Source organism: Nitratifractor salsuginis DSM 16511 (assembly GCF_000186245.1).
Taxonomy (GTDB): domain Bacteria; phylum Campylobacterota; class Campylobacteria; order Campylobacterales; family Sulfurovaceae; genus Nitratifractor; species Nitratifractor salsuginis.
In genome coordinates this window covers 282762-398104 of the sequence record NC_014935.1, presented here as the reverse complement: position 1 = coordinate 398104, position 115343 = coordinate 282762, and the positions used below count along the sequence as shown (strand labels likewise).

General features: G+C 53.7%; 99 protein-coding genes (2 of these 99 cut by a window edge). 11 read left to right on the top strand and 88 right to left on the bottom strand.

The features are described 5' to 3' along the window. Window positions 1–368, bottom strand: the start of a protein-coding gene (gene rny, locus NITSA_RS01980; RefSeq protein ID WP_013553353.1) for a ribonuclease Y. It extends 1156 nt beyond the left edge of the window; the window shows 368 of its 1524 coding nt (coding positions 1–368); its start codon is at window positions 366–368; its stop codon lies beyond the left edge, outside the window. A gap of 83 nt (window positions 369–451) precedes the next feature. Then, the gene (locus NITSA_RS01975) at window positions 452–1021 is read right to left on the bottom strand and encodes a 5-formyltetrahydrofolate cyclo-ligase (protein WP_013553352.1); all 570 of its coding nucleotides are present in this window, start codon (window positions 1019–1021) and stop codon (window positions 452–454) included. A gap of 94 nt (window positions 1022–1115) precedes the next feature. Here NITSA_RS01975 and NITSA_RS01970 point away from each other — a divergent pair, with 94 nt between their 5' ends. From NITSA_RS01970 to NITSA_RS01955, 4 genes are all read left to right on the top strand, one after another. Beyond that, on the top strand, window positions 1116–1733 hold the full coding sequence (locus tag NITSA_RS01970; protein ID WP_013553351.1) for a TlpA family protein disulfide reductase: 618 nt from the start codon (window positions 1116–1118) through the stop codon (window positions 1731–1733). A 6-nt stretch (window positions 1734–1739) separates the two neighbouring features. Beyond that, window positions 1740–2615, top strand: coding sequence for a signal recognition particle-docking protein FtsY (gene ftsY, locus NITSA_RS01965; RefSeq protein WP_013553350.1), 876 nt, complete (start codon window positions 1740–1742; stop codon window positions 2613–2615). A gap of 108 nt (window positions 2616–2723) precedes the next feature. Beyond that, window positions 2724–4079, top strand: coding sequence for a DNA repair protein RadA (radA, locus tag NITSA_RS01960; protein ID WP_013553349.1), 1356 nt, complete (start codon window positions 2724–2726; stop codon window positions 4077–4079). 68 nt (window positions 4080–4147) lie between these two features. After that, window positions 4148–4732 (top strand): TlpA family protein disulfide reductase, encoded by a 585-nt coding sequence (locus NITSA_RS01955; RefSeq protein WP_013553348.1) that lies wholly within the window; start codon window positions 4148–4150, stop codon window positions 4730–4732. A gap of 6 nt (window positions 4733–4738) precedes the next feature. Here NITSA_RS01955 and NITSA_RS01950 read toward each other — a convergent pair whose 3' ends face one another. From NITSA_RS01950 to ilvC, 3 genes are all read right to left on the bottom strand, one after another. After that, the gene (locus NITSA_RS01950) at window positions 4739–5518 is read right to left on the bottom strand and encodes a DNA-processing protein DprA (RefSeq protein ID WP_013553347.1); all 780 of its coding nucleotides are present in this window, start codon (window positions 5516–5518) and stop codon (window positions 4739–4741) included. Further along, window positions 5508–6530 carry a divergent polysaccharide deacetylase family protein gene (locus NITSA_RS01945; protein WP_013553346.1) on the bottom strand — a complete coding sequence of 341 codons (1023 nt, stop codon included), beginning with the start codon at window positions 6528–6530 and terminating at the stop codon, window positions 5508–5510. The genes NITSA_RS01950 and NITSA_RS01945 overlap by 11 nt, the downstream gene beginning before the upstream one ends. A 426-nt stretch (window positions 6531–6956) precedes the next feature. Further along, window positions 6957–7979, bottom strand: a complete 1023-nt coding sequence (ilvC, locus tag NITSA_RS01940; protein WP_013553345.1) for a ketol-acid reductoisomerase — start codon at window positions 7977–7979, stop codon at window positions 6957–6959. A gap of 464 nt (window positions 7980–8443) precedes the next feature. Between ilvC and htpX the strand changes: the two genes are divergently transcribed. The 3 genes from htpX (at window position 8444) to holA (ending at window position 12564) form a co-directional block, all read left to right on the top strand. Next, window positions 8444–9292: a zinc metalloprotease HtpX gene (gene htpX, locus NITSA_RS01935; RefSeq protein WP_013553344.1), complete on the top strand. Its 849-nt coding sequence runs from the start codon at window positions 8444–8446 to the stop codon at window positions 9290–9292. Window positions 9293–9395: 103 nt separating this feature from the next. After that, window positions 9396–11378, top strand: a complete 1983-nt coding sequence (locus tag NITSA_RS01930; RefSeq protein WP_013553343.1) for a ribonuclease R family protein — start codon at window positions 9396–9398, stop codon at window positions 11376–11378. 208 nt (window positions 11379–11586) lie between these two features. After that, on the top strand, window positions 11587–12564 hold the full coding sequence (gene holA, locus NITSA_RS01925; protein WP_013553342.1) for a DNA polymerase III subunit delta: 978 nt from the start codon (window positions 11587–11589) through the stop codon (window positions 12562–12564). 31 nt (window positions 12565–12595) lie between these two features. On the opposite strand, the gene serS is transcribed toward holA, so the two are convergent. The 65 genes from serS to NITSA_RS01595 all read right to left on the bottom strand — a co-directional run bounded on the left by serS (window position 12596) and on the right by NITSA_RS01595 (window position 96104). Next, the gene (serS, locus tag NITSA_RS01920; protein ID WP_013553341.1) at window positions 12596–13840 is read right to left on the bottom strand and encodes a serine--tRNA ligase; all 1245 of its coding nucleotides are present in this window, start codon (window positions 13838–13840) and stop codon (window positions 12596–12598) included. 35 nt (window positions 13841–13875) lie between these two features. Beyond that, window positions 13876–14622, bottom strand: coding sequence for a pyrroline-5-carboxylate reductase (gene proC / locus NITSA_RS01915; RefSeq protein ID WP_013553340.1), 747 nt, complete (start codon window positions 14620–14622; stop codon window positions 13876–13878). 176 nt (window positions 14623–14798) lie between these two features. Next, window positions 14799–15368, bottom strand: a complete 570-nt coding sequence (locus NITSA_RS01910) for a 2-oxoglutarate:acceptor oxidoreductase subunit OorC (RefSeq protein WP_013553339.1) — start codon at window positions 15366–15368, stop codon at window positions 14799–14801. Window positions 15369–15377: 9 nt separating this feature from the next. Beyond that, the gene (locus NITSA_RS01905) at window positions 15378–16211 is read right to left on the bottom strand and encodes a 2-oxoglutarate ferredoxin oxidoreductase subunit beta (RefSeq protein WP_013553338.1); all 834 of its coding nucleotides are present in this window, start codon (window positions 16209–16211) and stop codon (window positions 15378–15380) included. 9 nt (window positions 16212–16220) lie between these two features. Then, on the bottom strand, window positions 16221–17369 hold the full coding sequence (locus tag NITSA_RS01900; protein ID WP_013553337.1) for a 2-oxoglutarate synthase subunit alpha: 1149 nt from the start codon (window positions 17367–17369) through the stop codon (window positions 16221–16223). A gap of 11 nt (window positions 17370–17380) precedes the next feature. Continuing rightward, window positions 17381–17698: a 4Fe-4S dicluster domain-containing protein gene (locus NITSA_RS01895; RefSeq protein ID WP_013553336.1), complete on the bottom strand. Its 318-nt coding sequence runs from the start codon at window positions 17696–17698 to the stop codon at window positions 17381–17383. A gap of 138 nt (window positions 17699–17836) precedes the next feature. Continuing rightward, window positions 17837–18565: a thioredoxin family protein gene (locus tag NITSA_RS01890; protein WP_169308521.1), complete on the bottom strand. Its 729-nt coding sequence runs from the start codon at window positions 18563–18565 to the stop codon at window positions 17837–17839. Between the two features lie 181 nt (window positions 18566–18746). After that, entirely contained in the window at window positions 18747–20522 is a 1776-nt protein-coding gene (gene soxB / locus NITSA_RS01885) for a thiosulfohydrolase SoxB (protein ID WP_245526309.1), read from the bottom strand. A gap of 129 nt (window positions 20523–20651) precedes the next feature. Further along, entirely contained in the window at window positions 20652–21101 is a 450-nt protein-coding gene (locus tag NITSA_RS01880) for a hypothetical protein (RefSeq protein WP_013553333.1), read from the bottom strand. Window positions 21102–21111: 10 nt separating this feature from the next. Continuing rightward, entirely contained in the window at window positions 21112–22008 is an 897-nt protein-coding gene (soxA, locus tag NITSA_RS01875; RefSeq protein WP_013553332.1) for a sulfur oxidation c-type cytochrome SoxA, read from the bottom strand. Window positions 22009–22043: 35 nt separating this feature from the next. Continuing rightward, window positions 22044–22337 carry a thiosulfate oxidation carrier complex protein SoxZ gene (gene soxZ / locus NITSA_RS01870; RefSeq protein ID WP_013553331.1) on the bottom strand — a complete coding sequence of 98 codons (294 nt, stop codon included), beginning with the start codon at window positions 22335–22337 and terminating at the stop codon, window positions 22044–22046. Between the two features lie 71 nt (window positions 22338–22408). Next, complete coding sequence (gene soxY / locus NITSA_RS01865) at window positions 22409–22891, bottom strand: thiosulfate oxidation carrier protein SoxY (RefSeq protein ID WP_013553330.1); 483 nt, start codon at window positions 22889–22891, stop codon at window positions 22409–22411. A gap of 28 nt (window positions 22892–22919) precedes the next feature. Next, window positions 22920–23276 carry a sulfur oxidation c-type cytochrome SoxX gene (soxX, locus tag NITSA_RS01860; protein WP_013553329.1) on the bottom strand — a complete coding sequence of 119 codons (357 nt, stop codon included), beginning with the start codon at window positions 23274–23276 and terminating at the stop codon, window positions 22920–22922. A 10-nt stretch (window positions 23277–23286) separates the two neighbouring features. Beyond that, entirely contained in the window at window positions 23287–24444 is a 1158-nt protein-coding gene (locus NITSA_RS01855) for a c-type cytochrome (protein ID WP_013553328.1), read from the bottom strand. After that, window positions 24422–25795 (bottom strand): sulfite dehydrogenase, encoded by a 1374-nt coding sequence (gene soxC, locus NITSA_RS01850; RefSeq protein WP_013553327.1) that lies wholly within the window; start codon window positions 25793–25795, stop codon window positions 24422–24424. The genes NITSA_RS01855 and soxC overlap by 23 nt, the downstream gene beginning before the upstream one ends. A 325-nt stretch (window positions 25796–26120) precedes the next feature. Further along, complete coding sequence (sucD, locus tag NITSA_RS01845) at window positions 26121–26993, bottom strand: succinate--CoA ligase subunit alpha (protein ID WP_013553326.1); 873 nt, start codon at window positions 26991–26993, stop codon at window positions 26121–26123. Continuing rightward, a complete protein-coding gene (sucC, locus tag NITSA_RS01840; RefSeq protein WP_013553325.1) occupies window positions 26993–28165 on the bottom strand; it encodes an ADP-forming succinate--CoA ligase subunit beta in 1173 nt (390 codons plus the stop codon). The genes sucD and sucC overlap by 1 nt, the downstream gene beginning before the upstream one ends. 273 nt (window positions 28166–28438) lie before the next feature. Further along, window positions 28439–28996 carry a Fe-S-containing hydro-lyase gene (locus NITSA_RS01835; RefSeq protein ID WP_013553324.1) on the bottom strand — a complete coding sequence of 186 codons (558 nt, stop codon included), beginning with the start codon at window positions 28994–28996 and terminating at the stop codon, window positions 28439–28441. Between the two features lie 11 nt (window positions 28997–29007). Beyond that, entirely contained in the window at window positions 29008–29859 is an 852-nt protein-coding gene (locus tag NITSA_RS01830; RefSeq protein ID WP_013553323.1) for a fumarate hydratase, read from the bottom strand. Window positions 29860–29868: 9 nt separating this feature from the next. Next, a complete protein-coding gene (gene mdh / locus NITSA_RS01825; RefSeq protein ID WP_013553322.1) occupies window positions 29869–30849 on the bottom strand; it encodes a malate dehydrogenase in 981 nt (326 codons plus the stop codon). 143 nt (window positions 30850–30992) lie between these two features. Beyond that, entirely contained in the window at window positions 30993–33179 is a 2187-nt protein-coding gene (locus NITSA_RS01820) for an NADP-dependent isocitrate dehydrogenase (RefSeq protein ID WP_013553321.1), read from the bottom strand. A gap of 362 nt (window positions 33180–33541) precedes the next feature. After that, window positions 33542–37093 (bottom strand): DNA polymerase III subunit alpha, encoded by a 3552-nt coding sequence (gene dnaE / locus NITSA_RS01815; protein ID WP_013553320.1) that lies wholly within the window; start codon window positions 37091–37093, stop codon window positions 33542–33544. Between the two features lie 86 nt (window positions 37094–37179). Further along, window positions 37180–37524: an arsenate reductase family protein gene (locus NITSA_RS01810; RefSeq protein ID WP_013553319.1), complete on the bottom strand. Its 345-nt coding sequence runs from the start codon at window positions 37522–37524 to the stop codon at window positions 37180–37182. 45 nt (window positions 37525–37569) lie between these two features. Then, on the bottom strand, window positions 37570–38772 hold the full coding sequence (locus NITSA_RS01805) for an RHS repeat domain-containing protein (protein ID WP_013553318.1): 1203 nt from the start codon (window positions 38770–38772) through the stop codon (window positions 37570–37572). 63 nt (window positions 38773–38835) lie between these two features. Then, on the bottom strand, window positions 38836–39411 hold the full coding sequence (locus tag NITSA_RS01800; protein WP_013553317.1) for a hypothetical protein: 576 nt from the start codon (window positions 39409–39411) through the stop codon (window positions 38836–38838). Next, a complete protein-coding gene (locus tag NITSA_RS11570; protein WP_013553316.1) occupies window positions 39398–40078 on the bottom strand; it encodes an RHS repeat domain-containing protein in 681 nt (226 codons plus the stop codon). Before NITSA_RS11570 ends, NITSA_RS01800 begins: the two co-directional genes overlap by 14 nt. Window positions 40079–40716: 638 nt before the next feature. Beyond that, entirely contained in the window at window positions 40717–41091 is a 375-nt protein-coding gene (locus NITSA_RS01790) for a hypothetical protein (protein WP_148224921.1), read from the bottom strand. 3 nt (window positions 41092–41094) lie between these two features. Next, complete coding sequence (locus NITSA_RS01785; RefSeq protein ID WP_013553315.1) at window positions 41095–41937, bottom strand: RHS repeat domain-containing protein; 843 nt, start codon at window positions 41935–41937, stop codon at window positions 41095–41097. 344 nt (window positions 41938–42281) lie between these two features. Further along, on the bottom strand, window positions 42282–43031 hold the full coding sequence (locus NITSA_RS11565; protein WP_013553313.1) for an RHS repeat domain-containing protein: 750 nt from the start codon (window positions 43029–43031) through the stop codon (window positions 42282–42284). Window positions 43032–43452: 421 nt separating this feature from the next. Then, complete coding sequence (locus tag NITSA_RS11475; protein WP_013553312.1) at window positions 43453–44163, bottom strand: RHS repeat domain-containing protein; 711 nt, start codon at window positions 44161–44163, stop codon at window positions 43453–43455. A 95-nt stretch (window positions 44164–44258) separates the two neighbouring features. Next, the gene (locus NITSA_RS11235) at window positions 44259–44720 is read right to left on the bottom strand and encodes a hypothetical protein (protein ID WP_169308520.1); all 462 of its coding nucleotides are present in this window, start codon (window positions 44718–44720) and stop codon (window positions 44259–44261) included. 80 nt (window positions 44721–44800) lie between these two features. Next, window positions 44801–45451 (bottom strand): RHS repeat domain-containing protein, encoded by a 651-nt coding sequence (locus NITSA_RS11550; RefSeq protein ID WP_013553310.1) that lies wholly within the window; start codon window positions 45449–45451, stop codon window positions 44801–44803. A gap of 86 nt (window positions 45452–45537) precedes the next feature. After that, window positions 45538–45804, bottom strand: a complete 267-nt coding sequence (locus tag NITSA_RS01760; RefSeq protein ID WP_148224919.1) for a hypothetical protein — start codon at window positions 45802–45804, stop codon at window positions 45538–45540. A 10-nt stretch (window positions 45805–45814) separates the two neighbouring features. Beyond that, complete coding sequence (locus tag NITSA_RS10750) at window positions 45815–46639, bottom strand: RHS repeat-associated core domain-containing protein (protein WP_083799737.1); 825 nt, start codon at window positions 46637–46639, stop codon at window positions 45815–45817. A gap of 75 nt (window positions 46640–46714) precedes the next feature. Then, window positions 46715–47245 (bottom strand): hypothetical protein, encoded by a 531-nt coding sequence (locus NITSA_RS01750; protein ID WP_013553308.1) that lies wholly within the window; start codon window positions 47243–47245, stop codon window positions 46715–46717. Continuing rightward, window positions 47230–50295 carry an RHS repeat domain-containing protein gene (locus NITSA_RS10745; protein WP_052296594.1) on the bottom strand — a complete coding sequence of 1022 codons (3066 nt, stop codon included), beginning with the start codon at window positions 50293–50295 and terminating at the stop codon, window positions 47230–47232. Before NITSA_RS10745 ends, NITSA_RS01750 begins: the two co-directional genes overlap by 16 nt. Before the next feature lie 1004 nt (window positions 50296–51299). After that, on the bottom strand, window positions 51300–52412 hold the full coding sequence (locus tag NITSA_RS01735; protein ID WP_013553306.1) for a pyridoxal phosphate-dependent aminotransferase: 1113 nt from the start codon (window positions 52410–52412) through the stop codon (window positions 51300–51302). Between the two features lie 144 nt (window positions 52413–52556). Next, a complete protein-coding gene (locus NITSA_RS01730; RefSeq protein WP_013553305.1) occupies window positions 52557–53117 on the bottom strand; it encodes a DJ-1 family glyoxalase III in 561 nt (186 codons plus the stop codon). 86 nt (window positions 53118–53203) lie between these two features. Beyond that, window positions 53204–53767 carry an elongation factor P gene (gene efp / locus NITSA_RS01725; RefSeq protein WP_013553304.1) on the bottom strand — a complete coding sequence of 188 codons (564 nt, stop codon included), beginning with the start codon at window positions 53765–53767 and terminating at the stop codon, window positions 53204–53206. 113 nt (window positions 53768–53880) lie between these two features. Beyond that, the gene (locus NITSA_RS11675) at window positions 53881–55614 is read right to left on the bottom strand and encodes an efflux RND transporter permease subunit (RefSeq protein ID WP_013553303.1); all 1734 of its coding nucleotides are present in this window, start codon (window positions 55612–55614) and stop codon (window positions 53881–53883) included. Next, window positions 55614–57248, bottom strand: a complete 1635-nt coding sequence (locus NITSA_RS11670) for an efflux RND transporter permease subunit (RefSeq protein WP_013553302.1) — start codon at window positions 57246–57248, stop codon at window positions 55614–55616. Before NITSA_RS11670 ends, NITSA_RS11675 begins: the two co-directional genes overlap by 1 nt. Window positions 57249–57250: 2 nt before the next feature. Next, window positions 57251–58054: an efflux RND transporter periplasmic adaptor subunit gene (locus NITSA_RS01710; RefSeq protein WP_013553301.1), complete on the bottom strand. Its 804-nt coding sequence runs from the start codon at window positions 58052–58054 to the stop codon at window positions 57251–57253. Beyond that, a complete protein-coding gene (locus NITSA_RS01705; protein WP_013553300.1) occupies window positions 58051–59430 on the bottom strand; it encodes a TolC family protein in 1380 nt (459 codons plus the stop codon). The genes NITSA_RS01710 and NITSA_RS01705 overlap by 4 nt, the downstream gene beginning before the upstream one ends. Before the next feature lie 192 nt (window positions 59431–59622). Continuing rightward, window positions 59623–61215: a phosphoglycerate dehydrogenase gene (gene serA, locus NITSA_RS01700; RefSeq protein ID WP_013553299.1), complete on the bottom strand. Its 1593-nt coding sequence runs from the start codon at window positions 61213–61215 to the stop codon at window positions 59623–59625. Between the two features lie 19 nt (window positions 61216–61234). Further along, window positions 61235–62905, bottom strand: a complete 1671-nt coding sequence (locus tag NITSA_RS01695) for a 30S ribosomal protein S1 (protein ID WP_013553298.1) — start codon at window positions 62903–62905, stop codon at window positions 61235–61237. A 79-nt stretch (window positions 62906–62984) separates the two neighbouring features. Beyond that, window positions 62985–63845 (bottom strand): 4-hydroxy-3-methylbut-2-enyl diphosphate reductase, encoded by an 861-nt coding sequence (locus NITSA_RS01690; RefSeq protein ID WP_013553297.1) that lies wholly within the window; start codon window positions 63843–63845, stop codon window positions 62985–62987. Next, on the bottom strand, window positions 63842–65134 hold the full coding sequence (gene aroA, locus NITSA_RS01685) for a 3-phosphoshikimate 1-carboxyvinyltransferase (protein ID WP_013553296.1): 1293 nt from the start codon (window positions 65132–65134) through the stop codon (window positions 63842–63844). Before aroA ends, NITSA_RS01690 begins: the two co-directional genes overlap by 4 nt. Continuing rightward, the gene (gene pheT, locus NITSA_RS01680; RefSeq protein ID WP_013553295.1) at window positions 65131–67467 is read right to left on the bottom strand and encodes a phenylalanine--tRNA ligase subunit beta; all 2337 of its coding nucleotides are present in this window, start codon (window positions 67465–67467) and stop codon (window positions 65131–65133) included. The genes aroA and pheT overlap by 4 nt, the downstream gene beginning before the upstream one ends. After that, window positions 67464–68456 carry a phenylalanine--tRNA ligase subunit alpha gene (gene pheS, locus NITSA_RS01675; protein WP_013553294.1) on the bottom strand — a complete coding sequence of 331 codons (993 nt, stop codon included), beginning with the start codon at window positions 68454–68456 and terminating at the stop codon, window positions 67464–67466. The genes pheT and pheS overlap by 4 nt, the downstream gene beginning before the upstream one ends. A gap of 89 nt (window positions 68457–68545) precedes the next feature. Beyond that, window positions 68546–68899: a histidine triad nucleotide-binding protein gene (locus NITSA_RS01670; RefSeq protein ID WP_013553293.1), complete on the bottom strand. Its 354-nt coding sequence runs from the start codon at window positions 68897–68899 to the stop codon at window positions 68546–68548. A 33-nt stretch (window positions 68900–68932) separates the two neighbouring features. Continuing rightward, window positions 68933–69421 carry an exosortase/archaeosortase family protein gene (locus NITSA_RS01665; protein WP_013553292.1) on the bottom strand — a complete coding sequence of 163 codons (489 nt, stop codon included), beginning with the start codon at window positions 69419–69421 and terminating at the stop codon, window positions 68933–68935. 45 nt (window positions 69422–69466) lie between these two features. Beyond that, window positions 69467–70075 (bottom strand): outer membrane beta-barrel protein, encoded by a 609-nt coding sequence (locus tag NITSA_RS01660; RefSeq protein WP_013553289.1) that lies wholly within the window; start codon window positions 70073–70075, stop codon window positions 69467–69469. 32 nt (window positions 70076–70107) lie between these two features. Next, entirely contained in the window at window positions 70108–70560 is a 453-nt protein-coding gene (locus tag NITSA_RS01655) for an SdrD B-like domain-containing protein (protein ID WP_013553291.1), read from the bottom strand. Next, a complete protein-coding gene (locus NITSA_RS01650) occupies window positions 70520–74371 on the bottom strand; it encodes an SdrD B-like domain-containing protein (protein WP_169308519.1) in 3852 nt (1283 codons plus the stop codon). The genes NITSA_RS01655 and NITSA_RS01650 overlap by 41 nt, the downstream gene beginning before the upstream one ends. A 322-nt stretch (window positions 74372–74693) precedes the next feature. Further along, on the bottom strand, window positions 74694–75302 hold the full coding sequence (locus NITSA_RS01645; RefSeq protein ID WP_013553289.1) for an outer membrane beta-barrel protein: 609 nt from the start codon (window positions 75300–75302) through the stop codon (window positions 74694–74696). Window positions 75303–75334: 32 nt separating this feature from the next. Further along, window positions 75335–81997 (bottom strand): SdrD B-like domain-containing protein, encoded by a 6663-nt coding sequence (locus NITSA_RS11665; protein ID WP_148224917.1) that lies wholly within the window; start codon window positions 81995–81997, stop codon window positions 75335–75337. A gap of 140 nt (window positions 81998–82137) precedes the next feature. Further along, the gene (locus NITSA_RS01635; RefSeq protein ID WP_013553287.1) at window positions 82138–82746 is read right to left on the bottom strand and encodes an outer membrane beta-barrel protein; all 609 of its coding nucleotides are present in this window, start codon (window positions 82744–82746) and stop codon (window positions 82138–82140) included. A 32-nt stretch (window positions 82747–82778) separates the two neighbouring features. Further along, window positions 82779–88421: an SdrD B-like domain-containing protein gene (locus tag NITSA_RS01630; protein WP_148224916.1), complete on the bottom strand. Its 5643-nt coding sequence runs from the start codon at window positions 88419–88421 to the stop codon at window positions 82779–82781. Between the two features lie 244 nt (window positions 88422–88665). Further along, complete coding sequence (locus tag NITSA_RS01625) at window positions 88666–89625, bottom strand: hypothetical protein (protein WP_013553285.1); 960 nt, start codon at window positions 89623–89625, stop codon at window positions 88666–88668. Continuing rightward, window positions 89622–91541, bottom strand: a complete 1920-nt coding sequence (locus NITSA_RS01620; RefSeq protein WP_013553284.1) for a hypothetical protein — start codon at window positions 91539–91541, stop codon at window positions 89622–89624. Before NITSA_RS01620 ends, NITSA_RS01625 begins: the two co-directional genes overlap by 4 nt. A 6-nt stretch (window positions 91542–91547) precedes the next feature. After that, window positions 91548–92447: an RnfABCDGE type electron transport complex subunit D gene (locus NITSA_RS01615; protein ID WP_013553283.1), complete on the bottom strand. Its 900-nt coding sequence runs from the start codon at window positions 92445–92447 to the stop codon at window positions 91548–91550. Then, complete coding sequence (argH, locus tag NITSA_RS01610; RefSeq protein WP_013553282.1) at window positions 92444–93841, bottom strand: argininosuccinate lyase; 1398 nt, start codon at window positions 93839–93841, stop codon at window positions 92444–92446. The genes NITSA_RS01615 and argH overlap by 4 nt, the downstream gene beginning before the upstream one ends. 188 nt (window positions 93842–94029) lie before the next feature. Beyond that, window positions 94030–94941 carry a polyphosphate kinase 2 gene (ppk2, locus tag NITSA_RS01605; RefSeq protein ID WP_013553281.1) on the bottom strand — a complete coding sequence of 304 codons (912 nt, stop codon included), beginning with the start codon at window positions 94939–94941 and terminating at the stop codon, window positions 94030–94032. A gap of 81 nt (window positions 94942–95022) precedes the next feature. After that, complete coding sequence (gene dtd, locus NITSA_RS01600) at window positions 95023–95466, bottom strand: D-aminoacyl-tRNA deacylase (protein WP_013553280.1); 444 nt, start codon at window positions 95464–95466, stop codon at window positions 95023–95025. Then, entirely contained in the window at window positions 95463–96104 is a 642-nt protein-coding gene (locus NITSA_RS01595; protein ID WP_013553279.1) for a phosphoribosyltransferase, read from the bottom strand. The genes dtd and NITSA_RS01595 overlap by 4 nt, the downstream gene beginning before the upstream one ends. Before the next feature lie 52 nt (window positions 96105–96156). Between NITSA_RS01595 and mnmH the strand changes: the two genes are divergently transcribed. Next, window positions 96157–97302, top strand: coding sequence for a tRNA 2-selenouridine(34) synthase MnmH (gene mnmH / locus NITSA_RS01590; protein WP_013553278.1), 1146 nt, complete (start codon window positions 96157–96159; stop codon window positions 97300–97302). A gap of 138 nt (window positions 97303–97440) precedes the next feature. On the opposite strand, the gene selD is transcribed toward mnmH, so the two are convergent. After that, complete coding sequence (gene selD, locus NITSA_RS01585; RefSeq protein ID WP_013553277.1) at window positions 97441–98475, bottom strand: selenide, water dikinase SelD; 1035 nt, start codon at window positions 98473–98475, stop codon at window positions 97441–97443. A 399-nt stretch (window positions 98476–98874) separates the two neighbouring features. Between selD and NITSA_RS01580 the strand changes: the two genes are divergently transcribed. From NITSA_RS01580 to NITSA_RS01570, 3 genes are all read left to right on the top strand, one after another. Further along, entirely contained in the window at window positions 98875–100011 is a 1137-nt protein-coding gene (locus NITSA_RS01580) for a transglutaminase-like domain-containing protein (RefSeq protein ID WP_013553276.1), read from the top strand. Beyond that, window positions 100008–100724 (top strand): mercuric transporter MerT family protein, encoded by a 717-nt coding sequence (locus NITSA_RS01575; protein WP_013553275.1) that lies wholly within the window; start codon window positions 100008–100010, stop codon window positions 100722–100724. Before NITSA_RS01580 ends, NITSA_RS01575 begins: the two co-directional genes overlap by 4 nt. Before the next feature lie 235 nt (window positions 100725–100959). Beyond that, window positions 100960–101247: a heavy-metal-associated domain-containing protein gene (locus NITSA_RS01570; protein ID WP_013553274.1), complete on the top strand. Its 288-nt coding sequence runs from the start codon at window positions 100960–100962 to the stop codon at window positions 101245–101247. Here NITSA_RS01570 and NITSA_RS01565 read toward each other — a convergent pair. The 17 genes from NITSA_RS01565 to NITSA_RS01485 form a co-directional block, all read right to left on the bottom strand. Next, complete coding sequence (locus NITSA_RS01565) at window positions 101222–101878, bottom strand: 3-methyladenine DNA glycosylase (RefSeq protein WP_013553273.1); 657 nt, start codon at window positions 101876–101878, stop codon at window positions 101222–101224. The genes NITSA_RS01570 and NITSA_RS01565 overlap by 26 nt on opposite strands. An 83-nt stretch (window positions 101879–101961) precedes the next feature. Beyond that, on the bottom strand, window positions 101962–102978 hold the full coding sequence (locus tag NITSA_RS01560; protein WP_013553272.1) for a beta-ketoacyl-ACP synthase III: 1017 nt from the start codon (window positions 102976–102978) through the stop codon (window positions 101962–101964). Between the two features lie 69 nt (window positions 102979–103047). Then, on the bottom strand, window positions 103048–104049 hold the full coding sequence (plsX, locus tag NITSA_RS01555; protein WP_042204067.1) for a phosphate acyltransferase PlsX: 1002 nt from the start codon (window positions 104047–104049) through the stop codon (window positions 103048–103050). 17 nt (window positions 104050–104066) lie between these two features. Next, complete coding sequence (rpmF, locus tag NITSA_RS01550) at window positions 104067–104219, bottom strand: 50S ribosomal protein L32 (RefSeq protein WP_013553270.1); 153 nt, start codon at window positions 104217–104219, stop codon at window positions 104067–104069. Between the two features lie 22 nt (window positions 104220–104241). Next, window positions 104242–104616, bottom strand: coding sequence for a YceD family protein (locus NITSA_RS01545; RefSeq protein ID WP_013553269.1), 375 nt, complete (start codon window positions 104614–104616; stop codon window positions 104242–104244). A gap of 9 nt (window positions 104617–104625) precedes the next feature. After that, complete coding sequence (gene ndk, locus NITSA_RS01540) at window positions 104626–105039, bottom strand: nucleoside-diphosphate kinase (RefSeq protein ID WP_013553268.1); 414 nt, start codon at window positions 105037–105039, stop codon at window positions 104626–104628. Between the two features lie 112 nt (window positions 105040–105151). Continuing rightward, a complete protein-coding gene (locus tag NITSA_RS01535; protein WP_013553267.1) occupies window positions 105152–105439 on the bottom strand; it encodes a 4Fe-4S dicluster domain-containing protein in 288 nt (95 codons plus the stop codon). 253 nt (window positions 105440–105692) lie between these two features. Beyond that, the gene (gene metK / locus NITSA_RS01530) at window positions 105693–106850 is read right to left on the bottom strand and encodes a methionine adenosyltransferase (protein ID WP_013553266.1); all 1158 of its coding nucleotides are present in this window, start codon (window positions 106848–106850) and stop codon (window positions 105693–105695) included. 9 nt (window positions 106851–106859) lie between these two features. Then, window positions 106860–108743, bottom strand: a complete 1884-nt coding sequence (gene dxs, locus NITSA_RS01525) for a 1-deoxy-D-xylulose-5-phosphate synthase (protein ID WP_013553265.1) — start codon at window positions 108741–108743, stop codon at window positions 106860–106862. Beyond that, a complete protein-coding gene (locus NITSA_RS01520) occupies window positions 108727–108975 on the bottom strand; it encodes a hypothetical protein (RefSeq protein ID WP_013553264.1) in 249 nt (82 codons plus the stop codon). Before NITSA_RS01520 ends, dxs begins: the two co-directional genes overlap by 17 nt. After that, window positions 108972–110066 (bottom strand): histidinol-phosphate transaminase, encoded by a 1095-nt coding sequence (gene hisC / locus NITSA_RS01515; RefSeq protein WP_013553263.1) that lies wholly within the window; start codon window positions 110064–110066, stop codon window positions 108972–108974. The genes NITSA_RS01520 and hisC overlap by 4 nt, the downstream gene beginning before the upstream one ends. Before the next feature lie 119 nt (window positions 110067–110185). Further along, window positions 110186–111253: a chorismate mutase gene (gene pheA, locus NITSA_RS01510; protein ID WP_013553262.1), complete on the bottom strand. Its 1068-nt coding sequence runs from the start codon at window positions 111251–111253 to the stop codon at window positions 110186–110188. Window position 111254: 1 nt separating this feature from the next. Continuing rightward, a complete protein-coding gene (gene lysA / locus NITSA_RS01505) occupies window positions 111255–112478 on the bottom strand; it encodes a diaminopimelate decarboxylase (RefSeq protein WP_013553261.1) in 1224 nt (407 codons plus the stop codon). 43 nt (window positions 112479–112521) lie between these two features. Continuing rightward, the gene (locus NITSA_RS01500; RefSeq protein ID WP_013553260.1) at window positions 112522–113640 is read right to left on the bottom strand and encodes an LptF/LptG family permease; all 1119 of its coding nucleotides are present in this window, start codon (window positions 113638–113640) and stop codon (window positions 112522–112524) included. Then, a complete protein-coding gene (gene pth, locus NITSA_RS01495; protein ID WP_013553259.1) occupies window positions 113627–114199 on the bottom strand; it encodes an aminoacyl-tRNA hydrolase in 573 nt (190 codons plus the stop codon). Before pth ends, NITSA_RS01500 begins: the two co-directional genes overlap by 14 nt. Before the next feature lie 9 nt (window positions 114200–114208). After that, window positions 114209–114745 carry a 50S ribosomal protein L25/general stress protein Ctc gene (locus NITSA_RS01490; RefSeq protein WP_013553258.1) on the bottom strand — a complete coding sequence of 179 codons (537 nt, stop codon included), beginning with the start codon at window positions 114743–114745 and terminating at the stop codon, window positions 114209–114211. 82 nt (window positions 114746–114827) lie between these two features. Next, window positions 114828–115343, bottom strand: partial view of a type IV pilus twitching motility protein PilT gene (locus NITSA_RS01485; RefSeq protein WP_013553257.1) — the 3' portion only. The gene runs 642 nt beyond the window's last position; 516 of the gene's 1158 nt are visible here — the last part of the coding sequence; its start codon lies beyond the right edge, outside the window; its stop codon occupies window positions 114828–114830.

The window sequence follows — 115343 nt, the reverse complement described above, 5'->3', positions numbered from 1 at the left end:
TGACGTCGGCGCTTCGCTTCCAACCGTTCAAGCTGGGTCCTTATCTCATCGACCTGCGTCTCTTTTTGATGCAGGCGCTCCCGTTCCTCTTCCAGCTCCCGTTCCCTGGCGATCAGGGAACGCTTCCGCTGTTCCAGCTCCGCCAAACGCTCGTTGAAGCGTTTCTCCTGCTCCAGTTCCCGGGTACGGCTCTGGATCTCGGCATCACGGAGAAGCCGCTCCGCCTCCTGCTCGATGGTACGGGCTTTGGCCTCGGCTTCGATCTTCAGATAGTCGAAGCGTCGGGCACTCATAAGCCTCCCCAGGGCAAAGCCGATCCCGGCCCCGCCCAAAAGGCTCAATACTGCGATCAATAGTGTATTTTCCATTCGATAGGTCCTTGCGGACAGTCAGGCTTGGCAAGATAAGTACCGGGAGCGTTTGATCCCGATTATCGTAAGGCAGAGTCTCTTCAGGGTTGAATGAGGATCATCGGTCCTGCAATAATATCGTCCCCACGAACATCATGGGCTTCGGTCAAAACGATGGGAGAGTAGCATAAGCGCCTTTGCAGAAAAACCACTCTTCCGATTCTCTTTTTCTCTTTGTCAAAATATCGGTCATAAAATCCCTTCCCGAATCCGATACGACGCACTGTGGGATCGGTACCGACGATCGGAATAAATGCTATATCTATCTTACCAACTCTATACTGTCTTGAAATTTTCGGTTCATAAATGCCGTACGCTTTTTTTTGTAGCGGCAATCTATATTTTACCGGACGGATACTTTTACCCTCCATAAAGGGGACGAAGACATCAATGCCCCGCTTCCGCAGTTGCTTGATGATGGGGCGCAGATCCACTTCCAAAGGAAGCGGCAGATAGAGCAGAACGCTTCGGGGGGCAAGGCGGTCGATATACTCCATAACCTCCCGCCGAAGCCGGTGATCCTCGATCCGGGCACGCCCCCGGGGGATACGCCGCAGAATCCGGAGGGCTTCACGACGAAAATGCGCTTTCGCTTCAGAGCGGGATCCCATCCGGCCAAACCCTCCTTCTTATCTCGGCTTGGCTATAATCTGCTGATTTTTCGCACAGCCGGTAATGACGGGGATTATAACACAGAGGAAGAGGATGCAAAAGAGGTGGATCGCAGCGGTACTATTCATCGGACTCCTCTTCTCGGGCTGCGGTGAAAAAAAGAGTCAAAGCTCTACCCAAAAGCCCGGGGCCGAAGCGCCTTCCCCAATCTCACCGCCTGCCCCGCTCACACCCAAAATCCAATCCCGTTTCCGTATTCGGGATATCGAGGGACGGGAAACCTCACTGGAATTCTCGGGCAATGCGGCCCGATTCTCCCGTATCTCCCAACCGATCGTGATCCTGAATCTCTTTTCTCCGGAGTGCAGTCCCTGCCGCGGAATGCTCCCTGCTCTGGGGACGCTGCAGCAAAAAAATCGCAAAGATCTTTTTGTTATCGGGATCCTCCTGGGACAAACGCCCGATCCCAAGGAGCTGCAAAAATTTATGCAGCGCTATTCGACCGACTTTTTCCTCTCCCTCCATCCCGACAATGCCACCCTCGCCCGATACCTGCAAAAAGAGCTGGGATTGGGAGAGACCCTGCCTCTGCCGTTGACAGTTCTCTACAAAAAGGGTAAATATGTGATGAAGATACGCGGCGCCGTCCCCTATGAGATGCTCCAAACGCTCGTCGATCAACTCAAAGATGACCCCCAAAAGAAGGAGTAAGAAACTATGTTCGGATTTTTGAAAAAGGCTTTCGGCAAAACCAACGAAGCGATTCGTGAAGTTCTCCCCGAAAAAAAGACCAAAATCTCCAAAGAAGAGTTCGAAGAGATCCTCCTCGAAGCCGATGTGGACTATGAACTCATCGAGCGGCTGCTCGAGAGCCTGCCCGAAACCATCACCCGTATCCAGGCCTACAACTCCCTCATCTCCGTCTTTCAGTACCGGGCCGAGTGGATCGACCCCAATGCCTATCACCCCTTCGTCGAGATGATCATCGGCGTCAACGGAGCGGGTAAGACCACCACCATCGCCAAACTGGCCCGCCGCTACCAAAAAGAGGGCAAAAGCGTCATCCTCGGTGCCGGGGACACCTTCCGCGCCGCGGCGATCGAGCAGCTGAGCCGCTGGGCAGAAAAGCTCCAGGTCCCCATCGTCGCCACCCGGCAGGGGCACGATCCCTCCGCCGTGGTCTTCGATACGATCCGTTCGGCCCTGGCGAAAGGGGTCGACCGCGTGATCATCGACACCGCCGGGCGGCTGCACACCCAGACCAATCTGGCCGAGGAGCTCAAAAAGATGGTCCGGGTCGCCGACAAAGCCCTCCCCGGCGCTCCCCACCGCAAAATGCTGATTCTCGACGGTACCCAGGGAAGCTCGACGGTCAATCAGGCCAAAGCCTTCGATGCGATGATCGGGATCGACGGCATCATCATCACCAAGCTCGACGGAACCGCCAAAGGGGGCTCGGTGCTGAGCATCGCCGATCAGCTCAAAATGCCCATCTACTTCATCGGAACCGGAGAACAGCCCGAGGATCTGATCCCCTTCAAAGCCAACGAATACGTCAACACCATCCTGGACGAAATCTTTGTACCGGCCTGATCGAAAGAGCACTCCCGGTCTCTTCGAAAATGTCAAATCGACCCGGAAAAAACGATCCGCCTTTAATTCCCACTAAAATACGACTCACTTAGCTACAAAAGAGACCCAATGGCGAAAAAGAAAACCCTCTTCGAATGTCAATCCTGTGGATTTCAAACCCCCCGTTGGATGGGGAAATGCCCCAATTGCGGCGAGTGGGAGAGTCTGATTGAACTCAGCAGCGATCAGATCAAGTTTCTCCAGGAGACCCAGAGCCTGCAGAAGAGTTCCGGCCCGGCCAAGGCCCGGCCCATCACCGAAGTGGGCGAAGAGCATTTCGAGCGTTTCCCCTCCGGCAGCCGGGAGCTCGATTTGGTACTTGGCGGCGGTATCGTCCCCGGCTCCCTGACCCTCATCGGCGGAGCCCCCGGAATCGGGAAATCGACACTGCTGCTCGAGATCGCCGGCAATCTAGCCCAACAGAAACGCCGGGTCCTCTATGTCTCCGGGGAAGAGTCCGCCGGACAGATCAAGCTGAGAGCCAATCGACTCGATGCCAACCATCCGGAGCTCTACCTTCTCAGCGAAATCAACCTGGAAAAGGTCCTCACCGAGATCGAAAAGCGCGACTACGATTTCATCGTCGTCGACTCCATCCAGACCCTTTATTCCGATGAGACACCTTCGGCCCCCGGCTCCGTCACCCAGGTGCGCACCATCACCTTCGAATTGATGCGCCTGGCCAAAAGCCGACAAATCCCCATCTTCATCATCGGCCACATCACCAAAGAGGGCTCCATCGCCGGCCCAAGGGTCCTGGAGCATATGGTCGACACCGTCCTCTATTTCGAAGGAGACTCCAATTCGGAACTGAGGCTGCTGCGGGGGTTCAAAAACCGCTTCGGTTCCACCAACGAAGTGGGGATCTTCGAAATGACCCGGCAGGGGCTCAAGGATGCCGTCTCCATCGCCGGAAAATTCTTCGACAAAGAGAAGCTCCAGGCGGGATCGGCTCTGACCGTGATTATGGAAGGAAGCCGCCCCATCGTCATCGAGATCCAGGCCCTTGTTGCCGAATCCTACGGCCACCCCCGCCGCAGCTCTACCGGATACGACAACAACCGCCTGCAGATGCTCCTCGCCCTCCTGGAGAAAAAACTCGACCTGCCCCTGGGGACCTACGATGTCTTCGTCAATGTCAGCGGCGGGATCCGGATCAACGAACCGGCGGCCGATCTGGCGGTGATCGCGGCGATACTCAGCAGTTATCGGGACCGGGAGCTCAGCGCCGGGACCGTTTTCATCGGTGAAGTGAGCCTCACGGGTGAAGTGCGTGAAGTCCCGGCGCTGCAGCAGCGGCTCCGGGAATTGGAGACCCAGGGCTTTGCCAAAGCGGTCCTCCCCGCCAAGCCACTGGAAGAGAGCAGCATCAAATGTTATATCACCCAAGAGGTCTCCAGGATCGTCGAATGGATCTTCGTTTAGTCTCGTTTACTCTTTGACATACCCGCCTGCTATAATTCCTTTAATATCTGATCAAGAAAAGGATTTTTATGCGCAGATTTTTCACCGCTTTTTTGTTTTTCGTTATAGGAGCAGCATTGCTGCAGGCACAGGAGCCTGCCAAGCAGGACAAAGGGCTGACCCTGACAACCGTCACCGGCAAGAGACTCCACATCAAGGGTACGGAAAACGGTTTGGATATCCGAGAATATCGGGGGAAGATCCTCTTTCTAGAATTCTGGGGAACCCACTGTCCTCCCTGTCTGATGTCCATTCCCCATTACATCGACCTCAGCAAGAAGTACAAAGGCAAATTAGCCGTCTTGGCGATAGAAGTCCAGGACACCCCTGCCGATCTCCTGAAAAGCTTCGTCACGAAACACAAAATCAACTATGATGTCGTTGATTATCGTACCGGGATGCCTCTGGTAAATTACATCAGCCGTCGGGCACAATGGAGAGGGAGTATTCCATTTCTACTCATCTTCAATTCAAAAGGCGAGTATGTCACCTCTCAAGTGGGTTTGCTGCCTGAAGAGACCCTCGAAGGTGTGATCAAAACCCTGGAGAAAATGAAGACGGAAAAAGGGAACGAACAAAACAACACTACTCCGGCAAAACCGGTAGCGAAATAACCCTCCTCAGGCCAGACGAACCCGTCCGTCCCTGATCTCCACTTCTCCCATCAATTCCGCTTCATAGAGCCGCGCTCCAAAGCGGTTCAAAACCTCATCCACTGTCGGATTCTTTTGGCAAAAGTAAAAAAAGTCATCAAGTGGAAGCTCTTTGGCTGGCACTGTGCCGAAGCGATCCGCAAACTCCTCTATGCTGTAGATGGGTTTCGCCACCCCCTCTCTCAAAAGATCATTAGTCCCTTCACTCTCACCCAGACGTTGCGGCAGGACCCAAATCTCCCGTCCCAATTTCCCGGCGATCTCGGCACTGCGCATCGAGCCGCTTTGTCGATCCGCCTGGGTGATCACCAGGACTTCCCCCAGGGCCACGACCAATTCGTTACGCACGACGAAACTCCAGTTGGTCGCCCGCATCCCCGGCTCGAAGCGGCTGAGCAGGAGCCCTTCCTTCTCGATCGATTCGATCAAAGGGGCGTTGACAGCCGGATAGCGCAGATCCACTCCCGTCCCCAGCACCGCAATGGTCGAGGCAGGACCCGCCCCCTGATGGGCGATCGCATCGACCCCCATAGCGGCTCCGCTGACCACCACTACACCTCTTGCCGCGAGTTCTTTGGCGAGCCGATGGGTCATTTCCCGGGTATAGGCCGAAGGTCGGCGCGTCCCGACGATGGAGACTTTGCGCCGTTTCAAGAGTTCCGGATTCCCCAGGTACCAGAGTCTTTCCGGAGGCTTTTTGAGCGTTTCGAACTCTGCGGGGAGTTCCTCAAGCAGATCAGCGGCCATAGTGTTCCCGATAAAAATCATCCAGATAGACCGCTTTGACCCCTTTCAAAAGCGAAGCCGCCTGCTTCAAGACCCTGAGCGTCACCGGATGGGGGTGTCCGATCGCGATGGCATAGCCTCTCTTTTTGGCCAGGCGAACCGCCCGTTTCAACTGCGTGCGAACCGCTTGAGGAATCTGGACATTATCCAGGAAGACATCCCTTCCAAGGTAGGGCATATGATACTCTGCCGCGATCTTCCGTACCTTGGAATGTCCGCTGGTCCGGCTATCGAGGAAGATGAAGCCCTCCTTTTTCAAAAAGCCGTATAGCCGATACATCGCCCGGTAATTGGAAGTGAAGACGCTGCCGGTATGGTTGTTGAGAAAGCGGGCGCTCGGGAAGAGGTGTCGGATCTCCTCGACCCGTTTCCGGACCTTGGCCGGATCATCCCGGACAAAAAGAGTCTTTTCAAAACGGTTCATCTTTTTGCTCCCCGATTCCAGGGGAAAATGGATCATATAGTGTCTAAGGCCTTTGGCCAATTTCGGTGTATGTTTATTCATCTGAGAAGGAGGGAAAATAGAGGGAGTGACAGGAAAAGGAAGCTTCCGAATAGCCGCCAACTGTCGGGGCTGGGAGACATCGTCGATAATCAGAACCAACTCGGGCGAGGATGATTTTTTTGGAGTGGCCTTTGTGGATGGGGACTCGTTTTTCCCCTTGGCCCTTTTGCGGGTCTTTTCGATGAGATCCTCCAGACCGAATCCCACTCGATCCTCTTTGGGATACTCTTCCCCTACCAAAGAGGGCTGTTTCGGAGCTACAGTAACCGTCGATGTCTTGTGGGCCAAATAAGTGGGCCTGGAGCTTTTTGTCTCCCCTCCCCCGGCAAGCAGTGCCAATCCCAACACCGTACTCATTCCCAACAGTCCCAGTACCGAGAGAGCGAAGCGCCGCAGGGTTCGCTGACGCAGTTCACTCCGCTTTTTTACGGCACGTTCTCTGGCTGATCTCTTTTTCTTCAATCCCACATTTGCCCTTCTGAGAAATTGTCTTATTTTATCCAAAATCCATTACGCACAAATCAAAAATGACACGATGAAATAGAGGGATGAGGAGTTAGTAACCGAGTAATGAGCAACCGAGTAACCGAACTCGTGAAATCAGGTAGACAAACAGAATATTTTTCCGAGAGGTACCTGGATTTCTGATTTGGGTAAAAGAGCTTAGGAGTAATAAAGATTAGAGATACACTGAAGGTTTTATCCCGATTTGCCGGAGATCTGGATGTTAGGGTGAAGGAGGCTATGAACAATTGAAATTCAGACAAATCAAGAAAAGACAAACTGAAGATTTTGCTTCAGTTTGCCCTAGATTTCGGGGTTTGAGAGAAGGAGGCTACATAAAGTAGCTGACTGAACTCATCCCCGGAAGATGGGGTGAAATGGAGCAAAAGATCAGTTTGTCTCTTGGTCAACGATCTTGTTCGCCTGAATCCACGGCATCATCGCCCGCAGTTTCTCTCCGGTCTTCTCGATCAGAGAATCCTTCATATTGTTGCGCTCGGCGGTCATACGGGGATAGCCGGCCATACCTTCGAGGATGAAGTCTTTGGCGAATTTGCCGTTCTGGATCTCTTTGAGGATCTCCTTCATCGCTTTGCGGGACTCTTCGTTGATGACCCGGGGGCCGCTGACGTAGTCACCGTACTCGGCGGTGTTGGAGATGGAGTAGCGCATCTCGGCGATGCCGCCTTCGAACATCAGGTCGACGATGAGTTTGAGCTCGTGGAGGCACTCGAAATAAGCCATTTCGGGAGCGTAGCCCGCTTCGGTCAGGGTTTCGAAACCGGCTTGAACCAGGGAAGTCACCCCGCCGCAGAGGACGGCCTGCTCACCGAAGAGGTCGGTTTCGGTCTCATCTTTGAAGGTGGTCTCGATGATGGCGGTACGGCCGCCGCCGATGGCGGAGGCGTAGGAGAGGGCCAACTCTTTGGTGTTACCGCTGGGATCTTGATAGACAGCGATCAGATCGGGGATCCCGCCGCCTTTGACGAATTCGCTGCGTACGGTGTGGCCGGGAGCCTTGGGAGCGACCATCATGACATTGATGTCGGCGGCAGGCTTGATCCGTCCATAGTGGATATTGAAGCCGTGGCCGAAAGCGATGGTATCACCGCTCTTGAGGTTAGGCTCGATCTCGTTTTTGTAAACCTCTGCCTGGGTTTCGTCGGGCAGCAGGATCATGATGACGTCGGCCTTGGCGGTCGCTTCGGCGACGGGAAGCACTTCAAAGCCTTTGGCTTCCGCCTTTTTCCAGCTGTTGCCGCCGGGCTTGAGGCCCACGACGACGTTGACGCCGCTGTCGCGGAGGTTTTCGGCATGAGCATGCCCCTGGCTACCGAAGCCGATCATGGCGACGGTTTTGCTTTTGATGAGGTTGATATCGCAGTCTTTGTCATAATAAACGTTGAGTGACATTGTCGTTCCTTGCAGGTGATTTCGGAGGGATTATAGCCAATTTTGGATGAGGATTGGCAGCACAGCCGCCTTCGTCATCGGGCTCACTTGCATTGAGCTGTCATTGCGACCCTACTTGCATTGCCGGGACAGATAATGTACTATAATCCACGAGCTTATTACCGAACCAGGTAAATATCTCAATCTTTGATGTAATGATTTTGTTCATAATCAAGGCAGATTTTTGCAGGACTCGCCAAAGCGAATTCAAAAAAAATCTAACGCAGAGTATGGGCAAAAGCATCGCACCCTTCGGGAAGAGCGGGAGTAGGCGATCTGCAAACAGATAGCTTTTCGAATTACCTACGGGTAGTCCTTCAAATCTCTCTACTCACAGCTCACCTACTCCCACTCTTTCAAAGTTTGAGATACTTACCTGGTGCGGTAATAATATATTATGGAATAAATTACAGGAGTATTTATATATGGAAAAATTCAAAACCTATTTTCTGATGATCGGACTGACCCTGCTCTTTATCTGGTTCGGCGGTCTGATCGGCGGGAAGGGGGGAATGATCCTCGCTTTCCTCATCGCGGCGGGAATGAACTTCTACGCCTATTACTACAGTGATAAACAGGTGCTGGCGCATTACCACGCCATCCCCCTGGATGAGAGCAACGCTCCCCAGGTCTATCGGATCGTCGAGGACCTGACGCGCAAAGCGGGGCTTCCCATGCCCAAACTCTACATCATTCCCGATCCGGTCCCCAACGCTTTTGCCACCGGGCGGGACTATGAGCACGCCGCCGTCGCGGTCACCGAAGGATTGCTCGACCTGCTCAACGAAGAGGAGGTCGCCGGGGTGATCGCCCACGAGCTCAGCCACATCAAGCACTACGATATGCTTATCGGCACCGTCGCCGCCACCATCGCCGGTGCCATCAGTATGCTGGCCAATTTCGGAATGTTTTTCGGCGGACGGGACGAGGAGCGCAACCCCATCGTCACCATCGCGCTGATGATCATCATGCCCCTGGCGGCCACCATCATCCAGATGACGATCAGCCGCAGCCGGGAATTCGAAGCCGACAAGGGGGCCGCCCTGATCACCGGCCATCCCGAATGGCTCCAGAGCGCCCTGTCGAAACTCGACAACTACGCCCGGCGCGGAGCCGTGATCCACGATGCCGACCCCTCGACGGCCCATATGTTCATCGTCAACCCCTTCAGCGGCCTCGGCGGCCAGGTCGCCAACCTCTTTCGCACCCACCCCACAACGGAAGAACGGATTGAACGCCTCGAAGAGATCAAATATCAACTAAGGAGGGCGTGATGAGTCGTATTAGTCATTGGTCATTGGTCATTGGTCATTGGGAAGTAATTCTCAATCCTCAATCCTCAATCCTCAATTCGGAATATCCCAGAGGGATTTTCCGATGAGTCCTTTCGGTATCCAACTCACCCGCGGCTTTCTCCCCCAGGAACTCGAAGAGGAGGACTACAGCAAATACGAGATCCTCGAAGGGATCGGCGCACTCGTCCAAGGAGAAGATGGACTCTGGCGCCTGAAGTCCCTCTACCGCGTGGGCCGGCTCTGGATCTCCCAGGAGGGCAAAGGCTACGTCGAAGCTGAGGACAAAGAAGAGAAAGACCTTCTAATCGAACCCGGAGACCTGGGCGACGCCAAGAACGGCGACGAAGTGGTCGTCAAGCGGATCATCGCCCGGCGCGGCCGCCCCAGTGCCAAAGTGATCCTCGTCACCCGCCCCGCCCATGTGATCGTCATCGGATACACTTATCGGGACGAAGAAGGTAACTTCTCGGTGCGCAATATCAAAACCGGGGAACCCACCGAAGCGATCATGCCGGGGATGGACCTCAAAGCCTTCAAAGTCGGCACCGTTTTGCTGATCGATGCCGCCACTTCCCAGGTCAAAGAGGTACTGGGCCATCTGGGCGACGCCCGCGTAGATGAGCGCATCAGCCTGCTGCTCTACGGGCGTGAGGGGGAAAAGTTCCCGTCCGACTGCGTGGAGCAGGCCCTCGAGATCCCCGCCGAAGTGCAGCCACAGGAGATCGAGGGGCGCGTGGATCTGCGCCATTTGCCCTTCTGCACCATCGATCCCGTCACCGCCAAGGATTTCGACGATGCCATCTATCTGGACCTTGCCAGCCATACCCTCTATGTGGCCATTGCCGACGTGAGCCACTACGTCCCCTACTTCAGCCCCATCGACAAGGAGGCCAAGGTGAGGGGCTTCACCACTTACCTACCCCACAAAGCCTTCCCGATGCTCCCCAGGGAACTCAGTGAGAATATCTGCTCGCTTAAACCCCACGTGGACCGGCTCGCCTTCATCAGCAAGATCCGGCTCGATCCAGAAACCCTCCAGCCTCTGGAAGAGGAGTTTTTCGAGGGGGTGATCCACTCGAAACGCCGCTTCAACTACGATGAGATCGATGCGGTACTCGAAGGGAAAAAGGACACATTTACCGAGACAGAATCGGAGATTATGGAGTGGCTGCTGCCCCTGCAGAAGATCACCGAACGCCTGAGACGCCAACGGCTCAAAAAAGGCTTCGACTTCCGCAGCGACGAGGTGCGCCTGGCCATCGATCCCGATCACGAGCTCAAGGAGACCACCATCGAGACCGGCACCCCGTCCCACAGCCTTATCGAAGAGTGTATGCTTCTGGCCAACAAAGCCGCCGCCAAACGCTTTGAGGGAGACGGAGATTCGATCTTCCGGATCCACGAAGCCCCCGACCGGGCCAAGATGGAGGAGCTGCTCGAAGAGTTGGCCACGGTGGGGATCTATGTGGAGGTTTCGGAAGAGAGCGAATCTCCCGCCATTATCCGCGCCATCCAGAAAGAAGCTCAGCGTATGGGGCTCGGCGCCGAGGTGGACGCCCTGATCATCAAATCCCTGCGCCGGGCCTCCTACTCCCCCTTCAATGTAGGGCACTTCGGATTGGGCTTTGACAAATACAGCCACTTCACTTCGCCGATCCGGCGTTACAGCGACCTGATCCTCCATCGCCTCATCAAAGCTGACCTGCAAAAGGACCGGGAGCGCAAAGAGTACCTCCTGCGCAACATCGAGCCCCTCTGTGTCCGGGTCAGCGAACTGGAACGCAACGCCACCAAAGCCGAATGGGATTTTAGAGACCGCAAATTCGCCCGCTGGGCCAAGCGGCACCTGGGAGAGCACTTCCCCGCCCAGATCGTGGAGATCGATATCGAAGATACGCAAAAGGGAGCCAAGGCGGTCATCAAGTGCGAAATGCAAGGCATCGTCGTAGAACTCCCCGAATACGACGCCCTGCTTTTCGACCGCATCGAAGTGGAACTCGTCGAAGCCGACATCGCCCTCGCCGTCATCCGCGCCAGGCAGATCCGGAAATTGGAGAAAGAGTGAGCTTAGTTATTGGTTATTGGTTATTGGTCATTGGGGAGCGGCTACGCCGCTTGATATGTGTTACGTGCTACGTGTTATGTATTAAGAAAAAAGCATTGCAAAGCAATGCATACCAAAATTCCTCATTCCTCATTCCTCATTCCTCATTCGATAGTTCCTCACTCCTTACTCCTCACTCCTCACTTTTCCTCCTGAAAGGAGGAAAATAGTGTATCAGCGCGAATTCGAACAGCGGCTCAAAGAGGGCCTTCCCAATGCGGTGCTTCTCTACGGAGACAACGCATACCTCATCGAAGAGACCATCGAACGCTACCGCAAAGAGCTCGATGCCTCGGAGACTCTGTTGGCGATGTATCACGACGAGTACGACTTCGAACGGGCCAGGAGCTATCTCTCCCAATCCTCTCTCTTCGGGGGCACCAATTTTCTTTTGATCCGGCGGGACAAGAAAATCCCCAAAAAAGAGCTCGATACCCTGATCGCTTTGACCCAAAAGAATCCCGACAACTATTTCCTCTTCGATTTTCGGGGAGAGGCACGGGATGCCAAAGGGATGCAAAGCAGTTTTCCGGAGAAAAAGGGGGGTATCTGGGTGCGTTTCTTTGAACCCAACCCCAGAGAGGGGGTTGCCATACTCCGGCGCAAAGCCGAAGCGCTCGGGTTGCAGATCGATGATTACGCCCTGAACCATCTTCTGACCCTTCTGGAGAACAACCTCGCCCTCGCCGCCAAAGAGCTGGAGAAACTCTCCATCCTCCAGTGCCCCGTCAGCACCAAAGAGATCGACCGACTCGTCTACTCCAGCGCTCCCCTGGCGGTGGAGAAACTCCTTGTCGACCTCTTCAACAAAAAACCCATCGACGAAACCCTCGAACGCCTCCTGGACCTCGGAGCCAACGAGTATGAGATCCTCCGCGCCACCCAATTCTTCGTCCATCAGATCTTCCTTTTTCACGCCTACATCCGCATTCACGGAGTGGCCGATTCCAAGGCGATCCTCGGCTACAAACTCCCCAAGCACGTCGAACAGCAAAAAGCCGCACTCTCGGCCCGCATCAAACCGGCCACCTGGATCAAAATCCACGACCATCTCCTCAGCTCGGAACTGCAATTAAAAAAGAGTCGATCGGATTATAGAGAAACAGAGTTGTATGGGGTATTGATCCGCCTGCAGAGTCTTTTGTAGTGTGCCCCCAGGCGCCGACGATCGGCACCTGCTATAGGTAGGGCTTGAGGGCTTCGGGGATTTCGATGCTTCCATCGGCCTGCTGATAATTCTCCATAATCGCGACCAGGGTTCGGCCGACGGCCAGGGCTGAGCCGTTGAGGGTGTGGACCAGCCAGTTTTTTTTACCGTCTTTGAAGCGGATCTTGGCGCGGCGAGCCTGGAAATCCCGGGTGTTGGAGATGGAGCTGATCTCCCGGTATTTCCCCTGTCCGGGTAGCCAAACCTCCAGGTCGACGGTTCGGGCGGCGGAGAAGCCCAGATCACCGGTGCAAAGCTCCACCCAGCGGTGGGGCAAGCCCAGCTCGGTGAGCAGGTCGGAAGCCTGCTGAACCATTTTCTGAAAGATCTCGTCGCTCTCTTCGGGGCGGGTAATGGCCACCATCTCCACCTTGGCGAATTGATGCTGGCGGATCATCCCCCGGGTATCCCGCCCGGCACTTCCGGCCTCTTTGCGGAAGCAGGGGGAATAGGCGGTCATCAGCACCGGCAACTCTTCGGCAGGGAGGATCTCATCGTGGTAAATGTTGGTCAGCGGCACTTCGGCGGTGGGGATCAGATAGAGATCCTCATCGCAGACTTTGAAGAGATCCTCTTCGAATTTCGGCAGCTGCCCCGTTCCCCGGAGCATTTCGGAATTGACCATAAAAGGTACGGCATACTCTTCGAAGCCGGCGGCGATGTTGCGGTCGAGGAAAAAATTGATCAGGGCTGTCTGGAGCCTCGCCCCCTGCCCTCTGAGCAGGGCGAAACGGCTCTTGGCCAGCTTGACCCCCCGTTCGAAATCGATCCATCCGTTCTGCTCCGCCAACTCCCAGTGCTCTTTGGGTTGGAAATCGAAAGCTCTTGGCTCCAGGACCCGTTTGATCTCCACGTTGTCCTCTTCGTCCAACCCCTCGGGGACACTCTCGTCGGGGAAGTTGGGGATGCCCATCGCCAGGGCCACCAGGGCCTTCTCCGCCTCGCGGGCCTGCTCCTGCAGCTCATTAACCTGTGACTTCAGTGACGCTACCCGCTCCTGCAGTTCGCCCACATCCTTGCCTTCACGCTTATACTGACCGAAGAGCCTGGAGAGGCGGTTCTGCTCCGCTTTGCTCTCTTCGAAGGCACGTTGGAACTCTTTGAGCTTTTCAAACCGCTCTTTGAGTCGGTTCAGGGCCTCTTCACCGACCCCCTTTTTGCGCAAAAGGGCCGAAGCCTCTTCAAAATTATTCTGGAGATATTTCAGATCGATCATTGCTCACTGCCTTGGCTGGTTTTGGCGCGATTATATCATTTTCCCAGTTCCAGGCTTCTGCGGTAGCACGCTTCCATCGCCTTGATGAAGCTGTCGCGTACACCCCCCTCTTCGAGCTTGGCATAGCCGGCGGCGGTAGTGCCTCCCGGGGACATCACCTTGTCTTTGAGCAGCGCGGGATGTTCCTCTTCCAACAAAGCCCCCATCCCGTCCATCAAAGCCGCCACATACTCATAGCTCACGGCACGGGGCAGGCCCAGATTGACCGCTCCGTCGGCCAAAGCCTCGGCCACCAGCGCCATCCACGCCGGCGCCGATCCGCCGATGCCCGTGGCGATATCTAGCTCTTTTTCGCTGTTGAGCCAAATGGCTTTGCCGATGGAGGAGAGAATTTTCAGCGCCTCTTCTTTAAAGGATTCGTCACCGGTGACCGAGGTGACCGATTTACGTTTGAGGGCCGCGATGTTGGGCATCGCCCGGATATAGGCCTCGGCATCGATCTTCTCTTTGAGCCTCGCCAAAGGGGTTCCCGCCAGGATGGAGATCAGCGCTTCGGCTCTCCCCTCGACTTCCAGAGCATCCAGAGACTGAGGTTTGATCGCCAGAAGCACCACGTATCCGTCCAAAGGAGGGATCGTATTTTGCAGCGTGATATTGGGGTATAGCGCCGCCAACTCTTTGCGCCGAGGTTCATAGGCTTCCACCACGGTTACGTCATACTCCCGCAAGCCTTCCAACATCGCACCGCCCATATTTCCCGCACCGATCAGTAGGATCTTCATCAAAACTCCTAAATAGAAAGATTGAAAAGATTATATCGAGTCGAATTGAGATGGAAGATGGAGGAAGGGGAGAGAAAAGATTATGGATTATAAATTTTTGATTTTGGCTTGGAGAGTTAAAAACAATTGCGTAGCACGTAACACATAACACGAAATATGAGGATCCGCAGATCCTCTTATTTCATCGGGCCTTTTTCGAGAGCCTCAATCGCATATTTTCGTCCGAGCTCATAGGCTTTTTTGTTGGCTTCGTGAACCTTGGGGGGGACTTTGCTCAGCATGGTTTCGATGAGCAGGTCGTCATCGAGCGCCCGGGTGAAGGTGTTGGCAGCCGCCAGAGCGACGACCGACTGGGTAATGACGTTTCCGACCTCTTCCTTGGCGATGGTGATGACGGGAATGGCATAGATTCTCCAGCGCTTTTTGTCCTCTTCGGTGGGCGTGACCAGGTTGGGGTCGATGATGATGTCTCCACCGTCTTTGACCCCTTTTTTGAACTGGTCGTAGCTGATCTGGGCCACGGAGAGCATCAGATCGACTTCGCCGTCGTTGGCATAGGGGTAGAGAACCGGCTCATCGGAGAGCTGGATGTCCACCACGGTCGGTCCCCCGCGGACCTGAGAAGTATAGGTAGCGGTTTTGACCCCGTAGCCGCCCTGCTTGATCTTGGCGGCAGCAAAGATTTCGCCGGCCAGGAGCACTCCCTGTCCACCGACTCCGGTAAAACGCATGATAATTTTCGACATGGCTGCTCCTTACAGTTCGACTTTGGTATTGTTCTGCCAGGCCTCTTTGACCTTCTCATACATCTCGGTGTACTCCCGAGCCTCTTCGTCCTTTTTGAGGACGCCGGTGGGGAAGAGGCCTTTACGCTCCTCTTCGCTCATCGCATCGTATTTTTTCTTCGAAACGGTGATCGAATCGATCCAGTCGAGATTTTCCATCGCATTGGCCATCTTGTTCTTCCGGCCCAGGTTGATGTGGCAGTTGGAGAAGACATCGACGAAGGAGTATCCCTTGTGCTTGAAGGCTTCGACGAAGACCTTCTCCAGCTTACGGGGCTCACTGACCTTCTCGCGTGCGACAAAGGAGGCTCCCGCTGCATCAGCCAATTTACAGGCATCGAAGGTGGGGTCGATATTTCCGCGTTTCATCGTGACGGTCCACATACCCTGGGGAGTCGTGGGAGAGGTCTGGGAATTGGTCAGACCGTAGATGAAGTTGTCGATCAGGATATGATTGATATCGATATTCCGACGGCAGCCGTGGATGGTGTGGTTACCACCGATCGCCAATCCGTCCCCGTCTCCGGTGATACAAAAGACATGCTTGTCGGGGTTGGCCATTTTGATCCCGGTCGCGTAGGCGATGGTCCGTCCGTGCGTCGTATGCACCGTATTGCAATCGATGTAGGAGCTGAAGCGTCCCGAGCATCCGATTCCGGAGACGATACACATATCGTCTTTTTTGATTCCCAGTTTGTCGATCGCGCGGATAAACGCTTTGAGGATTACACCGTCACCGCATCCCCAGCACCAGAGTGTGGGCATCTTGTCCGTTCGCAGGTATTCATCGTAATTAAACGCCATAGTGCCTCCTTAGAGCAGTTCTTCTTTGATTTTCGCGACCATTTCCGCAGGTGAGATGGGCCGGCCGTTGGCTTTGAAATGGGTGACGAATTCGTCACGATGCATTCCGCTGGCACGCTCGAAGGCTTCCACATACTGTCCCATATTGAGCTCAGCCATATAGACCTTGTTACCGAAGCGCTCCTGAAGCTCTTTCATCTTTTTATCGGGTGCGGGGAAGAGGGTAATGGGGCGGAACATTCCGATCTTGACCCCCTCCTCACGCAGACGGTTGACCGCTTCACGGGCCGCCAGTGCGGTAGAGCCGTAGGCGATCACCAGATACTCGGCATCGTCGAGAAGATACTCTTCATAGCTCTCGATCTCATCCTCATGGGCTTCGACTTTGTTGAAGAGACGCTTGATCAGTCGGTCACAGATCTCCGCATCTTCGGTGGGGAAACCGGTGGGGCCATGATGCAGACCGGTGTAGTGGTAGCGATACCCTTTGAACATCGGATTGAGGATCGCCGGCTCGTCATCGGGCACATCGTAGGGGCGATAATCGGCAGGATCACCCATAAACTGGCGGCGCAGCTTGATCCCCTCTTCGACTTCCTGAAGTGAAGGAAGCTCCGCTTTGGCATGCATGTGGCCCAGGGTCTCATCCAGCAGGACGAAGACAGGCTGCATGAAGCGGTCGGCCAGGTTGAAGGCGCGAACCGTTTCGGTGTAGCATTCCTCCAGGTTTCCGGGGCAGAGGACGATCGACTTGACATCCCCGTGGGTCGGAGTCTTTGCCTGAAGGACATCCCCCTGCTGGACGCGGGTGGGCAGACCGGTAGAGGGGCCGCCGCGCATGACGTTGACGATGACCAGAGGAACTTCGGCGATAAAAGCCAACCCGATGTTCTCCGCCTTGAGGCTGATTCCGGGACCGGAGGTGGCGGTCATGGAGCGCACCCCGCTCATCGAAGCACCGATCGCGGAACAGATACCGGCGATCTCATCTTCCATCTGCATACAGGCTCCGCCCACTTTGGGAAGCAGGTCGGAAATGGTATGCATGATTTCACTGGAGGGGGTGATGGGATATCCGCCAAAAAAACGGCATCCGGCATCTACCGCCGCTCTTGCCGCCAGATCGTTTCCACTTGAAATGACTTCTCTTTTACTCATTTAAACTCCTTTTATGCGCCAAGCACCATGTAATTGTTTTCAGCGATCTTCTTCGCCCGCTCTTTTGCCTTATCGCTCAGCTTGGCGAATTTGTACTCTTTTTTGTCTGCGACATAGATCGCGAAATCGGGGCAACTGAGCTCACACTCGTTACAGCCGATGCAATCTTCCGGCGCGATAATCGTAATCATCGCACCCAGCACGGTGTGCGGATCGGGCCGCATGGCCAGAACCCCCGCGGGGCAGACAGAGACACAAAGGTCACACGCTTTGCAGTTGGACTCGATGGTCCAGACCGGTGTATTTTCGGGAGCTTTCATCAGAGACATATCTTCCCCTTTTGTATGTGGATTACAGTGATGCTCAGACTCACTATGAGGGTAGGATAACCTAGAATCGGTAAGGGGCCTATTAAGGAGGATTATTTTAAAGAAAAGGCCAAAAGCCTGTTACCTTATGAAGCAGAGCTATCTTCGCGACGGGAGATGTTCCCTCAGTATCGAGAGAAAATCCTTGCGGGTCCAGCTCCCGGGATAGTGGCCGAGCAGGGTACCGTTGCCGTCGAGAATGAAAAAACTGGGAGTGATGTGGCGATAGACCTTCACCAATTGCTCGGGCAGTGCTGTCGACTGGACATTCACTTCAGCCATGATGAAATGTTTTCGCAAAAGCTTTTGAACTTCAGGATCGCTCAGCACTTCCCGATCCATCCGTTTGCAGTAGTGGCAATAGGGAGAACTCGCTTCGACGATCAGATACTTCCCGCTGCGTTTCGCTTCACTTAGTAACAGTCCAAGCTTCCCGGGATTCTCCAAATGTCTCTTGCTATGAGCCTTGGCCACAAAACGGTGTTTCATATATTCCATAAAAAAATCGGACAGATCGAGATAATCTCTTTCGTCAAGCCCCTTTATGGAGCATTTTTTCCCGAAATACTGCAAAAGCCCTCGCGTGAAGAGTGTCTCATCCATATCGAGGCGGGGCAACACCTCTTCGAGGTAGGCGGCAATCTCTTCACGCCGCATCTCCCTATCCGGAATATCCCCCACTTTTTTGGGCCCCTGGAGCATAGCGTAAACCAACATATTGACCGTCGGGGCCTTGAGATGCAACAGGCGGTTCTTTTTCTGAAAGAAATTCTTTTTGAGCAACTCGGGATCGACATAGCCGGTATGGCAGGTACCGCATCGGTTCAAGAAGATCTTCGCTCCCTCATCATAGCTGCCAAAAAGGGTGGAGAAAAAAAGAAAAAACAGGAAAAGAATCCGCAGAGGTGAATTTAGGAAAGATGCTGTCATTGAAGAACCTTGATGGGGTTGGGGAAAGATTTGAATCCGGGCCGGGATCGCCCCGGGACGGATGCTCCGGCCCTCAGGCTCAGACGCAGTTGCACTTGTAGGTAATGCCCGGGTTGCCCTTGACATTGACCAGCTCGGGAGTGTCCACTTTGAGCTGTTTGATGTGTTTGTGGGCCTTGAGGTACTCCTCGGTGATCTCCCAGATAGGGCGTCCGGGGGCTTTGGAGTTGACCGTCGCCCATCCGGCCACCTTGTACTTCTTATTCGGCTCCAGGGGCTTGCCGTTGAGCAGGGTGATGTGGCTGAGGCGGTTGCCCATTTTTGCGGTGGGGTCGAAACGATAGGAGATACCGCCGGTACGGACCATATCCCCGCCCTGCTGGTAGAAGGGATCGGGATTGAAGAGGTTGTCGGCGACATCTTCCAGGATCATTTTGACCGTTTTGCCATCCATCTCTTTCACATAAGTCTCGGGATAGGTCATCGCCGTCTGAGTCGCCAGATCGTCAAAGGTGATCTCCTGGCCGGGGATGACGCTGGTTCCCCAACGGAACCCGGGAGAGAGGGAGATATCGGCGCCACCCACTTCGCGCAGAGCATCGCAGATAATCTGGTCCCAGCTTCCATTGAAGTTTCCGCGGCGGAAGAGGGTCACTTCGGTGGTAGCGATGACCCGGTTGAGATCTTTGGCGAAGGGCTTGCGGACCTCTTCGATGTATTGCTTCATCTTGGGATCCTCGGGGATCAGGTCCGAGAAGATGGGCAACAGGGTAAATTTGAAGTCTTTGATCTTGCCGTTTTGGATATCCAGGTCGAGGACGTTGAGGAACTTCCCGTTGGAGCCGGCGTTGCAGACATAGGTGACCCCTTTGGCGTTCTTGACCGGATAGGCTTCGGGCACACCGTCGTGGGTATGGCCGCCCATGATGAAGTCGATCCCGGTGACGACCTGGGCCATCTTCTTATCCACATCGTAACCGTTGTGGGAAATGACGATGACGGCATCGGGCTTCTCTTTTTTGCGAACCATATCGACCACTTCCTGCATTCCTTCCGTATCGATACCGAAAGTCAGGTCGGGAATGAAACGCTTGGGGTTGGCGATGGTGGTATAGGGGAAGGCTTGGCCGATAACGGCGACGCGCGCCTTGCCCAGTTTTTTCATCGTATAGGGTTTGAAGGCCCAGCCCTCATCCTCGTCGTAGGGCTTGAACTTCTCCTCCATGATCGCGTCTTCTTTGACCTTGACGTTCTGGGCGACGAATTCTGCCTTGAGCATTTTGAGGTTTTCGAGAATCTCCTGCTCGGTATAGGTGAATTCCCAGTGTCCGGTACAGACATCGACTCCCAGAAGGTTCATCGCCCCTACCATATCTTTACCGCGGGTCTGCAGAGAGGTCCAGCTTCCCTGCCACGTATCGCCGCCGTCGAGCAGGAGGGTTTTATCCTTGCCGAAATCTCCTCTGAGGAAATCGACGACGGTCTTGAGCTGGGCGAATCCGCCCATGCGGCCCATCGCTTTGGCATGTTCGTTGAAGTGCAGACAGGTCAGCGCGTACTCCAGACGCTTGTTGCCCTCCATCCCATAATATTTCAGGAAGTGCTCACCGACGATGTGGGGCGGCTTGCCGTAGTTCTCTCCGATGCCCAGGTTGACGCTGGGCTCGCGGAAATAGACGGGAACGAGCTGCGCGTGGCTGTCGGTCATGTGCAGGATCCGCGCATTGCCGAAGGGCTTGAGCTTGTAGTAATCACTCAGCTTTCCTTCGGGGGCGATCCGCATATGGGAGTTGGCGAAAAGCGGGGCGGAGGCACCGAGCATAGCTAAGGTATAGACGAACTCACGTCGATTCATTTGACTCATTGTGTTCCTTTGTAAACGGTTTGATATAGCGTGGGTAATACCCAACTTCCATCCGATGGGAAAAGGTGGGCATGGCCCACCCTACATGGATGGGGACCGATCTCCTGAGAGAGAACGACCTTAGAATTTGTACCCGTCTCCGGGGATAGCCTTCCGATAAGTCTCCTGCGCCTCTTTGACCTGCTGAAGGGAGCGTACGGCAAAGGTACAGGCTCTCCAATCCAGATAATCGGTCGCAAAAGTTTTCTTTTTCATCTTACCCTTGGATTTATACTCCACGGTAACTTTTTTCTCTTTGTTTTTCACCGCCTCTTTGAGGGCTTTGATGTATTTGCTGTTGGTAATACCCAGGCGTTTGAATTCCACACCCAGTTTCACCGCCTCGGGGTTGTACTCTTCGGCGACGGCAAGGACTTTTTCCAGGCCGTTGGCTTTGACGTCACAAACCTTCTTCACATCCAGTTTGGAAGCCTTTTCGACCATCGGTGTCACCGTTTCATCCGCCGAAGCACCGAGCGTGAGAGCAGCTCCCAGCCCCAGGATCGCAGCCAGTGTTGTCATCGTTCTCATTCCGCCCTCCTTACTTTCTGATGTCCGGCCCGTCGACAGGCAGGCCGTTGGACATATAAGCCATGAAATAGAGCATTTCGCTCATCCAGGGCGAACCGGGCTTGTGGGGATTTTCCCCCTGATTCTTTTCACACCCTTTGATCCGGCGCTCCAGCGTTCCCAGTCCCTGCCACTTGAGGCGATAGACGGGAAAGTGGGTCGTATGGCCCAGCAGAGGGGAGAGGACTTCACGGCGCACCCGGCTCCCCGCTCCCTGGACATGGCAGGTGGCGCAGGAGAGCTTGAGATAGCCCCGCTGAGAGTAATAATACTTCTTGCCCCGCTCATAAGCGGCAGCCGCCTCTTTGCTGGGGATGGTGATGTGAACCTTTTTGCCCGCTTCCTTGCTCTTGGCGGCGAAGTAGGCTTCCAGGTCCGCCAACTTGCCCTTGGTCAGTTTCCAGGGCTTCTGGCCGTGGGCTTTGAGGCAGTCGTTGATGGCGACACTCAGCGTGACCACCTTGCCCTTTTGGGTATCGAACCTGGGGTACTCCCCGGCAATGGCGGGATCGGGAAAGCACTGTTTGATCCCCTTGGTCTCGTTGTAGAGCTCTTCTCCCGCATCGACATTATCCTCATAGGGAGGCATCTCATTGATCTCTTCATACTGATCACGCCCCTCTTTGTTGTAGGCGTACGAGCCCATCCGGAAGTCTTCGAATTTCACCGGATGAATGAAGTTTTTCAATTCATCTTCCGTCGCATAGGGGAACATAGCTCTGTTTTTTACCGGATCGGAGAATTTCTTTTCAAAATACTTCACCAGCGCCTGCCGATCCTTCTCCGCCTGGGTATTGAAGGAAGCAGCACTCAGCGCCGCCGCTCCGATCATCACCGCTATGGAGGCTTTCGCCATCTTTGCAATCATCTCTTCTCCTTTTGAGGACGAACGGCAAGGGGCCGTTACTTGATCTTCGCTTTACCTGTCTTGGATTTTCCTTTGAGGTCCACCCAGGTGATCTCGACCTCTTCACCCTTTTTGCCTCCTTTGAAGTAGAACTTCATATAGGGGTTCTTGGAGAGGAATTGGCTGGTAGAGACTTCATAGACGACCGCCCCCTCGTTTTTGGCGGTGACGTAAACGATGAAGTTGGCCTCTTTGCCTTTCTTCTTCGCTTCGCGGTAGCTGAGCATGGGGTGTTTCATCATGACTTTGACTTCGGTTTTATCGCCTTTGAGTTTCGCTTTGATTCTCATTATTTCTTTCCTTTCTCGCTTGGATTCTGTTTAACTGTTTGTGACTCGGGACCGACTCCGGAAAAGCGGCATCAGCCGCCGCAGCCGCCGACGGTGACTTTGACGACTTTATCGGCTTTGTAGAGCTTGCCGTCGATCTCCGCGACGACCACGACGTGACCGGTCTGCTGCATTTTGATCCGAATGGAGTAATTGGGAATCCCGCGCTCGGGAACATCCCAGATCGCTACCAGGGCTTCGGGGTCGGCTGTCTGAAGCAGCGCGATTCTTTTGGCACCCGGCGCCTTGATGCTGACGGGAACGACGGCACCGTTCTCAGCGATATCGGGAGCTTTGAGCTTGACTTTGCCCGCTTCGACTTTGTCGGTACCGAACACAGCTTTGATCGCCGCGTTCACTCCGCTCATATCTTCACCCTTGGACTTTTCATTGTTGTGAATTTCCCAGGCCTTGGGGAGTTTCTCCCGATAGTTGGTTGCCATAACCATAGTAGGAGCAGCCGCGACGACTGCCAGCATTCCTGCACCCATTCCCAAAAATTTTCTTCTTTCCATTGTCTTTCCTTTCAAGTGTTGAGTTTGTTTATTTGATGGTTTTCAGATAGGCGACAACCGCCTTGATCTGATGATCGTCCAAAACCCCGTTGAGCCCAAACGGCGGCATTGCCGAGATCGGGTTGGTCGTATAGGGGTTGTAGACTTTGGCATAAAGCGCTTCCTCGGGCCATGCAGAGAGTCCCTGCAGTTTCGGCCCCAGGTTCCCCGGGTTGTTGATGTTTTTGCCGTTGGCCGCATGACAGGCGAGGCAGTTTCCGATCTTTTTTGTGTTGAAGATCTTCTCTCCCTCTTTGACCAGATCGGCATTCCCGCCGGCCATCGCTCCCACGCTCAGCATTCCGGTGAGCACCGAAGCCGCCACCAACCGTTTCATTCCCTGCATTTCCTACTCCTTATTTGCTGTGCTTGACCATATAATCCACGATCGCTTTGACCTGATCGTCGGATAGGCTCATGTTGCCCCCTTTGGGAGGCATGCCGTTGAATCCTTTGATCGCATGCTCATAAAGAGTCTTTTCACCCTCTTTGATCCGGGATGCCCAGTCATCTTTGTTCCCGACGACGGGAGCACCCGCTGCACCCGAGTCGTGACAGCCGGCACAGCTCGCTTTGTAGGCAGAGGCAGCAGCATCATCACCGCCCGCTTTTTTGGGCAGTTCCATCTCTGCCGCGGGGCAGCCGTTGGCACCGATGGAGAGGGGCTTGCCGCAGTTGTAGCGGGGAACTTCGACCGTCGGCTTGATGCTTTCGGTGGCATCGATCTTGATGTGCATCACTTTCCACTTCTTCATATCCCGGCAATCTTTCATGCAGCGGGTATTGTGAGTGTCGGGCTTGCGCAGGTTGTTGTATTCGAAGCCCTTTTCGTTGGGCATATGAACTTTTTTGAGGAAAGCGGCGTTGATCACCGTATCATCTTCGATGTCCTTGCCGTCGACTTGGATCTCGTTGAGCTGAAGCAGGTAACCGATAATACCGTAGACCTCGTCGTTGGTCAGCTTCTTGGGCGTGGGCAGAGGCATCGCCATCTTGATGTACCAGAAGAAGGGAGTGATGTAGGGAGCGAAGCTGCCCAGGGTCTTTTCGGGACCGTCTTCACCACCCGTCAACGCCTGATTCGTCAACGTGCCTTGCCCGCCGACGAGAACGGGATTTTTCCCGACCCCCTCGCCGAAGTCACCGTGACACATGGCGCAGTTATTGGCGAAGACCTCGGCCCCCTGCTCGACCGTCATCTGCCCGGCCGGCAAACCTTTGCCGTCGGGCCGGACATCGACGTTCCATCCGGCGATCTCTTTGGGCGTGGCATCCTTGCCGTATTTGAGTTGGCCCTTTTTGAGCTTGATGGGCGCCTTGACCTGCATGACCGCACCGTCGATATTGATCTTCTTCCCGTTCTTCTCGACCACACCGTGATAGGGGTAGTGATCGGGATCGGCGGGAGTGTAGCTCAGCTTCTTGGGAGCGGCTTCACCCGCCAGGGCCATGGAGGCGCTCAAAGCCAGAGCACCCGTCATAAGAGCGAAATTACGCGCGACGAATCTGGACATTGTTCACCTCCCCGTTTGCTTTGACTTCCCAGTATTGGATTGCGTTTCTATGATAAACGAATTCGGTACCTCTGGCATCCATCAGCTGCTGCTGCTCGGGCTGAGTGTATCCGGTTTCGTCCGTCGAGCGGCTTCCGATGATCAGCGGCTTGCCGTCCCAGTCGAAATAGAATTCGAAACGGGTGATCATCTTGGGCAGAACCTCGCTGGTGATCTTGGCTTCGTGCCACGTCTTGCCGCCGTCGAGGGTCACATCCACGTTTGTGATCTTCCCTTTGCCGCTCCAGGCGATTCCGGCGACCTTCGTCGGGCCGGGTTTACGCCCTTCCCAACCCCGCTCGGGGCAGGGAGAAGTGATGACCGAGTCTGATTCGAAGACCCAGTTGAACATCTTGGCATGGCCGTCGGGGAGAAGCTCGGTATATTTGGTCGTCTCTTCCCGGACCCACCAGGCTTTATCGTCGAACTTGAGCCGGCGCAGCCACTTGGTCTGGATGACCCCTTCCCAGCCGGGGAGGAGCAGGCGCACGGGGTAGCCGTTCTCAGGGCGCAATGCTTCGCCGTTCATGGCATAGACCAGCATCGCGTCGTCCAATACCTTCTCGATGGGCACGGAACGTCCCACACTCGCGGGATCGGAACCTTCGGAGAACATCCACTTCGCCTCGGGCTTGAGCCCGATATCTTCGAGGATGGTCTTGATCAGGACTCCGGTGTATTCGGAAGAGGAGAGCATCCCGTGGGTCACCTGCAGAGAGTTCAGGCCGGGCCCGCGGGCCTCCATGGCGCTGTTGGCGGGGCAGGAGAAAAAGTGCTTCCGCGTGACGCTGGGATAGCGCTTGAGATCTTCCAGGGTCAGAATGACCGGACGCTCCACCAGGCCGTGGATCATCAGGCGCCACTCTTTGGGGTTGATATCGACGACCCCACCATGGCAGCGCACGAAGTGCAGACCGTTGGGGACGATGGTCCCTTCGAGATCCTGCCAGGGGGTAAAGCTGACAGAAGCTTTCTGGTCAGCCGTCAGCCAGGGAACGATCCGACGCACGACGTTGGATTCGTATTTGGAAGGCATCCCGTAGGGATAGGCATTGACATCCCTCCCCCAAGCCTTACCCCATTTTTGGATATGGGGCGGCAGATTCTCGGGGTCGACCTTGCACTCTTCGGCGCTCAATTGGCTGGCGCCTGCGCCGGCCATGGCCGCAGCGGCTCCCACGGAGAAAGCGACTCCACGCTTCAGGAAGTCTCTGCGTTCCTCTTTGGGTAGTTCCTCCAGCTGCTTCGCGACCTCCTGGATCATCTCGGCAGTTGTCGGAGAGTGGACCATGCGGTCCTTTTCATGCTTCATGAAAAATCTCCTTTCTTTTGATTCTATAGTTACTTGACCTCGGTCAAGTGAAGTATAGCGCACTATAAATTAATTTAATAATGAAAGAGGTAATTTTTTTAATGTATAAAGTTTTTGTTACCTTTTGCAACAATAAATGAAAAAATAATGATTATAATGGGATAATATCATCAAAAATAATGATGATGTTGAGATTGGGGTTTTGTCAGATGAACGATCGTAGATTTTGGATTGAGAGACTATTGACTGGAAATGAGTAAGGATCTCAAAGGAGCAATAAGCAACCGATCTATAAAATACACCCTCCCCTCACGGGGCAAGGTCTCTATTTGCTCAGAACCTCTTTGACCGCTTTGCCGATATCGGCAGGAGAAACGACGACTTTGACACCGGCCGCTTCGAGGGCTGCCATCTTCTCGGCAGCGGTACCGCTACCGCCGCTGATAATGGCGCCGGCATGGCCCATCCGCTTGCCTTTGGGCGCGGTCTGACCGGCGATGAAGGCGACGACAGGCTTGCTGATATTCTCTTTGATGTAAGCGGCCGCCTGGATCTCCAGGTCTCCACCGATCTCTCCGATCATCACGATCGCCTCGGTCTCGGGATCGGCTTCGAACATCGGCAGGAGCTGCTTGTAGCTCAGGCCGATGATGGGATCGCCTCCGATTCCCACAGCGGTAGTGATGCCGTACCCCTCCTGGACCACCTGATGGGAAGCCTCATAGGTCAGGGTTCCCGATTTGGAGATCAGGCCCACATTACCCTTTTTGAAAATATTACCGGGCATGATGCCGATCTTGCACTCTTCGGCGGTAATGATTCCGGGGCAGTTGGGCCCAATAGTCTTCATCCCTTTTTTGGTGGCGTACATTTTGGCATACATCATATCCTTGACCGGGGCCCCTTCGGTGATGATGACCGCCAGATCGATTCCTGCTTCCGCTGCCTCCATCACCGCGTCGGCGACGAATGCGGGCGGAACGAAGATCATACTGACCGTGGCACCCGTACTGTCGACCGCCTCTTTGACCGTGTTAAACACGGGGCGTCCCAGGTGCTCCTGACCGCCCTTGCCGGGCGTGACCCCCCCGACGATCTTCGTTCCGTAATCAATGCACTGAGAGGCGTGGAAAGTTCCCTCTTTTCCGGTAAATCCCTGAACGATGACTTTGGTATCTTTGTTAACGAGAATAGACATTAGAGCTCTCCTTTCGCAGCGGCGACGGCTTTGCGGGCACCATCGGCAAGATTTTCGGCGGCAATGATGTTTTCGATATTGGCGTTTTTGAGAATCTCTGCGGCTTCATCGGCGTTGGTACCGTCCAGGCGCACGACCACAGGCACATTCACATCGGTGATCTTGGTCGCTTCGAGAATGCCGTTGGCAACCCGGTCGCAGCGGACGATCCCGCCGAAGATGTTGACGAAGATCGCTTTGACGTTGGGATCTTTGAGAATGATCTCGAAGCCTTTCGCGACCGTTTCGGGGTTGGCCCCGCCTCCCACGTCGAGGAAGTTGGCCGGCTCGCCCCCTTCGTGCTTGATGATATCCATCGTCGCCATCGCCAGTCCGGCACCGTTGACCATACAGCCGACATTGCCGTCGAGCTTGATGTAGCTCAGGCCGTGCGCTTTGGCTTCGAGCTCGGTGGGCTCTTCCTCTTCGAGGTCCCGCATCTCTGAAATGTCCGGATGGCGGTAGAGCGCATTGTCATCGAAGCCCATCTTGGCGTCGAGCGCCAGAAACTTCCCGTCTCCGGTCTTGATCAGGGGGTTGATCTCGATCATCTCGGCGTCGTTGTCCATATAGGCGTTGTAGAGCGCCGAAGCGAATTTGATGAAAGTCCCGATCTCCTCTTTGGGCAGACCGAGGCCAAAGGCCAGCTTGCGCCCGTGGAATCCCTGGAAGCCGATGGTGGGGTCGATGGTGACCTTGACGATCTTTTCAGGGGTTTCGGCCGCGACCTTCTCAATCTCCATTCCCCCTTCGGTGGACGCCATCATGACCGGCATCTCCGCCGCGCGGTCCAGGAGCATTCCCAGATAGAACTCTTTGGCGATGTCGGCACCCTCTTCGATATAGACCTTGTGGACCACTTTCCCTTCGGGCCCGGTCTGATGGGTCACCAGGGTCATTCCGAGGATTTCATCGGCCCAATGGCGCACTTCGTCGATGGACTTGGCCAGCTTGACCCCGCCGCCGAGTCCACGGCCTCCGGCATGGATCTGGGCTTTGACTACCCAGAGATTCCCTCCCAGCTCTTTGGCCGCTTCCACCGCCTCATCGACGGTGAAGGCAACTTTTCCGCGGGGTACGGGGACGTTGTACTTGCGGAAGATCTCTTTCGCCTGATACTCATGAATATTCACGGTATGCTCCTTTTGCGTTGAAGTCCTTTATTATAGAAGGAATAAGGTCATCCGCAGATGAAACAACCGTATTTCAGCAGGGGAAAGAGGGAAAGTGTTACGAAATGAGTGAGGAATGAGGAATTTTGGTATGCGTTGCCTTGCAACGCCATTATCAAAAGATGAGTGGGATTATAGACCAGGCCATTGCCAATCTGCAAATTTTTTCTACACACTACCCACTAAGCGAAGCGCCTCACTAAGTGCGCAGCACGCCTCGCTCGAAGTGAGGGGTCAATCCTTCACTTCGTATTTCGCCCGTCCCATCTCGTAGAGGTCGTTGCCGTGAGTATCGTTAATGACCGTCACGGGAAACTCTTCGACCTCCAGTTTGCGGATCGCTTCGGGGCCCAACTCGGGGTAGGCGATCACTTCGGCCTTTTTGATCGCTTTGGCGATGAGAGCCCCGGCACCTCCGGTGGCACCGAAATAGACCGCCTTGTATTTTTTGCACGCCTCTTTGACCGCTTCGTTACGCTTCCCTTTTCCGATCATCCCTTTTTGTCCATGTTCGATCAGGATCGGGGAGTAGCTGTCCATCCGGTAGCTGGTAGTGGGGCCGGCACTGCCGATGGGCTCACCCGGCTTGGGCGGGGTGGGGCCGACGAAATAGATCACCGATCCCTTCAGGTCGAAGGGGAGCTGCTCGCCCTTTTCGATCAGATCCACCAGGCGCTTGTGGGCCGCGTCACGGGCCGTATAGATGGTGCCGTTGAGATAGACGATATCTCCTGCTTCGAGCTTCTCGACATCTTCGTCTGTCAAGGGGGTTGTCATATGATATTCAGCCATCTTCGATCCTTTTAGAGGGTGATATGGGAGTGCCGTGAACTGTGGCACTGGACGTTGACACTGACGGGCAGTGAAGCGATGTGGCAGGGGTTCTTTTCGATATGAACCGCCAGGACTGTCTGGGTTCCCCCCATGCCCATGGCGCCGATTCCGAGCTTGTTGAGCTCCTCTTTGAGCTCCTGCTCAAAAGCGTCGAGATCCGGATTGGGGTTGGGCGTGCCCGCTTCACGGAAGAGGGCGTGCTTGGAGGATTTGGCCGCCACTTCGAAAGTCCCGCCGATACCCACACCGACGATGATCGGAGGACAGGGGTTGGGGCCCGCGTCGCTGATGACCTGCTTGACGAAGTTTTTGATTCCCTCTTTGCCCTGGGCGGGAGCCAGGACGGTAGCGCGGGAGACGTTTTCGCTTCCGCCACCCTTGGCGGCATATTCGATCTCGATCTTGTCACCGGGAACGATATCGAAGTGGATAACCGCCGGGAGGTTGTAGCCGACCTCATCTTTGAGGTTGTGGCGGTCGAAGCAGTCGCAGGTGCTCGCCCGCAGATACCCCTCTTTGTACGCCTCTTCGGTCGCCTGGTTGACGGCGTCTCGGATGGAGCCTCCCACCACTTTGACATCTTCGCCCACATTGATGAAGTAGACCGCCAATCCCGTATCCTGGCAAAGAGGGCGATCCTCTTCACTGGCCAGGTGGGCATTGTCGAGGATCTGCTTTAGGACCGACTTGGCCACTTCGCTCTTCTCCTCGTTGTAAGCCTTTTCGATGGCTTTGAGGGCATCTTCGGGAAGGTGGGATGCGGTGTGCATCACCATCGCTTTGACCGATTTGACCAGATCGTCGTACTGTATCTCTCTCATAGTTATCCTTTACTCTTCTGTAATGATGTTGTCTTCGGGGTTGGTGAAGAAGTTGTTCCTTTTGAGCACATTGATCATGGAACGAACGGAAGCGACACTCTTGGCGAACCGTTTTTTCTGATTCTCGTTGAGGGTCACTTCGAAAAGTTTTTCCACTCCGTTGGCCCCCAGAGCGATGGGGACACCGGAGACCACATCCCGATAGCCGTAGTGGCCGTCGAGGTAGACGGCACAGGGGTGGATCTGGCGGGTATCCTTGAGGATCGCCTCGACCATAATGGCCGTCGATTTGGCCGGCGCGTAATAGGCGGAACCGGTCTTGAGATACCCCACGATCTCGGCACCGCCGTGCTTGGTCCGCTCCACCACGTCGAGGATCTCCTCTTCGCTGAGAATATCGGTCAACGGCACTCCGGCCACGGTGGAAAACTTGGGCAGAGGCACCATATCGTCTCCGTGCCCGCCCATCACCGAGGCACGGATCTGGCCGGCACCGTAGCGGATCTTCTCATAGATGAAGTGGGCCATACGGGCACTGTCGAGGATCCCGGCCATCCCGACGACCCGCTCTTTGGGAAAGCCGCTCTCTTTGAGCGCCACATAGGTCATGACATCGAGCGGGTTGGAGACCATGATGATGATGGAATCGGGAGCCTGTTCCCGGATGTCGGTGACCACCTCTTTGGTGATCTGTGCATTCATCATCAGCAGGTCATCCCGGCTCATCCCCGGCTTGCGGGGAAACCCGGCGGTCACGACGAAGACGTCGGTTCCCGCCATATCCTCGGCTTTTTCCGCCACACTGACCAGAGTATGCTGCCGGGCGGCATTGGCCGCCTGGGACATATCCAGCGCCTTGCCCTTGGCGATCTCGGGATTGCGGTCCCGAAGCATCACTTCATGACAGGTCCCCTTCATCGCCAGGGAGTAGGCGACGGTCGCGCCCACATTCCCTGCTCCGATAATCGTTACTTTCTTTCCTCTTGCCATAAAACTCCTTTCTCGGGCCGGCTCTCGATCGCCTGCAAAACATAGCTCAACATCTTCATAACGCTCAGCTCTGCTCTGCTTCGCTTTCGCGATCGGGAGCCGGCTCCCTTGAATCAAAGAGGCTCGATGCCTCTCAACGCTTTTTAGAGATTGTCGATGATCTCGTTGAAAGTCTGGCTGGGGCGCATCGCTTTTTCCGCCTTGAGCTCGTCGGGATCGTAATAGCCGCCGATATCCTGCTCTTTGCCTTCGACGGAGAGAAGCTCTTCGAGGATCTTCTCTTCGTTCTTGGCCAGCGCGTCAGCCACCGGTGTAAAGGTGTCTGAGAGCTCTTTGTCGACCGTCTGGGTGCTCAGCGCCTCGGCCCAGTAGCGGGCCAGCCAGTAGTGGCTCGCTTTGTTGTCGGGTTCGCAGCACTTGCGGCTGGGAGACTTGTCGTTCTCGAGGTAGGCTTCATTGGCCTTGTCGAGGGTATCGGCCATCACGCCGATCTTCTCGTTCTCGGACTTCATATACTCCATACGCAGCGACTCGGCCAGCGCCAGGAATTCTCCCAGGCTGTCCCAGCGCAGGTGTCCCTCTTTGAGGAACTGCTCCACATGCTTGGGAGCCGAACCGCCCGCACCCGTCTCGAAGAGGCCGCCGCCTGCGAGCAAAGGAACGATGGAGAGCATCTTGGCGGAGGTGCCCAGTTCGAGGATGGGATACATATCGGTCAGGTAATCCCGCAGGGCGTTTCCGGTGACGGAGATGGTATCCAGACCGGCCCGAGCCCGCTCGTTGGTGTAGTAGGTCGCCTCGGTGACATCCATAATGGGCAATTCCAATCCGGTGGTGTCATACTCTTTGAGGTATTTCTCGACCTGCTTGATCATATTGGCATCATGGGCGCGGTTCTTGTCGAGCCAGAAGACAGCGGGAACTCCCTCGATGCGGGCGCGCTCGACCGCCAGGCGGACCCAGTCACGGATCGCGTCGTCTTTGGCACGGACCAGGCGCCAAATGTCGCCCTTCTCCACTTCGTGCTTCATCAGCACTTCGCCGGTTTCGGAGACCACTTCCATCACGCCGTCTTCGGCCACTTCGAAGGTGGTGGGGTGCGAACCGTACTCTTCGGCTTTTTTGGCCATCAAGCCCACGTTGGAGACGCGGCCCATCGTGGTGACATCGAACTGGCCGTTCTTTTTGCAATCTTCCATCATCGCTTCATAGAAGCGGGCATAACTGCTGTCGGGGATGACCGCCAGGGTTTCGCGGGCTTCTCCGTTTTTGTCCCACTGCTTACCGCCTTCGCGGACGACGACCGGCATCGAGGCATCGACGATGACCAGGTTGGGCGCGTCAAGGTTGGTGATGAGCTTGTCGCTGTCGCTCATGGCCAGATCGGGCTTACCGTTGAGGATCACATCCTTGATCGCCGCTTCGATCTCCTCTTTTTTGTCGGAGTTTTGAAGCTTCTCATAGAGATCGCCCAGTCCCTGATTGGGGTTGACACCCAGGCGCTTGAACTCGTCGCCGTACTTTTCGAAGACATCCTTGAAAAAGACCTGGACCGCATGGCCAAACATAATGGGATCGGAGATCTTCATCATGGTCGCTTTGAGGTGCAGGGACCAGATCAGATCCTTCTCTTTGGCCTCTTCGATGGTCTTTTGATAAAAGTCGCGCAGCTTTCTGACCGACATAAAGGTGGCATCGAGCACCTCATCGGTCTCCGCCTCGATCTCTTTGAGGGTCTTGCCGTTGAGCTTGATGGAGATGGTTTGGGCCTTGGGGTTGATGATCGACTGCTCGTTACCGTAGAAGTCACCGTCACCGTTCATATGGGCCACCTTCGCCTGAGAATTCTCGGCGAAGGGCTTGAGGCGGTGGGGATGCTTCTGGGCATAGCGCTTGACTGCCAGAGCGGAGCGGCGGTCGGAGTTTCCTTCCCGCAGGACAGGGTTGACCGCGGAGCCGAGGCAGGTAGCGTATTTGGCCGCGATCTGCTTCTCCTCCTCGGTCTGGGGGTTTTCAGGATAATCGGGAATGTCGTGTCCATGCTCCTGAAGCTCGGCGATACACTCTTTGAGCTGGGTCAGAGAGGCTGAGATATTGGGGAGTTTGATAATGTTGGCTTCGGGCTTGTGAACCAATTCACCCAGCTGGGCCAGCTCATCCTCATGCTTGCCCATAGCCGCCAGAGTCCGGGCCGCCAGGGAGATATCACTCAGGCGCATATTGACGCCGGCTTTGCCGACATACTTTTTCACGACAGGATAGAGGGAGTAGGTCGCAAGTGCCGGTGCTTCATCGATTTTAGACCAGACGATGGTGGGTTTTTTACTCATGGGTTATTTCTCCTGAAAAGTTTGGGATGGTGTGGGTTTATTATATCGGGTCAAGGTAGAGGGATAATTGGATGGGGGGCCGGGAGTTTGCAACTCTTTAAAAGTGTTTCGGAGCTACACAATCAGAGGCTACATTTCAGGGCCATAGGCTTTCGCCACTCTTTGAAATACGGAGTTTTGGAGAAGAATGGGAAAAGGCGTAACCTTTTTTACAGCGTTGAGTGCTGAGCGTTGAGCGTTGAGAAAATTTATTTGCCCGCTTCCTCATTACATACTCAACTCTTATTCCAAAATCTAAAATCCATAATCCAAAATCATCCTCAACCTTCCATCCTCAATCTTCAATCTTCCATCAATTACCACTATGCGCTCTTCTCCGCCGGTGTGATTCCCAGGCTTCGAGCCGCTTCGATGATGGAGCGGCTGACGTGGACTTTGGATTCGATCACCACATCCGCCAGCTTGGAGCGGATCTGGAGCTGCAGGGGATGGGGGCCGGGATTGCGCTCCGCCAGGCAGTAGAGCTCTTCGATGATCTTGGGATCGGGCATCAGGTCCAGTGCCAGGATCACCGGAGGCTGTTCTTCGGGGGCTTCGGTGTGTTTTTGCTCCTTCTTGACCTTGACCTTCTCTTTGCGGGCCTCTTTGAGGGTTTCGATCTTGAGGATATTCATCCGGGTAAAGTCACCGTCTTTGGTCACTTTGACCTTGAAGGCGATGGGTTTGCTCAGGTCGAACTCCTCTTCGAGTTCCTTGAGCCGGTCGGCAAAAAGCATCAGCTCGATGTTCCCATGGAGGTCCATCACATTGGCAATGCCGAATTTGTTGCCCTTTTTGCTGATCTTCTCGGTGATCGATTCGATCTTGCCGATGAAGAGCGCCTGGGATCCGTCGGCCAATTCGTCGATCTCGGAGCTGAGGGTGTAATCGATCTTGGCCAATTCCTCACGGTACTTATCGAGGGGGTGGCCCGAGACGTAGAAGCCCAGCGTCTCCTTCTCGAACTCCAGCATCTGCAGGGGATCGAACTCTTCCATCGGGTCGAGCTCCAACTCCACATGGGTCATCTCCTCTCCAGCGCCAAAAAGGGAATTCTCCGCCATCTTCTTCGCCTGGGTCGCCTTGGAAGCCGCCTCCATGATCGCCTCGATCTGAGTCAGCATCGCTTTGCGGGTATAGCCCAGGCCGTCGAGAGCCCCCGCCTTGATGAAGGCTTCGATCACCTTCTTGTTGACCTTGGCAGTGTCGATCCTGGAGATGAAATCGCTCAGATCCCTAAAGGGCCCCTCCTCGCGTGATTCGAGGATGGAGCGGATGGCGACGTCGCCCGCCCCTTTGACCCCTCCCAGGCCGAAGAGGATCGTCGGGCGTCCCTCGATCTCGTCGGCGATGAAGGCCAGGTCGGAGCGGTTGACATCGGGGGGTAGCAGGTCGATCCCCATATGCTTGACCGCATCGACGTAGCGAACCACCTTGGTGGTGTTGTCCTTCTCCAGGGTCAGCTGGGCCGCCATAAACTCCGTGGGGTAGTAGCACTTGAGATAAGAGGTATAGAAGGTGACCATCGCATAGGCGGCGGAGTGAGATTTGTTGAATCCGTAGCCGGCGAATTTGACGATCAGGTCGAAGAGCTCCTCGGCTTTGGCACGGTCGAAGCCCTTTTTCTCTGCCCCGTCGGCGAATTGGCCCTTGAGCTTGTCCATCTCTTCTTTGATCTTTTTTCCCATCGCCCGGCGCACCAGGTCCGCCCCGCCGAGACTGAACCCTCCGATGGTCTGGACGATCTGCATAACCTGTTCCTGATAGACGATGACGCCGTAGGTGGGCTTGAGGATCGGCTCGAGTTCGGGGAACATATAGGTGATTTCCGCCCGGCCGTGCTTGCGCTCCACGAAATCATCGAGCATCCCCGACTCCATCGGCCCCGGACGATAAAGCGCCAGCATCGCGATGATATCTTCGAAACTGCTGGGTTTGAGCTTTTTGGCCAAATCCTGCATCCCCGCCGATTCAATCTGGAAGAGCCCCAGGGTATTGCCGGTGGCGATGTAGTCGTAGACCTTGGGGTCGTTGATATCGACCTGTTTGAAGTCGATCCGCTTTCCGTGGCGCTTCTCGATGAGCTGGAGCGCCTCTTCGATCGTCGTCAGGGTCTTGAGCCCCAAGAAGTCGAATTTGATCAGGTCCACATCCTCGACATACTTGCCGCTGTATTGGGTCGCCAGGGTCTCTTGGCCCGTGGGCTTGAAGAGGGGCGTCTTTTCCCAGAGAGGTTCGTTGGAGATGACCACCCCGGCGGCGTGGGTGCCCGCGTTGCGGTTGAGCCCCTCCAGGGCCAGGGCGAATCGCCACACCTGGGCCGCCTTGGGGTCCCGCTCGATGAGCTCTTTGATCTTGGGCTCTTTGGCGTAGGCATCCTTGAGGGTGATCCCCAGCTCGTCAGGAATCAGCTTAGCAAAGGCGTCGGCCTGGGCATAGGGCAGCCCCATCACCCGGGCGACATCCCGGATGACCCCCTTGGCCAGAAGCTTACCGAAGGTGATGATCTGGGCCACGTTGACCCGGCCGTACTTCTCCACCACATAGTCGATAATCTCCTGGCGACGGCTCTGGCAAAAATCCATATCGATATCGGGCATGCTCACACGCTCGGGGTTGAGGAAACGCTCGAAGAGCAGGCCGTAGGGGATCGGGTCGATGTCGGTGATGGAGAGGCTGTAGGCCACCAGCGATCCGGCGGCCGACCCCCGGCCCGGCCCGACGGGAATCCCCATCTCCTTGGCGGCCCGGACGAAGTCCCAGACGATCAGCATATAGCCGGGGAATTTCATCGAGTTGATGATGCCGATCTCGGTCTCCAGACGCTCCCGGTATTCGGCATGCTTCTCTTCGGGCACGTGTTCGAGGCGTTTTTCCAATCCCTTGCGCGCCTCGTGTTCGAAGAGCACGATGTCGTTGGCCAGGGAGTACTCCTCTTCCGGTTCAGGAAGCTCCAGCCCCGCCAGCTTGGCTCGCTCTCTGGTAAATTTGAAGTTGGGCGGTGTGGGATTGCCCAGCTTGATCTCCAGATTGCACTTCTCGGCGATCTCCTGGGTATTCTCCAGAGCTTCGGGGATGTCGGCAAAGAGCCGCGCCATCTCCTCGGGGGATTTGACATAGAATTCGTGGACACTGTGGCGTAGGCGGTTGGGGTCGTCATACTGTTTGTTCATCGCGATGCACATAAAGGCTTCGTGAGCCTCGGCATCCTCGGGGTTGGTGTAGTGGGTGTCGTTGGTGGCGATGATCTTGATCCCCGTCTCCAAAGAGAGGCGGATGATCTGCTCGTCGATACGCTGCTGATCCCCGATGCCGTGACGCATCAGCTCCAGATAGAAATCGTCGCCGAAGATCTCTTTGTATTCCAGGGCGATCTTTTTGGCCTCTTCATAGCCCCCTGCCCCGAATTTCTTGTTGCGGTCGCTAAGGTTGAGGTGCCAGTTGACCTCTCCCTGCAGGCAGGCGGAAGAGCAGATCAGCCCCTCGCTGTGTTCCCGCAGCAGCTTTTTGTTGATCCTCGGGTAGTAGTAGAAGCCTTTCAGATAAGCCTGGGAGCTGAGATACATCAGGTTTTTGTAGCCGATCTCGTTCTTGGCATAGAGGCAGAGGTGGTAGCGCTGGCGGGTCGATTTATCCCCCAGGTCATCGCTGTTGTGGAGGTAGGCTTCCATCCCGATGATGGGTTTGACCCCCTCTTTGCGCATCGTATTGTAAAAGTCGATGGTACCGAACATATTGCCGTGGTCGGTCATAGCGACGGAATCCATCCCCAGGGCTTTGACCTTCTTGGCCAAGGCTTTGATCTTGTTGGCCCCGTCGAGCAGGGAATATTCGGTATGCAGGTGCAGATGGGTAAATCGGGGGTGTTCGGACATACGTTCCTCTGGTTATAAATATTGTTTTTCGTTCAAGTGATTTCAGTGTAGCGAAGGGGGGCTGAAAGAGGCGTTAGCCCCGAAGATCAGCCGGAAATCTCCTCATATCTCTCAGGATCGAAGCCGACGATCACTCTGCCGTCCTCCAGCTCAATCACCGGCCGCTTGATCAGCAGATTCTCTTTGCAAAGCCACTCCCGCATCCCCGCTTCGTCGAGATCGAGCTCCTTGAGCTTGAGCATCCGGTATTTGGTCCCCCGTTTGTTGAAAAGGGTATTGATGTCAACCTTCTGAAGCCACTCGTCGATCTTTTCACAACCGACCGGAGTCTTTTTGAAGTCAACAAATTCAAACTCCACGCCTTTCTCTTTGAGAAATTTTAACGCCTTGCGCACGGTGTCACAGGTTTTGATTCCATAAACTTTGATCATTTTTATCTCCGTTGGGGAATTGTGTTACGTGTTATGTGTTACGTGCTAAGAAATGAACACTAATTTCTCATTTCTGTCTTCTATTTTCTCATTAAAAACGACTTTGGAGGTCCACTTACCGGTGACGGGATCGTACTCTCTGAAGCCGAAGGGGACTTGGAATTCCGGGTTACTGTCTCTTAGGATATTACCATAGCTGTCGTAGCGGATGGCTTTGACGAGTCGGAGTCTCCTGTCCGTGACGGCTCTGAGGCTGCCGACCTGGTCGTAGTGCAGATAATACTTCTTGCCGTTGGCGTCTCTCATCGCCACGGGCATACGCTCTCCGGCGTATTCGAAGCGTTGTACCAAGTTGTCATCTTTATCATAAACAGCAAGAAGTGTAGTAAGATCTGCCCAAAGATATTTTTGAGTAATTGTGCCGTTGACCTCTTTGGCGATCCGGCGGTTGAGGGGGTCAAGAAGGTAGTGAATTCGCGTGCCGTCGGGCAGGTCTGCCTCCGTAAGGGCCCCCAGAGTGTTGTAGGTATAAGTCGTCGTTCCCTGCGGCGTGGTCTTTTCTATGAGGTAACCGTCTTCATCGTATCGGTAGGTATTATCCCCATAAACCTGCAGAGCGTCATCGAGGGTAGTGCTGCCCTCATAGTGTTTGCCGTAGAGGGTCGCGCTTTTTCTGTTGCCGTTGGCGTCATAGGTATAGGATTCGACTACCCGAAGTCCTTTTCTCACTTTGGTGAGCCGGCCCCGCTTGTCATAGCGGTAGAAATAGAATCCGAAGCGGCCGTGAAGCTGCTCGAATTTGAAGATGATTTGTCCGGCTTGGTTACGCACGAGCCTGAGTTTCAGGGTCCTATCCCGGCTGGAGCTAAGTTCCCCGTAACCGTTAAAATCCTTTTTGAGGGTATAGCGGCCGTCTGTGATCTTCAGGCGCAGCCTCTTTTTCCCTTTACGCGTTATTGTGAAGTCGCCGCTGTGAACCAGGGCGCCGTCGGGGTCATACTCCAGCGCGGTGCTTCGGCCCGCGTACGAAATCTCCACGGGTAAAAATCGCTCATCGTAGCGGTACTTGATCGTTTGGCTCAGGGTACCGCCGAGGCTGACTTCAAGAGGAAGGACCCCGTCATAGCGGAGATCGATCCGCTCATTGCCGCGGACGACGCTTCGGGGATAATCGGCGCAGGCGTAGGCATAGACGGTGCTCCCTTCGGGGGTCTCGATGGACTCCAGGCGGCCGCCGGCATAACGCAAATTGATCGTTTTGCCGCTGGGCTATTGCGATTAGGTCCCCTTTTCTGGATGAAAATATAAATTTTAATCCCTAATAATTTCTAAAGCTGTTTCTGCCCAATCCCTTAAATTTGCATCATCGGATTCAAAAATAATATGTTTAATAGTATCTTCAACTTTTTTATTTCCCGGTTGTGATGACAGCGTCAACAATGCCGCAATTGCAACATCCTTATTCTCATCTTTTGTATATTCAATAATTTTTGATAATAGTTTTTCATCTATTTTGCACTTTGCCAATGAACATAGATGTGAAAGTGCATACAATGCTGATGCAATAGCCTTTTTGTCATTACTTGTATTTACGATATTTTCTAACAAGGGAAATGATTCACGCCAAAATGGCATATTCGGCGTACCTAATTGCCCAAGAATGTAGGTTCCAAGTTCTATCTTGTCTGCCTGATTACTTTCAATCATTTCTTTTGCAATATCAAAGCTTTTTTTTGTCGGATATTTTGTTTGTATTGTTTGAGCAGCAAGTGTACGTACTCTATAATCTTTGTCATTTAAGAATTGATACACATCATTTTCATCGCTACACATCATTCCTCTTGCCGCAAGAATGTCATAACTATCGTCACTACTAAGATATATCATTTTTTACACCGATCCTTACTATTTCTTGAATGTCTACAACCCCAAGTTTTTCTGTTCTTTTTACTTGTGCCTTTGACCATCTATAAGCATTTTCTTTTAACCAGTCACATCTATTTTTCCCACCACTTCCTTCTCTTTGTAATGCTTGGGTTATGGCCGTATCGGCAACATTACCTTTCGCTGCCATTTCCCACCAATGTGGTCCATTCCACCAATTTACTATAGCTTGTCCGATATGAGACTGCTGTGCTTCATAGATTGCTAATGTAGCTGTAAATGCAAAATAAGTTATTAATACAAAATCATCAACTCCAGCAATTGTACCCTCAGGGTCCACCAAATTCACCGGATCCCCCAGCACATACCCATAGAGGTTACTGTCCCCTCCTCCGAAGAGGAGCGGGTCTTTGGAGGTCCATTTGCCGGTGAAGGGATCGTACTCTCTGAAGCCGAAGTGGACAAGCTTCGTATCTCTGTCATAGAGCCCTCCGGCGAAGCCGAAGGGGACTTTAAATCCCGGGTTACTGTCTTTTAGGATATTACCATAGCTGTCGTAGCGGATCGCTTTGACGAGTCGGTGTCTCCTGTCCGTGACGGCTCTGAGGCTGCCGACCTGGTCGTAGTGCAGGTTGTACTTTTCGCCATTGCTGTCTGTTATGGTAAACATTCAACGTCTGACTCCCTCTGACGTATTTTCAACCTTGCAAGCATCGCCAGTATTTTATAATTATAGAAGGTAAGTCAAAGCAGACAGCATAAATACCTATTGCTGCCATCAATCCAAAAAAAAGCACATTCGTAAAAGGATTATTTGAAGGCGTCCCTCCATACTTGAAAAAGAACCCCTTTTTCATCCCAAAGATGAAATGTTGTATAGTAATGACAATAGCCAATATGGCGCCAAATAAAAAGAATAAGAATCCAAAGATGAAGCCGATAAATCCTGTCCAGGTACATTCATGCATTATCAATCACCAACTACCAGAGAAACCGGAACCTATAACAGCCCCAATAGCTGCACCGGCATTTTCATAATTCCCTATCGGTCCATACCATTCTATGGTATGGTATTTAATGTTTGTAATCACTGGAGTTGCGCGGCTGTAATCTTTTGTAATGACCCCTCCCTTTCTGCACACCTAAGCCGCTAAACGAAACACCTCTGCCGGTGTTTTGTAATGCAGCACCGAATGTTCACGTTTCCGGTTATAAAATCCAATCCAGTCTCCAATGATCTCATAAGCCTCTTTTCCGTACTGTCACTCCTGCATCTCCTACATTATACATTGTGCAGTCGGACCATGGTCAATATAGCCATAAAGAAATTATTAAATATAATATATAAATAGATATTGCGAAAACGATTAAAAAAGAAAAACAATAATTAATCCTCCAAAAACTATACTGTAAATCCCCTTCAGCTTCTTCAAATATCATAAATCCTTGGACTAATCCAAGAATAGATATTATAAATATAACAAACAAAACAAATGATTTTAAAAATATATTCGAATGCAAGATAAATCCAGCATTATATATGGCAAATACAATAAAAGTCATTGATAAAAACACCAACTTCATCCAATGCGGACGAAGGTTTTTTTTTAAATGAGTAATTTTTTTATTTTCACCAATTTTTATGAGTATAGAAATAATTTTTTTGCACATCATACGATCCATAATTCAAAGTGGGCATGAAATAACCAAACAGGCTTCAATACCAGCACCGATATCCAATCCTCCCCCGAAAGGCAAATCCCCAATTACACTGCTCCCCCCTGAACCATATGATATACTACCTCCAAATCCTTCTATCCCAAAGTGCAAATCCCCTCCAATTCCCAAGCTCCAATCGTATGTACACTTTTTCGGCTCTCCGTCACAATCTTTGCCATATGTGCCGCTAGGATCGATACCCGCATTTCCTTCTAGACCAACATTGAATCCAATACCCAGGCCGACCCTCCCGCAAATGGTTGTTATTTTAAAGCATCCATTAGAACTACAGTTGATATGGAAATGGACGTTCGCTCCACCAAAGCCGGCCATAAATCCGGCACCTGCTCCTCCCCCGGAGTTGACATCGGTCAAACCCCACGGATCCACCAAATTAACCGGATCCCCCAGCACATACCCGTAGAGGTTGCTGTCCCCTCCTCCGAAGAGGAGCGGGTCTTTGGAGGTCCATTTGCCGGTGAAGGGATCGTACTCTCTGAAGCCGAAGTGGACAAGCTTCGTATCTCTGTCATAGAGCCCTCCGGCGAAGCCGAAGGGGACTTGGAATCTTGGGTTACTGTCTCTTAGGATATTACCATAGCTGTCGTAGCGGATCGCTTTGACGAGTCGGTGTCTGCTGTCCGTGACGGCTCTGAGGCTGCCGACCTGGTCGTAGTGCAGATAATACTTCTTGCCGTTGGCGTCTCTCATCGCCACGGGCATACGCTCTCCGGCGTATTCGAAGCGTTGGAGCAGACGGTCCTCTCGGTCATAGACGGCCAGGAGGGTTACACTCTTGTCGTCAGACATCCATATTGCTGACCCATATCCCGATTTTATTTATTACTTTAAAAAATCCGAAACATTCACCTCTTTAATCGGCAATCCATCTTTAAGCGAATAAATCTCTAAACTGATCTTTTTGCACCCCTTTTTATCTGGTAGATTATTATAATAAGTATATTTTTTGTCATCGCTATAACACCTATACCGTACATCGCTTTCTAAAATATAATCTATTTCAGAAGGAGACAATATCTCATCTTTATTTATATCAATATCATTAAATTTTACAAATTTATACTTGAAGATAGCTAAGATAAAAAATAGCGAATAAACAAAAATCGCTATTAAAAAAATACTAAGAATCCTCCTCATTGATATTTCATCCTCTTACGTATATATGTGGGGTTTCTCCCGATGCCTGTATGAATCAATTCTAAGTACAAAGCCATTGGAACAGTTTGAGGATCAAAATCAAATCCGAGGTTCCTCAATCCCTTGTTTATCGGGTCAGTACATACATTACCCGGGAACCAATAACTATTATTATTGCTATAATTTTTTAAATATTTAGCAAATACCTTTTCTTGTGCAGTTGTTAATGGTAATGTTAGACGGATTCCATTTCTAAAATTGGTCTGAATTTTAATATAATTATCTAAATTTCTAATATCCATACCTTTCGGTCCCCAAGAATATGAAATATTGTTAATTCCTATGGAAACATGTCCAAATGCAGATTCTCCATATCCTACACCTTCCCATATATAAAGCTCTGTCAATAACCCCATCGGATCCACCAAATTAACCGGATCCCCCAGCACATACCCGTAGAGGTTGCTGTCTCCACCAGCAAAGCCAATTGGGTCTTTTGCTGTCCATTTGCCGGTGAAGGGGTCATACTCTCTGAAGCCGAAGTGGACAAGCCTCGTATCTCTGTCATAGAGCCCTCCGGCGAAGCCGAAGGGGACTTTAAATCCTGGGTTACTGTCTCTTAGGATATTACCATAGCTATCGTAGCGGATCGCTTTGACGAGTCGATGTCTCCTGTCCGTGACGGCTCTGAGGCTGCCGACCTGGTCGTAGTGCAGGTAATACTTCTTGCCGTTGGCGTCTGTTATAGTAAATGTTCAACGTCTGGACCCTATTTACGGGAAGAGCAGTTTTTCGGGGGGATTACCCTATCAACACTTTTTTAAAAATATTCCCAATATTGATAACAATATCACAGCAAGCGATATATAAAAGATAAAACCTGATATTTTTGCAACCAATATTAGTCTTTTATCGATAATATCGAATACACTATCATTGTGATACAATTTATCTTCAAATCGGATAAAGTTTAGTGGCCCCATTCCATATGTTCGATTAAATTTATTAGGATTTCCGTATCCTGGAAATATATCCGTCATCTTTTCTTGATAAAATTTTTCTAATTTGTATCCTATAAGCATTCTTGATATTGCATATATCAACATTGATAAGAATGTACAACTAAAAACTATAATTAAAAAGAGGATACATTTTTGTAGTAGCATATTAGTATTCCCATATCGTCTTTGTATGTGTACCGTAAAAACCATAACCAAAAGGAATACCAAGATTTAATCCAAAACCTATGCCACCATAATATCCATTGTAGCCGTTACCACCAAATGCACCACCCTCCAAATCTAAAATAATTCGTCCATCAGCACCATGCTGATAACCATAACCTGTTAAATCTTGTACACATTCTGCATTTGACCATTCAAGATCAATCGTTCCTCCAAACCCCAAACCTGCGTATCCTCCGGCTCCTTTGATCCACTGTATTTGAAAATTCCAATGTCCATCGAAGACAAAATTCAGTCCCGTTATAACTCCGGCTCCACCACCCCAACCAAAGTTAAATGAGATTCCAAAAGTCCAAAGACCTATCGGGTCAAACCCACCAACCGGATCCCCCAGCACATACCCATAGAGGTTACTGTCCCCTCCTCCGAAGAGGAGCGGGTCTTTGGAGGTCCACTTGCCGGTGAAGGGGTCATACTCTCTGAAGCCGAAGTGTGTTAACTCCGTATCAGAGTCGTAAAGACCTCCGGCGAAGCCGAAGGGGACTTTAAATCCCGGGTTACTGTCTTTTAGGATATTACCATAGCTGTCGTAGCGGATCGCTTTGACGAGTCGGTGTCTCCTGTCCGTGACGGCTCTGAGGCTGCCGACCTGGTCGTAGTGCAGATAATACTTCTTGCCATTGCTGTCTGTTATGGTAAATATTCAACGTCTGACTCCTATTTACGGGAAGAGTGGTTTTTCGGGGGGATTACCCTATGGCGACTAAGATTCTTGGATTATGTGATATATTAGGTTTGATTGGTATCGTAATTGCATAAAACACTAAATCTTATTACAAAATCTTTTAAAGTCATATCCAAAATTGTATGCAATAATTCTTCATCATCGATTTTCTCTTTACCAAACAACTTAGTATTGAGTGCATGAAGATTTATATCCTTGTTTATTTCTATGTATTTTTGATATTGCCTGTCTATAAAATACAACAAATCATAAACAGCATGCGAACAGTAATGATTATTATGCCTAAAAAGAAATTTATTTAAGGTAATATTTATATTTTTTATGGAAAGACAAAATATATTATAGATTTTTTTATCCAACAGATATGGGAGTTTTTCACAATTCAAGTATTTTGATAGATTGTCAAGAAAGTGTTTTTGCTTTTTTGATAATAGATTATATTCCTCGGGAATATAACTAATATCTTTTTTGCAGATTTCCGCAAAATGCTTTTCAATTTCCGACATCCAATCTCGTACACTAGTATATTTCAATCTGTCATAAATAAGTGCAAAGATCACAACGGTGAAAATGAGTATTAGATATATCATTTCAGACTACTACAATAACCGTTACATTTTAATGAACAATTCGCCAAAGCACCCAAAAAATACCCTGTTGAAAAAGCCCCGATACCAATGGCAATAGTTCCCAATTTTCCTATGGGTTTTCCTCTCGTAATGGCTCCTCCTCTTGGTTTTAACCCAAATCTTCTATCCACACTAGTCCATGGAGAAGCATTAGGACTTCTCCTTCGCGCACTTGCGAATTCTGATGGCGTTTTTAAATTTGCAAGTGGGGACAAGGAGCCCAAATATATCCATGAACCGGGATAATTTAATAAACATTTGCTTATACAGTCTGTTCCTCTTGGATCCACCAGATCCACCGGATCCCCCAGCACATACCCATAGAGGTTACTGTCCCCTCCTCCGAAGAGGAGCGGGTCTTTGGAGGTCCATTTGCCGGTGAAGGGATCGTACTCTCTGAAGCCGAAGTGGACAAGCTTCGTATCTCTGTCATAGAGCCCTCCGGCGAAGCCGAAGGGGACTTTAAATCCCGGGTTACTGTCTTTTAGGATATTACCATAGCTGTCGTAGCGGATCGCTTTGACGAGTCGGTGTCTCCTGTCCGTGACGGCTCTGAGGCTGCCGACCTGGTCGTAGTGCAGGTAATACTTTGTACCGTTCGTGTCCATTATAGTAAATGATCCCTATTCAGATTTAGACCTGAATTTTGGGGAAAATCAATTATCATACCATATTGTTATCTTGCCTTGCTTCTTTACCAAGTAATCGCTGTAAATAATAACGCAATAATAAAAAAAAGAATACCCATCACTAATATATATTTTACATAATCATTCTCTATTCTAAAATAATTAATAAAACCTCTCCTAGCATATCCATAAATTACTGTCATGAAAAACATAAATAACATATACTTTATAAAGGGTTTTGTCGTCTCAAAATTTGCAAAAATTAAAATCAAAAATATTTCAATCCAAATAAAAAAAGCAAATTTCTTATCTGAGGTTTTCATTTTTTTCATGATTAAATAATTACAATGGACATGTAATAATCAGACAAGCTTCAATACCACCGCCAATATCCAAACCATAACCGGTTTCAGGAATTCCCAAATCCAATATTGCACTTCCGCCCGAAGAGCCGTATCCAATACTACCTCCTGTGCCAAAAGCTCCAAAGTGCAAATCCCCTCCAATTCCCAAGCTCCAATCGTATGTACACTTTTTCGGCTCTCCGTCACAATCTTTGCCATATGTGCCGTTAGGATCGATACCCGCATTTCCTTCTAGACCAACATTGAATCCAATACCCAGGCCGACTCTCCCGCAAATGGTTGTTACTTTAAAGCATCCATTAGAACTACAGTTGATATGGAAATGGACGTTCGCTCCACCAAAGCCGGCCATAAATCCGGCACCTCCTCCTCCCCCGGAGTTGACATCGGTCAAACCCCACGGATCCACCAAATTAACCGGATCCCCCAGCACATACCCATAGAGGTTGCTGTCCCCTCCTCCGAAGAGGAGCGGATCTTTGGCAGTCCATTTGCCTGTGAAGGCATCATACTCTCTAAATCCAAAGTGTGTTAATTTGGTATCAGAGTCGTAAAGACCTCCGGCGAAGCCGAAGGGGACTTTGAATCTTGGGTTACTGTCTCTTAGGATATTACCATAGCTGTCGTAGCGGATCGCTTTGACGAGTCGGTGTCTTCTGTCCGTGACGGCTCTGAGGCTGCCGACCTGGTCGTAGTGCAGGTAATACTTCTTGCCGTTGGCGTCTCTCATCGCCACGGGCATACGCTCTCCGGCGTATTCGAAGCGTTGGAGCAGACGGTCCTCTGCATCATAGACGGCCAGGAGGGTTACGAGGTCTTAAGGTCTTTAGATATTTTTTGAAGATGCCTACGATTACGATCACTTCGTAGCCCCATCTTATAAAGGGAAAACGCCAAATAAATTATATATCTTATCACTTTCCATTTTTAGTTCCGGGAATTTTTTGAACAATGGTGTTAAGAGATTTATAATTATATTTTTTGACTGCTCGATTACAGCTTTAGAAATTCTACTTTCGTCAGCTTTGACTATGTCTGGCACTAGTCTTCCCCCAAGGTCATTGTAGGCACTTGTGATTAAATATGAAATTATTCTAGCTTCTTCAATTGAATCAATGTATTTTATCTTTCTGGCATTCCCATTTTTTGAAATTTTTAGATTTTCGAATATCATTTTTGTGTCATTCTCTATTTCAGGCGACTCATTCCATATTTGATAAAGTATTTCGTAACTTATTCTGGCGGATATCTCTAATATATCTTTTTTTAATTTTGCTACCAAGTCATCAACATCAGATCCCTTATCAAAGGAAAATACCGAAGCAAGAAACATTAACTTTTGATAGCTTGAATACGCAGAAAAAGCAATAATTTTCTGCTTCTGTCTACTTGTCAATCCTCTCTGCATGCTTTTTCCTCTTCACATTCACTAACACATTTATTAAATTCATCTGCACCATATCTTTCCAACAGATAAAGACATTGCTCGATACAATCATTTCGTTTGTTACTATTCTTTTTTGCTTCTTTTTCCTTGGTTTGTGTGTTCTTGTTAATGAGATCATCTAATTGTTTATTGAGCCAATCAGGTAAATAACTATTTGCCTGATTCACGAGATTTCGTGCATGTGGGATAGCTTCATATATTGCCCACGCTCCTAAAAATGCAATACCTACAATTACAATATCATCAACAACAGCAACTTTTCCACTTGGATCCACCAAATCCACCGGATCCCCCAGCACATACCCGTAGAGGTTGCTGTCCCCTCCTCCGAAGAGGAGCGGGTCTTTTGCTGTCCACTTGCCGGTGAAGGCATCGTACTCTCTGAAGCCGAAGTGTGTTAACTCCGTATCAGAGTCGTAAAGCCCTCCGGCGAAGCCGAAGGGGACTTTAAATCCCGGGTTACTGTCTCTTAGGATATTACCATAGCTGTCGTAGCGGATCGCTTTGACGAGTCGGTGTCTGCTGTCCGTGACGGCTCTGAGACTGCCGACCTGGTCGTAGTGCAGATAATACTTCTTGCCGTTGGCGTCTCTCATCGCCACGGGCATACGCTCTCCGGCGTATTCGAAGCGTTGTACCAAGTTGTCATCTTTATCATAAACAGCAAGAAGTGTAGTAAGATCTGCCCAAAGATATTTTTGAGTAATTGTACCGTTGACCTCTTTGGCGATCCGGCGGTTGAGGGGGTCAAGAAGGTAGTGAATTCGCGTGCCGTCGGGCAGGTCTGCCTCCGTAAGGGCCCCCAGAGTGTTGTAGGTATAAGTCGTCGTTCCCTGCGGCGTGGTCTTTTCTATGAGGTAACCGTCTTCATCGTATCGGTAAGTATTATCCCCATAGACCTGCAGAGCGTCATCAAGGGTGGTGCTGCCTTCATAGTGTTTGCCGTAGAGGGTCGCGCTTTTTCTGTTGCCGTTGGCGTCATAGGTATAGGATTCGACTACCCGAAGTCCTTTTCTCACTTTGGTGAGCCGGCCCCGCTTGTCGTAGCGGTAGAAATAGAATCCGAAGCGGCCGTGAAGCTGCTCGAATTTGAAGATGATTTGACCGGCTTGGTTACGCACGAGCCCGAGTTTCAGGGTCCCATCCCGGCTGGAGCTAAGTTCCCCGTAACCGTTAAAATCCTTTTTGAGGGTATAGCGGCCGTCTGTGATCTTCAGGCGCAGCCTCTTTTTCCCCTTACGCGTTATTGTGAAGTCGCCGCTGTGAACCAGGGCGCCGTCGGGGTCATACTCCAGCGCGGTGCTTCGGCCCGCGTACGAAATCTCCACGGGCAGGAAGCGCCCATCGTAGCGGTACTTGATCGTTTGGCTCAGGGTACCGCCGAGGCTGACTTCAAGAGGAAGGACCCCGTCATAGCGGAGATCGATCCGCTCATTGCCGCGGACGATGCTTCGGGGGTGATCGGAGCAGGCGTAGGCATAGACGGTGCTCCCTTCGGGGGTCTCGATAGACTCCAGGCGGCCGCCGGCATAACGCAAATCGATCGTTTTGCCGCTGGGCTTATCAATGCCGATGACCCGGCGCTGCTTGTCGTAGCGGTAGGTTGTGCTTCGTTGCTCGGGGTCGGTATAGCCGACGGGTCGGTTGACGCCGTTGTAGGCGAAGTGATGCTCCGCAGAGGTGGGGACGGTCCGGGTGAGGAGATTGCCGTTGGCGTCATAGCTAAAAGATTCGCTTGAGCCATCCGGATAGTGGATCTCCGTCACCCGCCCCCGCAGGTCGTAAACGTAGCGGGTGATTCGGCCCAGCGGGTCGGTGACGCTCTCAAGGTTACCCCGATCATCGTAGCGGTAGCGGATACGGCGGCTGCCGATCTTCTCTTCGATGACTCTTCCCGCCTTGTCATAACGGTAACGGATTGCTTTGAGCCCCCAGGGTTTTATGCGCCGCACTTTGCGCATCGCAGCATCATAATCGATTTCGCTGTGTTTACCCGAGGCTGATTTGATCTTGACGCGGTGGTGCCGGTAATCGGTCGTGAGTGTCGAAGTCCCCAGCGGGGTGCCAAGTGTCCGGGTGCGCCCGAGCAGCCGGTTTCCTTGGCTATCGTAGCTGTATCGTGTCTCGAAACGCTCCGTGTAATTCAAACCCGACGGGGTGCTTAGCGCGCGCTGTTTGAGCTCTCGGCGGTGGGTCAAGGGGTCTTTGTAGAGGGAGCCGTCACTCTTTTGCCTAAAGAGGCTACGGCTTTGCATCCCACAGCTATCCTCGAGCCTGTCTTCACGCTCATCCAACGATCCGCCGTAGGAGATGCGCTCCCCGCTGGGTAGCGTAACAGTAGAGTGCAGCCAACCGTTATTGAGCAGCTCCTCGGCATAGGTCACGGTATCGCCGGCGGCCCGGGTGACGGTGCGCCGAATCCCATCGGGGCCATACTCCGTTGCGAAGTCCCACTCCCCCTGCTCGGCATCGACCACCTTGACAATTCGACCCGCCTCGTCATAATAATGCTCAAAGCTGTTGCCGTTGGGATCGATCTCTTCGGTCATCCGGTGTCGGTCATACACAAAGGCGTAGCTACTACCGTCTTCATACTGCACCTCCGCCAGGTCCCCCTGGGCGTCGATATCCAGGAGTGTTCTCTGTCCGGTGGGAGCGACGATGGCCGTAGCGATTCCGTCGCCATTATAGACGATGCGTGTCGTTTGCCGATTCGAATCGACAATCTTCACCAGATGGCCGTCCGAATCATAGAAGAGCCGATACAGAGGGGTTTGGGTATAAGCGTCACGGATCATCTCCAGGGCGCCGTCGGCATTGAAGTGCCACTCTTTCCCTCCGAGGCTCACGACCCGCCGCGTACCTTCCTGAACGGGCTTGACCGCCAGGATCACCCCGTTGCCCAGATAGAGGGTCTGATCAAACAAGCGCGCATCGATACTCAGATCCCAACCCGACCCCAAGGCGCTATGGTTTATATCGGCGCTGGAGTAGTGCAGAGTATATTCCACCCCGTCAAGGGGGATATCTTCCTGAAAGCTCTGGTTATGGGGATCGACATAGGAGTTGATCGGCTCCGAACGCTCAATAGGGCAGCGATCGGTTGTGACGACACAGCGGTAGCGTTTTTTACAGCTAAAAAGCGCCTCCTGGACCTTCCCGCCACTCTCCGAACACTGTGCGCTGCGGTCCTCTCCCTCACCCCAGGTATCGATGGTGCGTTGGTTCTGTGCCAGAGGGGGGAAATTTTTGTCTTTTTGCTCACACCGGGGGACAAAACAAGTGGTTTCTGTGCAACATTTGGTCCTCCTGGAGAAAGTTTTACCCTTATGAGCAGCACATTGTTCTATGCTCCCTGTTTCTTCTTGTGAGCACCCATTAAGGTAGTAAAGATCTGGCCTGGGTTGCCAATTTTGTGGGGCGGTGTAGTTAGAATCACTGCTGCCACATTTTTGGCAATAATAATGGTCTGCAAAATGCTCAAAGTAGTAACAGTAATTCTTTTTAGGTATATTACCTTCAGTGTAATTTTTTGAAATATTTCTATGGTTTCCCCCATCTCTATTAGTCCAGTACGGTGTGGTATTAACATCCTTTAGATTTTGACTACATATAGTGCAATTTCCACTGCATGCTGCCCAAACTCCATCATAAGGCTTGGTGTGATAAGCATATCCATACACGTAGACGCGAGAAGAATGATAATATTGTTCACATAACTCTAATGCTTTTTGATAGTCGGATGCTGTAAGATATGTTAGAGTTATTATAAATAATGCAATAACCTCTACCAACCAACGCAGCTTGATCATCATCTCCTCCTTTTACAGATAACCAACACTAGCATAATGCATAGGATAGGGTCAAGAAAAAATCTATAGAAAATCTGACTAAAGGGATCCTATGAGGCAACAATGTAGGACACTTGAAAATCTTTGGGTCTGATAATTGGATTTCGGCTTAGATAACGGGATGTCGAAGGAAATGACACATTGTTACCGAAATTCCTCACTCCTCACTTGAGAAGATATCTTCTCAATCGTTCCACTCCCTCCGCCATATGCTCGATACTTCGGGTATAAGCGAAGCGAAGCTTGGTTTGGGTGCCATACTTTCCAAAGTCGACCCCCGGTGTGACGGCGATGTGGATCGCTTCCAGCAACTCCCGGCTGAAGGCGTCGCTATCCTCGGTATAGGCCGAAGCATCGCACCAGAGATAAAAGGCCCCGTCGGGATGGGCATCCACAGGCAGCAGGGGATCGAGCGCTTCATGGAGCCAATCCCGGCGTTTTTTGAAGGTTTCGCGCACCTGGGCCAAGTAATCGTAATCGAAGGCTTCCAGAGCCGCATACTGGCTCAGGGTCGGCGCGGAGATAAAGAGATTCTGGGCGATGATCTCCGCCGGTCGGATCAGGCGCTCCGGCACGATCATCCAGCCGATGCGCAGCCCCGGCATACAGAAGTATTTGGAGAAGCCATTGATGACGATCGCCTCTTGGCTGAACTCCAGGGCGGTGTGGGCCCGTTTTCCGTAGACCAGGCCGTGGTAGAGCTCATCGGAGATCAGCGCGACCCCCTCCCCTTCGCAATAGGTGGCCAAATCCCGTAAAGTCTCCGCATCATAGAGGGTTCCGGTGGGGTTGGAGGGGGAGGAGATGTGCACCGCATCGAGCCGGCTTCCCGCCAAATCCTCCGCGCGCAGAAGGTATCCGTTGCTTCGGTCCACCGGGAAAAATCGGGGTTGCACATCCACCATCGCCGCAAAGTTTGGATAGCAGGGGTAGGAAGGATCGGCCAAGCCCAAAACGCCCCCCTCTTCCAGGGTCAGCAGGTAGGCGACCAGAAAGGCATTGCTCGTGCCCGGGGTGATCAGAATGCACGCCGGATCGACCTCCACACCGTAGTCATGACGGTAGTGGGCGGCGATTTTCCTGCGAAGCTCAAAAAGTCCCATACTCTCGGTATAGGCGTAGCGGTCACTCTCCACCGCTTCAAGCAATGCCTTTTTGACGCCGGGAGGCGGGAGAAGATCGGGCTGGCCGACTTCAAAATGGATCGTATCTTCGTAATTCTGGGCCTGTCGGACCAGATCCATGACCCGAAAGGGAGTCATCTTTTCATAACGCAAGGGGATCCTTCTTAAATGTGTTACGTGCTATGTATTACGTGTTAAGAAAACTGGGGGAGCGACTTTAGTCGCTAAAATAGATTCCCAGTTGATGAGTTTTTTATTGTGCTACTGAAGTCGCATCCCCAGGTCTCGAAGGGTCGCTTAGCAGTAGCGGGCCAGGGTTCCCTCTTTGACGGTGGTATAGCTCTCTTCGCCTACCAGCTGGCGCACGATCTCCAGGGCGAAGCAGATCGCCGTGCCGGGCCCCTGAGACGTGATCACCTTCTCATCCACCACGACCATCTCATTGACCCAGTCCTGGGGACGGATCTGCTCTTCGACTCCGGGATAGCAGGTGTACTTGGGGCTGAGGACCCCCGCGACATGCAACGCATAGGGAGCGGCGCACATCGCGGCGACCCATTTGCCCTGCTCTTTGAAACTTTTGAGCAGGCTCTGGGCCAATTCATTCTCCGCCAGGCGGTTGGTCCCGCCCCAGCCGCCTGGCAGTGCGATGATGTCGTATTCATCTACCACCGCGTTGGCGAGGGGGATATCGGCCTGGACGGTAATGCCGTTGGCTCCCGTCACCAGGTCGGTAGCGAATTCACCCGGCAGGTAGGCACTATCGACCGCCACGCCGCCACGACGCAAAATATCGATAATCGTTACGCCTTCGATCTCTTCGAATCCTTCAGCCAAAGGTACCAGTGCTCGTGCCATAGTTCACTCCTTATATCGGTTGATGATCTCGGAAATATTATAACGGATTTGAGGAAATGAAGAAAAAGAAGAAATGGAGAGGTGATTTACTTCACCTTCTCCAGATATTTACCTTCGACGGTATCGACTTTGACCACGTCACCTTCGAGGATGTGAAAGGGAACCTGAACCACGGCACCGCTTTCAAGGGTGGCGGGCTTTTTCCCGCCCTGGGAATCCCCTTTGAAGTTGGGGGGCGTTTCGACCACTTTCAGCTCTACGGTCTGGGGAATCTCCACGGTAATGGGCTTGCCCTTGTGAAAGAGGATCGTCGCTTCCATCCCGTCGATCATAAAATCGAAGACTTCACCGACCTGCTCGTGGGTCAGCCCCATCTGATCGAAGGTTTCGCTGTCCATAAACTGCAGCATCTCCCCATCGTCATAGAGATACTGCATCTTTTTGTACTCCAGTTCGGGGACTTCGAATTTGTCGCCGGCGTGGACCGTCTTTTCGATCACCTTTCCGTTGGCGAGGTTACGGATCTTGATCCGGACAAAAGCCGCTCCCTTCCCGGGTTTGACGTGTTGAAATTCGATCACTTTGTAGGGGTTGCCGTCGATCTCGAGACGGGTGCCCTTTTTGATATCGCCCATGCCTATGGTTGCCATGATGACTCCTTGAAAAAATATGGGTGATTATAGCAATTTGCTCATTGCGTACCGGTTATTGTCTGAAGAAGGAAGCGCGCACTTCAGCATAGCGCTCTTACACGCCTGAAGCCTCAGCGCGTGATCGAGATGTCGTTTGGATCGTGATGGAGAGGATTGTCGTCGTCGAGTTCCATCGATTTGGCATTGTCCAGAAGCACCGGCACGAAGATCAGCGAAACGAAGACCGCCGCGACAGTCCCGGAGATCAGCGCGACCCCCAGCCCGCCGAAGATCGGGTCACTCGCCAGCAGCGCCGAACCGAGGATGATGGCGATCGCGGTCAGCATAATCGGCTTGGCCCGGGTAGCCGAAGCGACGGCAATGGCCCGGCGCTTGGGCATCCCCCTCGCTTCCATCAGAGACTTGGCGAAGTCAATCAGCAGGAGGGAGTTCCGTGAGCTGATCCCCATCAGGGCGATAAAGCCGATGAGGGAGGTGGCCGTCAGGAAAAAGGTGTCCTTAGTCACCAGATCAGCCACCCAGTGCCCGACGATGACCCCGATGATACTCAGGAAGCTTCCGATCAGTACGATGGTGGGCAAACCGTAGTTTTTGTAATAGATCACCAGTAGGAGGAAAATCAGCACCAGCGCCCCGATAAAGGCCCCGCCCAGATCCCGGAAAGTATCCAACGTCACTTTCATCTCCCCGTCCCAGCGGAGCAGATACTTCTCGCCCGTTTTGGGATCGGTCAAATGGAGATCGAACATATAGGTGGACATCCCGGGCTCTTTTTCCACCTTGTAGCCTTTTTTGGTGAAATACTTGATCATCCGCTCCCGTGCCTCGAGCAGAGGATAGACCTGGGACTCTTCGTCGGTCTCGGCCGTCACGTTGATCATCCGATGGAGATCTTTTTGCATGATGCTCGGCTTGGAATCGACCTCTTTGATGGTCACCACTTCGCTGATGGGAACCATCATCCCTTTCTTGTTCATCAGGTTCAGCTCGTTGAGCTTGCGCCGCAAAGCGTCGAGACTCTTGCTTTTAAAGAGTTTGGTGCGGGGATCCAGTATTTCGAAGATTTGGATCTGATCCGGCTCGTTCGCCGAGTTTTTATGAGCGATCGCCATCCCTTCAAACGCGAGGTAGATGATCTTGTTGACCTGATCCACGCTCAGGCCGCTTCGGGCGATCTTCTCTTTGTCGGGAATCAGTTCATATTTTTTGTAAATATCGTCTTCCATAATATCCACATCGACCAGCGTGGGAGTCTTTTTGAGGATCCCGGCCACTTCAGCGGCCAATTCACGGATCTTGGGAATATTGTGACCGGTCACTTCGACGACGATGGATGCCAGAGTCGGAGGACCGGCGGGTTGCTCGACAAATTGGATACGGGAACCGGGCACGACGCCGCTACAGGCTTTTTTTACCACCGGACGCAAGCGGTGGACCATCTCGATGGAGGTGATCTCCCGCTCGTGCTTGTCGGTGAGGTTTACGGCGATCTCGGCGACGTTCTCGGAATTCTTCATTCCCGAACCCTTTACCAGACCGGCATAGTCGAGGGGGATCCCCATACCGGCATAGATCTCCATATCGGTGATCTCAGGCTCTTTTTTAAGCTCCTCGACCACACATTGTCCCACTTGATAGGTTTGATCAATCGAACTGCCGGTCGGTGTAGTGATGTAGACCGAGAAGGTATTGTCACTCTTTCCGGGCAGCATCTTGGCCTTGACGATTTTGAAGGGCAGCATCGCCACCGAGCCCGCCAAAGCCAACAGGGTCAACAGAACCACCAAAGTCTTTTTCGATTTGTGTTCCAGAATGTTATAAACAAAATTCTCGAAGCGCTTCATCATTTCGCTCCTTCTTTCCCATCTTGCCCGTGATGGTGATGGTGGTGGGCTTTGGGCTTTTTCAAGAGTTTGAGACTGAGATAGGGGGTGAAGATATAGGCCACCACCAATGAAGCGATCAATGCCACAGGGACATTGAGGGGAATGGGCTTCATAAAGGACCCCATCATCCCCCCGACGAAGAGCATGGGGATCATCGTCATAATGATCGCCAGCGTTGCCACGTTGGTCGGAGCCCCGATCTCGTCGGTCGCTTCCACGAGGATCTCTTCCATACTGCGTTCGGGTGCGTCGTGGCTATGGAGATGACGGTGGATGTTTTCGATCACGATGATCGCCGCATCTACCAAAAGTCCCAGGGAGAGCAAAAAGGCGAAGAGGGTGATTCGGTTGATGGTCTGCCCGCTGATCCAGGCGATGAAGAGGGTCACCGCCAAAATCGCCGGTACGGTCAGCGTGACGATGATTGCTTCTTTGAAGCCCAAGGCGAAGACGAGCATGATCGCGATGATCAAAATGGTGACCAGAAGGTGATCGACCAATTCATTGACAGCATCGTTGGCCCGCTTTCCGTAATTACGCGTTACGATATAGCCGAAGCCGTATTTACGAAGCCTCTCCCGATACTGCGCCATCACTTTGAGCACATCGTCGGCGACAAAGACTGCATTGGTCCCCGCCAGCTTGGAGACGGTAAGGGTGATCTGCTCTTTGACGGGAGAGAGTTTCGCTTTTCGAATCTCTTCGGCACTCTTTCCTTTTTTGAACGCGACATAAGCGGTTTTGAAATTTTGGAAATCGATACCCCGTTCGACCGTTGCTACATCACGCAGGTAAATAGGCGATCCCATATATTGGGCGACAATAATATTCTTGACATCGTCGACGGTCTCGATGGCATTCTTCACACCAAAGATCAGGAGCTTTTTGCTTTTGGTGCGCCCTTTGACATCGGGGACGTTAACGGCGATGGATTGGATTGCCTTCATAATCTGCCCCAAGGAAAGATTGTAGGCACTGAGCTTGTTCAGGTCCACTTCGACGTTGAATTGGGGCTTGTGCTCTCCCTTGAGGGTCGTCTTGGCCACATTGTGCACGGCATTGATCCGCTGCTGCATATGCCGAACGAGGGGAAAGAGCTTTTCATAATCGGCTTTTTGCCCCTCAAGAGGGTAGAAAGCGAAGGTGAGGATGGGAATATCAATATCGATATCAAAGGGTTTGACCAGCGGCTGCATCACTCCCTTGGGCATTTTGTCCATATTCTGCATCACTTTATCGTAGAGCTTGAGGTTGGCGTCTTCTCTGCGCTCACCGATCTTGTAGACGACATTGACGATCCCCACATTGTGCATCGCAATGCCGTAAATATGGTCGATCCCTTTGATTTCACGGAGTTTGCGCTCCAGCGGGTTGACAATGACGTTTTCGATCTCCCGGGGCGTTGCTCCGGGCATCGGGGCAATGACGGCTCCTCCTGAGATAGCGATCTGGGGATCCTCCTCCCTCGGCATCACTTCCAGCGAAATGAATCCCAAGAGCAAGAGTGAAATTCCCAGAACCAGCGTCAAAGGGTTCTTGAGGAATGCCAGCGCCAGCTTTCCTGCGATATCTTTGGGCTTGTAGGAGATCATCGTCACTTATCCTCTTCGGGGATATAGACTTTGGCATACATACCGGGGAAGACGTTGGCATTCTTCTTATCGAAAGTAATTTTGATCTTGAACTTGTGAGTCATAGGATTCGACGCCGGGATAATCGCGCTGATCTTCCCTTCGGTTTGAAAACCGATGGAGGGGATCTCCACTTTGACCTTTTTGCCGATACGAATATGTTTGAGGTTGCTTTCACTGATCTGCACAAGGACTTTGAGATGCCTGAGGTCGGTGATGACCAGGGCGGGCATTCCGGGGATTTGCATATCCCCTTCGTTGAGCCTTTTGGCCACAACTACACCATCGTTGGGTGCTTTAATCGTCAAATATTTGTATTGATTAAGCACCGACTCTTTCTGTGCTTCGGCCTGCTCCACCTGTTTCTTGGCGATCTCGACCATATCTCTCATATTTTTCGCCGCCAATTCCAGCTGCTCCACTTCAAACTTGGAAACCATATCCTTCTGAAGGAGGCGCTTGTTCCGTGCCAGGTTCAACAAGACGTTGTTGAGCTGATTCTCATTCATCTGCAGGGCGAGCCGTGCCTGGGAAATAGCCAGATCGACCTGTTTGACCGCCGCTTCGATCTCTTTGGAATCGATCTCGTAGAGCACCTGCCCTTTCTTGACTCGATCCCCTTCGCTGACATTCATATCTTTGACAAAGCCCATAAAACGACTCGTGATCATCTTCTGGTTGTCGGAGATGACGGTCCCGCTGAGCTCCAGCTCACCGGAAAAAAGTGTACCGGCAATCGCCAGGACGGTAAGGATGATTTTTTTCATGAACGACCTCCCCAGTCGAGAATTTTTTCAAGTTCGAAGACTTTTTCACTGTGTTTGTTGGCGACCTGCAGATACTCCAGCAAAACCTGAAGCTCGATCGACTGTTTAATCAGCACATCGGTGATAGAAGCCAAGCCCTCTTTGTATTTCGTTTCATAAGTCTTATAAACCTGTTTGGCAAGCTCGAGCTGCTTGCGCTCGCTTTTCAAATCATATTCGAGCGAGCGAATGGAAGTTTGCAGTTTTTTGACCTGAAGGGCTATCCCCTTCTTCGCCAAAGCCACCTGGGTTGCCACTTTCATATGGCGCACCCGTGCTTTTTCCAGCTTGGCCTTGTCGCTACCGCCGTTAAAAAGGTTCATTTTGACCTGCATGCCCACGGTATAAAAGTCTTTTTTGCCGAAATCGTTCCACAAATGGTCATCGGCACTTCCGTACTCGCCAAAGGCTCCGACCATCGGGAGGAAATTAGCTTTTTCCGTCTGAATGGCATGACGTGCCACTTCGAGACCCATTTTCGCTTTCTGGATATCCAGGCTCATCCGCTCTATATCACTCTTGCTAACTCGTGGCGCATGTACGGAGAGGTTTACCTGCCGGATGGAATCCACATCGGTATCGATGAGGAAAGAGAGAAATTGAAGGGCGAGGCTCCGATTGAGTCTTGCCTGGTTGAGCATGCTGTCCACTTTGGCCAGGCGCGCTTCCACCTCCAGGACATCCGTCTTTTTGGTATACCCCTCTTTTTTCATCTCCCAAATGGTCCGCTTCAACTTTTCCATATTGTGACGAATCTTGTTTAGATTGTAGATATAACGATTGACGAGGGTAATATTATAGAAGGCTTTTTTCACCTGGAAGATCTTTTCATCTCGGAGCTTGCGCGTATCGAGCTTGCTCATCTGATACATCTTTTCGGTGATCTTCTTGTATTCGGTCAGTTTACCACCGGTATATAAAGGAACCTGATAAGTGAGTTTTGTCAAGAAATGGTTTCTTGCTTTTGGATAGTTCAAATCTTCGGGTTGACGGTGGAGGACATCCTGACAGTATGCGGGAGGATTTGCCCCCATACAGGCGAGAAAATCAGAGAAGCCAAAGTCTTCAAAGTCCGCTTCTCGGCTCTGGAGTTTGAATCCAAAGACGTTGCCGGCATCATTGGAACGCAGGGCCTGGAGACTTACCGTCAATGATCCCCAGTTTTTTCCTTCTACGACCAACTCATCGTATTTTTTCATCGTCTCTTCGAATTTCGAGACTTTGATCTCCATATTCTTTTTGTCCAAAATTTGCAAAGCCTGGTTGAGCGTTAAATGCTTCAACCCTGCGAGTGCCGGGATGCTTCCAATCAGCAATACCGAAATAGCGCGCCACATATAGTACTCCTCATTCCGCCAAAACTTGCGATAATGGCTTCATTATAGCAAAAAATATCAATTATGAATAGAGTGATAATCGATAATTAACTGATGATAAATATTCCGGGAATTATAGCGAGGGAGACTTATGGATCTCTTTAAAAATTTTGATCATTTACAGAATGAAAAAGTGAAGGGTCATCGACCCCCCTAGAGGGAGACAGCCTTGACACTGATGCAGGCGGGGAGTGCCGCCAATTCGTCGATGAGTTTTTTGGGAATTTCTCCATCGACACGGACAACCGCCAAAGCCTGTCCGTTGCTATCCCGCCCCAGACGGAAGTCGCCGATATTGAGACCGTTTTCGGCGATGATACGTCCCACATCACCGATGACACCGGGTTCGTCATTGTTCTTGAACAGGATCATACGCCCCTTGGGCTCCAGATCGAGAGTGTAGCCGTCGATATCGACGATGCGCTGGATCCCCTCTTCGAAGACAGTGCCGCTGATGCGGATCACTTGACCGTTTTGGGTCGTAAGTTTGACTGTCACGAGATTTTTGAAACCCTTGGCTTCAGGGATCGTCTCTTTGAGGATTTCGATTTCACGCTCTTTAGCCACATACTCGGCGTTGACATAGTTGATGCTGTCCGCCAGAGCTTCGCTCATGACCCCGACGGTAGCGAAAGTGGTCAGGGAATCGATATACTCCGAAACCGGTCCCTCGGCAATCACTTTGATCGCCTTGGCCCCGCTTTTTGCCACCTGGGCACTCATATAACCGATCTTCTGGGTTAGCTCCAGGAAAGGCATCACGAATTCGGGCAATTCGTTCTCCCGGATCGGAAGATTGAGTGCGTTGGGATAGGCGATCCCTTTGGCGGCAGCGATCGCGTTCTCGGCAGCCTGGACCGCGATGTTACGCTGGGATTCACGGGTGTTGGCCCCAAGGTGGGGGGTCACGGTGACATTGTTCAGATCCAGCAGAGGGTTGTCGATCGCGGGCTCTTTGCTGAAGACATCGATACCGGCCATAGCGATCTTGCCGCTTTTGAGGCCTTCGTAGAGGGCCTCTTCGTCGTAGAGCCCTCCCCGGGCGCAGTTGATGAGGATCACGCCGTCTTTCATCTTGGCGATCTCCTCTTTTCCGATCATCCCGATGGTCTCTTCGGTTTTCGGCGTATGGATCGTAATGATGTCACAGGCAAGGATGTCGTCGAAATTCTCGGTATAGGCGATATCGAGATCGGTCGCTTTGCGGGGATCGATGTAGGGGTCGTAGGTGATGACATCCATTTCGAAGGCTTTGGCCCGTTTCCCCACCCGGGAACCGATGTTGCCGAAACCGATGATTCCCAGTTTTTTGTCTTTGAGCTCGGTACCGTACCAATCCTGGCGCCGCCAAACCCGATCGAGCTTGAGGTTGTTGTGGGCATAAGGGAATTGTCGGGCACAGGCCAGCATATGGGCCATAGTCATCTCTACCGCGGCGATGGTGTTGGCCGTGGGGACGTTCATCACGACGATTCCAAGCTTGGAACAGCCGGGAATATCTACATTGTCCACTCCCACACCGGCACGGACGATGGCACGCATCTTCTTCGCCCGGGCGAGGAATTTCTCGTCGACATCGGTGGAGCTGCGGGTAATGGCGACATCGGCCAGGGGAATGTATTTTTCCAGAAGCTGGTCTTTGGGCTCATCGGCGGCATTGATGAGCTCAACCTCCGGATCGGAAGCGAGGATTTTGAGTCCGCTCTCATGAATATGATCACAGACTACGATGGTATATTTGGACATCGAATCGATTCCTAAAAGTTTATTTGTTGAGCTTGTCTTTGATCAGGTCACCCAGTGTCATACTGCTGTCCTGCTCCTGATTGAGCTGATTGAGGGCTTCACGCTCTTCCTGACGCTCGAGACGGCGGACCGAAACACGGATCCGGTCGTTGCGGGGATCGATATGGGTGATGACCCCTTTGATCTCCTGGCCGCGCTCGATCTCGTCGAAATTAAGCGGTGCCAAATCTTCGGTACGGATCAACGCATCGACATTGTCATCCAGAGCGATGAAGACACCGAAATCTTTTTTGTCCTTGACGGTTCCGGTCACGATATCACCGACCTTGTGCTCTTCGGCGAAAGTTTCGACCGGTGACTTCTCCAGGGCTTTTTTGCTCAGACTGATCTTGCCGGCATCGGTATCGATCTTGATGATTTTCACTTCGACTTCATCACCGACGTTGAAGAGATCTTTGGCCCGCTTGCTCTTGTCCCAGGAAGCTTCCTGGTTGTGCAGAAGACCTTCTACTCCGCCATCCAGGCGGACAAAAGCACCGAAATCGGTGACGGAAGAGACGGTTCCGGTCACGATGTCGCCGACGCGGTGCTTCTGGGCGAACTCTTCCATCGGCTTGGGAAGCAGGCTTTTGCGGCTGACGCGGAGGCGGCGCTTCTCCCGATCGATCTCGATCACTTCTACATCGATCTCGTCACCCACATTGAGGAAATCTTTGGGGTGTTTGACGTTTTTGTCCCAGGAGATCTCGGAGACGTGCAGGAAGGCTTCCAGATCCTCTCCCAGGTCGACGAAGACTCCATAGGGTTCGATGTTGCTTACGGTAGCGGTCACTGTATCGCCGACGCCAAGGATCTCATCGATATTCTCCCAGGGATCGGGGTTGGCCTCTTTGATGGAGAGGGAGAGGTGGCGCTTCTTCTTGTCGTAATCCAAAGCGACGACATTGACCTCGTCCCCTTCCTGATAATACTTGGAAGGATTGACCGGCCCTTTGTGGGAGATCTGGGAATAGTGGACCAGACCATCCATTCCTCCGACATCGACGAACATTCCGTAGCTGGTGATCTTTTTGACGGTTCCGACCACCGGCTCTTTGCTCTCCAGGAGCTTCTCGACGATCTCGTTGACCCGTGCCTTGTCCCGCTCGATGAGCTCTTTGCGGGAGATGACGACGGAACCCTTGTCTTTATCGACCTTGACAATGACCCCTTTGACCTTTTTGCCGATGGCATCGGTCTTGGAACTGAGGTAGGAGAGGGTCCGGGGGAGGAAGAATTCCAGCCCGTCCACATCGACGACATATCCGCCCTTGTTTTTCTTGGTAACGGTCCCCTCGACGATGTACTCCTGGTTTTCATCATACTCTTCGATGAATTCGTTCATCGCCTGGCGTTTCTTGGCCAAGTCATAAGAAACCATAGGCCGCTCGCCCCGCATACCGGTGATGACGACCGGAATGGCATCTCCCTCTTTGAAGAGCAGGTTCCCCTCTTCGTCCCGCAATTGATCCAGGCTGATGACCGCTTCGTTTTTCCGGCCGATATCGATGATCGCCTGGTTTTCATCTTCGTTGATTTTGACGATGGTGCCCTCGGTCAGGTCTCCACTGCTGCGGTCTTCCTTCTTGAAAGACTCCTCCAGCATTGCTTCAAAATCAACGTCCTCGATTTCGATGTCTTCGAACTTCATATACCTATCCTTACTTTACTCTGAGTTTGGCGCTAATTATACTCTATTTTGTTTAAAGAGGGGTGGGAAAGGGAGGAGGCTACTCGGATCGAAGGGCCCGCGTAACCTCTTCGATCTCCCGGATACGAGCGATAACGTTCTGCACGACCCAGTCGGGAGTCGAAGCCCCGGCGCTGATCCCGCAGAGCTCTTTGCCTTCGAACCAGGCGGGGTCGAGCTCGTTTTCATTTTCGATCAGATAACTCTCTTCGCAATAATTTTTGCAGATGGAGTGGAGCTGTTTGGTGTTGGAAGAGTGCTTCCCGCCGATAACGATCATCATATCGGCCTCTTTGGCCAGCTCCGCCGCGGCATCCTGGTTTTCGAAAGTGGCGTTGCAGATGGTGTTGAAGACCCGCACCTCCTTGGCCCGCAGCACCAGGGCATTGACGATCTCGAGAAAGTCGGCCGGTTTGCGGGTGGTCTGGGCTACGACGGCCACCTTGGATTTGAGGGGGAGGCTTTCCAGCTCCGACTCTTCCAGAACGACGAAGGCGTCCCTCGGATCCTCCGCATAACTGACGACCCCCTTGATCTCCGGATGGTTGCGGTCGCCGAATACCACGATGCTGTACCCTTCCCGACTCATCCGTTCGACGATCTGCTGGGGGGTCGTGACGTAGGGACAGGTGGCATTGATGATCTCTTTGCCTTCGGCTTTGAGCATTTTGAGCTCGTTCTTGGGGATCCCGTGGGTGCGGATGACGATGGAGTCGACCTGCTCTGCCTCTCCGAAACTCTCCACCAGACCGATGTCGAAGGAGCTCTTGAGCCGGTCGATCTCATCTTTGTTATGGATCAGAGGACCGTAGGTGGCGCTGCCGGGGTGTTCCTCGGCGATCTTGATGGCCCGTTTGACCCCGTAACAGAAGCCGTAGGAGGAGGCGAGTTTGATTTTCATCGTGTCACCTCCGTCAAATTCGAGAGAATCTCGAAGAAATTGGGGAAGGAAGTCGCCACACAGTCGATATCTTCGATCTCCATCCCGCAGAGCAATCCGGCGATGGCGAAACTCATCGCAATCCGATGATCGCCGTGACTGTCGATCACCGCCCGACGGAGGGTACCTCCGCGGATCGCATAGCCGTCGGGGTACTCTTCGGCTTCAATGCCACAGGCTTTAAGCGCCGTCACTACCGTGGCGATCCGGTCGCTCTCTTTGACCCGAAGCTCCGCCGCGTTTCGCACACGGCTGACCCCTTCGGCTGTGGCCATCGCCACTGCCAGGGCCGGCAACTCGTCGATGAGCCAGGCGATGCGGTGAGAGACTTCCACGGCACTCAACCGTCCGTCGTAGGCGACCCGGATCTCTCCGATGGGTTCGTAGCGGTCTTCCCGAAGCGCATACTCCACCGCCGCGCCCATCGCCTCGAGCACTTTATAGGCTTCGATCCGGGTGGGATTGAGGGTCACGCCGGGGATGCGCACCTTGGCTCCGGGGACGATGGCGGCCGCCACGGCAAAAAAGAAGGCGCTGGAGGGATCAGCCGGTACCGTGATATCGAGCGGGTTCAACGGCTTCGTCAGAGGCTTGACGACGATCCACCCCTCGGCGTCTGTTTCGATGGAAGCACCCATCCCCCGAAGCATCCGCTCGGTGTGATCCCGGCTCAGGAAATTCTCCCGATAATAGCTGGGGGCGTCGCCCCGCAGCGCCGCCAGGATCATCGCCGATTTGACCTGGGCGGAATCGATGGGGGATTCATAGCGGAAAGCCTTGAGCTTGCCGCCGCGGATATGGAGCGGAGCCAGATTCCCCTCCTCCCGTCCGTCGATCTTCGCCCCGATACTTTGCAGCGGCCCCGTCACCCGCTTCATAGGGCGAGAGCGCAGATAGCGGTCGCCGGTGAGGACGAAACTCCCTTCCACCCCGGCCAGGAGACCACAGTAGAGACGCATCCCCGTTCCCGCATTGCCGCAATCGAGAATATCGTCGGGCTCTCTCAACTCAACAGGAGGCGTAATGCGCAGGGTCCCGGCTTCATCCTCCTCCACCTCGGCTCCGAGCTGACGGGCGATGGAGAGGGAAGCCAGGGTATCTTCTCCTTTTAGAAAATTGCGAACCGTGGAAGGACGATCAGAAAAGAGAGAAAACATGGCACAGCGATGGGAGATCGATTTGTCGGGCGCGATGGTATCGAGAACTGTATCGAAGGGTTGCGAACAGGGGGAGACCAGGACACGGCTCATCGCAGCTCGGCTCCGCAACGGCTCTGGAGGGTTTCGAGGATCCGCGCCATCACCCCTTCGATCACTTCATCGGAGAGGGTCCCCTCGTCGGATTGGAGGAAGAAGCGCAGGGTCATACTCTTGCGCTCACCCAGCTGCTCATCTTCATAGCGGTCGATGGGGAAGAAGCGTTTCAGCAGAGGCTCTTCCAGGCTTTCGAGGGCCTTCTTCATCTTCCCGTAGGGAAGCTCCTTTTCCACCAGGAGACTCAGGTCTTTGAAGGTCCCCTGGAAATTGGAGACCGGCTGTGCATCGATGTGGGGCGGGATCAGTGCATCGAAATCGAGCTCCGCGAGGAAGGTCTCTTCGAGGCCGAAGGCTTCGGCAACGCTGGGATGGAGCTTGCTCACCCAGCCGGCCTCTTGGCCGTGCAGAAGGATCGTCGCCGACTGATAGGGATGGATCAGGCCGTTGCTTTCGCGACACTCTGTCATTTCGTACTCTCCCAGGATGCTGCCCAGTTTTCGGACGAAAAGGGCGAAATCGATCCGGGGGGGCTTGCCCTGGTTGCCGACATCGGGCTCTTCGGCGTCGCCGCTCCAGAGCAGGGTCATCTTCTCCCGCTCTCTGCGCTCCCGGTCGAAGACCGATCCGATCTCGAAGAGGGGAATACGCCGCTTGCCGTAGCTTACGTTGCGCTGCGCCGCCTCCAGAAGGTTGATGGTGAGGGTGCTTCGCAGGGTGTTGAACTCTTCGACGATGGGGTTGAGGAGTTCTTTGGAAGCTTCGACGACCGGGAAGCCGTAGGCTTCGAGCTTTTTACGGTCGGCAAAAGCGTAAGTGACCGCTTCGTAGAAGCCGGCGGCCACCGCTTCCTGACGCAGATCCCGTCGGATGCGGAAACGCTTGGCACTCTCGGTGAGCCGGTTGGCTTCCGTAAAGGCCAGAGGCTTGGCCTCAATGTTGTTGATCCCGACGATCCGCAGAATCTCTTCGGCGATATCCTGGATGTTGCGGATGTCGTGCCGCCATCGGGGGATGGTAACCCCGAAGCGTTCTTTGTCCCCTCCGTGGATGGTGAAACCCAGCCGCTTGAGGATGGTATGGACGGTCCCCAGAGGAATCTCCTGCCCGATCACGGCATTCAGACGGGCCGTATCGACCGCCAGGGTCCGCGCTTCGTAATCGGTCTCGATCCGCAGAGGGGTCTTGCTGACACGGCACTCCCCATCCCGGGAGCACTCTGCCATCAGCCGATCCATCCCCAGATCGATCTCCGGCTCGCTTCCCCGGGAACTGCGGTAGTAGAGGGCGTCGGGCTTGACCTCCGCGGCAGCCACCGCAGGGACAAGCCGCTCGGGATCGATGTAGGAGGCTTCCAACAGAAGCTCCCGGCTTTCGTCATCCGCGGTGAACTCGGCAGAAGCCGTCACACCGACGACGGAGAGAAGCCGGCCGGCACTCCGGACCTCCACAAGCCCCGGAGCGGTCTCTTCCAGCTCCAGAGGTACTCGACCCTCCCCATCCCTGAGCCGGCCGGCATCGTAAGCCCGCAGGATCACTCCCGTGGCGTGGGTGGCATAGGCCAGATGGGATGCCAGGGGACTTTCGCTCCACGCGTCGACATAGGCGAGGCGGAGCTCTATCAGCAGAGGAAGGCGGAGCGCCTCCTTCTCCACATAGTCGTAGAGGAGTTCCGCTTCGATCTGACCGTGGGTATGCAGATCCACGATCCGGGCGATCCCCAGAGGAAGGGTCTCCGGTTTAGGCTGAGGCTGAGCTACAAGTGGCCGGTCCAGAGCGGCGCTCAGGTCTCTCGCCACCCCGCGGATGCTGAGGCAATCCCCCCGGTTGGCGGTGAGCTCCAGCTCGATGACGGTGTCGTTGAAGTCAGGGTAGTCCCGAAGGGGTTTGCCGGGAACAAGTTCGCCGATGCTTTTGTCGAGGATAATGATCCCTTTGCCCATCTCGGGAAGCCCCAGTTCCGAAGAGGAGCAGATCATCCCGAAACTCTCGACGCCCCGCAGCTTCGCCGGCTTGATGGCGAAATCCCCGGGAAGTACCGCTCCGACGGTGGCGACGGCGACATACTCCGCCTCCCGTACATTGGCGGCTCCACAGACGATTTGAAGCGGAGCATCGGCACCCACATCCACCGAACAGAGATTGAGCTTGTCGGCGTCGGGATGCTTTTCGCAGGAGAGGATACGCCCCACCACGACCTTTTCAGGCATGGTATGCCGCTGCATACTGTCGACCTCCAGGCCGATGCTGTTGAAGGTGTCATGCAGCGCCTGATCGCTGATCCCTTCCAGATCGATATACTCTTCGAGCCATCTACGCGTAACGATCATCTGAACTGCTCCAACAAACGAATATCTCCCTCAAAAAGCGACCGCAGATCGGGAATGCGGTGCAACAGCATAGCAAAGCGCTCCACCCCCAATCCAAAGGCGTAGCCGCTGACGTTCTCATAGCCCACGGCTTTGAAAACGTTGGGATCGACCACGCCGCTGCCCAGGACCTCCAGCCAGCCGGTATGAGAACAGACCCGGCACCCTTTGCCGCCGCAGAAGATACAGCTGATGTCCACTTCGGCCGAAGGTTCCGTAAAGGGGAAGAAGCTGGGGCGGAAGCGCACCTCCACATCACCGAACATATAGTGGAGGAAATCGGTGAGGATCCATTTGAGGTTGGCGAAACTGACTTTGTCGCCCTCCTCGACCACCAGCCCCTCGACCTGGTGGAACATCGGGGTATGGGTCAGATCGTAATCCCGGCGGAAGACCGCACCGGGGGCGATGATGCGGATGGGGGGCTTTTGGCGCATCATGGTGCGGATCTGCACGGGAGAAGTGTGGGTGCGAAGCAGCGTGCCGTCTTTGAAATAGAAGGTATCCTGCATATCCCGGGCCGGGTGGTGCTTGGGGAGGTTGAGGGCTTCGAAGTTGTGAAAATCATCCTCCACCATCGGTCCGCTCTCCACGGCGAAGTTCATGGAGACAAAGTACTCCACGATCCGGTCCATCGTCTCCCGCACGGGGTGGAGCGCTCCCTTTTCACCGAAGCCGGAGTACATTGTAACATCCAGGGCCTCCGCTTTGAGCTGTTCCTGGAGTCTCGCCTCTTTCAAGGCTGAGAGCCGCTCATCGAAGCGGGCCTGCAGCTGGGCTTTTTTTCGGTTGAGCCCTTCGGCGAAAGCCTTTTTCTCGGGGCCGGGGACATCCTTGAGCTTGGCGAACTCCGCCGCCAGGATCCCCTTTTTGCCGAAGATCTCAATCCGAACCTTTTCCAACGCCTCCAGGGTGGAGGCTTGAGCGATTTTCTGCTCGAGATTTTCCAATTGGGTTCCTTCTTTGGGACTAAAATGTCTGGATTTTATCGAAAGCGGCTTAAGAGACCGCCGGGCCGCTCGTCGTGACGGAGGCGGGATTAGAGGTTTTTCCGGGCATCCTCGTGCTGATGATCCCAACGCAGTTTGCCGCCGCCCAGGATATGCACATGCAGATGGTGGATCTCCTGCCCTCCATCCTCTCCGTTGTTGACGATAAGCCGGTAGCCGGTCTCATCGATCCCTAGTTTGCGGGTAACTTCCTGGATGAAGGGGGTCATCTTGGCCATGGTCTCCCCATCGACCTCCTGGAAACAGCAGACATGTTTTTTGGGAATGGCCAGGACGTGAATCGGCGCTTTGGGATAGAGATCATGAAAGGCCAGGAACTCTTCATTCTCGTGAACTTTGTTACAGGGGATCTCTCCCGCCACGATTTTACAAAAAACACACATCTTACGCTCCTCGATCAGGTTTGAAGAATTATATCAGATTGAGCGTGTCGGCCGGCTCCTGCGCAAAAAGCCGTAGAAGAGCCCGAGCCCCGTCACCATCAAAAGCGCATTCCCCAGCAAGTCATGGGCCCAATGGAAGTTGGAAGGATTTTTTGCAACCAAGGCCGTTACCATCAGGAGGCGGAGCAGATTCACCGCACTGATCACCCCGTAGCCCAACACAGCCCAGGTCAAACGCGCTTTCCAGGAACGGGGGTAAGCCAGGATAGCCGCCAGATAGAGGTAATAAGGAATGAGCCCGTTGCAAGCCCGGGTGATGATGATGCGAAAATGGGGATGAGCCAGGATGTCTAGCCCTCGTACCCGATCCTCTCCCAAAAAGAAGCGCAGGGCATCGAGAAGCCATTGTCGTTGGGTTTCATTGATCCAGTGGGAAAGGGAATTGGTATCGAGATAGAAGAGAAGGAAAAGAACCGCTACCCAGGAAAGGTAGTGCAGCAAAAAACGCTGACTTTGGGTCATTGAAAACTCTTTAACGATCCGAGTGGTTCACGATTTTTCCCGGCATCAGAAGTGATAGGCGACACCCAATTGCCAAGTGTTGTCGGTGAAGTTGTTGCGGGTCTTGTTGTGAAAGAGGTTGACATAGTCGGTCCAGATTGACCACCCTTTACGTTTGCCCTCGATGCGCTCATTATCGAAGAAATACTCTCCACCTACACCCCATTGAAATCCGTGCAGATTGTGATGATGATGAGGATGGCCCGGGCAGTCACAGCTCAAACGGCTCCAGCCGTACCCCAGCAGTCCGTAGACATCAAGTCGGTCGGTCAAGGAGTAGCGGGGACGCAGGTAGAGCCCTCCATTGCCCATCTTCATAAAGTCACTCTCCAAAGGAGCCCAGGAGAGGCGGGCCTGTATCCCGAGAAAGGAGTTAAAATCATAGCCCAGCAATCCGGTCACTCCGTAGGTATGGTCATAGATCCTCACACCGCCGCCGCAGGGGCAATCCCGACCGAAATAACTCCCCAGCAACCCCAGCCCGGCATAAAGCCCCCAGGGCTCCTCCACCGCTGCCACTGGTGCCACGGCCGGCGCAACATTCTTCCCGGCATAAAGAAGGCTCCCGCCCGTCAGCAGGACCGCGGCGGTCACTGCTTTGATCAGCTTATCCATCTTCTTTTTTCCTTTAGGCATTACTTGCAAGCTCATCCCAGAACCTCACTCTCTTCTCTTCGGATCATCCAAAGCCCCAAGCCGGCACTCAGGAAGATCATCAACAATCCACTGATCACGCCCATTGCGGATCCGCCACCGCTGTCATTGGAAACCTGCTTCCGGTCACAACCACAGTTAATGCCGGCATCAAGGGTAACAATGTTCTGCCCGGCGTGGGGAGTGACCGTAACCGTGAACCCGCTACCGTCGGCATCACTATCTCCTGTATCACTTCCCGCATTGGATGGGGTGAAGACATAGCCATCCTCTTGCAAATTCTTTGGGATGATGAAATGCAGCTTATAAGTCTGGCCAGGCTCAACATCGAAGCCGTATTTACCGTTACTGTCAGTGGTGACACTGTGGTTGCCGTGGACATCGGAGACGGGATTGCCGTCGGCATCATAGAGCTCGACAACCACCCCCGGCGACCGGAGGTTCACCGGGATCCTGGATCCCGTTTTTATTCTCATCAATCCAAAAGTAATCCCCGATATGGGCAGTGGGGGTGATCCCCGCATCGATTGTCATATCCCGCTCACCCCAGTCAAGATGGGTCGTCTCCGTCCGGAAAGTGCTGCGGTTGACATCACTGTCGATCGTATCATCACTCCCGACATTCGGGTCGGTGTAGTAGTACTGATCGTCGAAGCTGACGTAATAGTCTCCCGCTTCCAGGTTACCAAAGTAATATTGGCCGCTGCTATTAGTATCTGTTTCAGCTACAACACTGCCGTCAGCTCGATGGAGCACCACATGCACTCCACTCATCGGGTGATTATCATCCTGTAAGCCATTCATATTGTCATCCATCCAAACATAATCGCCGATGGAAGCTGTCTGGGAGGCGACAGGGTAAATTCCCATATCCCAGGTCAGATCGTTCTCGCCCGCGCTCAGGTCCGTATCGACCGTAGCACCGGTGGCCGGATCGGCATCGGAGTCTTTTGTCTCATCGTTACCCTGATCCTTGGGCGAAACCACATAGCCGTTAGGCACATCAAACTTCACGTGGTAGCTGCCCGGCACCAGATTATCGAAGAGGTACTTACCGTTACTGTCGGTGGTGGCAGTCCGGCCGGTGTCTTGTCCATCCTTATAAAGGTGGACCGTCACACCCTGGATCCCGGCATTGGCACCATCATTTTGAATACCGTCACGGTTACTGTCAACCCAGACGTAGTCACCTAGGGTCGCTTTCTCGCCGGTGCTGACCGTTGCATTGCTCTCATCGTCATCGGGCTGTCCGTCATTCAAGTCATCCTGGGTATGGTCACTGGCCGGATCGGAATCGACATCGGCCTCATCCATCGCCGTCACCTCGGCCCAGTTGGTATGCTCCCCGCTCTCTTTGTAGTCAGCCTGGAAGCTAAAGCTTGCATCGGCGCCGACGGCCAGGCTCGCAACGGTGAAGCTTACGGTACTGCCGCTGACACTCGCACCGTTCGTCGCATCGCCTACATTTTCGTATCCGTCGGGAACGGCGTCGGTGACGGTCACGTTATGTGCCACGCTCGGACCGTCGTTATGCACGGTGATGGTAAAGGTCACCCGATTCCCCTCATAGGCGGTGCTCTGGTTGACATCTTTACTCAGGCTCACATCGGCGACAGGGTAAATTCCCATATCCCAGGTCAGATCGTTCTCGCCCGCGCTCAGGTCCGTATCGACCGTAGCACCGGTGGCCGGATCGGCATCGGAGTCTTTTGTCTCATCGTTACCCTGATCCTTGGGCGAAACCACATAGCCGTTAGGCACATCAAACTTCACGTGGTAGCTGCCCGGCACCAGATTATCGAAGAGGTACTTACCGTTACCGTCGGTGGTGGCAGTCCGGCCGGTGTCTTGTCCATCCTTATAAAGGTGGACCGTCACACCCTGGATCCCGGCATTGGCACCATCATTTTGAATACCGTCACGGTTACTGTCAACCCAGACGTAGTCACCGAGAGAAGAAGGTGGAACAAAGCCAAAATCAAGGGTGTGGTCGTTCTTACCTGCTCCCCCTGTGGTGTAATCTATGGTGGAGAATCCGGGGTTAAGGGTGCCGTTGTCTCCATCGCTGTCATGCTGATCATCGGAGTCAGGTGCTGAGGGATTAGCATCCCTGGTTGTCGGGACTCTTCCATTGAGATGCTGATCATTAAGTGCGATGCGGATTTGGTAGTGGGTATGGGGAGCGAGGGCCACACCTCTGGCATTGGAGGCTCCTCCAAAGTAATACTCTCCATTGCTATCGGTCGTCGTGGAGCCGATTTCTTGCCCATTAGCATCATAGAGTTTCACAGTGACATTGGCGATGGGGCTCTCACCGGGATCCTGAATCCCGTCCCCGTCGCTATCTTCCCAAACATAGTTTCCGATCTCGATGGGAGCAGGATCGCAAAGCGCTTCCAGGTCTCCGATTCCGCTCCCTTTCCCATAGAATTTATCTTGATCGTCTTCAGAGACAAGAAGGCGCTTGGGATTCCCCGACCCGTCTTTTGCCAACTCACCTGTATCGTTGCGCAGCCAACCTAAGCCATTATTCAGATAATCGGTAACATCCATCAACCCCGTCACTACATCCGGATATCCCGGGACCACAAGCAATCCCCCCATAGAAGTATCGCTGTGGCCTGCATCTCCCTGATAAGCGCTGCCGGCGGTACTGTGATTCGTCCCTCCCGGCCCCTGATCGTTCCAGTAGTACTCGCCTCCGCCGGGCCCCTCATGGTTATTCGCCCCATTCGTCTGCACACCGCCGCACTCACCGTTGTTTTCCAGAGTCCATCCGCTTTGCGGATTTCCGCAAGCTCGGAGAATGTCCCCCTCGCCATTCATATTTTGACGGGTGGTATCATTGGGATTGGGAGAATAGTTCTTGTATCCGCCGCGATCTCCGTTGACATCCCGTATCTGGATGATCATAGATCCGTCGTTGTCAAATACAATATCAGAGAGCAAGGGTTGCATATATTCGATCCAGTTATCCTGGTTCCCGATATCTCCCGGTTTCTTGTCATTGAAGACAATGTCATAATCCATTTGCCAAGGATTCCAATTGGCACGGTAGGGTTGCGTTTGATCATCCCAGTCCTGATAGGTACAGGTAGAAGGGTCTTGATTGCTAACATCGCTACTATGAATACAGCCTCGATCATAGGTGAGATTAATATCCAGAACTGCATTGGGCTCAAAGCTGGTACTGTCAGGATCAAATCGATAAATATGAGCCGAGAGTGCGTTGCGATCTCCTTTACGCGGGCCGTTGGTACTGTCATCCTGATTATCCGGATCCACCGTCGATTCCGCGGTACAGGTTACTCCCACATAGAGTTTTCCATCCCGATATCCCAATGCCATAGGGCGGAAGTCAGTATCATTGCCACAAGGGTTAGGAATGTCATATCCTGTATGGCCGGTGGCATCCCCGCTTTGATTCAGATCGATAACGTAGAGCTTGCGATCGTAGAGATCCACTGCAAAAAGACGCTGTTCATCCTCTGAAATTTCGATATCTCCGATTCCTGTTTTGCCCACCCAACGGTAAGCCTCGGTATCGTGATCCCAGTCATATCCCTGACCGGCTCCATTGCGCGGATCATAGGTAGGAAGAGTGATCAGGGTTGAGAAGGTCCCGGAAGCGTGATCATATTTATAAATCGCACCCATCCCCGAGGGACCGATGTCAGCGTGACGTTTGAGATAGGTGCCCAGATAGGTGATGTTGGCCTCTTTAAAATGAGCCAATCCATAAATGGACCCAATCTGCGAGTACGTTCCCAACTCCGCCTTCGGGTCGTCTGTACTATCATCATCTGTCGTGTTCGCCGTATAGGCATACTCCAAGAAAACGGAAATTTGTCCATTGCTTCCGTCCCGGTTATATTTGGTGAAACGCGTCACCAGAATATCCGGATTACTCTGACAATACTCCCCCGCGCTGATCAATCCCACATTGTGTGTTGCACCGTCTGTCACTCTATCAACCAGGGGTCTCGTATTCCCACTCAGAGATGTACCCGGTTTGAGAAAGGCGGGAACTCCACTCACCTCCACTCGATAGGTTCCCGGATCCGTCGCAAGGGTATAGTTTCCATCACTATTTGTCATCACGGTATCCACCGCCTGACCGCTATCGTCATAAGCAGCCACCGTCAATCCGGCGACCCCCGGCTCCAGCGTATCTTTAACACCGTTGAGATTGAAGTCTCTGAAAACGATCCCGGATATATCCGCCTGAGCAGATATCGCTGAAAGCAGTACAATCACACCTGAAATAAAAAGTCTGTATAGTGCCCCTTTTAATAAATACATATCTTTTTTCTCCCCCCTCTTTGTAACACCTAATGTTTTAAAGATCCTTCGCCTTTTCCCTCTCGACCTAATCTGATATGGGAAGAGAGCAATGAATCCTCTCTTTCACTACCATGACACATTTTATTAAATATTTTATAATACATTACTTAAGAATATAAGGAATTGGCTAGTTTGTTAATTATGGTTGTCTAGAGTTAAAACAGCTTATCGAATCGCCAAGAGCCCTCCAAGAAGGGCGGCAAAAAGATGGGGAGTTCCGCAGTATCGCAGTATTTTAGAAGTGATAGGCGACACCCAATTGCCAAGTGTTGTCGGTGAAGTTGTTGCGGGTCTTGTTGTGAAAGAGGTTGACATAGTCGGTCCAGATTGACCACCCTTTACGTTTGCCCTCGATGCGCTCATTATCGAAGAAATACTCTCCACCTACACCCCACTGAAATCCATGCAGATTGTGATGATGATGAGGATGGCCCGGGCAGTCACAGCTCAAACGGCTCCAGCCGTACCCCAGCAGTCCGTAGACATCAAGTCGGTCGGTCAAGGAGTAGCGGGGACGCAGGTAGAGCCCTCCATTGCCCATCTTCATAAAGTCACTCTCCAAAGGAGCCCAGGAGAGGCGGGCCTGTATCCCGAGAAAGGAGTTAAAATCATAGCCCAGCAATCCGGTCACTCCGTAGGTATGGTCATAGATCCTCACACCGCCGCCGCAGGGGCAATCCCGACCGAAATAACTCCCCAGCAACCCCAGCCCGGCATAAAGCCCCCAGGGCTCCTCCACCGCTGCCACTGGTGCCACGGCCGGCGCAACATTCTTCCCGGCATAAAGAAGGCTCCCGCCCGTCAGCAGGACCGCGGCGGTCACTGCTTTGATCAGCTTATCCATCTTCTTTTTTCCTTTAGGCATTACTTGCAAGCTCATCCCAGAACCTCACTCTCTTCTCTTCGGATCATCCAAAGCCCCAAGCCGGCACTCAGGAAGATCATCAACAATCCACTGATCACGCCCATTGCGGATCCGCCACCGCTGTCATTGGAAACCTGCTTCCGGTCACAACCACAGTTAATGCCGGCATCAAGGGTAACAATGTTCTGCCCGGCGTGGGGAGTGACCGTAACCGTGAACCCGCTACCGTCGGCATCACTATCTCCTGTATCACTTCCCGCATTGGATGGGGTGAAGACATAGCCATCCTCTTGCAAATTCTTTGGGATGATGAAATGCAGCTTATAAGTCTGGCCAGGCTCAACATCGAAGCCGTATTTACCGTTACTGTCAGTGGTGACACTGTGGTTGCCGTGGACATCGGAGACGGGATTGCCGTCGGCATCATAGAGCTCGACAACACCCCCGGCGACCGGAGGTTCACCGGGATCCTGGATCCCGTTTTTATTCTCATCAATCCAAAAGTAATCCCCGATATGGGCAGTGGGGGTGATCCCCGCATCGATTGTCATATCCCGCTCACCCCAACCCAATTCGACAGGTTCAGTACGGTTGCTGAGTCCGCCAACGTTAGAGTCGTTGTCTGCGCTTCCGGCACCTTTTGTGGTGTAGTAGTAATCGCTGTCAAACTCGACCATATATTTGCCCGGTATCTGAATCGTAAAGTCGTAATGACCCTCCGCATCGGTAGTCACCGTCTGCACTACGGTACCGTTCTCATCGAGAAGCCTGACCTCCACGCCGGAAACCCCCGCTTCACCTAGATCCTGAATGCCATTGCCGTCATCATCCATCCAGACGGTGTCACCCAGATGCATTTCACCGAGGAAAGGCATCGTTACCTTCGCCGGGTCACTTTCGATTCCGGCGGCATCCGTAGTAGTATAGGTAAAGACCATTACAGGATTGCCATCGGTCGGATCAACGGTGAGTTTGTCGGGATCGAAGTTTTCAATGACTTGTCCCGCTGTAACCGGCTGACCGTCATAGTAGAAAACACCCGTCGCTGGATCGGGCAGTGTCTTGATCGTAATGGTTGTGGGTGTTCCGTCTTCGTTGTCACTGACCGGCAGTGCAGGAACAGGATATTGTTTGGCGCCGGAAGGGTTGGGCTGAGCCGCTTCAGTCCTGTCTCTGGCAACCGGCTTCTTGTTGATCCCGAAATCAATCTTGGGAATCCCGCTAGTCCCCAGCGCGACATGGATCTTGCCATCGTTGTTTCCGTCGTTACCGTCCCCTTCGTTGTTGAGATGCTCGCCGGTGTTGTTCCAGTTGACAGGCAGCTGGGCGGCCGGAGCCGGATCGTCCGGCGTCCCCTTGATCGTGCTCAGGACAATATCGTATTCGGTATTGGCAGTCACACCATCCGATCCAAGGAACTGGTAGGTACCGTCATCTGCCAAAAGTTTAGAAGCGATCACTTTGCCATCCTCTCTGATCAGATTGACATAGAGAGGCTGGCCGTCAGGCTTGCTGATCGGAGTACCATCCACTTTATTGTTGGTGTTGCCATTGCCGTCATCGTAGAGCGTACCGGAAAGTCCAAGACCGTTGAAGGACAATGTTACCGTCGCCGGGTCACTCTCGACACCAACGGCATCGGTCGTAGTGTAGTGAAAGACCACCGTCTGATCCCCGTCAATCGGATCAACGGTAAGTTTGGAAGGATCGTAATTGGTGATTACCTGTCCAGCGGTGACTGGCTGTCCATTATAGTACAGAGTGGCATTGCTCGGAAGATCCCTGATCGTGATGGTTTTAGGTTTGCCGTCCTCTCTATCGGTGACATTGAGTTCCGGAACCTGTACCTGCGTATCCTGACCCGGGTTGAGCTGTGCAGGCCTACTTGTGTCGTTGGCGACGGGCTTTTTATTGATCCCGAAGTCATCATTCACGGAATCACTTGTACCGACTGCAACGCTCATTACTCCGTCCGGCGTACCGTCGGTACCGTTTCCACTGTTGTTCGGCTGCTCACCGTCGGCGTTGTTCCAATTTGCCGGCAAGGCCGCGGCCGGAGCACTCTGCCCTACGGTTCCCTGGGTTGTACTCAATACCACGCCATAAGTGGTATTGGCAGTCACCCCGTCTGTACCACCAAAGGCATAGGTGCCGTCAGCGGCAACGGGCTGTACTGCCAAAACAGTGCCGTTTGCATCGACCAGATTGGCATACAGCTGTATACCGTCAGGCTTGCTGATCGGCGTTCCATCAATATTGCCGTTGCCGTTTCCATCGTCAAATACGTGGCCTGAAAGCCCAAGCCCTGTAAAGGGCAGGGTTACCGTCGCTTCATCGGAAGTCACTCCGGCAGCATCGGTCACCGTGTACTTGAAGACCACGGTCTGGTCTCCATCCGTCGGATCGACGGTAAGCTTACTGGGATCAAAGTTGTTTATGGTCTGCCCCGCTGTTACCGGCGTACCGTCATAATAGAGAACCCCCGTCGCAGGATCAGGCAGTGTCGTGATCGTGATCGTACTCGGTGTACCGTCTTCCTGATCTGAATAGTCCAGAGCAGGCACGGCCACTTGCGTGCTACCGCCCGGGTTAAGTACAGCCGGTTTGGTCTCATCGTTGGCGACGGGCTTTTTATTGATCCCGAAGTCATTATTCACGGAATCACTTGTACCGACTGCAACGCTCATTACTCCGTCCGGCGTACCGTCGGTACCGTTTCCACTGTTGTTCGGCTGCTCACCGTCGGCGTTGTTCCAATTTGCCGGCAAGGCCGATGTCGTGGTATTTTGAGCAGTCGAAAGCACAACCGAATAGTTACTGTTAGCTCTGACACCATCATCGCCGTCGAAGCTGTAGGCACCGTCATTCGCAACAGGCGCACTGGCAAGTACCGTTCCGTTCTCATCGAGTAGGGTCACGTAGAGCTGGGTCCCGTCAGCTTGACTGATCAGCGTTCCGTCTACATTACCGTTGCCGTTGCCGTCATCAAAGACATGCCCAGAGATAATCGGCGTGTTGATCCCCATATCCACATTGGGATTCGTCTCATCGACACCGAGAGAAACCTGGGCGATTCCATTTGAATCCCCATCGGAATTTTCGCTGTCATCGCCCTGATTCGCTGGGCTCGCTTTGTATCCGGAAGGAATTTCAAAGCGGACCTGATAATTCCCGTGGCTGAGATTGGTAAAGAGGTATTTTCCGTTTGCATCGGTCGTGACCACATAGGGCTGTCCTGTCGTAGGATCATTGACCGGATTGCCGCTTGCATCGAGCAGATCTACTTTGACTCCGGAAATTCCGTGTTCATCATTATCCTGTATCCCGTCTTTGTTTTTGTCGTACCAGACGTAATCACCCAGAGAACTGCCCACGATAGGCACAGCGACCGAGTTGGAAAGGACCGGCAGGGTAATCCCTGTCGCCGAGGCGCCGGCCGAGTTGGAATAGTTGTCACCCATAAGGTTGTCGTCTACTGTTACATGAACGCGGAATTGGCAGATCGCCTGCGCTTCCATCCGTGGTCCCCGTACCCGCACTGCGGTCACCTCGGAATTGTCCGTAAAAGTAAACCCTGTCGAGGGAATGGTACAGCCGTTGGGCCCGTTCGCATCCCCCTGACACCAGATGGAACTGTTGCTGTTTACATCATTGGCATCACCGACTGTCGGTGCGATGTTGATCGTTTTGGGATCAGCATTGGTATAATAGTAGTCAAGCTGATTATAGTCACATTCGGTACTCGAACCGGGATGCTGTCCGAAATCGGCTTCGTGAAAGGCCAGAGTGCCATGATAGTTGGTCGGTACTTTTCTTTTGAGGGCCAAATCATTGAATTGGATCGCGCCGTCATCGCCGTCGCCGATAAACGGAAGAATATCAATGATATCAAGATCGGTGATCTCACCCGATTTTCCATTGCGCACATCCATTCGGAAAAAGATATCTTTGGGATCAGTAGTACGTTCCCGTTTGGAAGGGTAATCGGAATTTTCTTCGGTACTTTTGACGATATTGATCGAAGCGGGAATATCGATTGAGAGACCGATGTCCGCTTTACGCTGCGAAACCGGCGAAGCATCGGAAGGCGCTTCGATTTTGACTACATTGAGGTTGTTCCCGACATTGGCAGCCGCACCGATTCGTACCGTATAGTTCAAATCAGGAATATTGGGAGCGTTCACACCACGCTCTCCCAAATCCCAAATCAACACCTGGTTTTCTCCATCGACACAGGGGGCGGAGGCCGAAGTGATATCGCTCACATCGGCACAGGTACCCAAGATCGGTTCACCGAACTCCTCAGGAGACACAGAGCCCTGCTGATAGTTGAAATCTTTCGGAAGAACATCCGTTACCGTCACATGTTCCGTCAAACCGTTGGAGTTGACATCATCCGTCAGAGACATTTCAAGTGTATAGGTCACTTCGTCTCCGGGACTGGCCGAAGTACGGTTCTCGTGCTTTTTGATACGGACCTTCGGACCGGTAAAGAAGATACGGTCCCCTGTCCCATTTACAAAATTCTCGGGCTGTCCGTTGGCATCGAGCCCATGGGGGATGTAACTGACGGTACTCCACGTTCCCTGATTGCCGTCAAATTTGTGCGTGCCGTAGTTGACCATCATGGCACCGTTCTGAAGCGGCTGATTGTTATCGAGCCTGTTGGCACGGACACGGTGCAGGAGCATCCAGTACTCACGTTGTCCGGGGACCATGACCATATTGGGCTTCAGCTTCCAGCGGATCTTGGTCACAGCGCCGCCGGCGGCTCTTGCCTCATCGATGGTCGGGTACCATTTGTCAGCCGGTGCATTACACTCGGCCTTGATCTTCTCATCTACATTCTCATCCTGGCGATCGCCGTTGTTTGAGGGAAGGAAAGAGGGGTCTTCATAGTCTGCCGCATACTCGATATCGTAGTAATCGCTGATCTTCCCTCCCCTGTACATATGATTGTCCGGATCCCCTTTGTCGGTGTTGCTGGCATAGACGATGAAAGGCAGATCGTCTTCATGGGCATAGCGGGTATCGGTATAGTTGGTGCGTTCACTGTACTTGATGATCTCCATGTAATTCGCATCGATCACATCGCAGAAGCTGTTTTCGGTCTGGTCGATCCCTCCGGTGTTGGCTGCGTAGAGTCGGGAAGACCACTCGTACCCTTTCCCGACAAAACCGTCTCCCTCCCGTGAATGCGCAATACCTGCAGGAGCGTTCCAGACGCTGTTCTTCTCCCCCCAGTAGTATTTGTCAAAACTCCCGGCAGAGTAATACAGGGTATAGTTGCGGTAGTTGTCTTTTTCGCTCTCCCCTTGACCGGCGAAATTGTGATTGCCGCTTGGGGTGACAGGATCGAAATCTTTTGCCGTGTTTTTCGTATGAAGCTCTCCATCATCACAATTCGGGTCTCCGATACCGTATCCGTCACAGTCGACGGTACCATTATCCCCAGCCTTGACATCATCGAGCGGTACAAAGACGGACAGAGTCAGAATCGAAGCGATCGCCCTGTTGACCGGCAGGTCCCTCCCATAATAATCTTTGGTCGGATAGTGATTGAGTGTCGCATCGACATGCTCGATTTTGACATCGACCGTACTCCCTGTCTGGGTACAGGTGGGTGTCTGCTCCCCTTTGGGTTGCGGGATATGACGCTCCGGATACTGGCTGCCCCGGATGCATCCATCACCGATGCAGGTTATAGGCAGATTCGACCCCACATACCCATCTCGGACCGTATCGCTATAGGCACGCCCCGTCGTACGGCAGTCGAGCAGTGTGGCGTGGGGAGCAATTTCCGAAAGATCATCGGTAAAGGTAATGGTCGCATCGTCGCCCAACGATTCATTCCCGAGAAGAGAATATGTATTGTCAGTTTCTCCATTGACTTCATCTGTCTCGATCAGAATACGATAGTCGATGATATAGCCGGTCTCTTCCTGACCGTTGATGGTGACTTTCTGGCCGGAGCGTATACTATAGGCTCCGAATGCTTTATCGAGGTTCCAGCGGGGTGAAGCGGTCACCTTCAGTGAATGTCCATCGGTGGTGTCCTCTTTGGCGGCCGCATTGGGGGCTTCGACTTTGAATTTGATGTCACCCGGTTGTGTACCGTTGGAGGTGCCTCCCAGGACACGGACATTGAAAATGAGGTCCTCTGAGAAAGTTCCCACATCGTTTTTGTCAAAATCTTTGCGCTCGCAGACAATCGTCTGTTTGTCTGCGGAGATACTCGAATGGTCCGGGTTACAGGATCCCGGGATCTCCGTCCACTCATAGTATTTATTGCCATCGGGCGCCACAGGCAGCGTTCCGGTGATCGTCGCCACCTCTTCCGCTCCTCCCGGATTGCCGTTCCAGGTCCAGCCGGCAATCGCCTGAAAGTTGTCATTGGTCCGCACCAGCAGATCGCCAGTGTAATAATCATCCGTCGGGTCATCAACCGTACCATTGTTGTTAAACCCCGGATCATCCGCAAAGTCGCAACCCGGCGTCGGATCAGCCGGACAAACCTGTCTCCCGTTGATCAAATCTGACGTTGTATTCAGAGGACCGACAATCCCTCCTGTCTTTCCATACTTTGTTGTTACATTGACGCTGCTCGCCTCTCCCATCGACACGATCAATGCCATAGCGAAAAGCCATCGCATCCATCCTCTCCTTTTTTCCACTTCCGGCTCCTTGTAAGAAAAACTATAGATTTATCATTGTAGGGTACCGGATATTACAGAGCAATTAAAAAGTGTAAAAAAAAGTTTAAAACAAGTAGAAGGAAGCCCCCTGATGGGGAAAATTAGGAAAGGCGGACTACCTAGAAGTGATAGGCGACACCCAATTGCCAAGTGTTGTCGGTGAAGTTGTTGCGGGTCTTGTCGTGAAAGAGGTTGACATAGTCGGTCCAGATTGACCACCCTTTACGTTTGCCCTCGATGCGCTCATTATCGAAGAAATACTCTCCACCTACACCCCATTGAAATCCGTGCAGATTGTGATGATGATGAGGATGGCCCGGGCAGTCACAGCTCAAACGGCTCCAGCCGTACCCCAGCAGTCCGTAGACATCAAGTCGGTCGGTCAAGGAGTAGCGGGGACGCAGGTAGAGCCCTCCATTGCCCATCTTCATAAAGTCACTCTCCAAAGGAGCCCAGGAGAGGCGGGCCTGTATCCCGAGAAAGGAGTTAAAATCATAGCCCAGCAATCCGGTCAATCCATAGGTATGGTCATAGATCCTCACACCGCCGCCGCAGGGGCAATCCCGACCGAAATAACTCCCCAGCAACCCCAGCCCCGCATAAAGCCCCCAGGGCTCCTCCACCGCTGCTACTGGTGCCACGGCCGGCGCAACATTCTTCCCGGCATAAAGAAAGCTCCCGCCCGTCAGCAGGGCCGCGGCGGTCACTGCTTTGATCAGCTTATCCATCTTCTTTTTTCCTTTAGGCATTACTTGCAAGCTCATCCCAGAACCTCACTCTCTTCTCTTCGGATCATCCAAAGCCCCAAGCCGGCACTCAGGAAGATCATCAGCAATCCACTGACCACGCCCATTGCGGATCCGCCACCGCTGTCGTTGGAAACCTGCTTCCGGTCACAACCGCAGTTAATGCCGGCATCAAGGGTAACAATGTTCTGCCCGGCGTGGGGAGTGACCGTAACCGTGAACCCGCTACCGTCGGCATCACTATCTCCTGTATCACTTCCCGCATTGGATGGGGTGAAGACATAGCCATCCTCTTGCAAATTCTTTGGGATGATGAAATGCAGCTTATAAGTCTGGCCAGGCTCAACATCGAAGCCGTATTTACCGTTACTGTCAGTGGTGACACTGTGGTTGCCGTGGACATCGGAGACGGGATTGCCGTCGGCATCATAGAGCTCGACAACACCCCCGGCGACCGGAGGTTCACCGGGATCCTGGATCCCGTTTTTATTCTCATCAATCCAAAAGTAATCCCCGATATGGGCAGTGGGGGTGATCCCCGCATCGATTGTCATATCCCGCTCACCCCAGTCAAGATGGGTCGTCTCCGTCCGGAAAGTGCTGCGGTTGACATCACTGTCGATCGTATCATCACTCCCGACATTCGGGTCGGTGTAGTAGTACTGATCGTCGAAGCTGACGTAATAGTCTCCCGCTTCCAGGTTACCAAAGTAATATTGGCCGCTGCTATTAGTATCTGTTTCAGCTACAACACTGCCGTCAGCTCGATGGAGCACCACATGCACTCCACTCATCGGGTGATTATCATCCTGTAAGCCATTCATATTGTCATCCATCCAGACGGTGTCACCGATGGCAACTGCCTTGGAAAAGCCGAAATCAAGACTCAAAATATTTTCGGTTCCAATATCCACATAGGTACCTCTATTGTTGTGACTGTGATTATTTTCCTCCGCAAAAGTATCTGCCGAAGCTGTATCATCTTCGGAACCCACCGTGGGGTTTGTATTAGGCGGTGTCGGCGTAGAGACGGTACAGGTACCGATATTGGCGGGGACTTCGATCAGGTAGCGTCCCATCCCGTCGGTCTCCGCACTAAAGTTTTGATCGCCGCATACGGCGGTGACCGTCGCGCCCACAACTGGCTCCTCTCCTGGTTCGTAGATACCGTCGTTGTCATCTTCGATCCAAAGCTGATCCCCGATCTTGACCATTGGGGTGATCGCGAAGTTGACCTGGTTAATATCTGTCGTATCCATACGCACTGCTATACGACCGTCGGCGTTTCCGTCATTTCCGTCTGGATTCTTTGATTCGATATTCTCTCCATCATAGTGGCCACATCCCTCGGGGAGCGTCGCTTCAGGCGCAGGATCACCCGCTTCACCCCGAATAGTCGAGAGGATCAATGTATAGTCACTATTGGCAACTACGCCATCATCATAATGAAAGGCGTAACTACCGTCCTGATCAAGCGGTACGGCTGAAAGAACATTTCCGTTGCTATCCACAAGGTTGACATAGAGAGGGGTCTCTCCATCGCAACTTTGAGATACTGGCGTACCGTTTACCTTGTCGTCTCGTGTCATATCCAGATAGAGATTTCCGGAAATATTTACTGTCCTGAAGGGGGCCTCAAAGACAGCCTCATCGGAAGTGCGGCAGGCTTTATCCAAGGCACGATAGATGAAAGTCGCAACTACGTCACCGTCATCTGGATCGATACTGAATGACGAAATATCAGGACTAGGAATCACATCATTGATATGGACCTGGTTCGAATTATAATAAAGCTGTCCATTAGAAATGGAGCTGATGCGGATTGCGACTTCAGAGGTGTCTTCCAAGTCATCAATATAATGTGACGTCGGATTGCCGGAGAGATCAAACTGCACTGCCGTATTGCCTCCGGGATTTAATTCGAGGGGACGAATGTATCCACTGGCTCTAGGCTCTTTGTTGAGGGAGAAGTCGATCTCACTCACATTTGAAGTATTGACATCTATGCTGATCACCCCGTCGACGGTTCCGTCGTGTCCTGGATTATTATCCGGATCAATCTGCTCTCCCTCGTAATGCCAACCTTGAGGCAATAAAGAATCGGGAGCATCAGAACCCGGGATACATCCCTCTTGAGTAACAATAACTTTGTAAGTCGTATTGGGATGAATATAGCGGTCGAAATCGTAAGTACCGTTACTAAGGGTCTGGGTATCGACTACTTTGCCATCCGGTCCGATCAGACAAACATTCAGAGCCGTACCATCGAGGGAACTAATGGGGGTGCCGTCAACTTGATTGTCACTGGTGGCACATTCGCTGCTCGAAGCCACACCATCCGCATCGTCGTAAACCTTACCGGAGAGATGCAGGGGCTTACAGACCGCAAAACCGGCTGCGGCTAGGGCAGAACGTGTCTGACAGTGAACATCCGGGCCCGCCAAATGGGTGATGACGAGTCGCTTGATGGGAATAAAGTTAGAGGTCAATACGATGTGCCCATTGGTACTGTTGGGGGTTACTCCGGGCCCATGAGCCACATCTCCACCATTATAATGATCCGGATCAGTATGGACGGTACCGTTGGCATCCACGATTAGTCCGGCACCGCTGTTGCCGATTTTGGTCTCGACCTCCACCGGTTGATTGTTCGCATCGTAGGCTTCAACCTTGATACCGTCTTGCCAATTCCAATTGGGTTCATCATTACGAATGTCACCCGAATCCACATCCCGGAGGCGCCAATTGTCCAGAATGACCGGATCAGAGAAGTCAACCTCAAGCTGATAAGACTCCCCTGCCACCAAGTCATAGCTGTGTGCGGCACAATCTTGAGCGCTGTAGTTGCCGTCACCCGGTTGATCCTGATCCCCGAGGTAGAGGGTCAAATAAGGCTTGCCGAATGCGGCATTCGTACCAGAGTCACTAGGGTTGAACTCCTCATTGTTATCGTTGATGATTTCCATAGTGACATCGACAGGAATCCCGCCTTCCGTGGTAAAGGTCTTAGCGCTAGCCATATTGTTGCCATCCCAGGATGATGCCGTCCCCACATTCGCTCCCTCCCAAGTCAGAGAGGTGGGATTTGCACAAGTAGCCGTAGTCTTGGGATCGCGATTCTCTTCGCTAGGAAGCGTATAGGGGAAATCCTGTTCAGCACAAGTGTTGGGCGTACCGTTGGGGGTACTCTCTTGAACTTGTATCCTCACGGCACTCCCCGGAGGATTACTCCAAACTGCTCCTTCGGGGATATCTGTATCCGTCGTGTCGATAGCCATCTGAACTTGGCCGGTAGGGACCCCCGTCAAAGAGAACGATCCATGAGCATCGGTCTCTGTAGCGTAATGGTTTCCGTAGGCATCAGTGATCTTGATCGTGATATGCGCAGGGGCACGCTGATCAGTTGAATCCAACGCTCCATTACCGTTAACATCTTCATAGAGGATACCGGTTAGACACCCGAGGGCGGGCTGAATCCCAAAATCCAAATCATGATTATTGCTCGCCGTGGTGCTAAACTCAATGACAGCAAATCCATTCCTGTCTTCGGCATCATTATCATGCTGATCCTCAGTATTGTTGTTGACATCTTTCGTTGTCGGAGGTTTACCGTTGACTTCGCTCTCATCAATGCTAAGGCGACAGTTCTGTCCGCTACGGAGGGTCTTACCGTTGGCAAGGTTTACATTGTTCAGGCCGCCGAAGTAATAATGACCTTTGCTGTCCGTCGTTGCGGTACCGTAAGAAACGTAGCTTTGGCCTTCCTCACACTCCAGTGTAACATTCACATCAGAGAAAGCCGGTTCGTTGGGATCTTGGATACCGTTTTGATTAATATCCATCCAAACATAATCCCCTACTTCAATAGGCGCGGGATCACACAGAAGTTCCACGTCTCCCATACCACCTGCTTTCGAACCATAAGTTTCACGTTCCCCGCCATCAGACATTTTCCGATTGTCAATTACTGCCTGAGCACCGATCTTGTCTCCGCTCGTGTTATCGTAATTACCGATCGCTCCCGGCTGATACCAGTTAGTAGCATCGATCATTCCCACGATAATGTTGGATGCACCGGGCTTCTGGGCCAAAGCACCTGAAGCGGTCTCAGGGTGTCCATGCTCCCCATGATTGGATCCGTAGAAATCCCCTACATAAAACTCTTTATAAATCGTGGGATTGCCATCATATTGCTCGGTATGGGTCTGGCAGTCTGTATGAGCTATGTCGGAATCTTCATCCGTATAACTTCCATTCGCGTTGTAGCACATTTTCCGAATATCACCACGTAATAAATTATAACGGTTGTAAGTCTGCCGACTCGTGTAACCCAGAACCAAATCCCCACGATTGGTAAACTCGATATCGGTCAACATGGGTGCGTCATAATTTTCATCATTTCCATTGGACCAGTTCGTATAGCGGTAACCGTCTCCCTCAGATTTGTTGGCAGGTTCGTATGCGCGAGCACGTAAATAACGCAGTGAATTGGTTCGGGCAACGGTTTGGAAGGCTGCACCATCATATTTTTGGATTGCGGCACCTAAATCCGTAGTATAGTCACCTGTGTCAATCTTATCCTCACAGACAGACCCGATAAAGACATCATTTCCCCTTACCTTGAGGGCCCAGGGACGGACCTTTTCATCATTACAATCATTTCCATATGGGTTGGGAATTGAGATAGAGTCAATGATAGTACCATCGGAAGCATCAATCACTACCAACTTCTTATTCTTTAAATTGACCGTGTAGAGTTTTGTTTCATCTTCACTGATATCCAGGTCCCCCAAGCCTTGCCGACCGGCATAATGAACTACATCCGTGTCTTGATTGTAACCGTAGTCTCTATTGTGTAAACGATCAGCAGCTGTCGATGTCAGTACGTCAGGGACAACAGCAAAAGGCGATACTGTGTTTGTCTGTGTATCAATCTTGTATATAGTACCTGCTGACCGCTGTACAGCATCGGAAGAAGTTTCATCCTTAAGTGGTACATACCGTTTAAGCGCGGCAGAGACGAAAAGGTTTTTACCTCCTTTCTGCCAGGCCGCTCCCCAGATTGCACCCGTCTGAGCAACTTGTGCAAGCTTTGAACGTTTTGCATTGATACTATTGTTATCGTTAAAAACTCCATTTTTCGGTGCAGGCACTTTAAAAACCGTACCAAAATCATTTGGCGGTGGCGTCCCTCCGCCTGCATGATAATTTCCTGCAGTATAGTACCCCGGAAGAGCCGCCATCACAACATCGGGGTTATCCTGACAATAGGTTGCCGGGGAACCGGCTGAAATATTGTGTGTAGTGCCATCAGCAACGATATCTACCAAGGGAGACGAAGAACCGACCGCATTGCTTGCAGAACCAAGACCCGCACTACTTACATCTGCCTCAACACGACATTTACTTCCTGCGGGAAATCCCGTGAGCGTGTAAGAGCCGTCAGCATCCGTTATGGCCTGATAGCTATTACCATCATTACATACGGCGGTAATCGTCGCACCGATTACCGGCGCATCGCCTCCATCTTTGACACCATTGAAATTGAAGTCCTTATAGACGACACCTTGGATATCTGCAAAAAGCGAAAGACTAGACAAGCTGAAAAGCATCAGCACTTTACCCATCCTCAAGCCTTTTAAATGAATATAATGCAAGATTTTTCCCTTTATATTTAATTTAAATTTAATTCGAATTATACAAATATCTATTTAGAATCACCTTTTCATATTTAATTTTAAATATATGTTTTATATAAGATATAAATAATTATCTCTTATATAGTGCCCGCCAAGTAACCTTGACACCATTGACGATAAAAATTTCACGTCTTGTTTGGGAGTCCTCGTTCAGAAACTTATTAAATTTATTGCTATAGTTGGTGTACTGATATAGATAGGCTTAACGTAGAGAGGATTTTGAAAGCCGCATAATATTCCACTTCCGTGAACGGGTCGTTCTACTCGCTTCGTATTCAATGCGATATTCCCGGCCGTGCTCCGCCACCAATGAGTAGTTGAAGGGAATCGCCTCAAGCCGCAGTTTATCAGGTCCCAGGATACGAATACGCCGGATGTGCAGTTGTGGGTCAGGGAGTTCCAGGACCTTCACGGGAGGGCCCTCGAGTCGGCCCTTCTGGATGGGGAAAGCATAGAGAGCATTGTCCCGTGCGGAACCGGCCAGGAGAAGTTTTTCACCGGAGCTATGAGCCAAAGCAATCGTCAACGCATCGAAACCGGGAAGCTCCTGGAGAATCTGCCCTGACCGGGGATTGAGATGGTAGATGACTCCTTTTTGGGAGCGGTAGTCGCTCTCATCCAGAGAAGAGGTCCACAGGGTCCCATCCTCGCAATCATAAGCGAGTGAAATCAACCCGTAGGGGTTGCGGGCAGAGGGGTGGATATCTTCGAAACGCTTAAGGGGAGAAAGCCGGCCTGTTTGACTATCCATTTTATAGAGAAAACGCTGATGTTCGAAGGTAGTTGGCTCAATGCTGATGAAAGGCATAGGCGCTAAATAGAGATTTCCCATAGGATCGAGAGCATAGGTGCCCAGGGGGCCGAAGCGCTCCCACTCCTTGCGATGAAGGACCCGTCCGAAGCGGGGGCCGTAGAGAAAAGCGATTCCCCGGTAGGCGCGCTGGGTCAGGTCGATACGGATTGGGGTCCGGCCAAGCTGCCGGCTGAGGAAAGCCGGAGGACGGGCACAGCGGCGAAGAGGAAGGATCGGACCGCTCAAGACGGCGGGAGTGGCAGTGGGAGTGGGCTTAGCAGGAGCAGCAGAATGCCTGAACTTGAGTAAAACAGCAAAGAGGATTCCCACCGCCGCCAGGGCCAAAAGGATCGGGACTAATCGTCTCATCGTTTCTCCTCTTTGACGGAAGAGACCGGCACGAAGCGGGGCCCGACGGTGCAGGGCCAGACCCGCACATGCATATTGCCGTCCTCTCCGATCACAGTGTCGGCCCAGCAGTATTCGTGGCCGGGTCGGTCATCGTTACGGATCCGCGGGATGTACCAGAGCACCAGGTTTGCTCCTCCGGCGATCGATTCCGGAGGTGTGATGAAGCGCTCGGGGCCATCCTCGTCGAGTTTGCAGCAGGAACCCAGGGTCAACATATCCGTATCCCCCTCTTCACGATGAAAACGGGTCACAAAAAGTGAGGCGTGATCCCCCCGGCTCCCGTCGTGGAACTGTCCGTGATTGGGTTCGATATAGTAACCAGCCGCGGGATCATTCACCGGAGCGATACGGTAAGGAAAACGCCCGAGGTAGGCATCCGAAACCTCATCGGTGCGGCTCACCCCTTCGTGCTCCCAGAGATGCCAGCCGCTGCCGTTGTAGTCGGCGAAACTCTCGTGCTCCCCATCTCCCAGATCGGTATCGATGCGCATCACAGGCCGGTAAATGGCATGGTCGGCGCACCCTCGGCCTTTGTTGACACCGACGACACGGAAGGAGCCGTCTTTGTAAAATTCATAACGGTTCTCATAGCGGTAGTTGCACGCCATCGGCCATTTGGGATTGCGAAAATCCTGGGTGAGCATAAAGCCTTTACCCCCGGGCAAATCCCGGATCTGGGGACCGTTGAAGGCCAGGACCACAGAGGTGGAAAACATGGGACACCCCATCGCATCATTGTAGCCGAAGAGATAGCGGTCCCCCTCTCCCCGAACAAACTCCACCCGATGCCCGGCTAGGGTCACGGGATGGGAAGTATCGAGCCGCTCCCCTCCCCGTTCCTGATAAGCTACGTGCCAGTCGACGATCTTGGCCGAACGGAGAACCGGATGTCCCCGGAAGCTCACATCCCGGATCTCCAGGCCGTCCGATCCGGTCAAATGGTAAGTGATCTTCCATCCGTCACGCTCGATGTGCTGATCTTTCTGACAGAAGTTCTCCATAATGTAGCGGTTTTGGAGTGCCCGCTCGGAGATGCAGGCGGGAGTGGTGGTCTTGCCCAGGCCTGCCCACTTGGCGGCAGCCAGGCGCATCCGGGTCAGATCCACCACCGCCCAAAGCGCCTGGGCCTTGTCGGGCTGGGCGAAGGTGGGGGCGACGCAGAGATGGGTACTGTCTTCACAGGGAGACTCTTTCATCGTTCCCCGGACGTTGGCCATGGTGATCTCATCGGGTGCGGGGGTGTGTCCCAGTTCGCGGCGGACCTCCGGCGCTTTGAGGGCGATGGCTTTGGCGATACGGGTCAGCCGCAGGCTGATATCTGGCTGGCTCTGAGGGAAACGCTCCACAGAGAGGACCTTCATCCCGTCGCTGTCGACGATGGCCCGGGTGGTGGTATTGGTGACGAAATTGTACTTCTCTGCCTGATAGCAGTGGTGTTTGCTGCAGATCGGGCGAAGCTTATCGGGGAGCGCACTGACGAGCGCGGGGAGGATCCGCATCATATCGTTGTGGAGGATCTTGCCGCCGGAGCGGGTATCGGCCAGGAATTTGGGATCGTGCAACAAAAGCTGCTGCACCCTCCTCGCCCGTTCATCGAGCTCGTTGTCGGACAGAGGCAAAAAGCCCTCTCCTCTTCGGATGGACTCCTTCAATTCTTTCAGATAACGGCGCACTTCCGGGATATCGGCATAGACGCTGGCGTTATACTCGGGGAGGATGATCCGTTCAGCTGGGGCTGAGGTAGGTGCGGAAGCCGCCGTGGCCGGAGTGCTCGGAGAAGGCGAAGCGGATTTTGGGCCTACAAACCAAAAAATGACGGCGGCAACGATCCCCGCAACAAGAATGACCAGGGCGATTTTGTTCTCTTTTTTCATCAAACTTCAACGATCCATTTCAAAAAAATAAGGGGGTTGACTCTCGATCTGGATTATAGCACCCAGGGATAAAAGGAAAAGCCCAATACTGAAAACAAGAAGGGTCCTATCCCTCCATGCTTGGGCAGAGAATAGCGGCACCAGGGGGGAGAGGAGAAAAAGAGCCATAAAGAGATGCTGCACCCGGAAACCGTGCCAGGCATCGAGCCAGGAAGCTACCGCCGCGACTCCTACAGCGAAGAGCGCCTGCTGCCATCCTTTTTCGGGCGTGGTCCGTGGATCCGTGAGCATAAAAAGGATGAAGACGATGAAGGAGACGGAAAAGAAACGATAAATCACTGTCTCCGGGATCAGAGTGGGATCGGAGGCTCCCACCCATCGAAGCTGAAAAAAGAGATAGGCCAGGCTGAAGCACAGAGGGATGATCCAGCGCCCGACCCGCAGGAGTATCAAAGCCCCCAGAAGCAGCACCGCCGCCCCCAGCCATCGCTCGTGGCCTAGCTGTCCCAGGACGATGTGGGCCTGGCGGTAAAAGAGGAGCAGCCCCAGGATCAGGGCGAAGTTGGAGGGGTTGTAGAAATGGCGCCCTTTGCGGACCAAAAGATGCTTCTGTGCCAATCCCGCCACGATCAAAAACGCCAGGATCCAAAGCCGGGGAGCGACCATCATCAGCATCACCCCTGCGGCGGTATTGAGTGCGGAATAGGAGAGGTATTCCACTCTCCCCCGACGCCAATAGATCAGCAGATGCTCCGTAACGGCAGCGATGAAAAAGAGAAAGAGGATATGGCTCCAGGGAAGATAGAGATGCGCGGCGTATTTACCCAAAAGAAGGATCAGCAGCAGATTGAGCAGCTGCTGGAGCTGGGGGTGGAAGCGCTTGCAAAAGGAACGAAATCGGGTCACGGCCTCAATTCGAGTCCCTCCAGCCACTCCCGCATCTGCCCGATCTGTTCTCGGGTGCGCACGGTGGCGGTGCCCCCTTCGGAGGCGCGGGCGTTCATCGAAGCCCGATTGTCGAGAAGCGTGCAGGCTTCCGGGGCGATGCGTGCATCGACCTCCGCCAACTCTTCGGGAGTCATCTGGGAAATATCCTTGCCCAACTCCTCCGCCCGGTTGACGACGTTTCCGACGATATGGTAAGCGTCCCGGAAAGGGAGTCCCGCCTCCCGCACCAGCCAGTCGGCCAGGTCCGTGGCGGTGAGGTGCCCCCTCATGCAGGCGCGCTCCATCGCCTCACGGTCGACGCTCATTTCGTCGATCATCTCCCGCAGCACCCGCAGGGAGAGCTCGGCGGTATGCACACTGTCGAAGACCCCTTCCTTGTCCTCCTGGGTATCTTTGTTGTAGGCCAGAGGCAAGCCCTTCATCACCGTCAACAGGCTCACCAGATTGCCGTAGGCCCGTCCGGTCTTGCCCCGCAGCAGCTCGGGGATATCCGGGTTTTTCTTCTGGGGCATGATGGAGCTGCCGGTGGCGTGCTTGTCCGAAAGACGTACGAAACCGAATTCGCTGGTGCTCCAGAGGATCAGCTCTTCGCTGAGGCGGCTGATGTGCATCATCATCGTCGCGATGTTAAAAAGGATCTCCAGAGCGAAATCCCGGTCGCTGACGCTGTCGAGGCAGTTGAGGGTGGGGGCGCGGAAGCCCAGCTCTTTGGCCGTCATCTGCCGGTCGACGGGGTGAGGCGTTCCGGCCAGGGCGGCGCAGCCGAGGGGGGAGAGGTTGTTGCGCTCATAGGAGTCGAGGAAACGCTCCAAGTCCCGGCGGAACATCGATGCGTAGGCCATCAAATGATACCCCAGGTTCGTCGGCTGGGCATGCTGGAGGTGGGTCATCCCCGGCAACAGGGTCTCGGCATGCTCTTCGGCCCGTTCCAGGAGCGTAGTGATCAACTTCCGCAGGAGTGCGGCGATCTGCAGATCGTGGCGCAGCACATACATCCGGAAATCCACCGCCACCTGATCGTTCCGGCTGCGGGCGGTATGGAGCCGCTTGCCCGCATCACCGACGATCTCAGTCAGCCGCCGTTCCACCGCCATATGGATATCCTCATCCCCGCCGTCGAGGCTGAAGGCTCCGCTCTCGATCTCTTCGAGGACCTGACGGAGCCCCTTCTCGATGGCTTCATAATCTTCAGCCGAGATGATCCCCTGCTCTTTGAGCATCCGGGCGTGGGCCAGAGAACCGCGGATATCTTCACGGTAGAGGGCCTTGTCGAAGGGGAGGGAGTCGTTGAGCTCCTTGAGTAGCGCCGAGCTCTCAGCGGAGATCCGGGCGGAAGCGATCTTTTTGGACATAGCGAACCTTTGCAAGCAAAAATAGTGACGCTATTTTAGCTAATTGGTCATTAGTCACTGGTCATTGGTCATTGGGAAAATTTTTTCAATAGGAATATGTTCCATCGAGAAATGGACATTGAAATCAGGAGACGGTTGAGGCTTTTCCTTTCGGTTCCTCACTCCTCATTCCTCATTCCTCATTCCTTTTACCCTTTCTCCTGGTGGGATCGGCGGTGATAGCGCTCCACGATATCGGGGTCGTGATGGAGGTTGATGACGGCATCCTTTTTGCCCTCGTAGGGGATCCGGGAGAGGACATAGCGGATCGACTCCAGGCGTGCCCGTTTTTTGTCGTTGCTGTCGACGATGATCCAGGGGGCGTAGCTGGTATGGGTGCGGCTGAACATCTCCTCTTTGTAATAAGTGATCTTGTCCCACATCTCCTGGGCCTTCTGATCCACGGGGCTGAGCTTCCAGTGCTTGAGGGGGTTGGTCATCCGCTCTTTGAAGCGCTTCTGCTGCGTCTCTTTGCTGATGGAGAACCAGAATTTGATGAGGGTGATTCCATCGTCGATGAGGGCATGCTCAATCTCCGGGACCTCCTTCATAAACTTCTCATACTGCTCCTCGGTACAAAATCCATAGACCGGTTCCACGATGGCCCGGTTGTACCAGCTCCGGTCAAAAAAGACAATCTCCCCCGGATCGGGCAAATGCTTGAAGTAGCGCTGGAAATAAAACTGCCCCGTCTCTACCTCGGTCGGTTTGGGCAGCGCCGCTACGCGGAACTTGCGGGGATTGAGGTACTGGATGAAGCGTTTGATCGCCCCGCCCTTTCCGGCGGCATCCCGCCCCTCGAAGATGATCATCACCCGCTTTTTGTTGTCATAAACCCAATTTTGGAGCTTGATCAGCTCCACCTGAAGCTGGGTGAGCTCCTCTTCATACTCCACGGTACGGATGATCTTGCGGAGCTTTTTTTTCTTGAGCAGCTGAGCCAGGCCGCTTTTGGTCCGCAGCAGCTTAAAGTTTTTCTCCAGATCTTTGAGCGCCTCTTTGCCCTCCTTGTCTTTGACGTGTTCTTTGAGTACTTCCAGATCCTGAAAAATAGTCTTCATCCCTCCCCCTTGTTTTTTTTTAAAGTATATTTTTTGATTCTACTCCTGCCGAACTTAACGAAAAATATATTTGATACGATTCTAAAGCTCCCGGCTGTCCAGGATCAGAGTCACCGGCCCGTCATTGTGGATCTCCACCTCCATCATCGCCCCGAAGATCCCCCGCTCCACCGGCACATACTCCGCCAGCGCTTCGCAGAAAGCTTCATAGAGCTCCCTCGCCTCCTCCGGCACCATCGCCCGCTCGAAACTGGGGCGACGTCCCTTTTTGACATTGGCGGCCAGAGTGAATTGGCTGATTACCAGAGCCGATCCCCCGCAGTCGATCAGGCTGCGGTTCATCCGTCCCTCCTCATCGGGAAAGATGCGTAGATGGGGAATCTTGGCTATGAGTTTGTCGATATCTTTGCGGGTATCCTCTTTGACGACCCCCAGGAGAATATTCATCCCCCGGCCGATCTCTCCCACCACTTCTCCATCGACCCGGACCAAGGAACGGCTCACCCGCTGCAGCACGGCGATCATCGCTCCCGCTCCTTTTGCCAGCGGGCCATAATCTCCAAAACCTCTTCGTCACTCACATCGTACCAACGCTCATAGACCTGGGCTACGGCGTGGAAATTCGGAGGAGATTCCAGAACCACCAGATCGTCCGCCAAACGGGAGAATTCCGCTACTGCATAGGGGCCTGCTACCGGCACCGCCACCACCACTTTGGCCGCACCGGCTTTGCGGCACATCTCCAGAGCCGCGTGCATCGTCGAGCCCATCGCGATCCCGTCATCGACGAGAATGACGGTGCGCCCTTCCAAAGGGGGCAGGGACCGGCCGCCCCGCAGCACCCGGATCCTGCGGGCGATCTCTTTTTGCTGCTGCCGAATGATCACCAGGACCTCCTCTTCGCTCATAGGGATGGAGGCCCTTGGATTGATGTAGACCGTGCCATCCTCAGCGATGGCCCCAAAGCCGCTTTCCGGGTTGAAGGGATAAGGCAGCTTGCGGCAGATGATCAGATCGAACTCCGCCTCCAAATATTTCGCCACTTCGTAGCCAACCTCCACCCCGCCTCTCGGAATCGCCAGGACCAGCAGTCCCGGCGTCCCCCGATACCTCTCCAGTGCCCGGGCTAACTGTCGGCCTGCATCCTGTCGGTCACGAAACATACTGTCCTCCTTTTGTCATTCTCTATTCAATGATAGCACAGGCTCCGGGGAAATGGTGCTGTGTTATAATGGCAACGATTTTATCCAGCAGGAGCCCTTGACGGTGCAGACTCCCCTTCCCCTTATCGACGACTTCCGTTCCATTGTGACTGAAAACCGCCCCCTCATCGATACCCGTGCCCCGGTAGAGTATGCCAAGGGCTCTTTCCCCGAAGCTGTCAATCTCCCCCTGATGAACGACGAAGAACGGGAACGCGTCGGCACGACTTACAAGCAGGAGGGGCACGATGCCGCGGTGAAACTGGGCCACGAACTGGTCAGCGGCGAAGTGCGCCAAAAGCGGATCGACGCCTGGATCGATTTTCTGCGCGCCCATCCCGACGCCTATCTCTTCTGCTGGCGGGGCGGGCAGCGCTCCGAAATCGTTCAGCGCTGGATCTACGAGCACTGCGGCATCGCCGTCCCCAGGCTCAAGGGAGGCTACAAAGCCTTTCGCAACTACCTGATGGACGAAAGCCTCCGCCTGGTCCGAAACAGGGAAATCCTGGTAATCGGCGGGCGCACCGGCAGCGGAAAAACCCTGCTACTCCAGCAGATCGACGAGGCGATCGACCTGGAGGGCTTGGCACGACATAGAGGATCGGCCTTCGGGCGCTATGCCCGGCCCCAGCCCAGCCAGATCGACTTCGAAAACGCCCTCGCCTACGCCCTGATCCGCCACGACGCGGCAGGCCATCGGCGCATCGTCATCGAGGACGAGAGCCGCAACATCGGCCAGCGCTATATCCCCCCCGAGATCTTCGCCGAATTTCAAAAAGCGCCGGTGATCCTCCTGGAACGCCCCCTCGATGAACGCATCGAGATCAGCTATCAGGACTACATCCTCTACGGCCAAAAAGAATACGACGAAGCCTTCCGGCGGGGAGAGACCCCCTACGGATGGTACGAAACGATGCAGCACAACTTCAAGCGGATCCGCAAGCGGTTGGGAGATGAGCGGACCCGGCGCTTCAGTGCGCTGTTGGATGCCGCGTGGCAGGAGCAGCTACGCACCGGAAACCCCGAAGGGCACAAGATTTGGATCCGGGCACTGCTGGAAGAGTATTACGATCCGATGTACGATTATCAGATCGAGAAGAAAAAGGAGCGGATCGTTTTCAGAGGAAACGCGGAGGAGATTTTGGAGTATTTAAAATAAAGTCGCAAGTCGCAAGCACGGGGCTTCGCCCCTCACGTCGCAAGATTTTTTGTGTTAAAAGTTACGTGTTAGGTGCTACAAATTCCCTTATCCAAAATCTATAATCCAAAATTCTCCATTCTCAATTCTCCATTTGACCTATCGGACGATCAGGGCCGCTTCCTGGGGCTCGAGCACTTCGCCCACAATCGCCGCCGCCTCATACCCCTCGCTGCGCAGCCGATCCAGCAGGGCGAAGGCATCGTCCGGGCGCACCGCCATCAGCAATCCCCCGCTGGTTTGGGCGTCGTAGAAAAGAATATCGTCAGGCGTTTCGACTTCCCAGCGGGTTTTGGACTCCAGATAGCTGCGATTGTTGTAGCTGCCGGCGGGGATGATCCCCATCGCCGCCATCTCTCTCGCCTCGGGCACGAGGGGAAGCGACCCGAAATCGAAGCGCAGGCTCACCCGCCCCTTACCGCTCATCTCATAGGCATGCCCCGCCAGGCCGAAACCGGTCACGTCGGTGCAGGCGCTCACGTCGAAGCTGCACATCGCCAGAGAAGCCCGGTAATTGAGCTGGGCCAGGATCTCCGCCACCCGCCTGACCGCCTCCGCCGAAAGCAGATCGGCCTTGATGGCGGTAGTGAGGACCCCCAGCCCCAGGGGTTTGCCCAGGATCAGCAGGTCCCCCACCCTCGCCGTATCGTTGCGATAGATCCGCTCGGGATGGGCCAGGCCCGTCACGCTCAGCCCATAGGTCATCTCCGGCGCTTCGATGGTGTGGCCGCCCACGATTACGCCGCCGCACTCCCGCACCTTGGACGCCCCGCCAGCCAGGATTTCGCTCAAAACCTCCGGCGGATGGTTGCAGGCATCGAAGCCCACAATGTTCATCGCCGTCAGCACCTCGGCCCCCATCGCGAAAACATCGCTGAGGCTGTTGGCGGCGGCGATCTGCCCATAGACATAGGGATCGTCCACCACCGGCGTGATCACATCCAGGGTCTGCACCAGCGCCCGATCCACGTCGAGGCGAAAAACTCCCGCGTCTTCGCTGCTGCCGATTCCCACGATCAAGCGCTCATCGTCACTGCTCAGATCCGCCAAAATATGTGAAAGGTCCCCCGGACCCAGTTTGGCGGCTCAACCGGCAGCTTTGACGAATTTGGTCAATCGGTAACGGTTGTCCAATTCTTTCATTCTCTTCCTCGTCTTTTGACTTATCGCCAACATTATAGCGTCTCATACTATCGGTCATCGGGAGGATTATCGTCACAAGTCGCAAGCACGGGCCTGCGGCCCTCACGTCGCAAGAATTTTTGTGTTAAGTGCTACGTGCTAAGTATTACGAATTCTTTATTCATTACCGATTCCTTGTTCGGTTACTCATTACTCGGTTACTCGGTTGCTCGGTTATTCCTCCTCCATTCTCAATTCATCTCTTCCCACTTCCACTCAATAAATATGCTAAAATTTCCCAATGCATTTTGCCCGCGTGACGGGCCGACATAAGATGCCGGAACCACTCTCTGACACTCTTATCCCTATGCATCTATTTTTGTTGACAGATTTTTTACAAAAGGATGAATGATGCAACGACGTGATTTTCTCAAAACCCTCTCTGTGGCAGCCGCTGCCTCTCTGCTTGGCTCTGCCGGCACCCTGCAAGCCGCGACGATGGCCCCCGAAAGCGAAGAGGAGATTTCCAGAGAGAAGCGCCGCTTCCGTGTCCGCTACAGCTTCGACCTCAAAAATCCCGACGGCAAGGGCCCCTACCCCGCACGGCTCTGGAACCCGATGCCCTATCAGGCCCCCTGGCAGAATGTCCGGATCCTCCATTTCGACGGCAATATGGATGAGTGGAACCTCAACGACGACAACAGCTACGATGTCAACATCCTCTACGCCGGATGGAAAAAATCGCCCAATCCCAAAAAGCTCGAAATAGAGATGGAGATCGAGACCCGCTACCGCAGCGTTCCCCTCGAAGCGATCGAAGCGGCCAGCAAAAAGAACCTCCCCATCCCCGAAGAGGTGCAGCGTTTCCTCAAACCCACCGCCCACATCCCCACCGACGGCAAGATCAAAGCCAAAGCCGACGAACTCACCCAAGGCATCAGCGACTGTTTCGAAAAGGTCAAAAAGATCTACGACTGGGTGACCCTGACCACCTTCCGGGATCCCAAGGTAGTCGGCTGCGGCTCCGGAGATGCCGGCAAAATGATGAACAGCGGCTACTTCGGGGGCAAATGCACCGACATTAGCTCCCTCTTCGTCGCCCTGCTCCGCGCAGCGGGCATCCCTGCCCGGGAAGTCTTCGGCATCCGCCTGGGGCTCTCCCACTACTCCAAAGCTCTGGGCAAAGCCGATGACAAGGGCTTCGCCGACATCACGACCTGGCAGCACTGCCGGGCCGAATACTACATCCCCGGCCTAGGCTGGGTCCCCAGCGATCCGGCGGATATCACCAAACTGGAGCTCGTCGAGAGCCGTAAATACAATGACCCCAAGGTCCAGGAGCTCAAGCGCCGCTATCTGCACAGCTGGGAGATGAACTGGGTCGGCTTCAACTGGGGCCGGGATTTCATCCTCTCCCCCAAACCCGAGCAGTATCCCATCAATATGCTGGGCTACCCCTACGCCGAAGTGGAGGATGAACCCCTCGACTACTACTTCCCCAAAGAGTTCGCCTACCATATCACCAGCCAAGAGATCACCAAAAAGTGAAACTCGACTGCCGCGATCTCGACTGCCCCGTCCCGGTGCTCAAGACCAAAGAGGCGCTGGAATCTTTTGAAGAGGGCATCCTCGACGTCGAGCTCAACACCCTCTCCTCCATCGAAAACATTAAGCGTTTCGTCACAAGCCAGGGACTCTATTTCGAAGAGAAGCGCCTGGGGCCCAGGCACGTGATCCTGAGCATCGTCAAGGGCTACGAATGCACGATCGAGCCTCCCGTTCCTTCAGAGAGTGTCACGCCCGATGACAACCGAGTCACCCGGGAAACGGAAGGGGCACTTTCGAGCCTCAGTAGCCAGGATACCGCCGAAGCACTGCGAGCGGCCCAGATCACCCAGAGTGCCAAAGAGAAGCAGCAAGCAAGGACCTTCTACTCCCTGCTCTTTGGAGGGATCGTCTCGGCCATTTTGGCGAGCACCTGCTGCCTGGGGCCGCTGCTCTTTCTGATCTTCGGTGTCAGCGTGGGATCGCTGAGCTTCCTGCAGTGGTTCGCCCCCTACCACAGCTACTTCAGCCTTGCCGCTGTCGGCGTGGTGGGCTATCTCTGGTTCGACTGGTGGCGGGGGCGCAAAGAGCGCATCGCCTGCGCCACGAGCCTCTGCAAGAACTACACCCTCTACCTGAGCCTGGGGACTCTCTTTGTGGCGGTGATGGTGAGTTATCCCTGGTGGGCGGGATATCTTTTGATGATGGGAGATTGATTTTGAATGGAAAATTGAGAATGGAGAATGGAGAAGGAATAACCGAGCAACCGAGTAATGAGTAACCGAACAGGGAATCGGTAACGAATAAAAAATTCGTAATACTTAGCACGTAGCACTTAACACAAAAATTCTTGCGACGTGAGGGCCGCAGGCCCGTGCTTGCGACTTGCGGCCATAATACTCCCAATGACCAATGACTAATGACCAGTGACAAATTAGAGGAGAATACAAAATGAAAAAAATACTATTGAGTGCCGTCCTTTTGGCGGGCATCCTTCAGGCGGATAAGATCGCGGTGATCGAAGTGGAGGGGATGACTTGCCCGCTCTGCACCGTGGCGATCAAGCGCTCTCTTAAAAAGACCGAAGGGGTTTACAAGGCAAAAGTCAAGCTCAACACCCGCAAAGCGACGGTTCGCTTTCGAGACGATTTGAACACCAGCCGCCTCCTTCAGGCCATCGAAAAGGCGGGCTACAAGGGTAAAATCCTCTCCGTCAGTCCCGCAGAGCCTCAACCCTGATCTGCCGACCTTTGCGGTTGGCTTTGCAATACTCCACCACCATCCCGTGGCTCCGGGCATAGATCTGGGCTGCGGGCATCCCCGCAAAGAGTTCCTTTTCCCGTCCCGCGAGACCCTCCAGCATCCAGGATTGCACCGCATCGTAACTTTCCAGCTCATAGCCCAATGCTGCCAGCAGGCGTGCCGTGTAGCTGTCGACGACGAAGGCTTCCCGGTAGCAGGCGTAGTTGAGGATCGCATCCGCCGTCTCCGGCCCTACCCCCCGGCGCTCCAGAAGCCACTCCCGGCTTACCTCTTGGCGGAAGGCGTCAAAGGAGCCGAACTTCTCCAGCATCGCTCGGCTCAGCTCCCGCAGATTGCGCCCCTTGGCGGTGTGAAATCCACTGGGGCGTATCAAGGCCTCCAAGGAAGCGGCGGGATACTCCGCCAAGCTCTCCGGGTTCAAAAGCCCTTTGTTTCGCAAATTCTCCAACGAAAGCTCCACCCGCTCCCAGTTGGCATTCTGGGTTAATATCCCCCCGACGACTACCTCAAAACTCCCACTGTTGGGCCACCACCAGGGATCACGGGAAGGGTTATCATAGCCGACGGATTTTAGACGAAAAAGAAGTTCAAAGGAGTTATCTATCATTGGATATTTTGTTTAAAGAAGAGTAAAAAATTCTGAAAAGTGCGTTGCAACGCCTACCGCAACTCCTCACTCCTCACTTGAAATTAAGGATTTTTTCCGGCGAAGGGAAGCAGAGCGCTCGCCCAGGTCAGCCCTCCGCCGAAGGTATCGAGCAGCATCAGATCCCCATAGCGCAGACGCCCCTCTTCGTAAATGTCATTGATCGCCATCGGGATGGAGGCGGCGGAAGTGTTGCCGTATTTGTGGACAGTGCGGACGATCTGATCGTCGCGCATCTTCAGCGCGTCCCCAACCGCCTTGATGATCCGATAGTTGGCCTGATGGGGCACGAAATGATCGATCTTCTCGGCAGGGATCTCATTCTTCTCCAGGATCTCCCGCACATCCTTGGTGAGGGTCTTGACCGCCAGCTTGAAAGTTTCGTTGCCTTTCATCTTGACGTACTGCAATCCTTGCTCGATCGCTTCGCAGCTGGCGGGATTGACAGAACCAGGCGAAGGGGTCATCAGAAAGTCGGCGTAGCTACCATCGGCACTGGCGTGGATATCGATGATCCGCTCATCGGGGTCCTGCGTAGCGGAGATCACCGCCGCTCCGGCACCGTCGCCGAAAAGGATACAGGTACTCCGGTCGGTATAGTCGACGATGGAGCTGAACTTCTCCGCACCGATGAGCAGGACATTGCGTTTCATTCCCGATTCGATGAAAGCCTTGGCAATGCTCAGGCCGTAGACAAAGCCGCTACACGCCGCGGAGATATCGAAGGCTTGCACATTTTTGATCCCCAGTTTGTTGGAGATGATGCAGGCAGTCGCGGGCATATTGAAATAATCGGGCGTCACCGTGGCGCAGAGCACCAGGTCGATATCTTCCACTTCCAGCTCCGCCCGGGCGATGGCGTCGCGCGCCGCCTCCACCGCCAGATCGCTTGTGGCAACATCGGAATCGGCGATATGGCGTTCCTTGATCCCGGTACGTTTGACGATCCACTCATCAGTGGTATCGACTATTTTTTCGAGATCTTCATTACTGAGAATTTTCGGGGGGACATAGGCTCCGATGGAGCGCATAGATGCATAGATAGGTTTAGCAGTTGACATAAACTTCCTTCCGCTCTAGTGGAAGTGATTTTAACATAAAGGGGCTTTAGCGTGAAAGAGAACGGCGGCTCAGTCCTGAGCACCGTTGTTGCGTATCAGTAGCTCTTCGATCTTTTTGTTGACATTGGATTCTGAGTAGTTGATCGCCTGGAAGATGGCGTTTTTGATCGCTTTGGCATTGCTGGAGCCGTGGCTGACGATGGCACAGCCGTTGACCCCCAGCAGAGGAGCTCCGCCGTATTCGGCGTAATCGACCTGCTTTTTGAGCCGGGCGAAGACCTTCTTTTTCATCAGCAGCGCACCGATCTTGGCGGGCAGGGACTTTCGGATCTCCTGGCGCATCATGGTAAAGATGGCATCGGCCACCCCCTCGCTCGTTTTGAGAAGGATATTTCCGGTAAAGCCGTCGGTGACCACGACTTCCACACTGCCGTTGAAGATATCCCGCCCTTCGACGTTGCCGAGAAAGCCTGGAATTTTCTTCATCAGAGGGAACGCCTCTTTGGTCAACTCGTTGCCCTTGGACTCCTCTTCGCCGTTGGCCAGGAGCCCGACACGGGGTGATGAGATCTTCATCACCTCCTGGGCATAGACTTCGCCCATCACCCCAAACTCGTAGAGGTTGTGGGGCTTGCACTCCACGACTGCCCCGACGTCCAGGACCAGCGTCTTGGCATTGTTGACGTTGGGCATCAGCGTCGCCAGAGCCGGTTTGGAAATGTGGGGGAGTCGTCCGATCCGCAGGGTCGCCAGGGTCATCGTGGCCCCGCTGTGGCCGGCCGATACGACAGCATCGGCCTTCCCCTCTCTTACGAGCTCCACCGCCTTGTAGATCGAGGAGTCCTTACGGCGCAGGGCGTTGGTGGCCTGATCGTGCATATCGATCACATCACCGGCTTCGACGATCTCTACCTGCTCGAGATAATATTGGGGGAGGAAGGAGAGGATCGCTTCCCGATCCCCAACGAGGATCGGCTGAAAACGACGTTCGTCGATTGCCTGGATGCATCCTTCGATGATGGGTTCGGGACCGAAATCCCCGCCCATCGCATCGATGGCGACGCGGATCATCCCTTTGTCGGGAGACATTAGGACTTGTATTCGCCTGTAACAGGGTTCATGCGGTGGGGCATTCTCCAGGTACCGTCAGCATCTTTGACGGGGCGGGGGAGTTTGACCTTGTAGTGGGTGCGGCGCTTGGCGGCGCGGGTTTTACTGTGTCTTCTCTTGGGTACTGCCATGGGTTATCCTTTCTAATGGGTTTCAGTATTCAATATCCACTTCCCGCTCATCCTCCCGGCATTTCGGGCAATAATGATAAGCGGAGCGGTAGGAGGCGATCTCCCCCTCCATCAATCGGGAGATGTCGATCATGCCGTCCAGAAACTCTATGGTATCCAAATCTTCCGTCACCTTCCGGGCCTGATCGGTGAGGGTCAGGTCCAGAGGGAGACGAAGCTTTTCGGTAAATTCGGAGCCGCATCGGTCGCAAATCAGCCTGATCTCTCCGCTGATCTCCGACTCCATGCTCACTTCATGGGCTCCGGTCCTGAGCAAAGTGCCTTCGATCTCCAGATCTTCCATCCGATGGCGGAAGTTTCCGGGGGAGCGGCCCACCTTGCTAAACGTGATTTTCAAGGAAGTTCCTTAGAGAATCTCCCGCTGGGCGAAGAAGAAGGCGATCTCTTTCTCGGCATTCTCCAGAGAGTCGCTTCCATGCACGGCGTTAGCGTCGATGCTCTCGGCGAAATCGGCACGGATCGTGCCGGGAGCCGCCTCTTTGGGATCGGTAGCGCCCATCAGCTCACGGTTCTTGGCGACGGCATTCTCTCCTTCGAGAACGGAGACGACAACCGGGCCGGAGATCATAAACTCCACGAGCTCGCCGAAGAAGGGGCGTTCTTTGTGTACGGCGTAAAACGCTTCGGCATCGGCGCGGCTGAGCTGGATCTTTTTGATCGCGGCGACACGCAGGCCGTTGCTTTCGAATCGGTCGATGATCTTTCCGATCACATTCTTTTTGACAGCGTCAGGTTTGATGATCGATAGGGTCTTTTCCATCGTAGTTGAGTCCTGATTAAAAATTTGGAGGTGGATAATATCACAAAAAGTATAAAGGGGAGTTTAAAAACGGACGGGAGAGCTTCTTCCCGTCCGGAGGCTAAGGAGTATTTTAGTCCTCGATGACAGGAGCGTGCTCGGCACGTGCCTCGGCGGGGACATCTTCCCGGCAGGGCATTCCCTCGACACACTCGGCCCAGACGATGCACCCTTCTGTGGGACAGGCTTCCGCACAGGCGGGAGTATCATGGTATCCGACACACTCGACACACTTGTCAGCGTAGACGTAGTAAGTGTCCTCACCTGTGGGGTTATCGTCCTCGTCAACGATCGCTTCGACGGGGCACTCATCGATACATGCCGCACAGTTGATGCAGATGTCTGTAATCATTACTGCCATGTGTTTCTCCTTTGTTCGTTTTGTGAATCACACTATAGCACAGGAAGATTAAACGAGTCTTTAAGAAAAATAGGACAAATTAATGTGTAAGAAATGATACAAAATGTAACAGAAAAGGAAGTTATCGATGTATTTGCATATTAGTAAATAGGGAGATCGGAAGACATTAGCGGCAGTTTGAAAAATTATCGGGAAGCTATTTCCAATTCAAAATCTAAAATCCAAAATCTTCCATTCCCCAGAGGGGTCGGCCCTAGAGTCCCAGGTAGGAGCGGATCTCTTCGACCCGGTCGGTGCGCTCCCAGGTAAATTCGGGGAGTTCCCGGCCGAAATGGCCGTAGGCAGCAGTTTTGCGGTAGATGGGGCGCAGGAGGTCGAGGCTTTTGATGATCCCGGCGGGGCGCAGGTCGAAGACATCGCGTACACACGCTTCGAGCCGGGACTCTTCCACGTTGGCGGTGCCGTGGGTATCAACCATAATGGAGACCGGCTCCACGACCCCGATGGCGTAGGCGATCTGGATCGTTACCCGTTCGGCCACGCCGGCCGCGACCAGGTTTTTGGCGACCCAGCGGGCGGCATAGGCGGCGGAGCGGTCGACTTTCGTGGGGTCCTTGCCGCTGAAGGCTCCGCCGCCGTGGGGGCAGCTCCCGCCGTAGGTATCGACAATGATCTTGCGTCCCGTCAATCCCGCATCCCCCTGGGGGCCGCCGATGACGAAGCGGCCCGTGGGGTTGATGTGGTAGACGATATCCTCGGCACGGAGCTCTTCGGGGATCACTGCGTGGATCACCTCCTGGAGCACATCCCGGTGAAGCTGTTTCTGCTCGATCTCCGGGGCGTGCTGGGTGGAGACGACGACCGTGGTGACCTCCACCGGCTTGCCGTCACGATAGCGCACACTCACCTGGGCTTTGCCGTCGGGCCGCAGGTAGGGAAGAGTCCCATCCTTGCGCACTTGGGCCAGGCGGGCGGTGATCTTGTGGGCCAGGGAGATGGGCAGAGGCATCAACTCCTCCGTCTCTTTGCAGGCATAGCCGAACATCAATCCCTGATCCCCCGCTCCGATCTCGCCGGAAGCCTGGTCGACCCCCTGGTTGATGTCGGGGCTCTGCTCTCCGATGCCGTTGAGCACGCCGGCGCTGCGGTAGTCGAAACCGAAGCTCGCATCGGTATAGCCGATCTCGCGCACCACTTCACGGGCGATCTCCTGCATGGGAGCGTAGGCGTGGGTCTTGAGCTCTCCTGCGATGACACAGTAGCCGTTGCTCAGCAGGGTTTCGCAGGCGACTCTCGCCCCCTTGTCCCGCTCGATGATGTAGTCGAGGATTGCGTCGCTGATCTGGTCCGCCATCTTGTCGGGATGGCCTTCGGTGACCGATTCGCTGGTAAAAATATACTCTTTTGCCATAGGCTTCCTTTATCCTTTGCTTACGGATTTCTTTTCGGAATTATATACTCTTCCGTCTCCCCCATCCTTGGAGGACGTCTCCAGGCGTTGCGCCACCTTTCGGGCCAACTGATTCGGCCGCAGGCCCAGGTGCTCTTCTACTACCTCTGTTTTGCCGTGGGGGATGAAACGGTCTTCATATTCGAAGCTTTCCAGAGTGACCCCTTCGATCCCCTCCTCTTCGAAGAACTCCTCAAGCGCGGAGGCGACCCCTCCGATCCTGGCCCCCTCGCTGAAGACGAACCATTGCCGGTAGCGCCGGGCCAATTCCCTCAGAAGCTCCCGGTCGAGGGGCTTGACGAAGCGCAGATCCAGGATCGCGGGACGGAGCTCCTCCAAGTGTTTGGCAGTCTCCAGAGCCCGCCCGACCCCGTTGCCGTAGCCGACGAAAAGGACTTCCTCCCCCTCCCGGAGCAGATGGGCCCGACCGGTCTCATAGTCGGGAACGTCGAAATCCTCCGCCATAAAAGCCCCCCGCGGATAACGGATCGCCAGCGGCATGGGAAAATCGACGGCAAAGCGGAGGGCCTTTTTGAAGCTGCGCTCATTGAAGGGGGCCATCAGGGTCATATTGGGGATGGGACGCAGATAGGAGATATCGAAAGCCCCCTGATGGGTCTCTCCGTCTTCTCCCACGATCCCCGCACGGTCGATGGCGAAGGTGACCCCGACGTTCATCAGGGCGATGTCGTGGATCACCTGGTCGTATCCCCGCTGCAAAAAGGTGGAGTAGATGGCGCAGAAGGGTTTGAAGCCCTCTTTGGCCAGCGGGCCCATACTGGTAACGGCATGCTGTTCGGCGATCCCCACATCCCAGAAGCGCTCCGGGTATTTTTCCAGGAGAGGAGAGAGGCCGGTCCCGCCGGGCATAGCGGCGGTGACCCCCACGATCTTCTCATCGCGGGAGGCGAGTTCCTGGAGGGTTTCGCTGAAGATCTGCGTTGCACTTTTGGCTCCGGCGCTCTTTTTCAGCGGCTCCCCCGTCTCGATATCGAAGGGCCCCACCCCGTGCCAATGTTCCAGGGGCCCCTCGGCGATCTTGTACCCTTTGCCCTTGATGGTCTGGGCGTGGACGATCACCGGCTTGCCCATCGATTTGGCGATCTGGAGGGTGTGGATGATGGAGGGGATATCGTGCCCGTCGATGGGGCCGATGTATTCGATCCCCAACTCTTCGAAAAGCATCCCGGGAGTGATGAGGCGAAAGGACTCTTCGAACTTTTTCGCCATATAGGTCGCCCCCTCCGGGAGCATCTCCAGGAGGCTTTCGGTTTTGCGCTTGAGCTTCTGGTAGAAGGGGCCGGCCATCCCTTTGGAGAGGTAGCGGCTGATCGCCCCGATGGGTTTGGCGATGCTCATCTCGTTGTCGTTGAGGATGATCACCACCGGATATTTGCGGTCGCCCAGCTCGTTGAGGGCTTCATAGACCATCCCGGCGCTCATACTCCCGTCGCCGATCATCACCACGGGGATGCGGTCCTCCCCTTTGAGCCGGATCGCCTTGGCGGCGCCCACCGCCAGAGAGATGGAGGTGGAACTGTGGCCCGCCTTGTAGTAGTCGTAGGGAGATTCCTCGGGGTTGGTATAGCCGCTGATCCCGCCGAACTGCCGCAGGGTATCGAAGGCGTCCCAGCGGTCGGTCAGCAATTTGTGGGCGTAGGCCTGGTGGGAGACATCGAAGATAAAAGGATCCTTTTGGGCATCGAAGACATAGTGCATCCCGATGATCAGATCCACCGCTCCGAGGGTGGAGCTGAGATGCCCGCCGTTGCGGCTGACCACTTCCAGGATCCTTTGGCGGATCTTTTGGGCCAGCTCCTGCAACTCTTCGGGGCTTTTATCTTTGATCTGCATCCGAGTCCTCTCCTTTCATCAGCGCGGCGACGACCAGCTGCCTCGCTCTGGCGGGGCTGAGCCGTTTCCCTTTCAGGGAGAGCTCTTCGAGCAGGGCTTCGTACCATGCGTCATCGCAGCGATGCTTGTAGAAGAGCAGGCTGCGTGAGCCGCGCCCGGATACTCCCCACGCTTCGAGCCCTACCGGCTCTCCCCGCTCTCCGGGACGGGAGATCACCTTGGCCTTTCTCATCCCAGGACCTCATCCATGGCACTGAAGAGCCGGTCGTTCTGCTCCGGGGTCCCGATGGTGATCCGCAGAGCGTTCATTCCGTAGCTCGCCAAATCCCGCACGATCACTCCCCGACGCAGCAGGGCATCGGCGATCTCCGATGAGTTGCGCTCTTCATCGAAGAGCCAGGTAATGAAATTGGTATAGCTCTCGATGTACTCAAAACCCCGCTCCCGGGCATAAGCCTCATACCGGGGGAGCTCCTGCCGATGGATCTGTAGGGATTTCTGGACGAAGGCTTCATCTTCGTTGGCGGCGATGGCCGCGGCCAGGGAGAGGGTCGTGATGTTGAAGGGGGGACGCAGCTTCATCAGGGCTTGAATGATCTCGGGCCGAGCGATGCCGTAGCCGACCCGCATCCCGCCCAATCCGTAGGCCTTGGAAAAGGTTCCCAGATAGACGGCATTGGGGTAGCGCAGGATCTCCGCAGGGTCGATGCGGTAGGCCGGGTCCTTGGCCGCGGCGTACTCCATATAGGCACCGTCGACGACGACCAGGGTCTCGGGATCCGCCGCTTCGATGATCGCGAAGAGGTCCTCCCTGCTCGTCGCGTCTCCTGTGGGGTTGTTGGGAGTGCAGAGGAAGACGACGTCAGGGCGATGGGCTTGCATCATGGGGATGAACTCATCGGGGCGGTGGCGGTAATCCTCGGTACGCAGGATCCGGGCTCCCTGCTGGAGGGCATAGATGCTGTACATCGCGAAAGTGACCCGGCTCATCAGGACCGAGCTCTCTTCATTGAGCTTCGCCCGGGAGATGAACTCAAGGATCTGGTCGCTCCCCGCACCGATGATCAGAGACTCTTCGGGGACCCCGAAGCGCCGGGAGAGGGAGGCTTTGAGCTCGAACATGCTGTCGTCGGGGTAGAGGTGGGCCTTGTCTGCATTGGCCCGGATCGCCTCCGCCACTTTGGGGCTGGTCCCCAGAGGGTTCTCGTTGGAAGCCAGCTTGACCACCTGATCGGGCTCGATACCGAACTCCCGGACGACCAGTTCGATCGGCTTGCCCGCTTCGTAAGTTTTGATTTTGTCAAGCGTTTTATTGAATTTCACTCCACTCTCCTCTGTTTTTCTGCTCTCTGCTCTATCTTATCGATTAAAATATAACTCATTTTCTCATCGCTCAGCTCTCAACGCTCAACGCTCAGCTATCATTCCTCATTCCTAATTGGTCAGACGTCGTCCGCCTCTTTGACATAGGAGCCGAGGAATTTGATGGATTCTTCGTGTTTCTCGAAAATCTTTCGGATCTTCTCATCCTCTTTGTGTCCGTCAAATTCGATGAAAAAGATCGAGACTCCGCCCACGATGTGGGATTTGATCTTGGTCAGGCCGATCTGCGCCTCTTTGAAATCGTTGAGGAAGTCGACCAGGGCCCCGGGACGATGGGGGAGACGGACCAGGATCGTCGTCTTGTCCCGGCCGCTGGGGCGGTTTTCGAAGTCGCTGACGATGAAGAAGCGGGTGCGGTTGTTCCCTTCGTCTTCGATATTCTTGAAGAGGATCGGCAAGTGGTAGAGCCGGGCGGCGACTTCGGAGCAGATCGCCGCAGCCTCCGGGTCTTTGGCCGCCATCTGCGCCGCCTTGGCCGTCGACTCCACGGGGATCTGCTCCACCAGATCCAGTCCTACATCTTCGAGAAACTGATTGCACTGGCCAAAGGCGATATCTTTGGAGTAGATCCGTTTGATCTGCTTCACATCCTCAGCCTTGGTCGCCAGGACATGGTGGATCTCGATCAGCACTTCGGCGACGATCTTGAGGTCGTAATCACTCAGGCAGTTGATGGTGTCGCTGACGATCCCGTTGAAGCTGTTTTCGATGGGGACAACGCCGAATTTGGCCTTCCCTTCGGCCACTTCCCGGAAGACCCCCTTGATGGTATGGATCGGCAGATAGGCACTGGTCGCCCCGAATTTCTTCTCCGCCGCCTGATGGGTGAAACTCGCCTCCGGCCCCAAAAAAGCCACCCGCTCGGGAAGCTCATAGTTGCGGGCGACGGCGAAGAGTTCCAAAAAGAGAGCTTCGATCGCTTCGTCGCTGAGCAGGCCGCCCCGCTCCCGGTTGCGGCGTTTGAGGCGTTCAAGAATCTCCCGCTCCCGCTCGGGACGATAGATAGGCGCGCCGGTACTGTTTTTGAGGCGCCCCACTTCTTCGACGATCTTGAGGCGTTCATTGTAAAGATCCAGCAGTTGGTCATCGATACGGTCGATCTCTTTGCGCAACGCTTCCAGTGTCATTTCAAGCCTCCAAATGCCCTTTTTCCAGGCGGATCTGATCTTCGAAGTTCTCCCGGTCCCTGATCAGGCGGCACTGCCCCTGCTCACAAGCCACTTCGGCGGGACGTCCGCGGGTGTTGTAATTGCTGGCCATTGTGAATCCGTAGGCTCCCGCACTCCGGATCGCCAGCAGATCGCCGCTGCGGGTGGGGGGCAGCAGCCGTTCTTTGGCCAGCCAGTCTCCGCTCTCGCAGATGGGGCCCACCAGGTCCGCCGGGGTCGCCTCCCCCCGCTCCTTAGCGTCGGGCTCCAGGTACTCCACTCCGTGGTAGGCCTGATAAAGGGTCGGACGCATCAGATCGTTCATCGCCGCATCGACGATGACGAAGCGCTTGGCGCCGTTGTTTTTCTCGTAGAGAACCCGGGTAAGCAGCCAGCCGGCGTTGGCGGTAAGGTAACGCCCCGGCTCGCAGATGATGGTCAAATCCAGCCCCTTGATCGACTCGGTGATCACTTTGGCGTACTCCTCCACATCGATGGGAGTTTCATCCCGGTAGACGACCCCCAAACCTCCCCCGACATCGAAAAAACGGATCTCGATCCCGATGGCCGCCAGGGAACGGACCAGGTCGGCGACGATACTCGCTGCCTCCTTGATAGGCTCGAGCTCCGTCAGCTGGGAACCGATATGAAAATGGATCCCCACCGGATCGAGCCAATCGGAGTTTTTGGCGTAGATGTACATCCGCTTGGCCCGGTCGATCTCGACACCGAATTTGTTCTCGTGAAGCCCGGTGGAGATGTAGGGGTGGGTCTGGGGATCGACATTGGGATTGACCCGGATGGAGATACGCGCCTCCTGCCCCAGCCTCTGGGCCACCTCTTCGACCCGGTGCATCTCCGCTTCGCTCTCCAGGTTGATCATCAAGATCCCCTCTTTGAGGGCCGCTTCGATCTCATCGTCCCGCTTGCCGACGCCGGAGAAGATGATCCGATAGGGCTCGATGCCGGCGGTGCGGGCACGCAGGATCTCTCCCAGAGAGACGCAGTCAGCCCCGGCGCCGAGCTTGCCGAACAGGGAGATGACCGAAAGATTGGAGTTGGCTTTGACGGCATAGGCGATCAGGGATTTGCTCCCGGCAAAGGCCTCTTTGAGGCGGCGATAATTTTCGCGCATTTGGTCAAAATCGTATACATAGAGCGGGGTTCCGTACTTTTCCGCCAAGGCGTGGAAATCAATGGGCATTGTTGCATCACTTTATCGTGGAGTTGTTCAAATAGGGGATATTTTATCCTAACTGGGCACCATTTCCTCTGAGCCTCGCCAGGGGGGCCTCCTGGCGCCTGATGCGGCGATCGAGCCTCCAGGCATAGAGGATCAGGATCAGGATGGGGAGTGTCTGGCCGAGATCGGGATCGATCACTCCGTTCATTCCCAGACGGAAAAGCGCGAAAAGGAGTGCCCAGGTCAGCAGTGCACTCCCCAGAAGGGCTGTCCAGAGTTGCTCCTTGCGGACAAATCGATGATAGAGCGGGGTCCGATAGAAGAAGATCACCATCATCGCCAGAGCGAAGAGAGGCGTAAGCACTTTGTTGTAGAGGATCGCCTTGACCTTGTCCGCCGAGAGGCCCTGCTTTTTCAGGAGATGCAGGGCAGCCAGAGAATCGACAAGGGAGAAGGTCCCCCCCTCGTAGATCTTGCGAAAGACTTTGGGACGGTAGCCTTTGAGGAGGATCATATTCTTCAACTCCTTATCCTCGAAGCCCGTCAATTCCCCCTCTGTGTCGAAACGCTTGCTCCGCACCAGCGCGCGGGGGGCGATCCATTCTCCATCGTGGAAACGGGCTTCATCGAAACGAAGGGTGCGGACGACCTGGTTCTTCTTCACTTCGAAAATCATCCCCCTTAACAGAGCTTTGTGCAGGGGATCGAGCCGGGAAGCGTAGACGAAGGAGTCGTTGTATTTAAAAAAGAGATTATTCAGGGCATCTTTGTAACGGTCGGCGTGGAGAATCATCCGGGCCCGATCCTGCCCATAGGCGAAAGAGGTCATCTGCAATCCGGTAAAGACCAGATAGATCAGAACCCCGGAAGCGAGAAAAGGGATCAGGATTTGACGACGACCAAAACCGAAGGAAAAAAGAGAGACGAAGACATTACGATAGATAAAGCTGATCTGGGTCCACGCCATCGCCATCAGAATCACTAACGGGTAGATCAGCGCGACCATATACTCCCAGGTATAAAAGGCATAGAGGATTTTCCGGTTCGCGCCCCCGTGGAGCCGCTGGGCTTGTTGGAGAAAGTCGATGAAAACGACGGCCAGACTCAGGCCGATCAGCAGGATCAGGAAGTTTTTCAGATAGTGCCGGGCGATATAGAGAAAGGTCCGTTTAGGTACCCCCATCGACCCCCCCTTTGAGGCTGTAACGCGACTTGAGCTCATCGAGGGAAAGGCTGGGGATCTTCAGGGCGACCTCGGCGGCATAATCCACCAGGCGCTCCACCTCCGCCTCCTCTTCCGGCGTGAAAGGGGCGAGCACATAGCTGACCACTTCACTCTTTCGGGTGGGCTTGCCTACACCCATCCGCATCCGAAGATACTCTTTACCCACATACTCGTCGATGGACTTCAAGCCGTTGTGCCCTCCGGAGCTTCCGCCGACCTTATAACGGATCGTCCCCAGAGGCAGATCAATATCGTCATGGACCACCACCAGGTCTTCGAGGGAAATTTTGAAAAAATTCATCACGGCTTTGATACTTCGACCGGAGAGGTTCATATAGGTAAGCGGTTTGAGGAAAAAGAGATTGCCCTGGCGATAGAGTTCGCCTTCGAAGGCTTTTTTGGAGATATTCCTGGCACCGGTCTCGGCCACCAGGCGATCGATGACCCGGAAACCGATATTGTGCCGGGTCTTTTCGTATGCCGGTCCGGGATTTCCCAATCCGACATAGAGGGTCACGGGAATCCCTTAGCGGGCTTTGATTACACCGCAGACGGAGACGTGGGGGCGATCCATCAGCCGGCACCCTTCGGGAGCTTCGATATCCCGAACGAGAATCGACTCGTCCCGATCCAGATCGCTCACGTCGAGGGTGAACTTGGCAGGGATCTTCTCAATGGGGCCGCGGACACGCAGGCGACGCTTGGTGATGACCAGAACACCTTTGTTCTTGATCCCTTTGGGAAGACCGACGGTTTCGACGGGGACCAGGTAGTCGGTGACATGGCCGGGGATCGCTACCCGCAGGTCTACGTGCATAATTTCACCGGTCACAGGGTGGAGTTGATACTCCTGAATAACGACATTGTACTCGGTATCCCCCACTTTGACAGGGAAGTCGAGCTTCTCTTTTCTACGGACGGTTCTGATAAATTCACCCTGTTTGAACGCGGCATGAACATTGTCGACCCCGTTCGCATAGATGTTGGCAACCAGATAACCATCTCGTCGGAGCTTTTTGGCGTTGCTCTTTCCGATACTCTCTCTAACGATGCCTTCCAACATGGTTGAATCCTTTGTGTGTGTAAAATAGGGCGGAATTATACTCCAAAGAATCTAAAAGTCTCTTGACTTGAAGGAATGAGGACTACGCTTCATCCTCTTTGAAGTCGTAGGCATCCAAATCTTCAACACTTGGGGCCGCCTCTGCCGGGGCGGCGCTCTCTTTGACCGTTCCTCGGCCGATCCCTTCGAGGCGGAGTTTGAGATCCGAGGGCGAGGTGGAGAACTCCATCGCCACCTCTTCGGTAATGATCCCCTGGACCACCAGATCGTAAAGGTGCTGGTCGAAGGTCTGGGAACCGTAGATTTCCCGCCCTTCGGCGATGGCATCGGGGATCTCGAAGTCCCGGTTCTCCGCGATCAGCTCTTCGATCCGTGCCGTTTTGACCATCACTTCCACCGCGGCAATACGCCCACCCGCCCTCGTGGGGGCCAAACGTTGGGAAATGACCCCTTCCAGGACCGAGGCCAAAGAGAGGCGTACCCGATTCTGCTCCTCTTCAGGGAACATGCCGATGACCCGGTTGACGGTCTCTTTGGCATCGAGGGTATGGAGGGTAGAAAAGACCAGGTGTCCAGTATTGGCGGCATGCAGCGCCAG

Coding starts and splice junctions, on each gene's coding strand:
- NITSA_RS01500 (WP_013553260.1), bottom strand. CDS start 113,640: ATGGGGGTACCTAAACGGACCTTTCTCTATATCGCCCGGCACTATCTG.
- soxC (WP_013553327.1), bottom strand. CDS start 25,795: ATGAAGCATGAAAAGGACCGCATGGTCCACTCTCCGACAACTGCCGAG.
- NITSA_RS01730 (WP_013553305.1), bottom strand. CDS start 53,117: ATGGCACGAGCACTGGTACCTTTGGCTGAAGGATTCGAAGAGATCGAA.
- soxX (WP_013553329.1), bottom strand. CDS start 23,276: ATGCAGGGAATGAAACGGTTGGTGGCGGCTTCGGTGCTCACCGGAATG.
- soxB (WP_245526309.1), bottom strand. CDS start 20,522: ATGAATCGACGTGAGTTCGTCTATACCTTAGCTATGCTCGGTGCCTCC.
- soxY (WP_013553330.1), bottom strand. CDS start 22,891: ATGGAAAGAAGAAAATTTTTGGGAATGGGTGCAGGAATGCTGGCAGTC.
- dxs (WP_013553265.1), bottom strand. CDS start 108,743: ATGCAGATCAAAGATAAAAGCCCCGAAGAGTTGCAGGAGCTGGCCCAA.
- NITSA_RS01830 (WP_013553323.1), bottom strand. CDS start 29,859: ATGAGAGAGATACAGTACGACGATCTGGTCAAATCGGTCAAAGCGATG.
- NITSA_RS01565 (WP_013553273.1), bottom strand. CDS start 101,878: ATGATAGATAACTCCTTTGAACTTCTTTTTCGTCTAAAATCCGTCGGC.
- NITSA_RS01710 (WP_013553301.1), bottom strand. CDS start 58,054: ATGAAAAAAATCATCCTTACCGTCCTGGCGATTGCCGGTACACTTTTT.
- aroA (WP_013553296.1), bottom strand. CDS start 65,134: ATGAGCCGTGTCCTGGTCTCCCCCTGTTCGCAACCCTTCGATACAGTT.
- NITSA_RS01635 (WP_013553287.1), bottom strand. CDS start 82,746: ATGGATAAGCTGATCAAAGCAGTGACCGCCGCGGCCCTGCTGACGGGC.
- lysA (WP_013553261.1), bottom strand. CDS start 112,478: ATGCCCATTGATTTCCACGCCTTGGCGGAAAAGTACGGAACCCCGCTC.
- NITSA_RS01665 (WP_013553292.1), bottom strand. CDS start 69,421: ATGACCCAAAGTCAGCGTTTTTTGCTGCACTACCTTTCCTGGGTAGCG.
- NITSA_RS01625 (WP_013553285.1), bottom strand. CDS start 89,625: ATGAGACGATTAGTCCCGATCCTTTTGGCCCTGGCGGCGGTGGGAATC.
- sucD (WP_013553326.1), bottom strand. CDS start 26,993: ATGTCTATTCTCGTTAACAAAGATACCAAAGTCATCGTTCAGGGATTT.
- serA (WP_013553299.1), bottom strand. CDS start 61,215: ATGTCCAAATATACCATCGTAGTCTGTGATCATATTCATGAGAGCGGA.
- NITSA_RS11235 (WP_169308520.1), bottom strand. CDS start 44,720: ATGTCGGAAATTGAAAAGCATTTTGCGGAAATCTGCAAAAAAGATATT.
- NITSA_RS01950 (WP_013553347.1), bottom strand. CDS start 5,518: ATGGCCGCTGATCTGCTTGAGGAACTCCCCGCAGAGTTCGAAACGCTC.
- NITSA_RS01535 (WP_013553267.1), bottom strand. CDS start 105,439: ATGGCAGTAATGATTACAGACATCTGCATCAACTGTGCGGCATGTATC.
- htpX (WP_013553344.1), top strand. CDS start 8,444: ATGGAAAAATTCAAAACCTATTTTCTGATGATCGGACTGACCCTGCTC.
- NITSA_RS01895 (WP_013553336.1), bottom strand. CDS start 17,698: ATGTCTCTGATGAAAGCTCCCGAAAATACACCGGTCTGGACCATCGAG.
- radA (WP_013553349.1), top strand. CDS start 2,724: ATGGCGAAAAAGAAAACCCTCTTCGAATGTCAATCCTGTGGATTTCAA.
- NITSA_RS11570 (WP_013553316.1), bottom strand. CDS start 40,078: ATGTTTACCATAACAGACAGCAATGGCGAAAAGTACAACCTGCACTAC.
- NITSA_RS01900 (WP_013553337.1), bottom strand. CDS start 17,369: ATGAGTAAAAGAGAAGTCATTTCAAGTGGAAACGATCTGGCGGCAAGA.
- dtd (WP_013553280.1), bottom strand. CDS start 95,466: ATGATCGCCGTGCTGCAGCGGGTGAGCCGTTCCTTGGTCCGGGTCGAT.
- NITSA_RS01880 (WP_013553333.1), bottom strand. CDS start 21,101: ATGAGAACGATGACAACACTGGCTGCGATCCTGGGGCTGGGAGCTGCT.
- NITSA_RS01670 (WP_013553293.1), bottom strand. CDS start 68,899: ATGTGTGTTTTTTGTAAAATCGTGGCGGGAGAGATCCCCTGTAACAAA.
- NITSA_RS01955 (WP_013553348.1), top strand. CDS start 4,148: ATGCGCAGATTTTTCACCGCTTTTTTGTTTTTCGTTATAGGAGCAGCA.
- NITSA_RS01790 (WP_148224921.1), bottom strand. CDS start 41,091: ATGGATCGTATGATGTGCAAAAAAATTATTTCTATACTCATAAAAATT.
- soxZ (WP_013553331.1), bottom strand. CDS start 22,337: ATGAGAATCAAAGCGAAACTCAAAGGCGATAAAACCGAAGTCAAAGTC.
- NITSA_RS01750 (WP_013553308.1), bottom strand. CDS start 47,245: ATGCAGAGAGGATTGACAAGTAGACAGAAGCAGAAAATTATTGCTTTT.
- ftsY (WP_013553350.1), top strand. CDS start 1,740: ATGTTCGGATTTTTGAAAAAGGCTTTCGGCAAAACCAACGAAGCGATT.
- NITSA_RS11675 (WP_013553303.1), bottom strand. CDS start 55,614: ATGAAGCGCTTCGAGAATTTTGTTTATAACATTCTGGAACACAAATCG.
- NITSA_RS01810 (WP_013553319.1), bottom strand. CDS start 37,524: ATGATCAAAGTTTATGGAATCAAAACCTGTGACACCGTGCGCAAGGCG.
- NITSA_RS01760 (WP_148224919.1), bottom strand. CDS start 45,804: ATGAAAAAAATGAAAACCTCAGATAAGAAATTTGCTTTTTTTATTTGG.
- NITSA_RS11670 (WP_013553302.1), bottom strand. CDS start 57,248: ATGATCTCCTACAAGCCCAAAGATATCGCAGGAAAGCTGGCGCTGGCA.
- NITSA_RS01620 (WP_013553284.1), bottom strand. CDS start 91,541: ATGAAAAAAGAGAACAAAATCGCCCTGGTCATTCTTGTTGCGGGGATC.
- serS (WP_013553341.1), bottom strand. CDS start 13,840: ATGATCGATCTGAAATATCTCCAGAATAATTTTGAAGAGGCTTCGGCC.
- rpmF (WP_013553270.1), bottom strand. CDS start 104,219: ATGGCAGTACCCAAGAGAAGACACAGTAAAACCCGCGCCGCCAAGCGC.
- NITSA_RS01905 (WP_013553338.1), bottom strand. CDS start 16,211: ATGGCGTTTAATTACGATGAATACCTGCGAACGGACAAGATGCCCACA.
- ndk (WP_013553268.1), bottom strand. CDS start 105,039: ATGGAAAAGACCCTATCGATCATCAAACCTGACGCTGTCAAAAAGAAT.
- mdh (WP_013553322.1), bottom strand. CDS start 30,849: ATGGCAAGAGGAAAGAAAGTAACGATTATCGGAGCAGGGAATGTGGGC.
- mnmH (WP_013553278.1), top strand. CDS start 96,157: ATGGTGCTGTGTTATAATGGCAACGATTTTATCCAGCAGGAGCCCTTG.
- ilvC (WP_013553345.1), bottom strand. CDS start 7,979: ATGTCACTCAACGTTTATTATGACAAAGACTGCGATATCAACCTCATC.
- argH (WP_013553282.1), bottom strand. CDS start 93,841: ATGTCCAAAAAGATCGCTTCCGCCCGGATCTCCGCTGAGAGCTCGGCG.
- NITSA_RS01975 (WP_013553352.1), bottom strand. CDS start 1,021: ATGGGATCCCGCTCTGAAGCGAAAGCGCATTTTCGTCGTGAAGCCCTC.
- NITSA_RS01520 (WP_013553264.1), bottom strand. CDS start 108,975: ATGAGAAAGGCCAAGGTGATCTCCCGTCCCGGAGAGCGGGGAGAGCCG.
- NITSA_RS01835 (WP_013553324.1), bottom strand. CDS start 28,996: ATGGCTGAATATCATATGACAACCCCCTTGACAGACGAAGATGTCGAG.
- NITSA_RS01660 (WP_013553289.1), bottom strand. CDS start 70,075: ATGGATAAGCTGATCAAAGCAGTGACCGCCGCGGTCCTGCTGACGGGC.
- NITSA_RS01645 (WP_013553289.1), bottom strand. CDS start 75,302: ATGGATAAGCTGATCAAAGCAGTGACCGCCGCGGTCCTGCTGACGGGC.
- NITSA_RS01910 (WP_013553339.1), bottom strand. CDS start 15,368: ATGTCGAAAATTATCATGCGTTTTACCGGAGTCGGTGGACAGGGAGTG.
- NITSA_RS01785 (WP_013553315.1), bottom strand. CDS start 41,937: ATGTCTGACGACAAGAGTGTAACCCTCCTGGCCGTCTATGACCGAGAG.
- soxA (WP_013553332.1), bottom strand. CDS start 22,008: ATGATTGCAAAGATGGCGAAAGCCTCCATAGCGGTGATGATCGGAGCG.
- NITSA_RS01690 (WP_013553297.1), bottom strand. CDS start 63,845: ATGAAAATCAAACTCGCCTCCTCCTACGGCTTCTGTTACGGGGTCAAA.
- dnaE (WP_013553320.1), bottom strand. CDS start 37,093: ATGTCCGAACACCCCCGATTTACCCATCTGCACCTGCATACCGAATAT.
- pheA (WP_013553262.1), bottom strand. CDS start 111,253: ATGACACTGGAAGCGTTGCGCAAAGAGATCGACCGTATCGATGACCAA.
- NITSA_RS01930 (WP_013553343.1), top strand. CDS start 9,396: ATGAGTCCTTTCGGTATCCAACTCACCCGCGGCTTTCTCCCCCAGGAA.
- NITSA_RS01560 (WP_013553272.1), bottom strand. CDS start 102,978: ATGTCAACTGCTAAACCTATCTATGCATCTATGCGCTCCATCGGAGCC.
- NITSA_RS01570 (WP_013553274.1), top strand. CDS start 100,960: ATGAAAAAAATACTATTGAGTGCCGTCCTTTTGGCGGGCATCCTTCAG.
- ppk2 (WP_013553281.1), bottom strand. CDS start 94,941: ATGAAGACTATTTTTCAGGATCTGGAAGTACTCAAAGAACACGTCAAA.
- NITSA_RS01970 (WP_013553351.1), top strand. CDS start 1,116: ATGCAAAAGAGGTGGATCGCAGCGGTACTATTCATCGGACTCCTCTTC.
- NITSA_RS01490 (WP_013553258.1), bottom strand. CDS start 114,745: ATGTTGGAAGGCATCGTTAGAGAGAGTATCGGAAAGAGCAACGCCAAA.
- NITSA_RS01820 (WP_013553321.1), bottom strand. CDS start 33,179: ATGAGTAAAAAACCCACCATCGTCTGGTCTAAAATCGATGAAGCACCG.
- NITSA_RS01595 (WP_013553279.1), bottom strand. CDS start 96,104: ATGTTTCGTGACCGACAGGATGCAGGCCGACAGTTAGCCCGGGCACTG.
- proC (WP_013553340.1), bottom strand. CDS start 14,622: ATGAAGATCCTACTGATCGGTGCGGGAAATATGGGCGGTGCGATGTTG.
- NITSA_RS01800 (WP_013553317.1), bottom strand. CDS start 39,411: ATGATATATCTTAGTAGTGACGATAGTTATGACATTCTTGCGGCAAGA.
- pheT (WP_013553295.1), bottom strand. CDS start 67,467: ATGATCGTTACGCGTAGATGGCTCGAAGAGTATATCGATCTGGAAGGG.
- NITSA_RS01580 (WP_013553276.1), top strand. CDS start 98,875: ATGCAACGACGTGATTTTCTCAAAACCCTCTCTGTGGCAGCCGCTGCC.
- NITSA_RS01705 (WP_013553300.1), bottom strand. CDS start 59,430: ATGTGGCGCGCTATTTCGGTATTGCTGATTGGAAGCATCCCGGCACTC.
- plsX (WP_042204067.1), bottom strand. CDS start 104,049: ATGATCCGCGTCGCCATCGATGCGATGGGCGGGGATTTCGGTCCCGAA.
- NITSA_RS01695 (WP_013553298.1), bottom strand. CDS start 62,905: ATGAAGTTCGAAGACATCGAAATCGAGGACGTTGATTTTGAAGCAATG.
- NITSA_RS11550 (WP_013553310.1), bottom strand. CDS start 45,451: ATGGACACGAACGGTACAAAGTATTACCTGCACTACGACCAGGTCGGC.
- efp (WP_013553304.1), bottom strand. CDS start 53,767: ATGGCAACCATAGGCATGGGCGATATCAAAAAGGGCACCCGTCTCGAG.
- NITSA_RS01855 (WP_013553328.1), bottom strand. CDS start 24,444: ATGTCCAGATTCGTCGCGCGTAATTTCGCTCTTATGACGGGTGCTCTG.
- metK (WP_013553266.1), bottom strand. CDS start 106,850: ATGGCAAAAGAGTATATTTTTACCAGCGAATCGGTCACCGAAGGCCAT.